This window comes from Stomatobaculum longum (assembly GCA_000242235.1).
Lineage (GTDB): Bacteria > Bacillota > Clostridia > Lachnospirales > Lachnospiraceae > Moryella > Moryella longum.
This window is the reverse complement of record JH590863.1, coordinates 468,393-581,310: the sequence shown is the minus strand read 5'-3', so window position 1 is coordinate 581,310 and position 112,918 is coordinate 468,393. Positions and strand designations below refer to the sequence as shown.

The following is a 112,918-nucleotide window of genomic DNA, read 5'->3' as shown; positions in this document are numbered from 1 at the left end:
CGGACCTGTAGTCCTTAACCTTGCCAGCACCGGCAACTCGCCGGACCGTTCTACAAAAAGTACGCGGTTGTGCGTTCATGTATCGCACTTCCACTGCATGTAAACATAGGGTTTCAGGTTCTTTTTCACTCCCCTCCCGGGGTCCTTTTCACCTTTCCTTCACAGTACTATGCACTATCGGTCACTAAGTAGTATTTAGCCTTAGGGGGTGGTCCCCCCGCCTTCCCACAAGGTTTCACGTGTCTCGTGGTACTCTGGATCCTGCTGGGTCTCAACTCGTTTTCCCGTACGGGGCTTTCACCCTCTCTGGCAGACTGTTCCAAAGTCTTTCCGGTAACGATTCAATTCCCGTGTGCAGTCCGAACCCCGCAGTGCACGCACTGCGGTTTGGGCTCTTCCGCGTTCGCTCGCCGCTACTTACGGAATCACTGTTGTTTTCTCTTCCTCCGCCTACTCAGATGTTTCAGTTCAGCGGGTTCCCGGCTGTACGCTATGGATTCACGCACAGTCACTGCAGCTCTTCTGCAGTAGGTTTCCCCATTCGGAAATCTGCGGATCAATAGATATTTGCTCTTCCCCGCAGCTTATCGCAGCTTATCACGTCCTTCATCGGCTCTTAGTGCCAAGGCATCCGCCCTACGCTCTTTTTTGTTTAACCTCTTACATGTTCTCTAGCGCAAGAACATGCGGGTTGGTCGCTCTGCTTTCACAGAGCATACGTTTATATCTTGGATACAACTTTCGTCGTATCACCTCGGATGTCTAGATATTCTAAAATTGAATATTCATTCTGTATGCGATTTTCAAGGTGCAAAATGGAGATGGAGAGATTCGAACTCTTGACCCCCTGCTTGCAAGGCAGGTGCTCTCCCAACTGAGCTACACCCCCATAATAATCCGGCGCCCGCCTATTCTCCCATACCGTTACCAGCATAGTACCTTCGGCCGTCTTCCTCTTAACCGTCGTGTTCGGGATGGGAACGGGTGTTTCAAGAAGACGCATCGACACCGGATATCCGGTGTGAACCTTTCATCAAAAACCAGACAGCACAAACAACCCTTACTCTTTCCTTAGAAAGGAGGTGATCCAGCCGCACCTTCCGATACGGCTACCTTGTTACGACTTCACCCCAGTTATCCGCCCCGCCTTCGGCAGCTCCCTCCCTAAGGTTGGGTCACTGACTTCGGGCGTTGCTGACTCCCATGGTGTGACGGGCGGTGTGTACAAGACCCGGGAACGTATTCACCGCGACATGCTGATTCGCGATTACTAGCAATTCCAGCTTCGTGCAGTCGAGTTGCAGACTGCAGTCCGAACTGAGACGTTATTTTTGAGCTTTGCTTAAACTCGCGTTCTCGCTTCTCTTTGTTAACGCCATTGTAGCACGTGTGTTGCCCAAATCATAAGGGGCATGATGATTTGACGTCATCCCCGTCTTCCTCCCGGTTATCCCGGGCAGTCTCGCCGGAGTGCCCAGCTTTACCTGCTGGCTACCGGCAATAGGGGTTGCGCTCGTTGCGGGACTTAACCCAACATCTCACGACACGAGCTGACGACAACCATGCACCACCTGTCACTCCTGTCCCGAAGGAAAGCACCCATTACGGTGCGGTCAGAAGGATGTCAATATTTGGTAAGGTTCTTCGCGTTGCTTCGAATTAAACCACATGCTCCACTGCTTGTGCGGGTCCCCGTCAATTCCTTTGAGTTTCATTCTTGCGAACGTACTCCCCAGGTGGAATACTTATTGCGTTTGCGACGGCACCGATGCCCTTCGGGCACCAACACCTAGTATTCATCGTTTACCGCGTGGACTACCAGGGTATCTAATCCTGTTTGCTCCCCACGCCTTCGAGCCTCAACGTCAGTTTTCGTCCAGCAGGCCGCCTTCGCCACCGGTGTTCTTCCTAATATCTACGCATTTCACCGCTACACTAGGAATTCCGCCTGCCCCTCCGATACTCAAGCTTTGCAGTTTCCAAAGCAGTCCCGCGGTTAAGCCGCGGGCTTTCACTTCAGACTTGCAGAGCCGTCTGCGCTCCCTTTACACCCAGTAAATCCGGATAACGCTTGCCCCCTACGTATTACCGCGGCTGCTGGCACGTAGTTAGCCGGGGCTTCTTACTCAGGTACCGTCATTTTCTTCCCTGCTGATAGAGCTTTACATACCGAAATACTTCTTCACTCACGCGGCGTCGCTGCATCAGGGTTTCCCCCATTGTGCAATATTCCCCACTGCTGCCTCCCGTAGGAGTTTGGGCCGTGTCTCAGTCCCAATGTGGCCGGTCATCCTCTCAGATCGGCTATCGATCGTCGCTTTGGTGGGCCGTTACCCCGCCAACTGGCTAATCGAACGCGGGTCCATCTCATACCACCGGAGTTTTTACCCCCGCACCATGCGGTGCTGTGGTCTTATGCGGTATTAACAGTCGTTTCCAACTGTTATCCCCCTGTATGAGGCAGGTTACCCACGCGTTACTCACCCGTCCGCCACTCGAAATAAAGTCTTCCGCCCGAAGGTTTCCGTCTCCACTTCTCGTTCGACTTGCATGTGTTAAGCACGCCGCCAGCGTTCATCCTGAGCCAGGATCGAACTCTCAAATTTAAGTTTGTTCGTTCCGGTCAAAATAACGTTGGTCTTTCTCAGTTATTTTACCCGTTATTACTTGGTTTGGTTCTTTTTTGAAATTCTTTTGGAAGCTCGCGGGCACATTCGAAAGATGTCCGCGAACCCTCTGTTTTCACAGAGATTTCAGGGTTGTTTGTACTGTCTGATCTTTGATTTTCAAGGTTCTTGCCGACCGAGTCGGCGACGCAGAAGGAGGGATTTGAACCCTCGCGCCGCTATTAACGACCTACTCCCTTTCCAGGGGAGCCCCTTCAACCACTTGGGTACTTCTGCAAAAAGTACTGTGCCTGAATCAAAACTTTCTTCAGTTGTCGCGGCGCTCTCGCTTGCCGCTCGATACAGCTTAGTTAGTATAGCCACTGTGCCGACAAATGTCAACGACTTTTTTCAATTCTTTTTTGACCTTGCCCTCTCATCCCCTCGTTCCGAAGCGTCGCTCTCGGAAGTGACTCGAAGAACGTATTTATTGTAGTATAGCATAAATCCCGGGATCTTTCCAAGCCCGGATTTACGAAAATTCACACTGCCTACAGGTGTACCGCGCAAAGCCGAGACCGTTTCCTCGAATCAAAGCTACGCCCTGCCCAACAGCGCAACAAAGGTATCGCTTACAATCGCCATCCCGCCTACCGAAGAGCAGAGTTCCGGCGATCACGCAAGCATTCGACAGGGTGAGCGCCTTGGCTTAGAGATAGTGCGGCAGGAGTATCCCCCAAATCATGAGCATGAAACTAAGTGTAATGCCGAAACTATAGACAACGCCGAGCGCAGCGGTGCGGTGCGGGTAAATGCGGAATGAAAATTGCGCATAGTCGACAGGGTATCTGCTAAGGACCTTACCGATGCCGGACAGCATCCTGTCCCCGAGATTTGCCTCATCGGTCCGCCGTAAAGTATAGTTGCCCGCCTCCGCATGAAAGGTATAGAGCTCCATCCGTGCGGTTCCGAGGCCGTTCACGCTGGTTCGCAGGAGGACTCTCGAGAGCGGAATCATCTCCCCCGTCTCTTTGCGCGATAATTGCAAACCGAATTCCCCGTACGGCGACTTGCCGAACTGCTTTCCGTTTAACCATATACCGTAGTTTCCCGCCTCCGTGACGGTAAAGCTACCGCTCTCTTCCGCATAAGGTTGCTCATAGAGAAGCTTCACCTTCACGGCTCCTATCAGCCCGCGTATGCTGAAAATCAGCACGGCCGCGCCGAGCGGCACCAAGAGATAAAACAACTGTTTCATACTAATGCTCCCCGCCTTCGCATTCCGGTCTTTAGTTCGAACTGTTTTCTTCATTGTAACACATTCTGTTGTCACGCAGTAGAAGCCTCTCTCTTACTTTGCGTGCCTCTTCTCCTAATCGAAACACCGCTGTCAAAACAGGGCTGTTCTCGCTTCCGCAAACTTCGCGACAGCCACAGTTCGTTTTCGATTTTTTCTCTTCGCACAAGGCTTGCACCGCGCTCCGATGATTCGCCTGCGAACGTTTCGATTTCTGCCGCAGCGCACAAGACCTGCTCCGCGAGCCGACCATCCGTAACCGGCTGTTCCGATTTCTCCTCTCACGAGACTCACGCCAAATTCGAGACGTTTTCCGCTAAGTATAGAGACACCTTCGCGAGACAGTCCTCCCTTCCTCCGCATCGATTTACCTCTCTCTCGGAAGGGATTGCCCGCTTGTCTCCTTCCCGTCCTTCTTCCGCAAAAAGAGCGTGCCCGCCTCTGCCCCGTTTCCGGATGCCTTCGGCGGACACGCTTTTATCGTTGTGATGGTATGCCTTTTTACAAGGGCGAAGGTTTTACTCGGTCGGTGCAGTACTCACCGCTTCCGTCTCGTCCGTAAGGCCCGCCCCCGGTTCCTTCCGTAGGTCAATGCCGCGGATAATCTTTCGAAGCGGCAGAACCGAAACCGGGTTCACCGAGAGCTCATCGACGCCCATACGAAGGAAGGTCTCCGTGAGCGCGAGATCCGCGCCGAGCTCGCCGCAGATACCGACCCAGGTGCCGTGACGATGTCCCGCATCGATGGTCATCTTGATCTGCCGAAGCACAGCCGGGTGGTGCTTTGCGAGGAACGGATCCAGCGCCGCATTCTGCCGGTCAATGGCCAGCGTGTACTGCGTGAGGTCGTTGGTGCCGATGGAGAAGAAGTCGCATTCTTCCGCGAGCTCATCGGCAATCAGCACGGCCGCCGGCGTCTCAATCATGATGCCGACCGCATACTTGCCGATCTTCACGCCCTGCTTTTTCAGCTCTTCGGCGCACTCGGCGAGCAGCTCCTTGCACTCTCTCAGTTCCCGCATCGAGATAATCATCGGGAACATGATGCCGAGATTGCCGTAGGCGGAAGCGCGAAGTAAGGCGCGCAACTGGGTCTTAAAGAAAGCCTTCCGTGTCAGACAGATGCGGATTGCGCGGAGTCCGAGTGCCGGATTCTCCTCTTTCTCCATGCCCATATACTCAACCTGCTTGTCCGCGCCGATGTCACAGGTGCGGATGATGACCTGCTTCGGTGCGAGCGTCTCGATTGCGAGACGGTAAGCGTTAAACTGCTCCTCTTCGCTCGGATAATCTCTCGCATTGAGATAGACAAACTCCGAGCGGAACAGACCCACGCCGCCCGCATCGTTCTGCTGGACGAGGCCGATGTCGGAGGGACCGCCGATATTCGCATAGACCTGAATGGTCTTGCCGTCGATTGTCGTATTGCTCTTGCCCTTCAGCTCCTGCAAGAGCGCCCTCTGCTTCGCGTCCTTTTCCTTCCGCTTCCGGAGCGTTTTCTCGAGATCGTCGGTCGGCTCAATGTAAGCACAGGAATTGTAGCCGTCAATGATTGCCGGCTTTCCCTCCCAGTCCTCGTTGACATCCTTGCACTGCACAAGGGCCGGAATGCCCATGGAGCGCGCAAGGATGGCCGTGTGGCTGTTGAGCGAGCCCTCCCGCGTGATAATGCCGAGCAAGAGCGACTTATTGAGGCGCACCGTCTCGGACGGCGTCAGATCGTTTGCGACCAAAATACAGGGTTCCGTGCCCTGCAGAATGTCCCCGCTGATGCCGAAGAGATAGCCGAGCACCGCGTGCTCGATGTCGTAGATGTCCGCCGCTCTCTCCTTCATATAAGGGTCATCCATCTCGGCGAAGACCTTCGCCTGGTTGTCAAACGCAACCTTGACCGCATATTCCGCCGTGTGCTTCTGCGTCTTGATAATCTCATTGGTCGCATCAATCAGATCATCGTCCTCGAGCATCATCGCGTGCACCGAGAACACCTCTGCGCTGTCCTCGCCGGCGTCAATGACAGCCTTTTCGTAGAGCGCATTCTGCTGCTCGATGGCGCGTTCTCTCGCGTCGTCAAAGCGAGCAAGCTCGGCCTCGATATCATCGATCAGACTGTCATCAATTTCAAGTTTCGGCGCCTTATACACCTTGATCTTTCCGATCGAAATGCCGTTTAAGACGCTCTTTCCGGTAGCTACCTGCATTCTGTGCCTCCTAGAATCAGAACGTCTCCTTCAGGAACTTCTCAAGTGCCGCTGCGCAGGCTTCCTCGTCCTCTCCCTCGACCTTGATTGTCACCGCATCACCCTGCTTCACACCGAGTCCCATCAGCGCGAGCAGCTTCTTCATGTCCACGTTCTTATCGCCCTTGAAGATGGTCACAGTGCTTTTAAATGCCTTGAGCTGCTTGACCAAGAGGCCTGCCGGGCGCGCGTGAATTCCGTTCGGGTCAGTGATGGTGTAGGTGAATTCTTTCATGGTGTTTGCTCCTTCTCTTGTTGTAGTTTACGGGTTCTGTCAACGAACTTCAACGTTGGTGTAGTCATCCGAGTTGGTCAGCAGCACGACGACCAGGTCCGGATGCCCCGCTGCCTTGATCTTCTCGCGGGAGAAGCGGAGTATCGGCTGTCCCAGCTTTACGCTGTCGCCCTCGGAAACCAACGGCTCAAAGCCGTCTCCATTCATTGCCACGGTGTCAACGCCCACATGAATCAGCAGTTCCATATCACCGGCGCCGCTGATGCCGATTGCGTGCTTTGACTCTGCCACAGAGGAAATCGTGCCGTCAAACGGCGCATATACCACGCCCTCCTCCGGCTGAATCCCGAGCCCCGCGCCGAGTATGCCCTGCGCAAAAGTCTCGTCCGGAATATCTTCCTGCTTGACAAACTGTCCCTTCACCGGCGCCGCAATCGTGCCCGCCTCGCAGCGGATGACTGTCTCGCCGACAAAGGTCTCTTCCTTCTCTTCTTTCTTCTCTTCCGGCTTTGCTGCCGCTGCCGGCTGCTCTTCCTTGAAGAGGAACCAGGTCAGGACAAAGGCAATACCGCCGGAAATTGCGAGCATCACCGTATAGAGCAAAGGCTTATTGACGGTGAGATAGCCCGGGAGACCCGTCACGCCGTAAGCCGTCGCGCCGAGTCCCATCAGCGCACCGACCAGAGCACCGACCGCGCCGCCCGCCATGCCTGCCGCAAAGGGCTTAAAGAAGCGCATGTTGACACCGAAGATTGCCGGCTCGGTGATGCCGAGGGAAGCTGAGAGTGCGGAGGGAACCGCAATGCTCTTGGTCTTCTGGCTTCGGGTCTTGATGCCGACCGCGAGGCAGGCACCGAACTGTGCGAAGTTTGCCGCACTTGCAATCGGCATCCAGGTGTTTAAGCCCACAGAGCCGAGCATACCGGCCTCAATCACATTGTACATGTGGTGGAGACCCATGACGACAGTCGCCGGGTAAATCGCGCCCATAACCATCGCACCGAGCGGGTTATGTACCAGCATTTCCGCCGCATGTAAGACCACCGTCTCAAGACCGGAGAAAATCGGTCCGATAATCATAAAGGTGAGGAGCGCCGTAATCATAACGGTGCAGAGCGGCGTGATAAAGAGATCCAACATCTCCGGCACATGGTCGTGGAACCACTTCTCGATTTTGCTCATGCAGAAGACCGAGAGGATGACCGGAATTACATGGCCCTGATAGCCGAGCTGGTTAATCTGGCCGAGCGCATAGTTCGGGAAAATCTCGATGTGGCCGAACAGATACCAGACATCATACCCCTGTGACGCGTTCCAGCCGTTCGTCAGCGAGGAGTGAATCATCAGAAGACCGATGACGGCGCCAAGGAAGATGTTGCCGCCGAACACGCGCGCCGCCGAGATTGCGACAATAACCGGCAGGTAGGCAAACGCTGTATTCGCGACCATGTCGAGAAACGCAAACCAGTCGGAACCCGCAAAGCCGAGTCCCGGAATCTTGGCGAGCGCCTCCACCAGTCCCATCATGAGACCCGAGGCGACAATCGCCGGTAAAATCGGCACAAAGACATCGCCGATCGGCTTTAAGAGTCTCTTCCAAAGCGGCTGCCGTGCGGCCGCCGCGGCCTTGACGTCGTCCTTCGTCGCCGCCGTCATGCCCGTGATGCTCAGGAACTCGTCATAAACCTTGTTGACCGTTCCCGTGCCGATGATGAGCTGCAGCTGCCCGTTCGACTCAAACATACCCTTGACGCCCTCGACATTGTCGAGGTAGGTCTTGTCGACTTTGCTGTTATCCTTGATAACAAGTCGAAGCCGTGTTGCGCAGTGCGCCGCCTGTGCAACATTGTCCCGCCCACCGATGTGGTCGACGATTTCCTGTGCGCACTTCCTGTAATCCAGTGCCATAAGCCTTCCCCCTTTTCGGAGACTCTCCCGCGACAGGCGGGAGCCCTCGCTGTATCATTCGTTTCTGCCTTCGGCAGGAAACTTCGAGAAATGATTGCGCACGCGCATGACACATATGGTACCCCGATTCCGCATATCCATTTGTATCCGACACCCGTTTCTTTCGAACAGTGTGATCAGCGCCCGCTGTTCTATTCTTACAACAACCGCAGTTACAATAAATTCAGTTTTTCAAAAGCCCGATAAATACCGTCATCCGTGACCGCCGGACAGACCCAGTCCGCGCGCTCCTTGAGTGCCGGCGAGCCGTTTTCCATGCAGACCGCATAGCCGACGGTCTCCATCATCTCAAGGTCGTTCATGCTGTCGCCGAAACCGATGGTGTCGCTAATCTTCGCGCCGAAGTAGTCGACAATGCGGCGCACGCCCTTGCCCTTGTCAAAGTCATGGCTCACAATTTCACCGTTCACGCAGCCGTGCGCCGGGACATCCTGAATGATAAAGTGAAAGTCCTTCTCGAGCAGGCGCTTGCACTCCTCGAGCTGAGAGGCCTCCCGCGCCATAATCACGATTTTATGAATCGGCTGTCCCGCATATTCTTCCATCGGGCGAATACCGAGGCTCTCGGAGAGCGCCTTGCGCCATCTCTCGATTTCGGAATTGCCGCCCTCGGTGCTGTCGAGAAAATCCTTTAAATTCGCATCGCCGAAAGAGCCCTCCGTGCCCTCTATGGTGCAGAAGACACCGTTCCGGTGCAGGGCATCCAATGCGATTTTCAGCGTCTCCGGCGCAATCGGATGGTCATAGAGCACCTTGTCTCCGGCCTTCACATAGCCGCCGGAACTCGCGACCATGCCGTCGAAGGGATAGCGGAGCAGGGGCTTTAGCATATCCGGATTTCTGCCGGTGCAGAGAAACAGTTTGTGTCCCTTCTCCCGCGCCCTTGCCATGGCGCGCACCGCGGAGTCCGGGGGCGTATTGGTCCCTGCCTCCGTCAAGGTTCCGTCAATGTCCAGAAAAATCAGCTTGCTCATTTCTTTGACCCTTTTTCTTTGCTGTGCGCTTTGTCTTTGCGCCTGTCCCGCTTTTCTTCGCGGCCCGCTCTGTCTTCATAATCGCTTCGACCGTCTTGCGCGCTGCCTCTTCGGCCGCCGCTCTTGCCGCTGCTTCCTCGGCCGCTGCCTTTGCCGCAGCTTCTTCGGCTTCCGCCTTTGCCGCCGCTTCCTCGGCCGCTGCCTTTGCCGTCGCTTCCTCAGCCGCCTGCTTTGCCGCTGCTTCCTCGGCTTCTGCCTTTGCCGCCGCTTCCTCGGCCGCCTGCTTTGCTGCCTTCTTTTCTTCCGCGGCCTTCTTTCGCGCGGCAGCTTTTCTCTCTTTTTCCGCCTGCTTCTCCGCCGCTTCGCGCGCTGCCTCCGCCTGCTTTGCCGCTTCGATTTCCTCTTCCTTGCTCCAGTAGAGCCACACGAAACCGAAGGCCGGAAGGCCGTAGGCCGTAGCGCGGCAGCGGTCGCCGTTCAAGAGATTCCGATACTCCTCCGGTTCGTTAATCCAGGCTGTGCCGTCCTGCACATCGAAGTTAAAGAGCGCCACCAGCTTCTCGCCGTTATAGTAGCGGCCTATGCCGAGAATGTGATCGTTATAGGTCTCCATAATCCAGGTGTCGGCCTCGGTGCGGAACACCTCATGTGTGGCGCGTATTGTCTCGAGCTCCCGGAGTGCCGTAAAGATTCTTCCCTCCCGGGTCGTCGGATCTTTCCGCTTTTCTGCATCTTCCCAGGAGAAATTCCCGCGGTGCAGGTAGCGCGAATCGTCCCACTTGTAGGGATCTTCATGATAGCTGTAGTCGTTTCGCTGTCCGATCTCATCACCGGAATAAATCACCGGCACGCCGGACAACGTAAACAGGAAGGCATGCAGCATGATGTCAAGGCGGATAGCGCGATCCAGCTTCCACTGGTTGCCCTCATATTCCGCTGCCTCAATGCCGCAGAGCGAGGCTGTCGTGCCGCAGAGTCTTGCATCACCGATGCGGGGATCGTCATTGTAGAGCTCGCCCCGCGCGTCGGAGCCGTAGAAATAGCCCCGGAAAAAGTCGTTTAAGAAGCGCTTGTGGCCGACTTCATCGTCGCCGAACTGCTTTAAGAAGCCGTAGTCGAGCCCCCAGCCGATGTCATCGTGGCAGCGCAGATAGTTGAGAAATAAATACTGTTTCGGCAGTGCGAAAATCTGTCCGAGCTGGTGCTTCATGAGCCGTACATCCCGAGTCGCGACCGTATGCCAGGTCGTCGCCATCGTCGTGACATTGTAGAGCGTATTGCACTCCGGCTTCTCGAGCGTGCCGAAATACGGCACGACTTTTGAGGGCTCCATGACCACTTCGCCGAGCAACTGCGTCGCGGGGCACACAATTTCCACGGCCATCCGCATGATGCGAACCAGCGTGTGTACCTGCGGCAAATTCCGGCAGGTGGTGCCGAGCGCCTTCCAGATGTAGGGCACCGCATCGAGGCGGATGATGTCCGCCCCCTGGTTGCAGAGGAAGAACAAATTCTCGGTCATGTCGTTAAAGACCGTCGGATTCGCGTAATTTAAATCCCACTGATAGGGATAGAAGGTCGTCATGACTACCTTCTGCACCGCATCACACCAGCTGAAGTTTCCCGGCGCGGTTGTCGGAAACACCTGCGGCACCGTGCGGTCAAAATCGTTCGGAATATTCCAGTTGTCGAAAAAGAAGTAACGGTCCTGAAACTCCTTTTCTCCGGCCTTTGCGCGTCTCGCCCACTCATGGTCCTCCGAGGTGTGATTCAGCGCAAAGTCAAGGCATACGCTCATGCCGTTCTTGTGGCACTCCGCCGCCAGTGCCGCGAAGTCCTCCATGGTGCCGAGCTCCGGCTCCACCGTTCGGAAGTCCGCAACCGCATAGCCGCCGTCGGAACGCCCCTTCGGGCTGGCGAGCAACGGCATCAGGTGAATGTAGGTCGCACCCGACTCCTTCAGGTAAGAGAGATGTTCCCGCACCCCGCGAAGCGTGCCGCCGAAGCAGTTTGTATACAGCATCACGCCAAGGACTTCATTGCTCTTGCACCAGTCCGGATTTGCCTCCCGCTCGCGGTCCAGTTGTTTCATCGGTTCCGGTCTGGTCTCATACATCCGATAGAGCATCGAGAGAAAGTACTGAAAGGCATTTTCGTCATTGTGATACAATTCCGAGTACAGCCACTTCAGTTCATCCAGCCTTTTGTCAAGGCGCGCTCTAAATTCCTCTGCCTGTCCCTCTGTTTTTCCCATAAAAATGCCCTCTCGTTTTTTCTTAACATTATAATGAGTTTTCGGAATTCTAGCAATAAAATGCACTTCCAAATTCTCCGGAGATTGACAACTCTCTTTCGTCTCATGTATACTCTGCTTGCTACACTGGAGAGGTGTCGGAGCGGTCATAACGAGGCGGTCTTGAAAACCGTTAGTCCTACGGGGCACATGGGTTCGAATCCCATCCTCTCCGCGAAGAGAGAAGCACGCAAATAGGCCAAAAATGGCTTAAATGCGTGCTTTTTCTATGCTTGCCGTGTTGAAAAACAGGCCGCAGCCGATGGGAAAACAGCCAAAATCAGGAACACATGCAACACGAATGCAACACGATTCCATCCTCACCGCGGCAAAAAGCGCGTATCCGAGCCAAAAAACGGCTCGGATACGCGCTTTTTTCGATTGTTTTCATCCAATCTCATAGGAAATTTTCTTGCGCATCACATGTACTTCCCAGGGAGAAGCCTTTTCAGGCTCTTTTATTATTTCAAATCCCTCTTCTCCCTCCGAAAAACGGAATACGAGAAGCCCCGTGATATCATCCGCCCGGGCTCCGTACTGATAAGCCACAGTACAATCGGTATTGGACACATAATTACAGTAGACCATCAAGTCTCTCCCTTTTCGGCTTCTGCGCCGCTCAACCGCTACCGCCGGGGACATTCCTCCGCCGTCAGGACGAAATTGCAGTGCTTCCGAATCTCACAGTGCTTGAAATAGTATTCTTCTCTGGGAATCCACATCGTTTGAAATACCTCAAAGCTCTCCGGATTTCGACGGAGCAGCCGCTCCCGCTGATACTCGGGCGTAATATCCAGAAACACACAGCAATCATACAGTACCCGCAGTGCGGGATGGCAGCTGTAGGAGCCTTCCACAAGAGTCGGTAACACAGGGTCCGCTTTTCGCGGCGGCAAAAAACGGTCGGCATGGCAGTCATAGGGAAGATAGCTGATTTTCCTTCCCGCGCGAAGCGGCTCCAACACCTCCGTCCGGAGACGCTCAACCCAGATATGTCCGCCCGGCTCTGCCATGCGCTCCGCTGCTCTCTGCGAAAAAGGCAGGTAAAAATCGTCCATGTGAATCACATTGCAAGGCAAAACACGCTGCAGTCTCTCGGCCATCGTTGTCTTTCCGGAAGCACAGCGCCCGTCGAGCGCAAGCAGAAATCCGCCCCTGGGATGCGCAGACAGCAGGTCAAAAAGACGCTCAAAGTTATCCATTGACCGCGCGTGCCCCGGCATCGGCGCCAAACAAACCGCTTATCCCCGTTCGATGCAACGTAAGCATCACACTCGGAATCAGGATGAGCTGGAGGAGAATGCCCGGAACTGCATTCAAGAACGCCCCTGCGAGGAACATCTGCCAGGTAAAGGTCTTCCCCGCCATGCCGAGCAGAGCAATTTCCGCAATTCCCCAGACCGCGCGCCCCGCAAACATCGCGAGAAGCAGGGCGCGGTACAGTGCCCGCAGGCACTTCCACGGCGAGCGCCGATAGAGAGCCCCCGCCACGGCACCGTAGGTTGCGAGCTCAAAAGTCATCGCGAGCGCGACCGGATAGAGCGGCGGCATTCCGAAGAGGAGGGACCGCATCAGCGGCAAAACAGCGCCGAGCAAGAGTCCGTACTGCCAGCCGAGCAGCAGCCCGCCGAGAAATACCGGCAGATGCATCGGGAGCAGCAGGTTGCCGACGCGGGGAATGTTGCCGGTCACCAGGGGCAGAACGAGCCCCAGGGCCAGCAACATCGCCGCCAGTGTCAAATTTCTGATTTGTCTCTGCATTTCATTTCTCTCATTCTCTAAAGCTTACACCGTGACCGCAATCACTGTCGGTCAAATACCGCCGCTACCTTCGCGAGGAGCTCCCGGATTTCGAGGTGCTGGGGACATACCTTCTCGCATTTGCCGCAGCGAATGCAGTCGGCCGCTTTGCCGTGATCCCCCGCGGTCATGAAATTCCGATAGTCATTGATCGTATTCGGGTTATGGAACGACTCGTACGCATTCGAAGCGCCTAAAATCTCGGGAATCCGGATGTTCTTCGGACAGGCGCTCTCCTCGACGCAGTAGTGACAAGCCGTGCAGGGAATCAGATCCAGACGGCCGAACACCGCGCAGACCTTGCGGAGCGCTTCCGTCTCGGCTTCCGTGAGCGGCTTAAAGTCACACATTGCGGCGAGATTGTCCTCCATCTGCTCCAGATTGCTCATGCCGGAGAGCACCACCGCAATCTGCGGAAAGCTCGCCGCAAAGCGGATTGCATAGCTCGCATTGCTGCCCCCGTTCAAATCCCGGAGAATCCGGTCCGCCTCTTCCGGCAGCTTCACGAGACTGCCGCCCTTCACGGGCTCCATGACCATGACGGGTTTCTGATGTTTCTCGCAGACCTCATAGACCTTGCGTCCCTCGACTTCATCGCTCTCATAGTCCAGATAGTTGAACTGAATCTGTACGAATTCGATTTCCGGGTGCTCGTTTAAAATCATGTCCAGCACTTCCGCCTTGTCGTGGAACGAGAGGCCGAGGTGGCGAATGTATCCCTCCTGCTTTAACTCCCCAGCCGTCTCATAGGCGCGACAGCGCTTGAACTTCTGATAGTTCTTTTTGTTCTGCGCGTGCATCAGGTAAAAGTCGAAGTAGTCGACCTTGCAGAGCGCAAGCTGCTGCATGAAAAACGGGCGGATGTCCTCCTGTTTCTCGAAATACGGCTCGGTCAGCTTATTCGTCAGGAGAAAGCGCTCGCGCGGATAACGGGATGACACGCACGCTGCGATTGCCGTCTCTGATTTGCCTTTGATATAGCCGTGGGCCGTGTCGAAATAGTTAAAGCCCGCCGCGATAAAGGCATCGGCCATGCGGCAAAACTCTGTCTTATCGACCTCCTCGCCGTTCATCGGAAGTCGCATGCAGCCGAAACCGAAATTTCCTCTCACTTCCGGAAAAAAACGATTCTGTTCCATCTTTTCTCCTCCCTTCCTACCAATCACTTTGCGCCGTGCTCCCGTAGCCACAGTTCCGCCCTTGCCATATCCTCGGGCGTTGTGAGCTTCTGGTTTTGTTCTTCCCCCTCCACGAGCTTTACGGGACAAGCGCCGAAGCGTTCCATGACCTGTGCGTCATCGGTCGCGAGCAGGGCGCGCGCATCTTCTGCCTTTCTCGCCCTGTCATAGGCCTCATAGGCCGCACAAATCGCTGTATAAGAAAAGACCTGCGGCGTCTGCGCCGCAAAAAGCAGGGCGCGCGGCGGGGTATCTTGCACAAAGCCCTCCGCGTTCCCGAGCTTAATCGTGTCCTTTACCGGCAGTGCCGGAATCGCCGCGCCGTAGCGTTCTCCCGCATCCCGCATGCGCTTAAGGAGTTCCTGCGACACAAAGGGGCGCGCGGCGTCGTGGATAAAAACCAGCTCCGTGCCGCGTCCCAAAAGGGCGCGAAGTCCCGCGACAACCGAGTCGCAGCGCTCTGCGCCGCCCTCTACCGCAGCGACCAATTTGCGAAAGCCATACTCCTCCCGGTAAGTTCGATAGAGAGCTTCCGCTTCGCCCTGCGGTGTGACCAGCACGATTTCATCGATACTGCTCTCGGAAAGCGCCTGCAACGCGTGCCAGAGGACCGTATGCCCCGCGAGCAGCAAAAACTGCTTCGGAATTTTGCTCTGCATCCGCGCGCCGTGTCCGCCCGCGAGCAGGACAGCCGCCGTCTTTTTTCCTGTCATCTCAGCGCTCCCCGAGCTTCAGATTCGGAACGGCGTTCAGATCCCAGCCGCTTCTTCTGCCCGCACAATACTCATAGTAAGCCGCAGAGCCTATCATGGCCGCATTGTCCGTACAGAGTCCGAGTTCCGGGTAAGTAAGCGTATAGCCCGCTGCTTCGCAGGCAAGCCGCATGGCCTCGCGGAGCGCGGAGTTCGCCGCGACACCGCCCGCCATTGCAATCGTCTTACAGTTAAAATCCCGCGCGGCCTCCATCGTGTGAGAGACCAGCACCTCGACGACCGCCTTCTGGAACGAGGCGACAAGGTCGGCAACCGGAATCTCCTCTCCCGTCATCTTCGCGTGATTCTGATAATTTAACACCGCACTCTTTAAGCCGCTGAAACTGAAGTCATAGGGCGAACCCGCGACCTTGGCGCGCGGAAAGCTGATGGCATCGGGGTTACCCTCCCGCGCCTTTCTGTCGATTTTCGGCCCGCCCGGGTAACCGAGCCCCACCGATCTCGCCACCTTGTCAAAGGCCTCGCCCGCCGCATCGTCCCGGGTCTGCCCGAGAATACGAAACTTCCCGTAGTCCTCGACCATCACGAGATTCGTGTGTCCGCCGGACACAATGAGGCAGAGAAAGGGCGGTTTTAAGTCCGGATTTGCGATGAAGTTCGCCGAGACATGTCCCTCGATGTGATTGACGCCGATTAACGGCTTTCCCGCCGCAAAGGCCATCGCCTTGGCCGCCGAGACACCGATCAAGAGCGGCCCCACGAGTCCCGGTCCGTATGTCACGCCGATTGCGTCAATCTCCGCCAACGTGAGACCGGCATCCGTGAGTGCCTGCGCTGTGACCTGATTGATTTTTTCAATGTGCGCGCGCGAGGCGATCTCCGGCACGACACCGCCGTAGAGCGTATGCGTCGCAATCTGGGAGTAAATCACGTTCGACCGCACGGTTCTGCCGTTTTCCACGACTGCCGCCGCCGTCTCGTCACAGGAACTCTCGATTGCGAGAATGCGAATGTCTTTTTGTTCCGCTGCTGTCTGTTCCATCCCTGTCATGCCTCCTCCGGGAAAACGAGCTCCATGGTCCAGCCGTCCTTCGCCGCCTTTGCCGCCGGAAAAATTTTCCGGATTTCCGCCATATATTCTTCCGGGTAGTTGAGCGAGGGGCTGTAGTGCGTGAGCCAGAGTTCCTTCGGCTTCGCTTCCGATGCGAGCTTTGCCGCCTCCTGCATGGTCATGTGCTTATGTTCCCGCGCTTTCTGCTGCTTGTCGGCCTCGCCGTACATGCCCTCGCAAATCATGAGATCCGCATCGGCCGCATATTCCGCAATGGCCGGAACCGGGCGCGTGTCGGTGCAGTAGCTTACCTTAAGGCCGCGCCGCGCGCCGCCGAGCACCATATCCGGCGTATAGACCTTGTCGCCGTCCGTAATGGTCTGCCCCTTCTGCAGCGGGTTCCAGAATTTCAGCGGGATCCCCTGCTCTTTGGCCCGCGCCGCGTCAAAGCGGCCGATGCGGGGAATGCTGATACAGTAGCCGTAGCAGAGCACATTGTGATTCACGCGGTAGGCATCGATCACATAGGGGCCTGCCGTCCGCTGCTCTCTCGCCTCCGTGAGTTCCGAAAAGACAATCGGAAACGGAAGTTCCGGCGCAATGCTCCGGAGCGCTGTCACCACGCGCTCCAGCCCCTTCGGGCCTATCATGAGGAGCGGCTCGGTGCGCTCGGCATTGCCCATCGTGAGGAGCAGGCCCGGCAGGCCGCTGATATGGTCCGCATGGTAGTGCGTAAAACAGATTACATCGATGGGGCGCGGACTCCAGCCCTTCTCCCGGAGCGCAATCTGGGTGCCCTCGCCGCAGTCAATGAGCAGCGAAGAACCATTGCAGCGCGCCATCATCGATGTGAGCCAGCGATAGGGCAGCGGCATCATGCCGCCTGTCCCAAGGAGACAAATATCAAGCATCCGTAACCTCTTCTTTCCAAACAGATAAAGTCCGATTCCAGTAGATCAGCGCATCCTCTACCGGTTTTTCATAGTAGTTCTTTCTTCTGCCCGCAAGCAAAAAACCGTGTTTCTCATAGAGTTGAATCGCAGCTGTGTTCCCCGCTCTCACCTCAAGCGTGGCCGCCTCCGCGCCCCGCGCGCACATTTCCCGTAAGCCTGCGCGAAGCAGGAGCAGCCCGAGATGTTGTCCCCGCGCTTTTGGCAAAACGGCAATGCGCATAAGTTCCGCTTCATCGCCGAGCACACGCACGTTTACATAGCCGAGCAGTGTGTCCTCGGCGACAAGCACAAAGACACTGTCATACGAAGAGCTTAGCAAATCCGAAAGCAGCCGAAAAGACCAAGGATCCGGAAAACAACGGCGCTCCGCTTCCGCCATTGCCTCCAGATCCGATACGACCGCGTGTCGCAATTCGGGCAAGACGCTCAACGCTCTGCCCTCGCTTTTTTCGGGCTCACGCCTGCCGCGAGTTCCCGCTCCAAATCGTATTGTATCGCTTCTTCGCGCTCGCGCTCCGCCTGACTCTTTCTCAGGTATTCGGGCGCAAAGGCTTCCGCGGAAACAGTCTTTCCCGCAGCCGCGTAAATTTCTCCGAGCGCCGCGACCGAAGCTGCCCGCGCGCGGCTGTTATTCGGCGCCGCGACCGAATAGGGCACCGTGAGGGTCTCCGCAAGGCGCGATAGCACCGGGATGCCGTCGCCGACAAATATCACCGCTTCTCCCCGCGCATTCAGCTCTTTAACGAGCGCCTCCGCCGAAACGGCGCGCGGCGCTATGACTGTCTCGAGCGAACCGCCGGACGAAAAATTACCGTCCTCTGTCGCCTTCCGGCGATACAGACCGTTGTACACCTGACTGCGCCGCGCATCCATGACCGGGCAGAGCAGACGCTCGCTCCCCGCCAGATTGTAGGCGAGCGCTTCGAGCGTCGAGACAGCGACGAGCGGTTTTTGCAGCACCAACCCGAGTCCCTTTGCCGTCGCCGCGCCGATCCGGAGTCCCGTGAACGAACCCGGCCCCGCCGAAATCGCAATCGCATCGAGCGTCTCGAGCTCCAGGCCGAGCGAGCGCTTCAGCTCGTCCAGCATGGGTAGCAAGGTCTGCGAATGCGTCTTCTTGTCGGTCACGGTATATTCCGCGGTCAGCATCCCATCGGTCACGAGCGCAACCGAAGCGGTCAGCGCCGCACTCTCAATTCCCAGAATTTTCATGCCTGTCTTCCTTTGCCGGAAAGCCGGAGACGCGGATGATGCGAACATCATCCCCCTTCTCCGGCGCTCGGGTAATCTCTACTTTTGCCGCATCCCGCGGTAAAAAGTCCGGCATGCGGGACGCCCACTCGACGAGACTCACGCCGTCGCCGTAAAAGCAGTCCTCGTAGCCGAGTTCATCCATCTCGCTCTCATCCTCGAGGCGATATAAGTCAAAGTGCCAGAGCGGAAGACGGCCTCCCTCATAGCCCTGCAGAATTGTGAAGGTCGGGCTGGTCACCGGCTCCGCAATGCCGAGTCCGCGCGCAAACCCGCGCGCAAAGGCTGTCTTTCCGGCACCGAGATCCCCCTCGAGCCGTATGACAGTGCCCCCGGGAACCTCCCGCGCAAGTTCTGCCGCAAAGCGCTCGGTCTCTTCCTCCGAGCGGCTCTCCCGCGTGACGTTCATCGCTCCGAAAGTTCCGCGCGAATCATCGCGAGGATATTCGGCACCTTGGCCGCTCTCTCGCGGTAGGTAAACTCTGTCATCGGCGCGCTGACAATCGCGACCTCCTCGAGGCCCGGGAGCTGAATCACGCGTTCTGCCTCAAACTGCTCCTTTGCGGCCGCGAGCGAGGCCGCATCGCCCGAAAGACGCACAAAGTAGCGGTGCTTCTCGCTCTCGTGCGAGGTGACTGCCTGCTTCTCCGCCGTCCAGCCGAAACGCACATTCTCGTTCTTGTGCTTTGCCGCCTCCATCATGTCGGCGAGCACCGCACTTGCGGTCGGGAGCTTACCTGCGCCGCTGCCGTAGAGCATGGTCGTGCCGAGGAGATTGCCCTTGATCACAATGCCGTTGTAGACACCCTGTACCGCGTAGAGCGGATTCTCATCGCTGACCAGCAGCGGGAACACGCTGACCGTGACCTGATTGCCCGCAAACTGCGCCGCGCCGACCAGCTTGATCGAAGCCTTGAGCTCCAGCGCATAGCGGAAGTCCGTGCTGTCAATCTTCGAGATGCCCTCGGTGTAGACATCCTCAAAATTTACCTCTTTGCCCGTCACGAGCGAGGAGAGAATCGCAATCTTCCGGCAGGTGTCATGGCCCTCGATATCCGCCTCCGGATTCCGCTCCGCATAGCCAAGGCGCTGTGCATCCGCGAGCACATCACCGAACTCCGCGCCCTCGCGGTCCATTCGCGTCAGGATATAGTTGGTCGTGCCGTTCAAAATGCCGGTGATCTCGGTGATCACCTGTCCCTGATAACCCGTGCCGAGGGTTCGAATCACCGGAATGCCGCCGCCGACCGCCGCCTCAAAGAAGAAGTTGACCTTCTTGTCGCGCGCAATCTGTAAGAGCTCCGTGCCGTGTGCCGCGACCAAAGCCTTATTGCTCGTCACAACGTGCTTACCCTTTAAGAGAGCCGCCTTGACAAACTCGTAGGCCGGCGTTGTGCCGCCCATGGTCTCGACAACCAAAGAAATCTCCTCATCCTCTTCGATGTCCGAAAACTTGTCGGTAATCAGCTGCTCCGCCGGATCGCCCGGGAACTTCCGGAGATCCAGAATGCGCTTCACCTCGAGCGCCTCGCCGATCTCCGCGGCGATGACCTTCTGATTGGTCACAACCGCCTCGTAAACCCCCGCACCGACAGTGCCGTATCCCATAATTGCTGCTTTGATCATTTCTCTTTTACTCCCTCGATAAAATCGTGACTTCGCGGACACCGCGCATTCCTTCCATCTGCTCCACCAGACCGGTGAGATCTTCGGTCTCCTGCCGCACCTCGAGCGAGAGCGAGACCGTTGCCATACCGTTTAACGGGATGGACTGGTGTATCGTGATGATATTCGCGTGAAAACGCGCCACTGCCCCGAGAAGATCGGCGAGCAGTCCCGGCTCATCCAGAATTTCAATGGAAAGCGTGATTTTCTGTCCGCTCACCGTATCGCCGAACGGAAAGATGTCCTCTTTGTACTTATAGAATGAGCTTCTGCTGATTCCGGTCTGTCCGGTCGCCTCACTGACCGACATGCCCCGGTTTGCCCGGAGCAGCCGCTTTGTCTCGACGACGCGGAGCAGAACATCCGGCACCGCCTTGCGGCGAACCACATAGTATCTACCCTCTTCTTCCATCTGTGCGCCCTCCGGATACAACTGTTTCTCACAGGGCGCATTCTAACACGCGGCGGCGGGAAGTGCAAGTTATCGCGCGCAAATCCCGCTGTTCTCATGAAAAAATCCCGGCGCATTCGCCGGGATTCGTTGCATTAATCGTCGCTGCCGGCGCCCTTCATGTCCGGCTTGCCGAGGCTCACCCAGGTGAGATAAGCCGTCATAAAGTCGTCGAGATCGCCGTCGAGTACAGCGTCCACATTACCTGTCGAAAAGCCCGTGCGATGGTCCTTGACCATCGTATAGGGTTGTAATACATAAGAGCGAATCTGGCTGCCCCAGCCGTTGTCCTTCACGACACCGCGAATCTCGTCCGCCTTTTCCGCCTGCTGCTGCTGCTCGAGCATGTAGAGTTTGGCCTCGAGCATCTGCATGGCCTTGTCCTTGTTCTGGAACTGGCTGCGCTCGTTCTGGCAAGTCACAACAATGCCGGTCGGCAGGTGCGTGATGCGGATGGCCGAGGAGGTCTTATTGATGTGCTGACCGCCTGCGCCGCTCGAGCGGTAGGTGTCGACACGGATATCGTCGGGGTTGATGTCGACATGAATCTCATTCGAGAGCTCCGGCATAATATCGCAGGAGACGAACGAAGTCTGGCGCTTGCCCGCCGCATTGAAGGGCGAGATGCGCACCAGGCGGTGCACGCCGTGTTCGCTCCGGAGTCTGCCGTAGGCATTCTCGCCGTTAATCTGAATCGTGACGGACTTGATGCCCGCGACATCGCCGTCGAGGTAATCGAGCACCTCGATCGAATAGCCGTGGCTCTCAGCCCAGCGCGTATACATGCGGTAGAGCATCGAGCACCAGTCAGAGGACTCCGTACCGCCCGCGCCCGCATTCAGACGCAGAATCGCATTGTTCGCGTCGTACTCGCCCGTGAGCAGCGTCTCTGCCTTCAGCGCCTCCAGATCGTGGATAAAGCCGTCCAGCATCTCCCGGATCTCCGGAATCAGCTCTTCATCGCCCTCTTCGTTGCCGAGTTCAATCATGTCCGCAATATCCCGATAGGCGCTCGAGAGCTTGTGAAAGCGCTCCACGGTGTCCTTCAGGCTCTTGTTTTCCCGCACGATTTTGGTCGACTGCTCCGGGTTCTCCCAGAAATTCGGCTCTTCCATCATGCGATCAAGTTCTGCGATGCGTTTCTCCTTGTTCTCAAGATCCAGGGAGCCCTCCACCTCCTGAAGCGGCTTCTGATAGGTGGAGAGGGTATATTTCATATTATCTAATTCGACCAAAGCTGCCTCCTACTGTTTAAAGCTGCACCGGTGTGGGACCCTGCTCTCCGTTCTGCTGGAAGAGCTTCCGGCCGCAGCACTGCTTGAACTTCTTGCCGCTGCCGCAGGGGCAGGGATCGTTCGGCATAATCTTCTTCTGCTCGTTGACGATCGGCGCCTTCCGAAGGCCGCCCTCGTCCTTGTTCGTTCCGGTGATGACCGGTGCCTGACGGCGCTCCAACTCATCCTGCCGCTCTAAGCGGAGATGGCAGAGCAGACGGACCGTGTCGTCCTCGATGCCGGCAATCATCTCCTCGAACATGTTGTAAGCTTCCATCTTGTACTCGACCAGCGGATCTCTCTGGCCGTACGCCTGGAGACCGATGCCCTGGCGAAGCTGCTCCATGTCGTCGATGTGGTTCATCCACTTCGCGTCGATTGCGCGGAGCAGCACGACGCGCTCCACCTCGCGCGCATCCTCGGGTCTCGGGAACTCCTGCTCCTTCTTCTCGTAGAATGCGAGCGCCTGCTTCTGCAGTTCGTCGAGCAGTTCCTTCTTCGTCATACCGACCTTGTCCTCGGTATACACGACAGGCTGGAGCGGAATGATCGAGAGCAGCAGGTGGTTCAGCTCCTGGTAGTCCCAGTCCTTCGCGGGCGTGTCCTCGCCGATTGCGCGGTTCACGGCTCTCTCGACCACATGAGAGACCATGCTGAGAATGGTCTCTCGCATGTTCTCGCCGGTCAGCACCTTCTCGCGCTCCGCGTAAATCACTTCGCGCTGGTCGTTATTGACCTCGTCGTACTTTAAGAGCTGCTCGCGGATGCCGTAGTTGTTGGTCTCGATCTTCATCTGCGCCTTCTCGATCGCATTCGTGAGCATCTTGTGCTCAATGCGCTCGCCCTCCGGCACGCCGAGAGCATTGAACATGCCGATTAAGTGCTCGGAACCGAAGAGACGCATCAGATCGTCCTCGAGGGAGATGTAGAAGCAGGACGAACCCGGGTCGCCCTGACGGCCGGAACGACCGCGCAGCTGGTTGTCAATGCGGCGCGCCTCGTGGCGCTCGGTGCCGATCACGCGGAGACCGCCGAGTTCTCTGACCTTCGCCTGGAGCTCCTTCGACTTTTCGCGTGCGCGCTCATCCATCGACGCGAACGCATCGGCATCGTAGTTCTCGCTCTCGGGATCGTACTTCTCTCTCTCTTCCTTCGGAAGCTCGTCAATCAGATCCTTCCGGATTGCCTCGAGGCTGCCGCCGAGCAGAATATCGGTACCGCGGCCTGCCATGTTCGTCGCAATCGTGACGGCGCCCATCTTACCTGCCTGGGCGATGATTGCCGCCTCTTTCTCGTGGTACTTCGCATTCAGGACTTCGTGCCGAATCCCCTCTCTCTTTAAGAGCTTCGAGAGCATCTCCGAAGTCTCGATCGTAATCGTGCCGACCAGCAAGGGCTGGCCCGTCGCATGATGCTCGCGGATGTCCTCGACAACCGCGTCAAACTTCTCTTTCTTGGTCTTAAAGACCGCGTCCGCCTCATCTTTTCTCGCAACCGGCGTGTTGGTCGGAATCTCGATGACGTCCATGCCGTAGGTGTTGCGGAACTCCTTCTCCTCGGTCAGGGCGGTACCCGTCATGCCGGCCTTCTTCTTGAACTTATTAAAGAAGTTCTGGAAGGTGATGGTCGCAAGCGTCTTCGACTCCTGGCGCACATCCACATGCTCCTTCGCCTCAATCGCCTGGTGCAGGCCGTCGGAGAAACGTCTGCCCGGCATGATGCGGCCCGTGAACTCATCGACAATTAGAACCTCGCCGTCTTTCACGACATAGTCCTTGTCGCGGTGCATGAGCTCCTTCGCGCGGAGCGCCAGAATCACGCAATGCTGAATCTCGAGGTTTTCCGGATCCGAGAAGTTCTCGAGGCCGAAGAACTTCTCGACTTTCGCGACGCCGTCCTCGGTCAGGTTCACAACCTTGTCCTTCTCATCGACCACATAGTCGCCGGTCTCGGTAATCTCCTCGCCCATAATTGCGTTCATCTTCGTGAACTCGCCCGAAGCCTCACCGCGCTCCAGCATATTGGCGAGCGTCGTGCAGGCATCGTAAATCTGCGTCGACTTACCGGACTGGCCGGAGATAATGAGCGGCGTTCTCGCCTCATCGATTAAGACAGAGTCCACCTCGTCGATGATGCAGTAGTCGAGGTTCCGGAGCACCTGCTGGTTCTTGTAGATGGCCATGTTATCGCGCAGGTAGTCGAAGCCGAGCTCGTTGTTTGTGACATAGGTGATGTCGCAGGCATAGGCTTTCTGTCTCTGCTCGGAATTCATCGCATTGGTGACGACGCCGACCGTGAGGCCGAGGAAGCGGTGGATGCGTCCCATCCACTCCGCGTCACGCGAAGCGAGGTAGTCGTTGACCGTGACAATCAAAACGCCCTTGCCCGCAAGTGCGTTCAGGTACGCCGGCGCGGTCGAGACCAAGGTCTTACCTTCACCGGTCTTCATCTCCGCAATGCGGCCCTGGTGCAGCACAATACCGCCGGTCAGCTGTACCGGATAGTGCTCCATACCGCCCTCATAGGTTCCGTCCGCGCGCTTCACGCCGGTCGCGCGGCGCGCACCCTCGCGCACGGTCGCAAACGCTTCCGGCAGAATATCGTCAAGGGTTTCGCCCGCCGCGAGGCGCTCTTTAAACTTTCCGGTCTGGGCCTTCAGTTCCTCATCGCTCATCGCGACCATCGTGTCGCGGAGCGATAAAATCTTGTCGACTTGCGGCTTAATCATCTTCAGTTCGCGCTGGCTGTGTGTTCCAAAAATACTCTCAATTAAATTCATGTTCCCGCTCTCTCCCGCTGTTCGCAGAAATAAAGTTTTGTTCGTCTTTTCCGTCCTGTAAAATCCCGTATATCCGTTCTATTCTATCACCTCTGTTTCTATTGCGCAATGGAGCGACTGTGCGTTATTTTTGTAGCTTTATGCTTCTCTTTTTCATGATTTATGCTATACTGAAATCAGCAACATCGCAGCATTTTTCGTCAAAGTGTTGGAAAATAAGCTGCGCACTCGCATCAAACTTGAAAGGAGCAGAACAGTATGCGTATCACCATTAGCGGAAGAAACGTGGATTTGGGCGACAGACTGAAGAATCAGGTGAACAAAAAGCTCGGGAAACTCGAGAAGTATTTTGCTCCCGATACCGAGGCGCGCGTTGTTCTGAGCCGCCGGAAGGATGCCGAGATTATCGAGGTCACGATTCCGACCCGCAACGGCTTTATCCGCGCCGAAGAGGCGACTGATGACTTTTTTGCCTCGATTGATCTCGCGGAAGAGACCATTGAGCGCCAGATCAAGAAATACAAGACGAAGCTCACGGACAAAAAGCAGTCCGCGCTCGCCTTTTCCGATCTCTTCCTCGACGAGACGGAGGATGAGACCGAGGCCGATCTCCGCATCGTGAAGAACAAGAAGTTTGAGCTTCACCCGATGACGCCCGAGGAGGCCTGCCTCCAGATGGAACTGTTGGGCCACGCCTTTTTCGTCTTCCTGAACGGAGACAGCGGCAATGTGGAAGTTGTCTACAAGCGCCGCGACGGCAGCTACGGCCTGATTGAGCCGCGCGTCTGAGGTTCCGCTCACCGCTCCGCTTGTTTTACGATTACGACAGAAGCGAAAGAGGTCGCGCAATGCGCGACCTCTTTTTTCCTTTACCGTTCGGCTTTTCTTCAGCTTATATTTTCCGGAAATTGTTTCGAGACTCTCCTGTCACAGCTTTGTCGTAAGTTGTATGCCGTTTACGGTGCAACCGCCTTGCGCTTATCGCCCGGGACAACCCAGCCGAGCGCGCGGCGCTTTGCCTTGATGTCCTCAACCAGCTTTTCCGCAAGTGCCTTCGGATCGGTGTCGACGTGCATCACCGAACCCAGGGTCTCGCGGGTCCCCTCTTTCAGGAACTCAATGACATTCTTCGAACCGTGAATCTGTGCCTCCACGCAGTGATAGGAGTTGATTCCCATCAACCGGAAGCCGAGCGATGCGTCGATGCCCTTCTCATTGCTCCACTCCGGAGAGGTGAAGGCAAAGGGCATGTCCTTTAAGTCCTTGCCGAACTCATTCGCAATGCCCGCAAAAATACCGGAGGAACGGGTGTTATCGATGCACTCGCCGACATGCCAAACCGGCGGAAGGTCGGGCGAGAGGAAGTTCCGAAGCGATTCTCCCGCTTTCGGCAGCCCGTCCTTCATGTTGCAGTAGCCCATCTTCATGAGCGGGAAGGAGACACAGCCGTTGGTCAGAATGAGAATATTGTTCTGTAAGAGGATATCCGCGACATCCAACGCGGTCTTCTCGTAGAGCACCTTCGGGTTGTTGCAGCCGACCATGTTCACAATGCCGAGAATCTTACCGGACTTCACAGCCTCCGCGAGCGGTGCCATGCTGCCGAAACGCTTGTGGACATACTCGACCGAGAAGCCGACCTCGGCATCCACCTCGTAGGGCGGAATGTAGACCGGAACACCCTTTCTGTTTTCAAAGCTCTCGATGGCGCGCTTCACAATGCGCTCCGCGAGCTCTCTGGTCTCCCCGATGTTCGAATGGTGGTGATCGTACTCAAAGCGCTCCGCACCGGGCAGACGCGCCGACTCCGAAGTCGTGATGACGGTCGTTTGGAAGCACTTTGCGACTTCCATAATGGACGGGAACACATCCTGTACGTCCGCAATCCAGAGATCCAGCGCGCCGGTGCCGAGCACCAGTTCCGCGGAGACCGCATTGCTGAGCGGAATCACGCCGGCGTAGCGGTACATTGCCGAGAGACCGGAGCAGCAAATGCCGTAGAAGCGTATGCCCTTTGCGCCTGCCTTCTTTGCGAGCTCAATGAACTTCTCCTCCTGGCCGACCTTGACAATCTGGCTGACCAGCGTGGGCAGGTGACCGTGCACCGCGATGTTCACATAGCCCTTTTTCAGCGCGCCGATATTGACCTTCGAGGTCACGCGGTCGCCGACACCGAAGAGACTGTCGGTCGCAATCGCGGTCGAGACGACACCCGAAAAGGTAAAGGCAAGGCCGCAGCGCAGGAACTGCTGCATGATACTTCTCCAATCGCCGTCCGTGCCGACACCGCTCTTATGGTAGGCCTCAAAGACCTCGTGGTAGGCGCTGATTGGAATGATGTCCAAATCCTTCCAGACCTTCTGGCGCTCCGCCGGGGCGCAGGCCTTGATGACCTCGTAGTCGTCCGGAACGGTTCTGGACATATCCTCGAGCAGCTTGTCCGCGAGTTCGGAGGCAATGCGCTTAATGCTTCTTCTCTCGGTCTTGATGCCGAAGGCCTTTGCCGTGTCGCGAATCTTCTGCTGGCCGAGAATCGGAAGATCGAGTTTTCCTTCCGCCGCCCACTTGAGCGACAGGATGACCTCTCTGCCGTGCATGCCGTGCTGTGCGGCACCGGCCGCCGCCGAGCGGAGCAGGTTTCTCGCGACAATCAGATCCGCATCCGCGCCGCAGATGCCCTTCGGGCTCTTCGGCGTGATCTTACATGGTCCCATGTTGCAGATTTTGCAGCAGATGCCCGCAAGGCCGAAACTACACTGCGGCTTCTGCTTGTCAAAGCGGTCAAAGGTCGTGTCAAAGCCGAGCTGTTCCGCGCGGAGCAGCATCTCCCGCACGGCCGGGTCCGGCGTGTTGTCGATGACATCCTGCTTCGAAGGGAAGGTTTTCTTATACTCGGCGACCGCGTTCATATAGTCGCGGATAAACTCGTTTTCATCCTGCTCATCCTGATGATCCGCCTTCACAACCACCGTCGGCACACCGTGCTTGTCAAAGCCGATGATATTTCTGTGGCTGTGGATGTGCGCGGGACCCTCGTCATCGTGCACATGACCGTGTGCATGGCTATGCGCGTGATCGTGCGCATGGGTATGCTCGTGTGTATGCGTGTGCTCGTGGCTATGCGCATGTTCCTGCGCTGCCTCGTGACTGTGCTGTTCTCTGTTCTCTCCGCTCATCCTGTCCTCACTTCCAAGGGCAAAGCCCTGAAACCCTAACTACATACCTAATTACTAGGTAAGTGGTTTTCAACATTGTAAAGAAAAAGGGCACCGTTGTCAATTCAACGGTGCCCCTTTCGCAATTCATTTTATGAATATATCGCTATCACTTACTCGAATAAGATAGACCGAACCATTGATTCCATTTCAGCCGGCTTGCAGCTCCGGTTGTGTCGGATCTCCGCATGCCGTATTTCTTCGACCGCCGGCGGGAACGGAACCCCTGCTTTGTCGCGGAGCAGTTCGAGTACCGCAAAGTCATCGAGCTTGCTCACATCGCCCGCGATGGCTTCCATGACAGCCCGGGAGAACTTAAACGGGCTTGCCGTGCTCGCAATGACGGTCGGCGTCTTGTCGCCGCTCTTTTTCCGGTAGTCCTCATAGACCTTGGAGGCCACTGCCGTGTGTGTGTCGATCACATAACCGGTCTTTTCATAGAGCGAACGAATGCGCGCCGCGACTTCTTCCTGCGTCGCATAGCCACCCACAAAATCACGGGTCGCCTTTCGCATTTCCTCGGTCACCGCATATTTTCCGCTCGTCTTGAGAGCTTCCATAAGTTCGCGGGTCTTTGTCGCATCGCAGCCTGCGCTTAAGTAGAGAAGACGCTCCAGATTGCTCGAGACGAGGATGTCCATGGACGGAGAAGTTGTCAAAATAAACTCGCGGTTCTTGTCGTAGACACCGGTCTCAAAGAAGTCAAAGAGCACCTTGTTGTCGTTCGACGCGCAGATCAGCTTGTCAATCGGCAGCCCCATGCGCTTTGCAAAGTAAGCCGCAAGGATGTTGCCGAAGTTGCCGGTCGGCACGCAGACATTGATGCTTTCGCCCTCGGCAATCTTTTCCTCCTTCAGGAGCTCGAGATACGCGTGGACATAGTAGACAATCTGCGGCACCAGGCGGCCGATGTTAATCGAATTCGCGCTGGAGAGCTGCACCCGCTTTGCCGCGAGCTCTGCCTCAAACGCGCGGTCGCCGAAAATCTGCTTGACCGCGGTCTGCGCATCGTCAAAGTTGCCCTCGATGCTCACAACCGCTGTGTTATCGCCCTTCTGCGTGAGCATCTGGAGTTCCTGGAAGCGGCTCACACCGCCCTTCGGATAGAAGACCACAATGCCGGTGCCCGGGACATCCGCAAAGCCCGCCATCGCGGCCTTGCCGGTGTCGCCGCTCGTCGCGGTCAGAATCTCAATCTTGTTCGTGACGCCGTTCTTTTTCGCTGCCGTAGTCATGAGATAGGGCAGAATCGAAAGCGCCATATCCTTGAACGCAATGGTCTTTCCGTGGAAGAGTTCAAGGTAGTAGGCGTCGTCCGCGAAGGTCAGCGGCGCAATTTCCGGCGTGTCGAACTTCTCGTCGTAGGCGCCCCGAATGCAGGCGCGGAGTTCTTCCTCGGTATAGTCGGTGAGCAGAAGACGCATCACGCGATAGGCAACCTCCTGATACGAGGCATCCTTTAACGCCGAGAGCGCAAAATCAAACGCCGGGATCCGGTCGGGCATAAAGAGTCCGCCGTCCTTTGCGAGTCCTTTCAGCACTGCCTGTGACGCTGTGCAGCCGGTCTCGCCGCCCCGCGTGCTGTTATAAAGCAATTCACTCATTCTTCTGTCTCCTTACTTTCCAAAGATACGCGTATAGCCGTTTAAAAACTTCTGCCGCCGCCGCCGTGCGAGCTGCCGCCCGAACTCGTGTGTGTGGAGCTGCTGCCGTGCGGTCCGCTGCTGCGGCCGCCGCCGGAGCCGCCGCTGCTGCGGCGTATGCGCCGCTCAACACGGTTTCGGTCAAGCAACCGGTCGCTGAGTTCGCCGAAATCGAAGGCAGCGCCGCTTGCCGCGATGATGCCCGCGACAGTCGAGGCGCGGCGCGCTTCTCCGTCCTGCATCTTATAGTTCCGCTTGACACCGGTCACTGCGCCGAGCGCCGCGACTAAAGAGGCCGCAAGAGATCCCAGCGCCGCGAGCGGCGACAGGTGTTTCTTTTTGGTCCAGACACCGCTCTCGGCGTCATACGCCCAGCCCTTCCGCTGCGCTCTGCGATAGGAGTCCTGAATGCCGGAGAGCACCCGGGACGCACTTTCCGCATAGTTGCCCGACTTGACGCCCGGCGTGCCGAGATCCAGCAGCTTCTCGATTTCACTGTCCGAGAGAAGCTGAATGCCGCCGCCCGCCGTACTGACATGAATGCGGCGGTTGTCCATATCGATGAGATACAGGACGCCGGATTTCTTTGCGCCGTAGCCGTAGCCGCCCTGATCGTAAAAATCGTCCGCATAGGCCTCGGCGCTCTTGCCTCCCGCCTGATTCGTGGTCACGACCACGAGATCCAGCTTCATTTTTTCCCGTTCCGTCGCAATCTGCCGCTCAAGTTCCTGCTTTTCCGCTGCGCTGAAAAGGTTCGCCTGGTCAAAGACACGCGTCTCGGCCGCATAAGCCCTTGCCGGGGCAAGAAGCGCGAAAAACAGAAACAGCCAGGCGAACAGGACGCCGACCGAAATATGTCGTATGGTTTTTTCTCTCATGCCGCCTCCTCACGAAATAAAGTACATCAGCGCGAGCAGCGCGATAAACAGCGGTATGAAAATTGTCAGAAAATAGCGGAACAACTTGCCGTTGTCCACCGGCAGCTCGCCGACCACCTTGCCGCTTTGCCCGTTCAGCGAGAAATAGTAGAGTTTGGAGGAGCCGGGCTCGCGATAGGTCATGGTCCAGACCGGCATCAGCGCGTACTCGAGCTTCTCGTGGTCAAGGCTTACATTCCCGGCGTCGACCGGAAGTCCCTGGTACATCGAGACCGAATTCCTAAGGCTCGCAAGCGCGTAGCGCGACACCTCCTCGCGGGTCTCCGTCTGAATCGCGTCGCTCTCCATGTCCCGCCGCTCCGCAACGAAACCGGATAGATAGCTCGGCGCAAACGGCTTCAGATTCTCGGTCGCAAACGGCTGCACGCTCTCGGCCAGCACGCGGTTTGCCTTTTTCAGGGCATTTCGCGCGACCATCTTCACCGGCAAATCGCCGTGCCGATTGATCTGATACTTGCTGGTCACAATTTCCTCGATATCGCCGCGCTCGTGATGTTCCACGCGCGTGCCTACGCCTTCGAGGTTCGAATGCGCCTCACAGCTATAGAGCAGATAGGGGAAGTAGACCCCCGTGAATTTCTCAATCTGCTTCTCATCGTAGAAGGCGCGCGGCACAAATTTTTTCTTTTTAATCCAGGCACCGAAAATATCAAGCGCCTTCTTCCGGTCAATCGCAAAGGGCAGCACATACTGCGGCTGCTCCGCACCGGAGAGGCGTCCGACCAAAACCACCGGGTTGTGGCAGTAATAGCAAAATGTCGCCGCCGTGCTCTCTTCTGTCACAATCACAGCGCCGCAGTTCGGGCAGTTGTACTGAACCAGCTCATCGCGCGCGGCTGCCTTTTCCTCGGCTGCCTGCCCCTTTGCGGCCTCTGTCTCCTCCCGCTGCTCATAGAGCGCCTTGATCTTCTCTTCCGTAAAATCCGAGCTGCAATACGGACAATGAAAGCCGCCCTTTTCGGGGGCATAGACGAGCTCGCCCCCGCAGTTCGGGCACTTATAGGATATGCTTCCTGCCATGATCTGCCTCAGTCCTTACGGGCGCGGATTGCCGCATTCCGTGCAGAACTTACCGCTGTTCTCCGCGCCGCAGTTCGGGCACTTCCAGGCGCTGCTCTCCGGGCGCTTTGCGCCGCACTCGGTACAGAACTTGCCGGTATTGTCCGCGCCGCAGCTCGGGCACTTCCAGCCGCCGGCCGCAACCTGCGAAGCCGCCTGCATCTGCTGTGCCTGTGCAGCAGCCTGTGCCTGCGCCTGGGCTTGCGCCTGTTGCTGCGCCTGCTGCTGCATCTGCATCTGCTGGTAGTTGGTATTGCTCGCCTGCCCCATGAAGCCCATGCCGGCGTTCATGCCCATGCCGACACCCATCATGCCGACAGCGCCGCCGTTCGGATTCTCGCCCGCGGAGCGAATGCCCTGTGCAATCTGCCCCTGCACGAAGCCCTCTCGAATCGTCGCGTCGGAGAGCATGGCACCCTGGTTCCGCATGTTGATGAGCTCCTGCGACTGGTCGTCATAGGAGAGACCGTCGACACCGATCTCGACCAGCTCAAAACCGCGGGGACCCCATTTCTCATCGAGCTCGGCATCGACCTCTGCATTCAGTCTGTCCTTAATCTTCGACTGAATGAAGGAGATGCGCTCGCCCTCCGCGGAGAGCTTGTTGACCGAAATCTGGAAGGCCTGCAGGAACTCCGCAAGATACTGCTCCGCAACCTCCGAGAACTGCAGGTGCGTCGCGTCGCGCGGAATGACCTCCGCGTAGAACTGCAACGGATTCGTAATGCGAATCGAGTAGTGACCGTGCGCACGGAGAAAGAGCTCCGCGTTGTAGAAGGTATCAAAGTAGTTCATCGGCGTCGGTGTGCCGAAGCGATTTCCCTTGATCTCCTGGAGGTTGATGAAGAACACCTGCTGCTTGCCGGACGGCACACCGCCGAACTTGATACGATTAAACGCATCGCCGAGCGACTCACCGAACTGTCCGTTGAAAAGTGAGGGGGCACTCGAGTTGTTGACGGTATAGTAGCCCTCTTCCGCCGTGTAGTCGACAATCTTTCCGCCGTCCACCAGCATCATGAACTGGTTCTTCTGGACGACAATGCGGCTTCCGTTGCTCACATAATCCGCACTGCCCTTCGTGTTGGAGCCTTTGCCCGGGCGAACCGCCTTGGCACCGGTAAAAACGGTACCTTCTCCCATCTCGTCCGCTTCGAGGAACTCAAGCCACTGATCCGCAAGACCGCTGCCGATTGCGGAGACTGCTGCTTTGATAAGACCCATATCACACCTCCTGTATTGTTATGCCTTTGCTTTCGGTTACAAATACCTATTCATTTTATCAAATTCTGTTCCGTTGTAAACTTACGTTTTCTGCGGCGCGGCGAGATGGCGCGCACCGCTGCGAGTAAGAGCAGTGCCATCAACAGGAATTCGAGGAGTGCCGCCGGGATTAAACCTTGCTGTAAGAGCGGATTCTCGGCGAGTGCCGCGAAATCGTGCAGCCCTGTCGCGTGAAACAGAAGATTCTCCATCAGACTGACCGGGGAAAAGAGAATCAGCCAGGAAACCGCGGTTTCCGCGCTGCCGAAACTCTTCGTGAGCAGGAGAATGCCGAAGGGCGCCAGAAAGAGCAATGCTTCCGCCGCATAGGTCTCGACAATCGCGACCGCGGTCGTGCGGTTCGTCGCCGAGAAAAAGAGCCCGAGACTTCCCGAGAGCGCCACCGAGAATAAGATGCCGAGAAAGAGCAGTGCCACATCCGCGAGGGAAACACCGCCGAACAGCAGCGCCGTGAGCAGTACCGGCAGTCCCGAGAGCGCAAAAATGCCGGCGCTCACGAGATTCTGCAACAGGTTCCCGAGGATGATGCGCCGCGGCGACAGGGCAGTCCCGAGCAAAAGATCCAGCGTCCGCTGTTCTCTCTCGCCGCTCACGGTGCCGGCCGCCCGTGCCGGCACCAGGAGCGCGGCCAGGATGAGTTCCGCCCAGACCAGCGTGTGGAAGATGCGGAGCATTTCCGCATAGCGCAGTTCACCAGTCTCACCGGCGCGCTGAAACACCAGTCCCAGCATAAAGAGCGCCAGTGCGGCGAGCAACGCGTTGCCGCCGAACAGTGCGGCGCTGAAGCGCGGGGTCCTGGCGGCCGCGCGGGCAGCTCTCTCACATATCGGATTCATCTTCATCATGTACGATAATCCTCTCTTCTCGGCCGACTGTCATGTTCAGGAAAAAGGACTCCAGGGTACCCGGCTCCCGCACAAAGCTCTTGACCGGCACTTCGGCATCGATGAGCTGCTGTAAGAGCGAGGCCTCGTCCTCCGGACTCCCGATAAATTCCAGATGAAACTGTTTTCCCTCCTGCATCACGGCGCGGACGCAGGGATTTGTGCGGAACATCCGGAGCGCTGTTTTCTCGCCGTTCAACACAGCGACCCGCAGCGGGTTGGAGTTCGCAATCTGCCGCAGAATCTCCTGTACCTCGCCGGTCGCGCGCACCCGCCCCTTGTCGAGTACCGCAATGTCGGTACAGATTTCCGAGAGCTCCGAGAGCACATGAGAGCTTAAAAGAATGGTCTTTCCGCTCTCCGAGAGCTCTCCGAGCAGTTCGCGGAGCGAAAAGCGGCTGCCCGGGTCCAGCCCGTTAGTCGGCTCGTCGAGCACCAGGAGTTCCGGATCGTGAATCAGGGCGCGTGCCAGCGAGAGTCGCTGCTGCATACCCTTCGAGAGCTCGGTGACCAGACTGTCCTGCCGCGCCGAGAGACCGACGCGCTGCAGGAGATCTTCCGTCCTAAGTCGCGCGCTCCGGCCGTACAGTCCGAAACAGCTCGCAAAAAAACTCATGTACTCGGCCACCGACATATTGTCATAGGCGCCGAAGCCGTCCGGCACAAAACCGATGAGCCGCTTTGCGCGCGCCGGGTCGCGGCGCACGTCAATGCCGCCCACCAGAAGTTCCCCCGAATCCAGCGCGAGAAGCCCGGCCGCAATGCGGAGCAGTGTCGTCTTACCGGCGCCGTTCTGCCCCATGAGCCCGAAGAGAGACCCCCGCGGCACCGAAAGCGTGAGCCCCTTCAGCACCTCCAGATTCCGGTAAGACTTCCGGACATCAGAAAATACGAGCATTATGTGTCCTCCCCTATGACCGTGAGCCAGGGCAGCGCAATGTCGAGCCGCTCCGAATTTTCGCTCTTCTCCTCGGCATAGCGCACCGTGAGGGTATGGTCGAGCGCAAAATACGGCGCGAGCTCCTCTGCCGTGAAGTGTGTCTTGCCCGATGCAATGTCATCAAAGTTGCCGGTCCGGTAATTGTAAAAAGAAATTACGCCGCGGAACTCCGCCGCGCCGACGCCCTGGTCGTTGCTCTCAAACATCGCATCCGGCACCTCTAAAAGCAGCTCCTCTGTGCGGAAATTTTTGCCGAGTTTATAGCTCAACACGACGGGATCGCCCCGGTAGAAGGAATTGGTTGAGGCAATGTAATCGCCGCTCAGCACTTCCGGCGAACGCATCAGCGCCGAGCGACTGATGAGATTGCCCTCTCTTGCCTCGACAGTCAAAACCGTCGTCAACAGATTCATGCCAAAGTGCCGGAGGCCCTTAGTCTCCACCGCCTTTCCGGCATTTTCCTCCGCCGAGAAAGCGACAACGCGCGCGTCCGGCGTATAGTTGCCCGCTGTCTCTGAGAGGTAAAACGAGAGAAAGCCCGCCCGCTCCATCGCGCGAAGGCGTTCTGCCTCCGTTTTGCCGCCGTCATAGACGCCGGTTAAAAAGGCTGCGACCGTCTGCTTGTTGTTGATCGGAATGTTATATACCGTTCGCTCCGAGACATCCACCGTCTCGTTTGCGTCCATGTGTCCGAGCGCGACCACCTTTCCGTAAAACAGCAGGAAAGCATCGCTCACGGCATAAGGATAGCGGTTTGTGACTGTGCCGCTGACTTTGTCGCCGAAGAGAGACAGCTCTCCCTGAAAGCCGAGCGCCTCCTCATTCGGGATACTCTTCTCGAGCCGGAATAATTTTTCGCTGAAGGCCGGCGGATTTTTGACCGACACTTCCCGAGCATCGCCGCGCTCGGTAATGGTGAGTTCCGCTTCCTCCCGCCCCGTCAGAGCGGTCTTGCCGACCGCCTTACGCGTGGACGCGAGCGGCACAATCTCGCTTCCCGGTTCGAGTGCGAGGTGATAACTCTTATGTCGCGGATTTCTTAAGTTCAGATAGACCGTCTCCGACAGCATGTCCGAGCCGACCTCCTGGATGCTCGCATAGCTGTAAAAGCTAGTGCGAAACCGCGTTCTGCCCGTCATCAGCCAGAGCAGCGCCGCAAAGGTAAGGCTCACCGAAACCGCCGCCCGGCGATACAGTCTCTCTGCCTTCCGATGGCGCAGCGCATAGTAGAGTGCAGGCCCCATCAGCAGGAGATAGAGAAAGAGGACGGCACCGTAACCAAGGAGATTCGGCAAAAGATGCGCGCTGCCGTTATCCACAAGGGTCTCGGCCGACCAGTCGTCGCCGTAGCGCGTGACATAGGACTCTGAGGCGAGGCGCTCCAGTCTGGCGCTGCCCAGCACGCGCGTGAGCAGCTGATCGGTGTAGAGCGTATGCGCGGACGCATAGTCGCGGAGTGCCGTCAGATCGATTGAAGCGACGGCAAGCGTGCCACTCCCTTTATTTGCGGCTGTAATCAGCGGGTTGTCACCGGCCGAGAAGATCACGCTGCCGCCGTGCAGATTGATGTGCACATAGGGCAGAGAGGCAGGTGCCTCGGCCTCATTTTCCGTGCCGGGTGTCTGCACTGTCAGCCCGTCGGTTGCGGCGAGCGGCAAATCGCGCTTCTCCGGCTGATCGTACATATCGTCGAGAAACTCCGGCGCGAACATCCCGAGCGTGTCATTGACGCGCTCGCCCGTCCCAAAGAGCAGCACGCCGCCGTTTCGCATCCACTGCATCAGTGCCCGCACCTGCCGCACGCTGAGTTTCGAGACCTGATAGTTGCTGATGACGATGAGATCGAATGAGTCGAGCTGCCGCCTGTCCTCCGGAAAGTTGCTCGCCGAGAGCGTGAAGGTCCGCGTCTTCATCTGCCCGTAATTCACCGAGACGCCGTTCAGGTAAGAGAGCAGTTCCGGCGTGTCCGAGAGAAGGCCGACAAAGAGTTCGGAGTCTCCGCTGTTCTGCGTGAGGTCCAGTTGCTGTACCTCGGTGATTTCTCCCGCCTCATTCTTAAGGCGCACCCAGAACGCGTCCGCTCCCGCACTGAGCGGCACAATGTAAGAACTCTGCTTATTTTCGCCTGCCGTGAGCTGCAGCGGATACGCATAGGCATAGCGTTCGCCGTCTGCCTGGCGAAACAAAAACTCGACACTGCCCTCCATTGCAGCCCCGTCCCGGTTGTCTATGGTCAAAGTGACCGGCATGTTCCGGCCGCCCTTTACGCGGTTCTCATAACCGTATTGCACTTCAATGGTACGCATTGGCAAAATTTTCCCTTGTGAAATCCAGTGTTCGCGGAAGCCGCACGATAAAGGCCGTGCCGGTGAGATCGCTCGTCACGGAAATCTCGCCGCGGTGCATCTCGACAATGTTTTTGGCAATCGTAAGTCCGAGCCCCGTGCCGCCCGTCTTGGTATTTCTGGACTGTTCGACGCGGTAAAAGCGGTCAAACACATGGGGCAGCTCCTCCGCCGGAATCACCTTGCCGTAATTTACGACCCGCACGGTCACAAACTGTTCCGCTGTATTCAAAAAGACGCGGAGCTGCTTGCCCTCGGCGCCGTACTTGATTGCGTTTCCGATCAGATTTTCAAAGACCCGCGCCAGAAGTTCCGGGTCGCCCTCCAGCGAGAGGCTCTCCCGGTCCGCAATCAGCTCATAGTGGAGTCCCGCCTTCGAAAAGCTCGGATAGAACTCTTCGAGGAGCTGGGCCAGCAGCTGCACGAGATCCAGGGTTCTCACATGCATGACCAGCTTGCCGCCCGAAAGCTTCGTAAAACCGAAGAGCTCGTTGATCAGTTTCTCGAGCTTTTTTGACTTTTCATAGGCAATCTCCGTGTAGTGCACGGCAGTCTCCGCATCCAGGATGTCCCGCTTGGTCCGCAAAATGTCGAGATAGCCGACAATCGAGGTGAGCGGCGTCCGAAGATCGTGCGCGATGTTCGTGACCAGCTCGGACTTACTCTTCTCCGCCTCCCGCTCCCGCTCCATGAGAGATTGCAGCTCTTCGCCGAGCCGGTTCAGATTTGCGCCCATCTCCGAGAACTCATCGTCTCCCTCGATGTGCACCGCAGCCCGCAAATCACCCTCCGCCATGTTCCGCATGGCCGCCGAGAGCGCGCCGATATAGGCAAAAGACTTTCTCTGCAGAATGCAAAAGACCAGGCAGAAAAAGAGAATGCCGCCGCCAAGAAGCAAAAGCAGAGTCAACAGACGGAAATCCGCAATCGGCTGAAACAGTGCCGCATGGGAACCGCTTTGCACCTCGTAGTCGGCGACGGCGAGTAGATTCCTTGCCGCAAAATATTCGACCGTCAAAGTGAGCAAAAGGCTATAAAGCAGAGAAGAGAAAACCTTCCGCTGAAAGCTCTCCCCCGCATTTGTCTTTTTAGATTTCACGCTGCGCCGCGCCTCCTCTGTGCCGTCTCAACAAAAGTGTCGCCGCGGTCGCCAATAGGCTTAAGGACAGCGAAACGAAAAAGCGTTTCCAAAATTCTTTTCCCGTTGCCTCCCCTTCTTTTCCCGCTGTTGTCCCTCTCCGTCTGCTCTTGTCCATGCTCATATCCTCCTCTTGTCTGTTTGACAAAACAGGTTTCACATTTGTCACGGTACAGTCGCCTTACTTTTCTATTTTGTAGCCCACGCCCCAGACCGTCGTGATGATCTTGTCCTCGCGGCTGTCCTCTTTTAACTTGCCGCGGAGCCGCCGGATATGCACCATGACGGTGTTGGTCGCCTCGTAGACGCGCTCGTTCCAGACATTTTGGAAAATCTCGTCGGTCGAAAAAACACGCCCCGTGTTACTCGCGAGCAGATAGAGAATGTCAAATTCGATCGGCGTCAGGCGAATCTCCTTGCCGTCGACCGAGACCTTGTGATTGTCGCGGTTGATGATGAGCCCGCGCACCGAAATCTCGCCCTTTTTCTTCGGACTTACCTCTTCTTCGCTGCTCCGCGGATTGAACTGCGTGTAGCGGCGCAGCTGGCTCTTGACGCGCGCCGTGAGCTCCAGCGGATTAAAGGGCTTTGTGACATAGTCGTCGGCGCCGGTGCCGAGCCCCTTGATTTTGTCGATATCCGCGCTCTTTGCCGAGAGCATGATAATCGGAATATTTCTGGTCTCCCGGATTTTCGCGCACATCTCGAGGCCGTCCATGCCCGGCATCATGATGTCCAGCAGCACGAGCTGTACCTCGTACTCGTTTAAGAGTCGGAGCCCCTCCTCGGCATCGTTTGCCTTGACCACCTGATAGCCGTCGCTGACCAGGTAGATTTCGACCAGATCCGCAATCTCCTTCTCATCGTCCACAACCAGTATCGTTGTCTCCGTCGCCATAGCTCCTCTTCCTCCTTGTCATACGCGAAAGCGATAGCCGACACCCCAGATGGTCTCGATGTACTGCGGCTTTGCGCTGTCCACCTCTATCTTTTCCCGTATCTTTTTGATGTGTACTGTAATCGTCGCGATTTCACCGATACTCTCTTCGCCCCAGATTTCACGGAACAATTCGTCCCGCTTGAACACGCGGTTCGGGTTCGAGGCGAGGAAGTTCAGAAGATCGAACTCCTTTGCCGTGAGCGTGCGCTCCTCGCCGTTCACAAAGACGCGGTGCGCGCTCCGGTCTATTTTCAGTCCACGGATTACGAGGACATCTCCCTGTTTCGCGGAGACTAGGCGCTCATAGCGGCTCAAATGCGCCCGCACGCGCGCCACAAGCTCCCGCGGCGAGAAGGGCTTCGTGATATAGTCATCGGCGCCGAGCCCGAGGCCCTGCACCTTGTCGATATCGTCCCGCTTGGCACTCACAATCAGAATCGGGGTGTTAAAGCGCTCTCTGACCTCGCGGCAAATCTCAAATCCGCTCTCCCCCGGCAGCATCAGATCCAGAATCATCAAATCGTAGGTGCCGCTCAGTGCCTCCTGCATGCCCTCGCGCCCGTTGAAGCAGAGTTTCGTCTCAAAGCCGCTCGCCTGCAGATAGTCGCGCTCCAGCTCCGCTATGCTCTCATCGTCCTCGACAATCAATATGCGTTTCAAGTCATATCCTCCATATGTTTTCTGAGCGAGAATAGTATCGTCATGCCCTTCCCGGGTTCCGAGCGCGCCCAGACCCTGCCGCCGTGATCCTCTATGATTTTCTTCACAATCGAGAGGCCTATGCCGCTGCCGCCCTTAAAGCTCCGCGCCTCATCCGCGCGAAAGAAACGCTCAAACACATAGGGCAGCTGCTGCTTCGAAATGCCGGGGCCGTTATCGGACAGTTCCACGCGCACAAAATCGCCGTCGTCCATCACGCGCATCCGGATTTGTCCCGGCTTCTTGTCGCAATACTTAATCGAATTGCTGATGATGTTGTTGATGACGCGCCGCATCTGCTCGGCGTCGGCAATGATTCTGACCTCGCTGCCGAGTGCCGCCGCATAGGAAAAGAGAAACCCCTGCGCCTCGGTCTCGAGCCGCAAGTCTTCGGCGCAATCCGCAAAGAACTGGGCCGCCGGCAGAATCGCGAAGTGATAGGGAATGCGATTCGCGTCGATTTTGGTATAAAAGGTGAGTTCATCGATCAGATGATCCATCTCGTTTGCCTTGTTATAGATGGTGCGAATATAGCGGTCCATCTGTGCGGGACTGCTCGCGACGCCGTCCTGAATTCCCTCCACATAGCCCTTGATCGAGGTGATCGGGGTCTTTAAGTCGTGGGTGATGTTGCTTAAAAATTCCTTTGCGTCGCTGTCCGCCTTCTGCTTCTCCTCCTGATTCTCCTTCAGGCGGAGCCGCATCTCCTCAAAGTCATCCATAAGGCCGCGCATCTCGCTCGACACATCCTCGGTGTTCAGCGGCGCGTCAAAATTTCCGTTTTTAATTTCCCGCATCGCCTGCTCGAGACGCTCGAGCGGCAAAATCACCGCACCGTAGAACCAGAACGCCATCGAAAAAGCCACTATAACAAGAACAGCAATTCCCGAGATGAACACTTGCGTGGTCAGATAGGAATCGCTGTTCTTCCAAACGCCCAAAATGAAAAGTGCCATGGGAATGATGATAATCATCAGGACCGAACCGAATAATCTGATTCTGGTCTGCTTCACAGACAGTCCCTCCGAGCAAAACTATTCAAAATCTCAGGCGAGATATTTCTTCAACTGTTCCGCGCGGTCCGTCTTCTCCCACGGAAGCGAAAGATCCTCTCTGCCGAAATGGCCGTACGCTGCGGTCTGCCGGTAAATGGGCCGCTTCAGATCGAGCATGCGGATGATGCCGGCCGGCCGGAGATCGAACTCCTTCCGCACGATATCGCAGAGCTGCTCGTCCGAGAGCTTGCCGGTTCCGAAGGAATTCACCGAGACCGAAGTCGGCGTTGCGACGCCGATCGCATAGGAGAGCTGAATCTCAACGCTGTCCGCGAGTCCCGCGGCCACCAGATTCTTTGCGACATAGCGCGCCGCATACGCTGCCGAGCGGTCCACCTTGGACGGATCCTTGCCCGAGAACGCGCCGCCGCCGTGGCGCGCATAGCCGCCGTAGGTGTCGACAATAATCTTTCTTCCGGTGAGACCCGCATCGCCGTTCGGCCCGCCGATTACAAAGCGGCCGGTCGGATTGATGTAGAAGCGCGTGTGCTCGTCGACCAGTTCCGCCGGCAGCACCTCGTCGAAAATATACTTCTTGATGTCCGCGTGAATCTTCTCCTGGCTCACATCCGGATCATGCTGCGTCGAGAGCACGACAGCGTCAAGGCGCGCCGGCTTTCCGTTTTCATCGTACTCGACCGTGACCTGGCTCTTGCCGTCCGGGCGAAGATACGGGAGTTTCTTTGTCTTTCTGAGCTCTGTCAGCTTGCGGCAGAGCTTATGTGCGAGGCTGATCGGATAAGGCATGAGCTCCTCCGTCTCCCGGCAGGCATAGCCGAACATGAGGCCCTGATCGCCCGCGCCCTGGTTCAAATCCCACTCCTTCTCGCCCTCGCGCTCCTCGAGTGCGTGGTTCACCCCCTGCGCAATGTCCGGCGACTGCTCGTGGAGTGCGGTCAGCACGGCGCAGGTATCGCAGTCAAAGCCGTACTTGCCTCTCGTATAGCCGATCTCCCGGATGGTATTGCGCACCAACTGCTGATAGTCAATCCGCGCCGTTGTGGAAATTTCTCCCATCAGCACAACGAGGCCGGTCGTCGTCGAGGTCTCGCAGGCCACGCGGCTCTCCGGATCCTCGGCGAGCAGTGCGTCCAGAACCGCGTCCGAAATCTGGTCGCAAATTTTATCCGGATGTCCCTCGGTCACGGACTCCGAAGTGAATAATCTTCTCTCCATTCTCTCTCTCCTCTACTGCTTGCTCATCCGGCGACCAGCTTGAACTTCCGGGCCTCCCGCTCGTTCTCCGCCAATTCAATCACGGCGCCGAGCGCGCGGAGCTTTTCCTCGAAATGTTCATAGCCGCGCTGGATAAAATGGATATCTGAAATTGTTGTGATGCCATCGGCCGCAAGACCCGCGAGCACCAGTGCCGCACCTGCCCGAAGATCGCAGGCTTTGATCTCCGCGCCGCTGAGTTTCTCGACTCCGCTGATGATGGCCGTATTGCCTTCCACCTTGTTACAGGCGCCCATGCGCCGGAGTTCCTGCAGATAGCGGTAGCGGCTCTCAAAAATTGACTCGGTCAACACGCTTGTGCCGCGCGCCAGAGACATCGCCGTACCGACCTGCGGCTGCATGTCGGTCGGAAAGCCCGGATAGGGCAACGTCTTTACATTGACGGCGCGAAGCCGCGGCGTCCCGATGACACGAATCTCGTCGTCGGACTCAACCAGCTCACAGCCCATCTCATAGAGCTTTGCGCTGATTGCCTCCATATGCTTCGGAATCAGGTTTTTCACGCGGATATCGCCCCGCGTAATTGCCGCCGCGAACATGAAAGTGCCTGCCTCAATCTGATCCGGGATAATCGAATAGGTGGTGCCGTGAAACCGCGGCACACCGACAATGCGGATCACATCGGTGCCTGCGCCCTTGATATTCGCGCCCATGCTGTTCAGAAAGTTTGCGACATCCACAATGTGCGGTTCCTTTGCCACATTCTCGAGTATAGTTCTTCCCTCCGAGAGTGCAGCTGCCATCATCACATTGATGGTTGCGCCGACCGAGACAACATCGAAAAAGATATGCTCGCCGCGCAATCTCTTCGCCGCAACGCAGATTCTTCCGTTGACGAGCTCCGCCTCTCCGCCGAGTGCCGTGAAGCCTTTCAAATGCTGGTCTATGGGGCGCTGTCCGATATCACAACCGCCCGGCATCGGCACATCCGCCCACCGGTACTTGCCGAGCAGGGCGCCGATCAGATAATATGAGGCGCGAATCCGCTTCATATTCTCCGATTCCACCGAGAGCGCAGAGATGGATTTGCCGTTGATGCGCACGGTGTGCGTGTCAAGGCGCGTCACTTCCGCCCCGATCTCCCGGATTGCCTCCAGCATCATATTGATATCCCGGACGTCCGGTAAGTTTTCAATCAACACATCCTCATCGGCCATGACGGATGCTGCGAGTATGCCAAGCGCCGCGTTCTTTGCGCCGCTAATCGTGACTTCACCGACCAGCGGATTTCCGCCTTTCATGATATATTGTGCCATTTCACTCCTTTTGGCGTATTGTCGCCAGAACATGGTCAGTGCGAGTATATCACAGCTTTCTTGGTTCGTAAATCAGCGCGCGGCCGGGAGCGCCGTAAAGTCACATCTTCCGTTCTCAAACATGCGCTCTGCCTCCTCCATTGTGAGCTTAAAGTAAGTACCGTCGTCAATCCGGTACAGCGAAACGGTCGCGCGGTCGTAGCCGTAGAGTATCAGCGGCGCGCCGCCGTCCGAATAGGCGAGCAAGGGCATGCCGTTTGCGACAAAGTAGAGCGCCGCGCGGAGATCGGTGCCGTAGAGATCCAAGGCCGTGCCGTTCTGCCGCGCTGCCAAAAGGGCATCCTTACTCTGCTCCGGGCTCTTGATATTGCGCGCGCTCGCCGTGCCCGCGCGGCAGTAGAGCATGCTGCCGTCGGCGCGCACATAGCCCCGGCTCTCATAGGCCGCATTGATGGCCTCACCTGCGGTCTGAAAGCGCCCAAGATACTTGCCCTGACCGTACGCCTCGTAGCGCGCGCCGTCATCGCTCTGCTTGTCAACCTGCATCCGCGGCGCACTGTCAAAACTCACGGCGTCCGAGGCCGCCGCACGGGCTCTTCTGTCCTGGAAGCCGCGCGGTGTCGCCGTGTAATAGACCTTCTCCTTCTCCGCGCTGTTCTCCGTCAGCACCCGCGGCGCCACCTCTTCGAGCGAATTCGAGACGATGGTATCGCTGCCGATCACGCGAAAGCTGTGGTCTCCGGTCTTCGACAGCTTCTCGAGGTGCACGCGCGAACCGGTCACATCGATATCCGAGAGCAGTACACCGTTCTCCTCATAGCGCGTCGGATCCGGCGTCTTCGCATTGTTATCCGTAATTTCGAGCGCCGAGAGCGGGAGCTCCCGCGTGATGCCGTTCAAATCCCAGGTATTTCCCTCTTCGGCGAGCCCGACCGTCAAATCGTGTCCGAGATAGCCGAGCGGGCGAAGTAACTGCCCTGTGCCGGCGTTAATATTAGTCCGGCTCCGGTTGGCCACCTGCATTTGTACCAGCGTCGCCGCGCCGAAGCGATTTGCCGTGTCCTGCCAGGCGAGTTCCTCCTGCGAGGCGCTGACCTGCAGGTTACTCTGCGCCGCATCGGCACAGAGCACAATATACTCCTTGCTCTGCAGATCGAGTCCGTAGACCGCATTGCCGAGCTTGAAATAAAACATCGAGCCGCCGCTCTCCGCCGAGAGCGTTTCCATATCCGCCCAGAGTTCCTCAAAGCTCTCCGTACTCGGAATAAACGCCTGTTCCGTGACCGCGCTCTTTGCACTGTCATAGTGCATCAGCGAGATGCCGACTTCGCCCTCGTGTTCGCCGCGGTTCATATACCCCGCAAGCACAAAATCAATGTCTCCCTTGTCGGAGAGCGAGAGGATTTTCAGGCGGTGCTTCCGGTAACCCGCGCGGATACCGCTGTCCACACCGCTCCGGAACGAGAAGATGCGCGTGTAGAGGCTGCGCGCGCCGTCGAGCAGCCAGAGGTCTCCGCTTGACACCACGGCTTTCCAGCGCTTACCCTTGCTACTCTCCGCCTGTACACTGCCATCCTCGCTGATGCCGAGGTACATCTTATTGCCGGAAAAACCGGACTGATCGCCGAGGAAAATCTCGTGCATCGTGCGGGTGTAGTCCATGAGGTAAATGCGCTCCGGTCCCTTTCGCATCACGAAATTCTCATTGATTTCAAACTGCATCTGGCTCTGGTCCTCGCTGTCCCGCGACGCAAGAAAACTCCGCGACACAATGGCCGTGTTCCCGTTGTACTCGAGGAGACGAAGATCCGCCTCGCCCGTAATCGTGAGTTTGAGTCCCCCGTAGGTCAGCTGATTAAAGCTCGACTTTAAATCGACATGTCCGAGGCTCGTATTGTCGCCACCGTCGCCGCTCTCGAGGAAGACAGCATTTTCCTTCGCGCTGTCATAGTCGAAGTTCCGGTCGCTGAAGCCCTCCGCGAGCGCCACAAAGTCGCCCGCCCGGCCTGCGGCGTCCAGCAGAATGCGCGCGTAGTAGTGCAGCTCGCCGGCCTCCGCGGTTTTCACCGTGAGATCCAGGCGATACTCCGTTCCCGGCTGCACGAGATTCTGAATCGGCAGGACCACTTTTACGTTTTTATCCTGTGTCTCCCAGTCCGTAATCTCGGTCCGCTCAATCAAATCCTTTAAGTCGGTCGAGCGGATTTCGTAGCGGATGCCCGTCACAGTCACCGCACCGCTCTCCACCGAGAGCGGCAGCTTCCGATCCTCCGGCAGGATAATCAGGCTGTCATAGGCGATATCGGCGTCGGTCGGATTCTTGTAGGCGCGCAGCACATCCATGCGGCGCGACAGGGTCTCCGTCCAGACCACCGGCAGTGCCGGCTCGGCGAGATAGGTTCTCTCTCCCTCGCGCTGCTTCCGCTGCTCCCGCAGAGAGAGCGCGAACCAGACCGTGAGCGCCACCGCAAAGAGCAGGAAAAAAAGCAGCAAACGGAAGCGCAATCTTCTTTTTGGCGCATGATTCATCGTAATTGACATAACTTCTCTCTTCTTTCAGGCTCTGTGATTGTAAAACGACAAGCGAAATGTTATTCTATAGGTTAGCAGATTTGTAGCAGAGGAGGCAGCTTTTTTTATGAGTGAAGACAGACCAGACCGAAGAATCCGAAAGACACGTGCGGCACTGCGCCGCTGTCTTAGTGCGCTTCTCCTGAAAAAGCCTGTCAAGGATATCAGTGTACGGGAGCTCACCGAGCTCGCCGACATCAACCGCGGCACCTTTTATCTGCACTATCACGATGTCTTTGACCTCCTGAAAAATCTGGAGGAGGAGATGTTTCTCCAGTTCACCGCGCTCCTTGAGCGCCATGACGTCCAGGAAGTCAAGGGCAGTCCCCGGAAACTTCTGATTGACCTGCTCTACTTTGTCCAGAAGAATGCAGATCTGTTCCGGATTCTGCTCGGTGTGAACGGCGACCCGCATTTCCTCGATCAGCTCCGCGCGGTCTTTCAGGAGAAAATCCTGGTGCCGTGGTGGGCTGCCATCGACGGCAACTCTTCCTACGAGTATGAATATTTTTACTCCTATGTCATCGACGGCGCAATCGGTATGATACGCCGCTGGGTTGAAAATGACACCGATTTATCGCCGGAGGATATGTCCGCGCTCGCGGAGCGCTTCATTGTCTTCGGCTCCTCCACCCTGTTACCGCCGGACTGGACTCTGACCCGGTCCTGATCCTTGAGATAGCAAAAGAGCGTCGGCACTGTGCCGACGCTCTTTTTGTCCCTCGTCAATTTTCGCCCGGCTTCTCCACCTGGACAATCGCAGACTTCTGCATCGGGATTCGGCAATTCTTGTTGTTGCCAAACTCAACGATCACGGTGTCATCGGTCATGTCGATGATAACACCGTAAAAGCCCGCCGTCGTGAGCACCGAATCGCCGATTGCGATGCTCGCAAACAACTCTTCCTGCTGCTTCTTCTGCTTCTGCTGCGGGCGGTATGCCATGAAATAAATCAGCGCACCGAAAAATACAATGTAAACACCCCAGAACAGGATGTTGTTCGTCCCGCCTGCCAGTAAGACTCCGCTCATGCTTTTGCCTCCATACCTTTTATTTTTCTCTCTTTGTATGCCCGGAACTCACCCTTTTCGATGGCGTCACGGATTTCCTGCATCATTGTATTATAGAAGTAAAGATTATGCAAGACGCAAAGCCGCATTCCGAGCATCTCCCCCGCCTTTAAAAGGTGGCGGATATACGCGCGGGAATAGGAGCGGCAGGCCGGACAGCCGCAGCCCTCTTCAATCGGCCTCGGATCCAGCTCATATTTTTTATTGAAGAGATTAATCTTGCCGCTGTTTGTATATGCATGGCCGTGGCGGCCGTTTCTGGAAGGATACACACAGTCAAAGAAGTCCACACCGCGCTCCACCGCCTCCAGAATGTTCTGCGGCGTCCCGACGCCCATCAGGTAAGTCGGCTTTTCGCGCGGCAGCTCCGGCACCACGGCGTCCAGAATGCGGTACATCTCCTCGGCGCTCTCGCCGACCGCCAGGCCGCCGACCGCATAGCCGTCGAGATCCAGTTCGCCTATCTCTCTCGCGTGACGTATGCGCACATCCTCGAGAATACCGCCCTGGTTGATGCCGAACAAGAACTGCTCCGGATTCACGCGGTCCGGCAGGGCATTGAGCCGCGCCATTTCCGCTTTGCAGCGCTTTAACCAGCGCGTGGTCCGGTCCACACTCTGCTCGATATAGCTTCGCTCCGCGAGGCTCGGCGGGCACTCGTCAAAGGCCATTGCGATCGTAGAGCCGAGATTCGACTGGATTTGCATGCTCTCCTCCGGTCCCATGAAAATCTTTCTGCCGTCGATGTGCGAGCGAAAGGTAACTCCTTCCTCCTTGATTTTCCGCATGCCCGACAGCGAAAACACCTGAAAGCCGCCGGAGTCCGTGAGAATCGGTCTGTCCCAGTGCATAAAGCGATGCAGACCGCCGAATTCGTGTATCAGCCGGTCGCCGGAGACCTTTCCGTCGCCCGGGCGCACATGGAGATGGTAGGTGTTTGAGAGCTGTACCTGCGTGCCGATTTCCTTCAGATCGTCGGTCGAGACCGCACCTTTGATAGCCGCGACCGTCCCGACATTCATAAAGACCGGGGTCTCAATGCTGCCGTGCACCGTCTCCATATGTGCACGCTTTGCTCTTCCCTCACTTGCCAGAATTTTGTATTTCACTCTTTTTCCTCTCTGCCAAGAAGAGGAGGAGCTCTGCTCCTCCTCTTCCTCTGCCGTCTGTTCGAGAGCCCGGCTCTCTTGTTTCCTTACTTTTTCTTTTTCTTTGCAGCCTTTTCAGCTTTCTCCGCTTCCTTGGCAGCGGCCTCAGCCTCCGCCCTCTGCTTATCGTGCCGCGTCTCCATGAGATCCCAGAGCGGGCTCGCGATTGCAATCGACGAATAGGTGCCGAAGATCGTACCGACCATGAGCGGCAGCGTGAAATCGCGAATCGACGATACGCCGAGCAGGAACAGAATGAAAATCGTCACAAAGGTCGTGAGCGAGGTCAGAACGGAGCGCGAGAAGGTCTCCGTGATACTCTTGTTTGCGAGTTCCTTTCTGTCCATGCGCGGATAGAGCTTCTGATTCTCGCGGATGCGGTCAAAGATAACGATTGTGTCGTTAATCGAGTAACCGACCAGTGTCAATATGCAGGCCACGAACGAGGAGCCGATGCTCCAGCGGAACAGCACATAGAACGCAAACAGAACCAGCACATCGTGGCAGAGGCACATGATAGCCGACGCCGCGAAGCGGAAATTCGAGAAACGGAAGCGGATGTAGACCAGCATGAGAAGCAGTGCAATCGCAACTGCAAGCACCGCGTCACGGCGCATCTCACCAGAGATGGTTCCCGTGATGCTCTCCGCCGTAATCTTCTCCTGGTCAACCGAGAACTTCTCCGCGAGTGCCTGGTCGAGGGACTGGCGCTCTTCGACACTCAGCGCGCGAGTCTTGATGATGACTTCATTGGTGCCCTGCACCTTTGCCGCCTGAATATCGTTGTCGCCGGTCACAGCCGCGACCACGGGCTTCACTTCCGCATCAATCTGCTCGAGCGACATGTCCTGATTGAAGGTCACATTGGTCGAGGTACCGCCCTTAAAGTCAAGGCCGAAGTTCAGTGCGCTGCCGGTCTTTGCCTGGTAAACGCCCATGCCGATGAAACCGGAGGCGATGACGACCAGCGCAAAGCCGAAGAAGAATTTTCTCTTGCCGATAAAGTCGAAGGTCTTTCTCTCCTTGACCGCGCCGAACAATCCCTTCTTGTCGAGGCCGAGCTCCAGGAACGCCGTGACCCAGCTTCTCGTAATCAAAAGAGCCGTGAACATCGAGACCACAACGCCGAGTCCGAGGGTCGTCGCAAAGCCCTTGATGGTGCCGGTGCCCATGATGTAGAGAACTGCCGCCGCAATCAGCGTCGTGATATTTCCGTCGACAATCGCAGAGAGTGCCTTGTGGAAGCCGGCCTTGACCGCATCCCGCACGCTTCTGCCGAGTCCGATCTCCTCACGGATACGGGTAAAGATGATGACGTTCGCATCGACCGCCATACCGACCGAGAGAATAATACCCGCGATACCCGGAAGGGTCATCGTGATATCAAACGCGCTGATTAAGCAGACCGTGAGGCTAATGTACAGTGCGAGTGCGAGCGAAGCCGCGAGGCCCGGCAGCCAGAAGATGCCGACCATAATGGCGACAATCGCGAGAAAGCCGACTGCGCCGGCCTTCAAGCTGGTGTGAATCGCCTGCTGGCCGAGCTGTGCGCCGACCACATTCGAGCGGAGCTCTTCGAGCTCGAGACGCAGCGAACCGATACGGATGGTGGACGCGAGCTGGTCTGCCTCATCGTAGCTCTGCATACCGTCAATCTGGCAGGTGCCGCCGGTGATGGCTTCCTTGACCACAGGATTCGAATAGGTTCTGCCGTCGTAGATAATCGCAATGCGCTGACCGACCAGCTTGCTCGTCGCTTCGGCAAAGGCCTTCGAGCCCTCCTCGGTGAAGACGAGTTCCACGAGATACTGGCTCTGTCCCGTGGTCTTGTTCTGCATCTGCGCAGGCTTTGCACTCTTCACCTGATCGCCGGTCAGAATGGTGTTGCCGCTCGGGTCCACGAAGGTCAGCGAACCCGGCCGGCCGAGATCCTCGAGAATCTGGTTTGCATCGGAGACGCCCGGAATGTCAATGTTGATGCGGTTCCGTCCCTCCTGATAGACCTGCGCCTCGGTGGAATACGTCTCCACACGCCGCTGGAGCTTGAAGATGGTATCCTTCATGTCCTGCGAGCTCGGATTCTCTTCCTTCGCCTGATATGTGATGCTGACGCCGCCCGCCAAATCGAGGCCGAGCTTAATCTTGTTTCCGCGCATACTGTCGAATGCGAGATACAAGAAGCCGACCAGCACTGCCAGGAGCACCAGAAGGCGCAGCGCACCCTTTCCCTTTTCGCTCTTCATACTAGCTACCCTCCCTAAACTGTCAGATTGCCTTTGCTTCCTCCGCCGCCGCGGCATCCAGCATTTCAGCCGCTTTGATCATGATGGCACACTCAATCCGCTTTTTCTGCATCGCACAGCCGATCTCATAGGCATCCGTCAGATTGTGATGGAAGTTCTGAGAATTTGCCGCGCAGCCGCCGCTGCAATAGAAACGCACTTCGCAATCCTTGCACTTCGGCTTTGCATAGACATTGCAAAGCTTAAACTCGTCGCAAATATCGCTGCGCTGAATGCCGGTATCGACATTGCCGAGCAAAAATTCCTCTTTGCCGACAAACTGATGGCAGGGGTAAAAATCGCCCCAGGGGGTGACCGCGAGATACTCGGTGCCCGAGCCGCAGCCGGAGAGGCGCTTCGCGACACAGGGTCCCTGCTTCAAATCAATCTGGAAGTGGAAAAAGACAAAGCCTTTTCCCTCCCGGCGGCGCTTCACATACTCGGCAGCGAGCTTGTCGTACTGCTCGAGGATAATCGGCAAGTCTTCTTCGCGAATCGCATAGGGCTCCGCGGGGTCCGCTACCACCGGCTCCATGCTCATCTTCTTGAAGCCGAGATCCGCAAAGTGCAGCACATCCTCGGAAAACTCCAGATTGTTGTGCGTAAACGTGCCGCGGATGTAGTAGTCCTTGTGCTCCTTGTCCCGCTCCGCCGCAAAACGCTGGAACTTCGGGACAATGATGTCATAGCTGCCCTGCCCGCCGCGCGTCGGACGCATGCGGTCATTCACTTCTTTCCGGCCGTCCAGCGAGAGGACCACATTCGACATCTCTTTGTTACAGAACGCCGTGATCTCATCGTTTAAGAGCACGCCGTTCGTGGTCAGCGTAAAGCGGAACTTTTTATCGTGCGTCTTCTCGAGCGAGCGCCCGTATTCGACCAGCTGCTTTACGACCTTCCAGTTCATGGTCGGCTCGCCGCCGAAGAAATCGACCTCGAGATTCCGTCTTGCACCGGAATTCGCGACAAGGAAGTCAAGAGCCTTCTTGCCGACCTCAAAGCTCATCAGCGCTCTTCTGCCGTGATACTCACCCTCTTCCGCAAAGCAATAGCGACATGCGAGGTTGCAGTCGTGTGCAATGTGAAGACAGAGCGCCTTGACAACCGTCTTTCTCGCCTTGAAGTCGCGCACAAACGTCTGATAGCTGTCCTTGGTGAACAGCTCTTCGCCGTCGATGAGCGCCTGCATGGTCTCGATGACCTCTTCGATTTCCTCCGCCGGGAACTCACCGCCGAGTTCCTTCCGAACCGCCTCCTTGGCAGCCTCCGGAAGCGGCTCCGGCCGCTCCAGTTCTCCGACCAGAGGCTCCGTCACCTGTACGGCGCGGTAAAATGCGGGGTCCGCGACATGCACCGAGCCGGAGTTTACATCCATCACGATGGCAATGCCGTTGTTAATAAACTGATGAATCAAGCCTTTACCTGCTTTCTATCTCTACTCAAATACAAACTTCTCTCTATCTCTATGCGGTCCCCGCCGCGCGCAGACCGCAAAAATACTCCGCAAGATAAGAACCCCTACAATCCTCTTCAGACTGTAGGGGTCTCCCGACGTCTCCGGGATCTTATCTGTTCTCGTTCTCGCAGCTCTGATTTCCAACGGTGCAGGAAGTCTTGCACGCGGACTGGCAGGAAGTCTGGCACTCGCCGCAACCACCGTGCGCCATGCTTGCCTTCAGAGGCTTCTCATTCAGCGTCATAACATGCTTCATCTTCTTAATCCTCCTCTCCGTGATACTGAAAAAAGTATAGCATACGAAAAATTACTTGACAACGGATTTCTCCGGTGCCAAAGAGAGCTTCACCTCGGCAATTCGGGTCTGCTCCATGCGCGTAACCGTGAAGCTGATGCCGCCTTTTGTCACACACTCTCCTTCCTTCGGAAAGTGTTCAAGCTGCTCGAGCACATAACCGCCGATCGACTCATAGTCTTCCGATGCGAGGTGCAACTGCAGGACCTCGTTCACATCGTCAATCTTCACATTGCCCTCAATCAGATAGGTGTTCGGGGCGATGCGCCGTATGCTCTTCTCCTCGTCGCGGTCGTATTCGTCGCGGATTTCACCGACAATCTCCTCGAGAATGTCTTCCATCGTGACCATACCGGCTGTCACGCCGTACTCATCGAGCACAATCGCGAGATTCGTATAATTTTTCCGCATCTCGACCATGAGCTCCGAAGTTTTTTTCTGTTCATAAGTAAAGAGAGGCTTCCGCATGAGCTCTGCGATGCGGAAGGGTTTATCCTGCGCGCGGAACAGAAGATCCTTGATATTCAAAATGCCCACGATGGTATCGGCGCTCTCTTTGTAGACCGGAATACGCGTATACTTTTCCTCGCGCACCACTTCCATAAGTTCGTCGTAGCCGGCCTCCACATCGATACAGGTCATATCGATGCGGGGAATCATGATGTCGCGCGCACTGCGGTCGCCGAAGTCGAACACATTATCAATCATCTTCCGCTCGCTGTTCTCGATCACACCGTCCTCATGTCCGACCTGCACAATGGTACGCAGTTCCTCCGCGGTCATGAGTTCCCGCTTGCCGGGGCGATCCGCGCCGAACAGCTTCATCACGAGCCGCGCCAGATTGTTGACCACAAAGACCAGGGGCGTAAACAGCCACATCAGACATTTGACAGGTCCCGCCGCGCGGAGCGCAATCTGCTCGGCGTTGCGGCTTGCCATGGTCTTCGGCGCAACTTCGCCGAAGACCAGCACGGCGAGGGTCAGGATGCCCGTCGCGACACCGACCAGTTTGCTGCCGAAGAGCGAGAGGGTCACGGTCGTCGCGAGCGAGGAGGCATAGAGATTCACGACATTGTTGCCGATCAGAATGACCGAGAGCATCTTCTCGGGGTTCTGTAACACCGCAAGCAAGGTCATGGCACGCTTATCCCCCTGTCCCGTGAGGGTACGGATGCGGATGCGGTTCACCGTGGTGAGCGCGGTCTCCGAAGAAGAAAACAGCGCCGAGAGCACAAGCAGGGCAATCAGCATACATAGTTCGACAAGATCCTGATGACTCAATGTTTCACTCCTTTTATTCCGATGCGCCGAAGGCCTCGCACAAGTTCCGTCGCCGACAGGACAACCATACCGGCGGCAATGTAAAGGTCTCCCAGATTAAAGACCAGATGACACAGTTTTTTTGGCGTAAACGAAAAATAATCAACCACATAGCCCCGGAAAAAGCGGTCAAACAAATTGCTCCCGCCGCCCGCAAGCACCAGCGCAAGTGCCGTCTTTTCGATCTTTCGCCCGCGCTTCGGCAAGAGGCGCGAGAGGCGGAGCAGCACAAGACACTCGACCAGCAGTGGCCCGTATTTCACCACCTCCCGGCGTTTTTCCAGAAACCCGAGCGGCAGGCCGCGATTCCGAAATTTTTTGAGCAGCAACACCGGTTTCCCGCCCGGCATTTCCCGCGGAAACGAGCGATCCGGCAGACCCTCGATTGCGCTTTTCCCGATCAGGTCGAGCGCCGTCAGACAGGCAATCAGGCGATAGTACCACATCACGCCGCCCCCATGCTCCGTCCCATCAGCGTGGACATGATGTACCAGATCAGGACAATGACGCCGAGCACAATCCGGTAATAACCGAAGACCTTGAAGTCATTCTTCTTGACCCAGCTCATCAGAAAACGGATTGAGTAGACCGAGACCAGGAAAGCGACAAGCATCCCGAGCACGAGATAAAGAATCTCCGCATTGCTGAAACGAAAACCGAACTTCACAAACTTCGCAAACTTCAAGAGGCTTGCTCCGAACATGACCGGTATCCCCACAAAAAAGGAAAACTCCGCGCCCACCGCGCGGGAACAGCCGAGTATCACGGCGCCGAGTATTGTGACGCCCGAACGCGAGGTTCCCGGAATCAGCGCGAGCACCTGAAACATGCCGATGTAGAGCGCGGTCTGGTAGTTTAGCTGCCACATCTTGGTAATCTGCGGCTTGCTCGTCTGATTTCGATTCTCAATCAGAATGAAGAGGATGCCGTAAATGACCAGCATAATCGAGACCACAAGACCGTTGTAGAGGTGCGCGTCCATCCAGTCGTCGAGCAGCTTGCCAAGGATGGCCGCAGGTACGCAGGCCACAATAATCTTACTCCAGAGGATCAGGGCAACCCTTCTCTGGTCGCCGCGTTTCGAGCGACTCAAAGGATTCAGGCGGTCAAAGTAGAGCATGACCACGGCTAGTATCGCGCCGAGCTGAATCACAACGCGAAACATCTCCATAAATTCCGGCGATACATCCAGCTGAATCAATTTGTTGATCAAAATGAGGTGGCCGGTCGAACTGATGGGGAGCCACTCCGTGAAACCCTCCACCATGCCGAGCACTATGACTTTCAGGATTTCTATGATGCGCATGCGTCTTCTCTGTTCTCCTTTTTTCGTTAATCCGCCTTACGGGCGTCATATATTTTCAATCTGCCAGTCAATCGGCGCTTCGCCGACCGACTGCAGGAATTCGTTGGTCTTCCGGAAATGCCCGCAGCCAAAGAAGCCGCGACTCGCCGAGAGCGGCGAGGGGTGGGGCGAGGTCAATACGAGATGTCTTGATGTATCAAGCATCGGGAGCTTCTCCTGCGCGGGGCGCCCCCAGAGCAGAAAGACCAGACGATGCTCCGACTGATTTGCCGCGGCGAGAATCGCATCGGTAAACTGCTCCCAGCCCTGATTCCGGTGGGAAAAAGCCGCGTGGGCGCGCACCGTGAGCACCGTGTTTAGGAGCAGCACGCCCTGTTCCGCCCATTTTTTGAGATACCCGTTGTTCGGAATATAGCAGCCCAGCTCGTCGTGGAGTTCGCGGTAAATGTTCTTCAGCGAAGGCGGAATCACCGGTTGCGTCGGCAACACCGAAAAGGCGAGCCCGTGCGCCTGGTTCGGCTCGTGGTAGGGATCCTGCCCCAAAATCACGACGCGGACCTTTTCAAGCGGCGTCAGCGTCAGCGCCTCGAAAATCCGATCCGCCGCCGGGTATACCGTCTCTGTCCGGTATTCATCTTCTATAAAGTGATACAGCTTCGCATAGTACGGCTTTTTAAACTCCGCCCGAAGCGCCGGGAGCCAGTCATTCTCAATAGCTGCCACAAAACCTCACCTTCCTCTCCTCGCGGTAACTATTTGTTTTTCTTTAAAAATATGCCTAAATCATAGCATAAAACGAAACCCCCTGCGCGGCTTTTTTGCCGTGCAAGGGGTTTGTTTCGCCCTCAGCGCACTTCCCGGTGCAGCGTATAGCGCCGAAGTCTCGGGCAATACTTCATTGCCTCCATGCGCTCCGGGTGGAGTTTCTTGTTCTTCGTGGTGGTATAGTTCCGGTCCCCGCACTCCGTGCAGGCAAGGGTGACGCGCGTTCTTCCTGAATTTGCCATGGCTTTTCTCCTCTCAGCAAAACGCTCCGGCAGTGCGCCGGAGCGGACACAGGATGTGGAACAGGGAGGCTCTTGCGACTTTGAGGCACTCGTATTTGCATCCTGTTTGCATATTCATAGTAGCAAAGCCTTACCCGGCTGTCAATCCGTGCGCGCCTTTATTTTTCGTCGAGCACCTGAAAAATGAAAAATTTGAGGTAATAGGTCTCTCCGGCCGCCCAGAGAATCGGATGATCCGGCGCCTGCGTGGAAAAGTACACCTGGCGGAGGCGCTTTCTCGCGCCGCGCGCCGCTTCCTGCAGGGTTCTCGCAAACAGCTCCTGATCCATGAAGTGCGAGCAGGAACAAGTCGCCAAAAAGCCGCCGTCCCGCACAAGCTTCATCCCGCGAAGATTAATGTCCCGATAGCCCTTGACCGCGCGCTTAATCGTCTCCCGCGACTTGGTAAAGGCCGGCGGATCCAGAATCACAAGTTCGAAGCGCTCTTTCGCAGCCTCCAGTTTCGGCAGCAGCTCAAACACATCCGCGGTCTCAAAGCGCACGCGCGCCGAGAGTCCGTTTAACGCGGCATTCTCGGTGGCCTGTGCGACACCGAGCGCCGAGGCATCGACCCCCAGCACTTCCCGCGCGCCCGCAAGACCCGCGTTTAAAGCAAAAGACCCCGTGTGCGTGAAGCAGTCCAGCACCCTGGCGCCCGGCGCAAACCGCTGGATTGCACGGCGATTCAGCTTCTGATCCAGAAAGAAGCCGGTTTTCTGCCCCTCTGCGACATCCACGAGATAGCGAACGCCGTTTTCCCGAATCTCGACTTTCGTGTCAAAGGGCGCCGAGAGGAAGCCCTTATGCCGCTCCATTCCCTCCTTGAGCCGCTCTTTCGCGTCACTCCGTTCATAAACGCCGCGTATCGGCAGCCCCTCACCGGAGAGCACCTCGAGCAGGAGCCGAAGCACGGTCTCCTTCATTCTGTCCATGCCGAGCGCCAGACTCTCGAGCACCAGGACATCGCCGAACTTATCGACCGTGAGCCCCGGCAGAAAATCCGCCTCTCCGAAAACCAGGCGGCAGGCCGAGGTGTCAATGACCTGCTTTCGGAGGCGCACGGCGTCCAGAAGGCGCTGTCTTAAAAACGCCTCGTCAATTTGCTGCTCCGCGTGCCGCGTCATCATGCGGACGCGCAGTTTGGAGTGCATGTTCAGAAAACCGTTGCCGAGCGGATAACCGTCAAAATCCAGCACCGTCACGAGATCACCGTTCGTAAAGTCCCCCTCGATCCGCTCCACTTCGTTGTCATAAATCCAGGCGCCGCCGCTCTTAAAACTTCGGGCCGCTCCTTTTTTCACCGTTACCTTGCAGGGATACATGTTCCGTTCCTCCTCAGTTTCGCATGCCGGGTTCCCAGCGTACCGAGACCCCCATGCCGAAGGCGTTCGGCCCTGTGTGGCAGGCGACGCTGTAGGACAGCGGGTCGTAGGTCACGGTCTCCTCCGGAAATGCCGCCTGTCCGAGCGCCTGCCAGTCGGCGACATCGGCCGCCTCCAAGAAACTTCCGGTCTGGCCGACCCATATCTTTCTGCCCTCCGCGCGGAATTCCGCGGCTGCCTTGACAATCTCCTCGACTTCCCGCTTCTTGCAGTGCTTTGTGCCGCGGACCGTTGCAAACGGCTCGACCTTCTCGCCCTTGATGACCAGGAGCGGCTTAATGTTCAGAATACTGCCGACCGTGGCAGCCGCCCCCGAAATCCGGCCGCCGCGCTTCAGATATTTCAGATCCTCCACGCCGACATAGACAATCGAGAGAAAGGCAAGTTTCTCAATCTCTTCCTTCATCTCCTGTGCCGAGATCCCTGCTTCGCGCATCGCGAGTGCGTCCCGGATGATATGACGCATCGTAATCGAAATGCGGTGCGCATCCGCGACCACAACCCGGCCGTCGTAGTCCTCGGCGAGCAGGCACGCGGAAGCATAGGAGGCGCTGAGCCCCGAGGACATCGGAATAAAGAGCAGTTCCTCGTAGTCCTCGAGCAAACGATCCCAGAGCGCCGCCATCTCGCCCGGTGAAGGCTGCGAAGTGCGAAGCACCGTATCGCTTTGCAAAAGTTCGTAGAAGCGATCCGGCGTGAGGTTCTTCCCCTCGTGATACACTTCCTCGCCCGCAATAAAGGGCATGGGCAGTACAAAAATGCCAAGCTGTTCGGCCTCTGCCCGAGAAATACCGCTGTTGGAATCTGTCACAATCGCTGTCTTCATGATTTACCTCTCCTCATTCTCGGCCACGGCGCGGTAAGGCTGCGCGGGCGGGGAAATGTGTTCCTCTTGAAACGCTTTCGCAATGCGCTCCGTGAGCGCAAAGTTTAAGTTCCAGTAATCCGGGTTCTTACACCAGACCCGCAGCGTAAAGAGCAGGCCTTTTTCCTGCAGCTCCGTGAGTGCGACAAAGGGCGCCGCGACGGCGTCCGGCGGCTGTAAGACCGCGCTCTCCGCCGCAATCGCCGCCCGCAAAATCTCTTTGACGCGCTCGGGGTCCTCGTTCCGCCCAACCAGGAAGGTGAGATCCAGACGGCGCTTTGCCATAGAGCTGTAGTTGGTGATGTTCGCATTCATCAGGCTGCCGTTCGGCACCGTGATTTTCTTGTTGTCGATGCCGACCAGCACCGTGTAAAAGAGTCCGATTTCATCGACCGTGCCGCCGACCTGCGCTGCCTCGATATAGTCGCCGATTGCAAACGGACGCGTGAGCGTCAGCATAATGCCGCCCGCGAGGTTTGAGAGTGCGCCCTGCATGGCAAGCCCTAAGGTCACACCGGTCGAAGCGACGACCGCCGTGACCGAAGCCATCGGGATGCCGAGCACCGCAATGACCGCGAGCACCAGCAGTGCGTAGAGCGCCGTCCGGGTCGCATTCAGAAGGAAACGCCGCATGGTTCTATCCATCGGCAGCTGCATCTTCGGTTTGAGCGAGAGCCCCAGAATCTTCCGGATGAGGTGCGTGCCGATCCACCAGAGCAGCGCGGCAAAGACCGTTCGGAGCAGCATCCCCCAGAGCATTGCCCCCGTTCCGGGTTTCCAGAGCACATTGTGCCAGAACCACTGCACAAAGGTCACATGCTCGGTCACCTTCTCCGTGACCGCCTCCGAGACCGCATTCGAAACCTGTCCGACTTGATCTGTCATGATTGCCTCCTCAAAGTAGCGGCGAAATCAGGCGGAGCAGACAGTGCTCAGCCCGCTGAAACAATGTTCTGCCGTGGAGATACCGCTCCGTGACCTCACGGCACTGCGGGAAGGTATTCCAAAAACACTGCTTAATGTCGAGCACCGCGCGATAGCGGTAAAACAGGACGCCGTTCTCAAAGTGGTGGTAGAGCGAACGGAAATCTAAGTTGATGGTCCCGCAGGTCGCAATTTCATCGTCCGCGACACATTGCTTCGCGTGCATGAAGCCCGGCGTGTATTCATAGATTCGGACACCCGCGCGCGCAAGCACATTGTAGTAGGAACGCGTCGCCTGATAGACCATCTTCTTGTCCGGGATTCCCGGCGTCACAATACGCACATCCACGCCCCGCTTTGCCGCGAGACAGAACGCCTGACTCATTTCGTCCGTGATAATCAGATACGGCGTCATGAAGTAAACATAGCGCTTCGCGTGGTTTACGAGATTCATGTATACATTTTCACCCGTCTGTTCATGGTCCAGCGGTGAATCCGCATAGGGCTGGCAGTAGCCGGGTTCCGCCGCGCAGTAGTCCGGCAACGCGAGGTATTGCCCGAAGTCCTCGATACCGCCCCCGCCCTTCCGGATGGAATTCCAGTTCTCGAGGAAGATGCCGGTCAGGCTGCGCACCGCCTCACCGGTCAGGCGTATGCCCGTGTCGAACCAGTGCCCGTAGGGATGCGTGATGTTAAAGTACTCCTCAGCCAGATTGTAACCGCCGGTAAAGCCGACTTTTCCGTCGATCACCGTAATTTTCCGGTGGTCCCGGTGATCCAGGAACGCATTGAAAAAAGGCGTCATCGGATTAAAGACTCTCGTGCGGATGCCGGCCGCCTCCATGCGCCGGATAAAATCGTGGTCGATGAACCAGATGCTGCCGATGTCGTCGTAGAAGAGCCGGACTTCCACACCCACGGCCGCACGCGCCGAGAGGACCTCGAAGAGGCGCTCAAACGCGCTCTTCTCCTCAATCGCGTGGTACTCCATGAAGATGAAACGCTCTGCCTTTTTGAGCGCCTCCAGTTGCGCCGCAAAGGCTTCCTCCGCAGTCGGATAAAAACAGATGTCGGTGTCGCGGTACACCGGATAGCCGAGCCGGTCCGAGAGGTAGCGGAACTGGTTTGCGATGCCGTAGTCCACCGTTTCGAGTTCCTCTAAAATACCGCCCTGCTGCGGCATGAGCGGAAACAGCCGATCTTCGATTTTCTCATAGCGCAGCCGCATGCGGTGTGTTGCGCCGTTAAAACCGATCAAGAGATACAGCGGGACACCGAAAAACGGCGCCGCGGCAATCAGCAGAATCCAGGGCATCTTCATCGCGGCGTTGATGTGCCGCCCGTAAATTCCGAGCACCAGGATGAGCGCAAGAGTGTGAATCAGAACCGGAATCCAGGGGTAATCGCCCGTCAGATCCCGAATCATCACATAGAGCCAGATTAACTCAAGCAGAATTGCGAAGACCGCAAACAAGCCGCGCTTGATGCCGTTTCGCACCTCTGTTTTTCGCTCCACCCGCACTGCCCGTCTCATCTCTCCCTGTATCCTTTCCGTCGTTTGAAGAAACTGTTCTCTCAGTGTAACACGCAAGCCCCTTCTTGTCGCGTTTTTATGCACTTCCGCCCCGCATTGTAAGCAAGTCTGTGCTAAAATAGAAGTGTCAAAATATAGCGGCAGCCCGCTTTTCGTAGGAGGAAACAAGATGAAAGAACTAGGCTATTACGACGGCAACTTCGGTCCCCTCAGCGAGATGCAAATTCCCATGTGCGACCGCGCCTCCTGGTTCGGCGACGGCGTCTATGACGCAGGTCCTGCGCGGCACGGCGTTATCTTTGCACTCGATGAACATGTGGATCGCTTTTTCCGGAGCGCGGCACTGCTCGACATCACGATGCCGCTCACGAAAGACGAACTGAAAGCGCTCTTACAGCGCCTTCTCCGGGAAATGGATGACGATGAACTCTTTGTCTACTACCAGGTGACGCGCGGCAATCCCGCCGTCCAGAAGCGCTCCCACTGTTACGAGCACGGCGTGCCCGGAAAACTCTGGATCACCCTGACGCCGAACAAAATTTCCGACGGCGCAGAGCCCGTGTCCCTGATCACCTGCGAGGACACCCGCTTTTTGCACTGCAACATCAAGACTTTAAACCTGATTCCGTCTGTCATGGCCTCCGAGAAAGCGCGCGATGCGGGCGCCGCCGAAGCGGTCCTGTACCGCCCCGGCGAACTCGTGACCGAGTGCGCGCACTCGAATGTCCACATTTTAAAGGACGGCGTTCTGAAGACCCACCCGGCCGACAACCTGATTCTCGGCGGCATTGCCCGCGCCCATCTGCTCCGCGCCTGCGAAGCTCTCTCGATTCCGACCGATGAGACCGCCTTTACGCTCTCAGAGCTCTTCGCAGCAGATGAAGTCATTGTCACAAGTTCCTCAAACCTCTGCATTCGCGCCGACCGGATCGACGGCAAAGTGGTCGGCGGCAAGGCTCCAGAACTCTTTGAGCGCCTGCGCCGCTACCTGCTCGACGAATACATGACCGTGACCGCCTGATTCAGGCGGTCTTTTTGCTTGCGAGAAAACGGTACACCGCCGTGCCGACGATCAGCACATAGCCGAATACGCTGAGCAGATCCGGCAATTCTCCGAATAAGAGAAACCCGAAGAGCGCCGCAAACACCACCTGAATGTAGTCGTAGACCGAAATTTCCTTGGCCGGTGCATAGGTGTAGGCCATCGTGATGCCGAGCTGCCCGAGCGCAGCCGCGCAGCCGGACAGAAGTAAAAACGCAAGCTGCCGCACACCCATGGGCTCATATCCCGCAAGCATCAGCGGCAACACCGTGATGCAAGAAAACACCGAAAACGAGAGGATGATTACCGGTCCCTTGACCCCGCCCTGTCCCGCCTTCCGGACAAAGGTATAGGCCGTGCCCGCGCAAAAACCGCCGAAGAGACCGACCAGCGCCGACACCGAGGCGAGACCGATTCCCGGCTTGATGACCAGAATGGCCCCCGTGAGCGCGACTAGCAGGCAGAACCAGTCCCGCTTCACCGGCCGCTCGCGCAAAATAAAGAGCGACATCAGAATCGCAAAAAACGGCGACATTTTATTGAGCATCGTCGAATCGGCAATCGGCAGATGATCGATGGCCCAGAAGTTCGCGATGACACCGAGCATGCCGACAAACGAGCGCAGGAACACCGCCAGGCGATTGCCCTTTCCGATCCGGAACGGCTCCCCCGCGCGCCGCAGCATAAAAATCGCGACCAGCGCGGCGACCAGATTCCGGAAAAAGACCTTCTGCATGACCGGCAACGGCCCCGCGAGCCGCACAAAGACCGCCATCAGCGAAAAGCCCGCCGCAGCGAGCACAATGAATAAAATTCCCTTCGCGGTATTTCCTCTCAAACTCATTTCCTCACTTTGCTGTTCTTTTTTATTATTTTGCGATGAAACCGTGTTTTTCGCAAGGCGCGATTCGCGGAAGTTTCAGGCAGTTTTTCTATGTTTCATTGCATTTCCCACCTTCTGCTTTCTGTTATATAGATACATTTAGTGCTTGCTATTTTTGTTTGCTTGACAAAGCTCCGGCTTGTCAACACAATTGTATTACAGGAGGTTGCTATTATGCCAACAATCAGTTTGCGCGTCAGCGAAGAAGAGTTAAAACTCTTCCAAGACTTTGCCAAGTTAAATCAAATACCAAACAGGCAATTCAGTCACTCAAATAATTAGATCGCTCTGTCCTCATTCTGATCAAGTCCTGGATTGAAAAGAACTTAGTCGATACCGATGACCCGCGGCGTCACGGAAAAGGCTTGACTTCAAACCGCAGCGGTCAATGGAGATATCGTGTCGGAAATGATCGCATCCTTGCCGAAATCGAGGACAAGGAACTGATCATTCTCGCCATCGAAGCCGGACACAGGAACAGTGTCTATAAAGCCTGACCGACATTGCCGAACGAACTGCATTTCTGCTTCGGAAAAAGGCTGATTTAAGACAAAGAAGCGTCCGTATCAACAACTTCATTGATACGGGCGCTTCTCGTGTTGTCTTACCTGTTCTTTCGCTGCTCCAGGTAATCGTTTAACTCGGCATTGACAATATCCGTGATGAACATGTGACCGGGGACATGGGTGATGACAATCGGCGGCTTCGCATTCTCCACCGCCGCCTGGGGCGTCACGCCGCAGGGCCAGAACACGGGAATCTCGCCCTCGCGAATCTCAACCGCATCGCCGTAGTCCGGCTTCATCACATCTCGAACGCCGATTTTCTCCGGCTCGCCAATCTGCACCGGCGCGCCGTGGACATTCGGCATCTTCACCGTGATGTCATAGGCTTTCTTCGCCTGCTCCGGCGTCATCGGCCGCATCGAGCAGACCATGGGACCCGCAAAGGGGCCGACCTTCTCAGTCTGAATATTGGTCTTAAACATGGGGACATTCCGCTTCATCTCAATGTGGCGAACCGGAACCCCCGCCGCCATCAGCGCTTCCTCGAACGAAAACGAGCAGCCGATCAGAAACCCCACATAGCCCTCTTTCCAGTACGAAGAGACATCGGTGAGCTCCTTGGTCACGACGCCGTTCTCATAGACCCAGTAGCGCGGTACATCGCTGCAGATATTTCCGCCCTCGCCCATCGCGTGGGTCTCGGGACTTCCCTTGACGATTTCCAGCACAGGGCAGGCAAACGGATTCTTCTCGGCGTAGCGCTCAAAATCGGCCGCGTACTCTCCGGGCAGAATGACCAGGTTCGCCTGGGCATAGCCCCGGCACATCCCGGCGGTCGGGAAGTCAATCTTCCCCTCCCGAATCAGCCGCCGAACCTCAGAGGGTTTCCTGTCGATATAAGGGGTGATGTCAAAAGCCATAGGTTCGCTCCTTTCTTAAATCAACGCTCACTGCCTGTCTCTGTTACCTTCCATCACTTACCTGCATCGCAACCACAGTTCCGCTGCGTCGCAAATGCCGCGTCTTATGCGCGCACTGCCGTGACGCCGATCTCCACCTTTGCATTCTTCGGGAGTGCCGCGACCTGGAAGGCCGCGCGCGCCGGATACGGTGCCGCAAAGAACTCCGCGTAGACCTCATTCATCGCCGCAAAATCCGCGATGTCCGCGAGGTAAACCGTCGCCTGCACGACGTGCTCAAAGCCGAGACCCGCTTCCTTCAGAATCGCACCGATATTCCGGAACACCTGTCTGGTCTGTCCCTTGATATCATCCGCCGAGAACTCACCGGTCGCCGGGTCCAGCGGAATCTGTCCCGAAATAAACAGGGTGCCGTTTGCCTCAATCGCCTGCGAGTAGGGGCCGATGGCCGCCGGTGCCGCCTGGGTTGCAATTGCTTTCTTCATACCAGATATCTCCTCTCTGCATCAATCAACAGTTTCTTTCAGTATACTACTTCGACTGTGCCGCCGGTGCGAAAATTTTCTCTGCCTCCAGCGCCTCCGCAATCTGCTGCCGGATGTGTTCGGAGAGCGCAGCCCGCGTGCGGTTTGTTTTGCCGGGGCGCAGCGCAAAGGTTTCCAGCGGGAAACTATCCGAAGAGAGCGGCAAAGTGACCGTATCGGGTGTCAGAGCCATCACGCGGCGCACCGGATGGGTTCTCAGCACCTTTCCCCTGCCGCCGTAAATCTCATCGCTGCACGCATTCTTATAGTAGGTCTCCAGCTGACCGAGACTCGAGCGCTTTCCGCTCCAAATCTGCGAAATCTTCCGGTACTTGCACTCGAGGATAATGCTACCGACATACCAGCCCGTCCGCTTGCTGAAAATGTGCAACAGCAAATCCGGATGATTGTGACTACTGCCGTTGTGGTCTGTCGCAAAGTAAAGCGGATCCCGCTCGGTGTCCCGATTCCGCTGCTCCAACGTCTGGTTATAAACCAGCGTGAAGCGCGCCGTGTCGTTTTCAAAGCCGACCCGGCTGCCGTCCCGCAGGGAAAGCCCGCCGCCCTCGCCGACCGCGTAGCTCTCCTCGCGGATTGTCTCGGTCGCGAATTCCTCCAGCACATGCTGGAGTTTAAAGTAGCACCAGAGCTCATAGAGAAGACTGCTCTTTTGATAACTCAGGCGGTACAGCTCCTGCATAGTCACACCGAGGTGATCCCGCTTCAGCGCGAGATACAACCGATAAACCATGTAGTAGCGGCTGTCCGATAAAATCCCCTGCGGCACGGTATACAGCTCGGACAGGGATACCGTCTGATACCAATAACTGCTTCGAAGCGCTTCCAGAATATGCCGGTAGCGCCGCACGGTCTTCGTGAACGCGTGCATGCGGCCTCCACTGAGCTGCGGATCCTCGGTATACCGCGAAAACTCCGTCAGCTTCGCGGAGAGAGCATCCGCCATAATGCGGAGCATACGATTCTCGGGGATGTCATAGTCGAGGCGCTTTTTCGGAATCAGCTGCACATGCGACACGCCGCCGCGCGCCAGATCGGCGCGCAAGCTCTTCTCATCCAAGCGACCGCTCGCTTCTATGGGCTCCTTCTCGTAGACAGTCTTAATCTCGTAGCGCGGTTGCTCTCTGATTTCAAGAAGTGCGGCAAAGAGTTGGCTCTCCTCGGCCTCGAGGCGCTCGAGATCCCGGAATGCGCGGAGCGGGAGCGCCTGCTCACCGTCGATGCCGCGCCCCGCCTGTCCCTTTTTCCAGCTTCTGCTGAGCCCCTCGAACTCTGCCTCGAGCTCCTGCTGCATAATCTTCCACTCGCTGTGATCGAGTTGCCGGGGGGCCACCTCAAAACTGCCGTAGTAGCGTGTGCCCTCCGCGAGGACAAAAAATGCCATGCGCTCCACCAGCAGTCCCTCTTTGCCGGCGCCGCAGAGCCGGAACCGCTCTGCCGAAGGCGCGATATAGTCGCCCGCGTCGTCATGCAGCACACGGCCCACATCTTCCGCGACATCCAGACAGGGGAGATAGAGCCTTGCCCCCGCATCCGCCGACTCGAATAAGAGCTCCACGCCCTCGTTCTCCCGGATAAACACAGTCGCTGCGCCCGTCAGGCTGTTTGCCCCCGGCAGGAGAACAAATTTCGTGGCCTCTTTCTCTGCTGTCACAGCCTGTCCGCCCGGCTCGTACGCGAACGTGCGAATCACCGACAGCGAAAAGGGGAGTTTAGTTGCAGTAACCATAGCTCTCTACTTCCTTCTTCTTCTGCGCGAGCAGGGCCCGGCTCTTCGCAAACTGCGAGAGTGACTGATACTTGTCCAGTACCGCAAGCAGACTGCCCTCGCCATTCTCCTGCAACGCCGGTCCCACCACGCTCTCCACACCGCGGAGCTTGGTCAGCACACGCTGAACCAGCTGCAGATCGAGTGCGCGGTCAAAATCCAGCGCTTCCTCCTTCGGCAGATTACTCAGGTACTTTAAGACATTCTTCACGACACGCGGCCCGGCGCCGTACTTCGGGCTCAGGCTCTGCAGTGCGCAGTGCACCTCCCAAAGCAGGCTTCGCACCTCCCGAGCATTTGGAATCTGCTCCTTCACAATCAGTTTCTCATAGTCCTGGGTGCTCCAGATCTGTGTCTTGCCGACCGCCGCAAAGGTCTTATCCTGCCACTCGGTCGCATAATTCAGAACTTCGAGCTCAATCACATTCGCGCGGTCCAGCACCTTGTCCGAGAAGTGATGCGTCGTCTCATCGATATTGACGGTGCCGATGAATTTCACATTGTTGCCGATTTCAATCTGGAACGGATAGTCCGCCGCGTTGTAGAGCTTGCCCATGTACTGCTTGTCATAGAGCTGTAACTCCCGCTGCCCCGCCGGACGCTCCAGAATCGAAAGGAACTGGCTGAAGTAGTGCTCGACCCGCGCGAGATTCATCTCCTCGAAGCAAACCAGGAAGAGCTTATTCTTATTCTCCTCCCGCTGCGCGCGCACCAGAAAGTCCACAAAGCCCGAGTCCGCCGCGTGGTAAACCATATGCGCGAGATCCACATAGCCGAGAAGATCGGCGTCATCGCTCCAGGACGGGCGCACCGGCACCATGAGCATCTGGCTGTCCTCGAGGTCTGCGCTCGCATTGAGGCCGAGCGCCTTTGCGTAGACATTGACGAGAGAGGATTTTCCGGTGCCGCTGAGGCCCGAGAGAATCACAAGATCGCTGCATTTCACCGCCGTGTGGAAGTTCACAAAGTCGCTCCGCTTGTAGTAGCAGCGGCTCTTCTGCGCATAGTACTCCATCATGTCGAAAATCAGCGCCTCGTTCTTTTCCGTCGTCGCGATCTTCTCGAGCTCCGTTTCGTCGAGCTGTTCCTTCAGCTCCTGCCCCACTGCGGACTGACTTGCCGTATCCTCTGTCTCCTCCGCCGCACTCTCTTCTCTCCTGCCCGCGGCTTCCGCTTCCCGCAACGCCGCCTCTGCCGCCGCGCGCTCCGCGGCAGCCTTCTGCCGTGCCTCTTCCTCGTCCTTCTCGGCCTGCAGCACGGCACTCTTTAACTGGTTGTCAATCTTGCGGTAGATGTCGGCCGGCACATAGCTCACGCAGGGATTATAGCTGTCATCGTAGACAAAGTTCTCGATGTACTCGCTCATATCAATCGTGAACAGATATTTTCCCTGCAGCACGCAGGCGCCGACCGGATCCGTCTCTGCGCTCTCAATGCTGCCGACCGCAAAGAGCTTTCCGTCCGCATCCCGCCAGAGCACAAACGCGGGAGCCGAGCTCTCGATGTCATAGCCGTAGAGACTGCCGAGCTGCTCGCCGACCTTGATATCCGCGAGAAACTCCGCGCGGGTATCGTAATTCCGGTACAGGTTCCAGCTTTTGTTGTACTCCCAGTCGCGCACTTCTTCATCGTTCTTGCTGCAGAAGACCGGCACCGCATAGAATTCCGTACTCTGGTCGAAGGACTTCGGCACCGGCACCAGATGCACATCCGTCATGCTGCGCACTTCCATGCCGTTGACGTTTTTGGTCTGAACCTTAAAGATAAAGAGCTGATTCTCCATGAACGCCTCGAAATTGTCGATGCGCGCATCATCTCCCGCGTAGATGTCATCCGAAAAATCCGACAGCAGATTTCCGAAGCCCGTGACAAACGAAGTCGCGGCATCCGGCAGGAGCAATGTCTTTACATTATACTGAATGATATTCATGCGGTTAATGAAGATAGAGCTGCGCCCCGACTGATCATACCGCGCCAGACGTCCGATGTATTCCCGATAATTCTTGTTCATTTCCGTTTCATCTCCTCGATTGCATTTTTCAAGTTACCGATGCTAAGTACCTTAAGGCTTGTGTAGGACTTGAGTTTCAGCTTGTCCGCGTAACTCATGGTCCCGCTTACATTCCAGATTTCTTCGTATTCTTTCCAGGGCAGTTTTTCTAACCCTGTCAGATCCGAGCGAAGATCACAGTTTAAATCCTCTGCCTCCTCGCTGATATCCACGCGCGAGAAGATTAAAATTTTCGGAAGCTTGCTCTTTTCCCGGAGCTGCTTTTCCTCGTACTTTTTCAGTAATTCCAGTCGCTTTTGCAACTCCTGTTTCTCCTCTTCGGCAGCCTTTACTTTGTTCATCGCCTCGCGGACCTTTTCTTCCCGCACTGCAAGCTCCTTTTCGAAGTCGGACCTAAGCTCCTCTTTTTCTGCCTCAAGGCGCCGTACCTGCTTTTCGAGATTTCGCTTCTCTCCCTGCTCATTGTCGAGCTGTATGCGAAACTCCTGCTTGGCCTCTTTGCTCTGCTTCTTATAAGCCTGGAACTCCTGTCGCAAGGCTTCCAGTTGCTGTTGAAGCATTTCTATCTTTCCTTGTAAAGTCGTTTCGTCCACGTCTTCCTCCTGCTTTCTTGTTTCTGTGTCTGTTGTCTGTCCTTTGCTGTCTGTTTCCTTCCGATCCGTCAATATCGCACCGGAGACATCCGCCTTCACCTCCTTGTAATACAGCTCCTGTAACGCAGCCTCAAACTCGGGCGAACGGTCTATCTGCTGATAGATAATCGGCAGCGGCATCAAATGCGCCCGTTTCAACGAGTAACCCGGCAGTGTACAGCCCGCACTCTCAAAGAATTGCTTCAGAATACGCTGCCGCTCCGCAACCGGCGTCTGTTTCAGCTGATCTTTGAAGACCTGCCTATTCACAAGTGCTGGTTTTGATAGCTTCTTCTTACTCAACCTGTTGTGCCTCCTTCTCTTCGGTATACATTCATTCTGCTTCAATTTTCCACAGAATGCAATTCCCACATTTGTCAAATTTTACATATCTTTTTTGGTCTAATCTCCTATTTTCGCTATATATCAGGTATGCTTCCACAAATTCCCACCGTAAAACCAGACAATTCTTACATGAACCAGAAAAATAAACTTATTTTTGATTGACATCACTTCATAATTTCTGTATAGTACGGTAGTTCGTTTTTAAGAGGACGGAAAAAGAGGGCAGCGACAGAAGTGTCGCGGCCCTCTTTTTTGTAGCAATCAACCAAACTCTCACGGCGATATCAGAAAATAGCTCACCAGTACAAAAACTTTTCTTGAACATCCGAAGACAACAAAGCCTCAATGGACTCCTGTTTGACAATAACTTTCCCCGATTGACGCAGACTGTTTTGCTCTCTCAGAACGGAACCAATCAACTTCTCAACAGGTATCGCCACTCACCGCAACAAAAAAACAGGCTTTACAGACGTCCCATCCTATGCTAAATGGTTAGGTTACTATAAGCAATTATCATCCTATGTGAGGTGTAAACATGTTTCGATTTTGGACCGTGCAACACAAATCTGTCCTCGATGTGGTGGCAATGAACGGGTTCTACCAGGCCGATGTTTCCAAGAGTCCTTTTGTACTGGAAAACCCTCCCCGGGAAGAACTGTACCGTTTCCTGTTAGACGCCTTCAACAAAGCAAATGATTTCTGTTTGAACGGCCTGATTTTCGGCTTTGCTTACCGAGAAGACTCCCAAATCCATGGCTTTCAAGATATTTATGAGTTCGCAGCTTTTTTAAGGCAAAAGAAGAACGTCATCAATATTCTGTGGAAAAGATTTTGCAGTGACGATTATGTCATCCTGTGCCTTGACTATCCGGAAGACTCTTTTAATCCGCTCTTTATCGATATGAATGACTTCCAGTTTCTCATGCCGCCTATTACAATTCTTCCCCCCTATACCTACGACTCCATTGCCAGAATCGTAACGGATATCCGTCACGCACGTATCTCGCCCGGTGAATTGCCAAGTTATTTGATACAGGCACATCTACCGGTGATTCACAGAGAAAACATCACCGAGGTATATCGTATGTTTTCCTTGGATGCATAAGCACAGCCTTGAAACATGCCTTGCTTTCTACAAAAGAGTCCGCCGGACAACACTCTCCTGTTGTCCGGCGGACTCTTTTCATACTTCTTCTGTTTTTTAATGCTTCGCCTTACGCGCTCTCTTCCTCGTCGAGCAGGTTGGTCATGCTCTTTAAGCCTGTCACGATGGTGGAGCCGTTGTGCAGGAGTGCGCCGGTCGCAGGCGGCAAAATACCGCCGACACCGAGCGCTATGAGCAGCGCGTTGAAACCGATGATAAAGTTGTAATTCGAGTGGATGCGGCGCATCAACGCCATGCTGAGCTTCCGGAGGAAGACCAGCTCGCGCAGATTATCGGCCGCAATCGTGACATCCGCGACCTCGCGCGCAATCGCCGCGCCGTCCGAAATCGCAATGCCGACATCCGCCTCGGAGAGCGCCGGGGTATCGTTCACGCCGTCGCCGATCATGATGACTTTGCGGCCCGCCGCGTGTTCCTTCCGCACGAACTCCGCCTTGGTGCCCGGCAGAACTTCCGCGTGGAATTCGTCGAGATGCAGCTGTGCGGCCACGGCCGCCGCTGTCTTCTCCGCATCACCGGTCATCATGCAGATCTTCGAAATGCCGAGTTTCCGCAGGCCGTCGATAATCTCCGGTGCCTCTTCGCGAATCGGGTCAAAGATACAGATGACCGCGCAGAGCTTGCCGTCGATTGCGAGGTAGAGTTTCGAGTACTCGTCCGGCAGCGCTTCGAGCTTCTTCTCGTCGCGCTTTAAGAGCTTGCACTTCTCATCCTCAAAGACAAAGTGGTAGGAGCCGATGAAGGCTTTCTTTCCGTTAATCTCGGAGGCAATGCCGTGCGCAACCACATACTGCACCTTGGAGTGCATCTCCTTGTGGCGGATGCCGCGCTTCTTCGCCTCTGCGACGACCGCATTGGCAATCGAGTGCGGATAATGCTCCTCTAAGCAGGCTGCAATCTTCAGCGCCTCGGATTCCTCCATGTCGCCGAAGGTCTCAATCTGCATGACAGTCGGCGTCGCACGGGTCAGCGTGCCGGTCTTATCGAAGACTATCGTATCGGCCTCGGCAATCGCCTCCATGAACTTTCCGCCTTTCACGGAGATCTTCCGGTCACCCGCCTCGCGGATTGCGGAGAGCACAGCGAGCGGCATCGAGAGCTTCAGCGCGCAGGAGAAGTCAACCATCAGGAACGCCAGACCCTTTGCCACATTTCTCGTGAGCAGGAAGGTCAGCGCCGCACCGCCAAGCGAGTACGGCACCAGGCTGTCCGCAAGGTGGTAGGCTCTCGCCTCGGTGTTGGACTTTAACTTCTCGGACTCCTCGATCATCTTGACAATCTTGTCGTAGTGACCGCTGCCCTTTGCCTTTGCGACCTGAATCACGCACTCGCCTTCTTCGACGACGGTGCCGGCATAGACATAGGCACCCGCGTGCTTCTCGACCGGCACGGATTCACCTGTCATCGAAGCCTGGTTCACGGTCATCTCGCCCTCGAGCACTGTTCCGTCGAGCGGAATCACATTCGAGGTGCGAACCACAATGCGGTCACCGACCTGTACATCCTTCACATCGATCAGGACATCGGCGCCCTCGGTCTTCATCCAGACCTTCTCGACCTGGAGGCTCATGGCGCGCGCCAGATCGCCGACCGACTTCTTGTGCGTCCACTCCTCGAGGATCTCACCGAGCTCTAAGAGGAACATGACCGAAGAAGCCGTGTCAAAGTCACTGCGAAGAATAGAGGCCGTGATTGCGGTCGCATCCAGCACCGGCACTTCGAGGCCGCGCGTCAGCAGGCAGCCGAGGCCATGCACCACATAGCGGAGACTCTTGACCGTTGTCCAGACCGCACGCACCGGCGCCGGCAGGAGCAACATGGTCGCCGCACGTCCCACAACCTTCCAGAACAGCTTGTCCTGGTAGTGGCGTGTCAGTGCGCGTCCGCTGTCTTCGGGCACTAACGAGAGCGCGTATTCATCCTGGTATGAAAAACCACAGAGAGCGTCTAAAAGCCGCTCTCTGTGGTCCGCCTCCCGATTGTACTTCACAATTGCGTCGCCCGTCCGCTCGAAGATCTTGATATCTTCCACAAACGGCAGGTCACGCAGGTAGTACTCCAGAATATCCGCCTCGCCGAGGGACATACGCGTCCCCGCAAGGTGGATACGCATTACGCGTCTGGATTCGTGGCGTATTGTATATCTCATGCTTCCGTCGCTGCCTCGTGCTCCTCAACCAGAGCCTTTGCCTCCTGGTAAGCTCTCTCCGCATCCGCTGCATAACGGCGCTCGTTCAGATCCTTTGCATCCTCATAGATGTCATCGCAGTTCTCGCGAAGCGTGGAGACGGTCTTCATCACGCAGTCCTTGCCGCGGAGCACCGCTGCGGTTGCGTGCGTGTAAGCGCACTTTGCGTCTCTCGACTTCAGAATCGTGATACCTGCCGTACCGAACACCGTACCACCGATAAACAGACCAAGCTTAAACAGCTGCTTTGTACCAAACATCATTCTTACCTCCTAAGTTGAAATTCATTGTCTATAGTTTAGCGTCTTTTCCGGAAAGTGCAAAATAAACTTATTTTGAAATCTCTAACAGCGCTTAGTGCAAATATCTCGGTAAAATATTCGCAAGAAGTACCAAGCAGGACAAAAGCACCAAGACAAAGATATGCAAACGATAGCTTAAACTAACATAACCCACATACTCGCGAATCAGGGCATTCAGCGTATAGTACCACTTGGTTTTTGCCCCGAACCCCTTGCACGGAAGATGCATCCGCCGCGCGAGGAGCAAGGCCCGGAACACATGATAACTCGTCGTCACCACGGCAACACGCGGATGAGTTCGCTCCATCAGTTCTCTGGAATATTCCAGATTTTGTCTCGTATTTCTCGATTGTTTTTCGACCAGTATTTTTTCCGGCGGAACCCTCCTTGACAGCGCATAACGCGCCATGGCCTCGCCCTCTGTGATATCTTCCCCCGGTCCCTGTCCGCCCGACAGAATGAGCAGTGCTTTCTTATTCTTTTTTAGAAGGGCAATGCCGCGGTCCAGTCTCGCCGCGAGCAGCGGTGTAACACGCTCCCCCCGGATGCCCGCGCCCAGCACGACAATATAGTCGAAGTTCTGACTGTCTCGCCGGTGTATCAGATTCAGCAGTGCGGAGATGGCATAGATTGCAAAGAGCAGCAGTCCGTACGCAATCCAAAGTCCCACAATCGCATAGACCGTTCTGCCCGCGAAGTTACTCTGCCAGTCACCAAGCTGCGGCCAGAAAATCAGATAGGCAAAGAGTAAGATTGCAAAGAGCAGTGACAGCAAGTTCTGCGGGCGCAGTCCTTCGCGCCGCAGCACCTGTATGCCCTGAATGAAAAAGGTAAGCACCAGCAGCAACGGAAACAGCAGGACCGCCAGCATGAAAAGAATCATGAGCAGCAAGAGCAAAAAACGGATCGGCGTATGCGCCTGCAGCCAGTCCGAATAGCGGAATATCAGCAACAGGAATAGGATGCCGAGTCCCGCAAGCGCGAACAAAAAGCTAACCCCGCTCCAGAGCGTACGCGGCTCTTTCACCATCACATAGACAAAGATTCCGATCAGCAGCAGCGAAAACAGCTGAATGCCGCGCAGAATCAGAAATTGTGTGTTTGGATTCAATCATTCACCTCCTACCGGAATAGATTTCTTGAATTGCTTCAGAATAGCATAAACCTCGCTTCTCCCGCCAGTTCTAATTCGAAATCACTTGTTATCATCCAAAAGCTATACCTCTTATAGACTTATGCTTACACAAGTTTGAGAAACTCTCGCACCGCCCGCGACATGTAGCGATTCCGGCGGAAATAGAAATTGACTTCGCGCACAGCCTCCCGCGCGTTCAGCTTGTAGAAGCAAAGGTTGGTGTCATCGGGGACGTGTTTAATCAAAACATCGCCGTTAAACGAGATGCCCATGCCGTAGCAGGAGAAGTTATACGCTGTCACCTGCTGCTCCGGCTCAAGCCGCAGCTTCGGTGAAAATCCGGCCTCATGGCAGAGCCGGTCCGCCCGCTCTCTCGTGTCATTGCCCTCGCGGAGCAAAAGAAAGCGCTCCTCCCGGAATTCCTGCAGCGGCACCGGGGGAATGCGGGAATTTAAGTGCGCGTTGCGCTTGATATCCTCTGCGGTCAGTGCGTAGTTCCGCACTCTCTCATTGACCGCAAGCGCCTTCGGCACCGTGAGAAGGAGATGCTCTTCGCGGAAGAACTTTTTCTCATAGGCCGCGGCATTCAGCTCGGTGTTGTCGATCAGCAGATCCAGCGAGCCGTCCGAGAGCCTCTCCTTCAGTTCCGAGGTCACGGCCTCCACGAGCTCTATGTGAATCTGCGGAAACTGCTCGGTGAATTGGGCGACCAGCGGCGGCAGCGCATATGAGGTGAAGACATTGGTCCCGCCGATCGAGACCGCCCCGTTTTGCAGGGCGTTCCGGTCGTGCACATAGGTCGCAAAGCCGTTCTCCACGTCGAGAATCAGTTCGACCGCGCGAATATATTCCCGCCCGAGATCGGTGAGACCGATCGGATTCGTGCTCCGGTCAAAGAGCGGCGCGCCGAGCCGCTGTTCGGTCTTTCGGACCGCATTGCTGAGCGAGGGCTGGGAGATAAAGAGTTTCTTTGCCGCGCGTGAGAAACTCATCTCCCGGTATACTTCATAGACATAGCGCATGCCCTGAAACATATCTTCGCCTGACATTTTTCTCCTTTTTATCTGTCGACAGTTACATTTCTTTTTTCAAATATCTCATATCACTTTATTGATATTTGTGAATAGTATAGCGCTCTGTTAGACTGGAGACAAGCACTTCAAAAAACCTATTTAGGGAGGTTTTACCATGACGGAAGTAAGAGAAGGGTATCGCCTGGAGCACGATTCGATCGGTGAAAAAGAAGTCCCGATTGACGCCTATTACGGCGTGCAGACGCTCCGCGCACATGAGAATTTCAACATCACCGGGCTCAAGATGCATCCGGAGCTCATTGTCAGCGTTGCCCAGATCAAGAAGGCCGCTGCCATCACGAACTTTGAGGTCGGCGAGCTCTCGAAGGAGCGCGCAAGCGCAATCGTCAAAGCCTGCGACGAAATCATCGACGGCAAGCTGCACGACCAGTTCATTGTCGACCCGATTCAGGGTGGCGCCGGCACCTCTCTCAACATGAATGCCAATGAGGTCATCGCAAACCGCGCCATCGAGATTCTCGGCGGCACCAAGGGCGACTACAGCATTGTGAACCCGAATGACCATGTGAACTTCGGCCAGTCTACCAACGATGTGTTCCCGTCCTGCGGCAAAATGGCGGCTCTCACGCTGCTCCGCCGCGCACAGATTCAGTTAAAGCGCCTCGAAAAGGCACTGCTTGAGAAGTCCGATGAGTTCGACGCTGTCATCAAGATGGGCCGCACGCAGCTCCAGGACGCTGTGCCGATTCGTCTCGGCCAGGAGTTCCACGCCTATGCGAGCGCCATCGGCCGCGACATTCGCCGCTTTGACAACGCAAAAGAAGAAATCCGCTCCCTCAACATGGGCGGCACGGCAATCGGCACCGGCTTAAACGCAGATACGACCTACTTCCACCGCGTCGTCAAGAACATGTCTACGATTACCGGCGAGGAACTCGTGCAGAGCTACGACACCATCGACGCGACCCAGAACCTCGACAGCTATGCGATGGTCTCGGGCATCGTAAAGAGCTGCGCCGTGAACCTCTCGAAGATGTGTAATGACCTTCGCCTCATGTCCTCGGGCCCGCGCACCGGCTTCTGCGAGATTAACCTACCCGCAAAGCAGAACGGCTCCTCGATTATGCCGGGCAAGATTAACCCGGTTATCCCCGAGGTCGTGAACCAGGTCGCGTTCAACATCATCGGAAACGATGTGACGATTACCATGGCGGCCGAGGCAGGTCAGCTTGAGCTGAACGCGTTTGAGCCGATTATCTTCTACAACCTCTTCGAGTCGATTCAGACCCTCAGCAACGCCGTTCAGACCCTTGTCGACAACTGCATCGTCGGCATCACGGCAAACGAAGAGCACTGCCGTGAGATGGTCGAGAGCTCCATCGGCATCATCACCGCCATCTGCCCCTATGTCGGTTACGAGACTGCGGCGAACATCGCAAAGGAAGCGCTCCGCACCAACCAGTCCGTCCGCGAACTGATTCTGCAGAAGAAGCTGCTCTCCGAGGAGCAGTTAAAGACCATCCTCGATCCCTATACCATGACGAAGCCCGGTATCCAGGGCAGAAATCCCGCGGATTTACTCTCTGACTGAGTGTCCCCGCAAACAACGCATACAAAAAGCGCTCTGCAGCGATGCAGAGCGCTTTTCTTTGCCGAAAGTGATTACCACTGGGAAATCAGGTAGATGAGGCCCGATCCGAACATATCCGCCATCGAGTGAACCAGCACAATCGGGAGCAGGTTCTTGATGAACTTGTGGTAGGAAACATAGTAGAGCAGACCAAAGAAGATACCGATGATGAGCGCCGAAGCCATACCCTGGTAGGTGTGGAACGAAGCGCGGATAATCGTCGAGAACACCAGGGTGCCCCACTTGTACTTCTCCTGCACGGTGCCGAGCAGGCCGAGGAAGTAGAACTCCTCATAGAACGCGTTCAGCAGCGCGTAAATAATCGCGACCTTGGAGAGCGCCGCAAACTTCGGAAATACCGAGAGCAGGTTGATATGGCTCAGGCTCTCCGCCGAGAAGTAGTTGTAGCCGTTGTCGAAAATCAGATACAGAATGTCTGCGCTGAGGCCCATGATGATGAAGAGCACCAGGTACTGCGGGATAATCTTCCAGTTCAGCCTGAACTTGATCTGCTTGAAGTCAAAGTTCCGGATAAAGAGGTAGATGAAGACAATCGCCAGCATGGTCGCCTGATACCTTAGGTTACTGGAGTAGGCGGCACCCTCGGTTGCCACATCTGTTGTTGTCTCCGCAACCTCCGTTGCAGCTTCCGTGACCGCTGTCGCAGCCGCCTCAACGGCCGGTTTCAGGGTCGCGAGGTACATCTGCGTGGAGATGACAATAAACTTCCCGAAGAGAATCAGGGTGATGATGATGACATCAAACCATCTGAGGTTTTTTGTCTTCTCTCTCGGGAGGATAATGTCGCGTATGTTCATGCTAAGTTACCCCCTTTGTGATTTTTAGTGTCCTCATTATAGCAAGGGCAACATAAACTTACCACCCCATTTTAACATATGCCGAATTTTGCACAGAAAGCACCTCAAACTTATCAGGAATTTGAGCACAATTCAAGTTTCGTCTCTTCCGGAACGGAAAAAGCGCCGCACTGTGGTGATACTCCACAGTGCGGCGCTCTCTATCCGCTTTCGTCTCAAAGCTGCGCGTCCAGCTTCTCCTCCAGTGCCTGCTGCGGCACTGCGCCGATCACACGATCCACAACCTTGCCGTCCTTGATGATGACAAAGTTCGGGATACTCATGACCTGAAACATCTGTGCAAGCTCCGGCTCATCGTCCGAGTTGACCTTGCCGACCTTGACCTTGCCCTCGTACTTCTCCGCGAGCTTCTCAACCACCGGCGCCATCATCTTGCAGGGACCGCACCAATCCGCGTAGAAGTCAATGAGCACCGGCTCCTTGGACTCCAGAACTTCCTTCTCAAAACTATCTTTTGTGAAACGATATTCCATCGCACTACCTCCTTAGGGTCTGATTTCATGCATAAAATCAATAACTACTCCTATTTTGCCAGAGTCAGTGACAGATGTCAAGCCCTCTCAGAGACCGAATTCCGCCGGATCAAGCGACACCGTTCCGTCTTCCCGGACAAAGCAGGGAATGCCGACATAACCGCCCTCTCTGACCGGTCGGAATGCCTCCTCGCGGTCGCGAAGCTGTAAAAACGCCTTCAGATAGGCCACATGCTCGCCGATATTGATGATTTCAAACTCGCTCTCTCTGCCGCTCGCCTTGATCTTTTCCGCGACTTCCGCGCAATCCGGGCAGCTCGGCATCCCGTACACCTTAATCATTCTGCTTCTCTCCTCCCTGCTGAAAATGTCTCTTTGCAAATTCCATATCCTGCACAAACTCGGCGGTGCCGAGATAGTTGCCCTCCGCATCCCGCACGGCGCGGTAATTGACCAGCATGGTCTTTCCGCCCTTCTCGGCCCAAATCGAAACACTGCTCTGCCGTCCCGCGCGGAACTCTCCGATAATCTGGCGCACCAGCGGCTCTACCTTCGGCGGATGGCAGGAGAACACTTCGCGGTCCAACGCCATCTTCGGGCGCTTAAACGCCTTCTGCCCCTCGTTCTCGTTGAAATAGCGGTTGATGTTGTCGGCATCGACAAAGGTGATTTCCATCGGAATCGTATTCAACAGCCACTCGAGCTGATCCAACTTCAGGTGGCCGCCCGGCATCACGATTTCACCGACAAAGGACGAGCTGCGGCGCTTTGTCTCGGTCGTATCGACCGCGACCTGCACTTCCTTCTCCTTTGCCGCCGGCTTATCTTCCTCTGCCGCTTCATAGACCTTGCTCACGACGCCGAGGCAGTTCTCATAGTCCTTGGAATCGCGGTAAATCTGCTTCCACTCATCCTCCGTGAAATTCACGGCACAAATCGGGAACAGAATGTTGGTCTCCTTGTAAATCATCTCGTCCGCACGCTGCACGACAGCCTCTGCCGCCGCCTTCCAGGCATCGTCCTCGACCTCTGCCTTATCAAGGCGCCCCAACTCATCGCGAATTTCATCGTCCACCGTCCACATCACGGAGGACGGACCCGTCACATCATATTTTACCTTTAACAGCGGATAGAGCAAGTCGCCCTTCTTTGCGTAGTGCACCGTGACCTCACGGATTGCGTGCACCGCATCCTTTAAGGACACGCCGAGTTTGGCCGCATCGCGGAAGCTCTCGATGCGCCGGGAGAGCGCCTGGTTTTCCCGCGTCAGGGTCTCGAGCGGATGTCCCGGAATCGCAATCAACTTTGCAGCGAGCGCATTCTTGTCGCCGTACTGCGCCTGCTGCTCCGCCTTCTCGTGGTCGGCAATGCGAATCATAGACGCCGCGACCTCGCGCTCGGCATTTGCAATCCGCTCTTCCTTGGTTGCCCCGTGAAACAGTGCCGAGTGAATGTCGCAGAGCTTCTGCACTTCCTCGAGCGGCATGCCGTCCTTCATGAGCTGCTGCTCCGCCTGCATGATTTCGGACGCTTCGACCGAGTGGAACTCTTTCCGGAAATCCTCCCGCACCGTGTCGAGCGACTCACCCTGACTGAGACGCGTGAGATAGCTCTTCAAAGCCTCCGCTCTCTCCGGTTTCGCATTCGGAAAATTATACTGCGCAGTCGGCGGCACCGGCGGCTTGACAGGGGCAGTCGGAGGCGTCGGCGGCACCGGCGCGCCGTCGGCTCCGCTCACCTGAAAGCCCTTCTCCTCAAAGGCCTTCACAATCTTCTCCATCGGGATGCCCTTCATCCGGGAGCCCTTCGGCACCGTCATCACCTTCCCCGCCGAAGCCAGAATTTCCGGCTCCGTGATCTCCTTGAAGCCGACACTCGCCATAATCTCCTTGAACTCCGGGTACTCCGTTGCGAGCTCGTACACAGTTTTTCTGAAATCTATGATTTTATCCATGGATATGCCTCCAAAGTGGTTTGTTCGTCCTTACCGTTCCACTATAGCATATCTCCCGCAAAAAACCGTGATTACGGCAACAAAAGCTGAAATTTCATCCGTTTAGGTTCGACGCAGCGCTTTTCGGCTCCCGCCACTCCTTTGCCTGTTGCATGAGCGGCAACCGAACAGAGCCCTGAACGCTACCGGTTCGTCACGAAAGCGCGTTACCTCGCGAAGGAAAAGAGGCTTTCGTCCCTGCTAACGGCAGAGTCAGCACTATAACGAAATCGGCAGCCCATCTAAATTCAACTTATAATAATGGGCGTCAAAATAGGTCTCTTCGCCCCACTTTTTATAGCGCGTCTTTCTGTCCTCCGTAAACCCGAATTTGCGAAGAAGCGCGATTGACGGGAGATTACCATCGGCCACTTCTCCCGTAACGGACTTCCCGCCTTTTGCTTTCACCCAGCGAAGGATGGCATCGACCATCTCGGTTCCGAGGCCTTCTCTCCAGTATTCCTTTGCAACGCAATACCCAATATCATAATTCCCGTTTTCGGGGAATATACAGCAAGTTCCGACAGGCATCGCATCCGCTTTCCGTTCGGCAAGCAGATAATATCCCTCCGGATTGTCCTCCATCTCGTCGACACATTTGAGATACGCTTCGTCCATATTCTCACGAACAGGATCACTCATGTACTTTCCGTTTTCTCTGTCACCCCACAGAGATAAGGTAAAGTCTTTGTCCGATTTCCGCCAAGAACGAAGCGTCAATCTTGACGTCTCCAGATTTTTGATAAGAAGCATTGCGTATGGTCCTCCTATTGGTTGCGCAGTACAAAGCTCATAGGGCTTTCCCTACCCTTCGGCGTCAATGTATCTCCGTAAACCGCATACTTTCCCTGCATGTATCCGGTCAGGGCTGTGTCCGGTTTCTTTTGACTCGGCAGGAGACGTCGTTTCCACCGGTGACTCTTTTTGTGCTCTTGCTGCATTCCTCGTCCTCCCTTGCGACTTACATCTCTGAACGCTCGGCTTAATTTACCGCAATTCTGTTGCAACGCTCGCAGAAGGCTGCCTCTGCTTCCTGACAGCAGCGCATATAGCTTCCGAGTGCTTCCCTGTGATGCAGTTGTTGTGCCCGCCAGCGGTTTATGATCCCCGTCATTTCGTCAAGCCCGTCATGCGACACCGAGACATAGCGAAGCCCGGAAAGCGTATGCCGAAGTTCGCCGATATCGCTTATAATGTAATTGCACTGCAAAGCCTTCTCTTCACAGTCCTGCATAGACGCTCCGGCATCCGCATAAGAGATACCGACTTCTCCCCGGTAAGTACTGCTGTTGTCTGCCGGTTCCTTCGCGAGGAAGCCCTCTGTATCAAACAACTTTTCTGTCTCTCCCGCTGCGCTCCCCGCGGGAAGAAGCGCAAACTGCGCCTGTAATCCCTTCTCCAGGCGTGCCGCATAGTGCAGCAGAATCTCTTCGGTCTCGCGCGCATCGTAAAGAACTCGCTTGGCAAGCGCAAACAGCGGACGCTTACCCGGCACATCCGATTTGAGCTCTTCCAGTGTGGAAATTCCGCAGGCTTCCAAGATGCAAGACTCCAGCACTGCTTTGTCACGCTTTAAGCCATCAACGCCCGCCTGAATTTCCGCCGTATGCTGTTTCCGCAAAAGTTCAGCCAGTTTCCAAGGATACTGTGCCCCGGCCGGAATCCAAAAGAGCGGATAGCAACTCTCCTCACAGCTTCCGATTGTCTGATCTACACTTCGACAGACATAAGCAACATTCTTGCTCAGCGCAAGAGAGGGCGGCGCCTGGAATCTCAAAAGTCCGGGATATCCACCTCTGCTCATGCACCCCGAAATCGGATCTGACACCGACTTAAACGGATAATTCAGATTACAAAACACCCTATAATCATCCAAATAATACGCTTGTGTGACATTCATCCACGCGGATTTCACCCAATCACAAGCTCCTGTAATTGCTTCACTATACGCCTCGATTCCAAACTGAAGCATACCGATGGTACAGCGATTAAATGTCTGATCATGGCGTATCATCGGCAATCCGCCTTCGTCCCGATAGAATGAGTTCGGCCTTATACTGTCATTGTCAGCCAGTTGTTTCGTTGCCTCCAATTTTTCTACTATGAATTTGCTCATAGATCGACTCAATACCCCCGGCAATCCAATAACGCATCCGATTCCTTCCCGATAAAAACCCAAAGATTTATTCCAGGCATCCCCCGCTTCATTCAAACCGTTCTGTATGTCTTTGGGAAGCATCCCTTTCAGTTTTAGTACGATTTCCCCGGCTCCTGCCGGCCATCGCTCAAGCGGATGCTCCTTTGAGTAACTTTCAGAATAATATCGATAGGCAGAAAAATGTAACAGCGGAATAATGTCAGGAAGAAATTTCATTGTTCTCCCCCCGAGTTTGATATGCTCAATAAAATTATAATTATGCGGTAGTGAGTTTGCGTGAAATACCTGTATCAGCGCCATTGTGGGGTGCATGAGATCAGCCCGCTTATCCGGCGGGAGTTTCATCAGTTCATCCGAAACAACCTTGGCATATTCGGCCCAATTTCCTTCCTTTTCTACTTTCTCCTGTAACCTTACGCTCCCGTCTCCGTCGATATGGAGCAGCCGAAATGCATAGTGATATGCCATTACATTTGCATTCCGGTCATTATCTACTTCCGGCACATCTAAGGCCATCTGATTTCGCGCAAAATATCCTCGCTGTTCTGTATATCCGATTCCGTGTACAATATCATTATCGGCATAGATACTATATATATCATTGCGCATCTCTTCTACTTTTTCCGCGCCCCAGTGTTGCACAAGCTCATCCCAATGTTCCGGCGGAATTCCCGGCGCATCAAACACATAGCAGCGCGTATTCTGCAATTCCGGAAAAACTCCCTTTGCGGTAACCGCACGTTTCCCTCCCTGTGAATGCGCGCTGAGGGCCAGTTTATTCTCTTGCATGAACTGCCTGCACACCCGGGCAGTCTCATCATCTCCTTCTTCGATTTGCCGTAAGGTATCCTGCACGTTCAATAAACTTGCTCTGTCAAGCGAAGAAATCCGCTCATAAGTAAATCCGTCCTTTTGGAAATGACCGGTACAGTCACTCTCCATATTTGCATTGTCACTCCAGGCTGCTCTCGGCGTCCCGCGAAATACCATGCTCACGCCTTCTTTGATTCCCTGTCTTTCACTACCTTTGTAAATAAAAACCACAGCTGAAATTGCCTTTGCGTCTGTGATAGAGTCTGCTTCCTGCCGCGTGACTCCGTGCGCAATCAGGTCATTGGTATTTTTGTTGAAACTTGCATAGTGTATTGTCGCATTGCCGATATCGGAGATACCGGATTCCTCTTTGAGGCAGGCTTCCAGAAGTGTCAAATCATTTATATCAATATTATAGGGATTTCCATTGTCATAGGAAATCCTTGCCTCTTTGACAATATCACTAATAGTTGCCCCTTGCTTTTTAATTTTTAATTTAGGAACAGGAAGATACAAAACTTCATTGTATACTACCTGTTGTATATATTCCTTTTCCCTAATTCCGCTCTCATTTTCTTTAGTATTCATTCTTTACCTCTGATAATCACATCATCGTCTCATACTACACAAGACTCTACTTTCCCTCTCGCAAGGTGTAAATCGAAAAATCGCTCTTATTCTTTTCCCAGGCAAAAATTATATATTTCTTATAGGAATAGGGGTCTTCATCCATCCAATTCCCTTTCAAATTACGATTTCGATACTCCTCCTCATCCATGTAATATATTATTCCGTCAACTCCGTATTGCTCTATCTTTAACATCCTTAATAATTCTCGCACATCTCCCTCTATCATCTCTGAATTCCGAACCACACAAATACTGATATCACTGAGAGGAATATGCTCCAAGTGCTGACTGATTGTCTCAACCGCAGTCGGATTTAACTTCCTCCAAGGTGCTGCTTCAACTTTCATGACCAATTCGTACGTTCCCGGCTCATAGATTCGATCAAAGATCTCCCGGAACTTTTCTTCCGCCTGATTGCGCAATACAAAGCTCATATAGTTGTCACGCAGCGTATTCTTCTCATAATCATAGTCAAGGACGATTTCTTCTTTTTCTTCTTTCTTCGGAAACTTCTCGGAAGTAAACGCGAGTTCATAGGTATTGCTGGTCGAATAGAAAATATCACTCGCCAGATACGTTACACTTCCCTCTCCCTTCGGTGTCAGGGTATCTCCGTATATCGCATACTTTCCCCGCATGTATCTGGTCAGGGCTATGTCCAGTTCCTTTTGGCTCGGCTTGCGGTGATAGTCATGCCAGCTGAAATAGACTGCAAGAACGCCCAGGCCAAGGATTACTTTGGGGAGATAGCGAAGCCAAAGATGTCTCTTTTTTTCCGCCGCTTTCTCTCTACTTGCCTCTGTCTGTTCTCTCATGTCCTGTTGCATGTCTGTTTTCCCCTTCCTATGCCTCTTATCTCATCAGAAGGCAACTCTCATCCGTATTTCCCTCGCATAGAAGCCCCCACCGGTACAGAGCAAGGTAGCGAAGCAAATCCGGTATCTCATGACCGGGTATCTCCCGCTGACGGATTTCCGCTGCACTGTGCGAAACTGGGCAGTTGCTTTCCGCTTCCCGGCAAGCAGCCGGTCTTTGAAAAAAGTGCTTATCCTGCGTTTCTCCCGCTGTATTTTGCCGGGATGTTCCGGCTGTTTTCTGTCTCTCAGTCATCATCATCCTCGTGATAGGCGTCATCTTCCTCCTGCATTGCCGCAAGATCGTCTTCTGCCGCCCAAATACAATTTTCCAGATAGCGCTGATATCTCTGCTGCGCTTCCAATGCCCGCGCAGAGAATTCTTCCGTTTTTTGTCGCATCCGTGCCCGCAGGCTCTCTTCGACCGGATATGCTCTTTCATCCTGTTCATCTCCCGCGTGTCCGCTCGCCGCAAGTGTACGGATGCGCTGCCCCAGTTGTCTGTTATCTCGCAGCGTTCTTTGCAGCACGCGCAAATCCCGCTCACAGTCGCGAATATCGCTACAACGACAGCTCATGCTTTCCTTCCTCCTCTCTGAATCATCGTCCCAAGAGCCCGGTCAAAGGCCTCCGCCGTGTGGTTGACTTCGTCCAGCTGTGCGAGCAGCGATTCAAAAATATCCGAGAGCTGTGAAGCCTGCGCGGATGAGCGCTCCGCAGCCGCTCGGTAGGCACTCTGCATGTCTCCCGTAAACATCTGCGCGAGGTCTTCATCTACCGCTTGAATCCCATCCCAAATTTCCCGCAATTCTTCTCCGAGCAAGCCCCACTGATCGTGCAGCAATTGCAAAGCCTCATGCCGTAACTCTATTTTCATGGCCTTCCCCTCTCAGCTCTCCGCAGCCGTAAACTCCTCACAAAAGCCTTCGGTTTCACTTTGCAGACACCGTCCTGCCTCAAGAGCAGCCTCGTCGAGCAAAGTCTGCTTCTCATCCAACGTAGCCTGCATGCCGTCAAGCGCCTGCTCAAAAAGTCGAAAGAGCCGCACAAATCCATCTCTTCCCTTGCCGCTCCAGACACTCTGGTCCATGTCGCGCTCCAGCGCCCGGATATCCCGCGCCGCGCATGCGAGTCGGCGCTGCAGGGCGTGTGTTTTTTCCCGCGCCGCCTCGAGCTGCGGCAAATTCACATAGAGATCCATCTTCCCTCCTTTTACGGTTCCGACGACGCAAACACTGTGCCTTCGCGGAACCCGCCTTCGTCATCATTGCCGGGCCAGAATTCGAGATACATGCGGATGTGCTCATTGCTCGCCTTCCACAATTCCGTCCGGTTATCCTCTCCCTCTTTGACGATCGGGCCTCCGTGCCCCGCGCGGTACGAGAGCAGCAAAATATAGCTTTTTCGAAGCGGTTTATACTTTGCTTGCCCCAGTTTCGCGCGAATGCTCTCGTAGGCAACCAGCTCCTCCCGGTTGAATCGGTCTTTGCGGTAATTTGCCTTTCGCAGGATGTCGTCCAGTGTCCAACCGGTATTGACGCCCATTTTTTTGAGCGGCAGTTTCAGCACCGCGCGATAAATCTCGTCCTGCGTCTTCTGTTTCTCCGGATCCGCATAAGCCTCTCTCCGGAGTGCCCAGAGATCCGGCATATAATTTCCGGCTCTCCACTCGGCCCTGCACGCTTCCCCGCGCTGCGGATTGCAGGTCACCACAGCCTTGCAGAGGCAGTTGCCGTCATACTGTCCCTGCGCTAACACTTCTGCCATGTCCGCGGCGCCAAATTGCTCGTCGTCGACATAATAGAGCAGCAGATTCACACCGAGGTCTCGTGCTTTCAGGAGTTTCCCGAGTTTTTGGATGTCCCGCTTCTTTTCCTTTTCGTCTTTTCTCACCAGCGCGATGATTTCCTGCTCGTCGACAAGCTGCATATAGGTCTCAAAGCTCGTATTGCCGTCGATTTCTTCGTCGGTCCAGATGTAGGCAACCGGCTCTGCAACCAGTTTCACACAGTCCGCACCGTAAACTTCGGCCAACAGATTTTGATACTCTGTCTCAACCCGTTCGCGATACACAAAGGCCATATAGTTATCCTGTTCCCGCAACGGATTCCCACTGTAATAAACATTGACCAGCTGATTGGTCCCGGCATATCTCTTTGTCTGAAAGGTCTCGGAAAGAGCGGTATGAGGCTCTGTCTTGGGCATATACTCTGCCTCATAATACGTCGTCAGCGTGTCGCCGTATTTCGCGTATTTCCGGGACAGATAGTCGGCTGTCTGCCCTTTTGCCGCTGTGATCACCTCCGAAATCCGCTCATCGGTCTGTACCGCAGCTGTGCCTTTTGGCTGCTTCGCCGTGCCGCAGCCTCCCGCTGTGCACAAAAACAGCGCCGCCATTGTCAAGGCGACGCCTCTCTTCCATCCCTGCGCGCGGTTCTGTCTCATATGTCCGCTTCCCCTTTCAACCATTTGCCTTTCGGTCCGGTTTCTCTCCCGTTTTGCTCGTACGGCGCAATCACTCTTCTGTTTATTTCCCGAAATTCATTCGTAATCTTGTACTATTGAATCTGTTTTATATCAATATTCTATGACTTTTATTTACTTTAGTCAAGCTTATTCCCGCTTCCGTAAGCCGTCTGCGTTGACTTTCCACGGCTTTCCCGCTATTCTGACAATAAAAAAAGGAGATTTTCACAATATGACGCGAGCAGCAACTTATGTCTCTCCCGCGCAGGCTGTCGCCGCCGTGCGGGACGGTGATTATATCGACTACGGTTTCGGCGGCAGTTTTCCCGACCTTCTGGACAACGCGCTTGCCGCGCGCACAGGTTCCGTCCGCCGTGTGACCGTGCGCGGCGGTCTGGTCATCACTCCGAAAATTGCCGTTCTCGAGGCCGATCCGGAGGGACAGTCCTTCCGCTATGAGAGCATTCACCTCGGCGACTACGAGCGGAAACAGTACCGCGCGGGGCGCATTGCCTTTGTGCCGATTGCTCTCCGCCTAGTTCCGTTTTTATACCGGCAGGGAAAATTCCGCTCGGATGTCGCCTTTGTCCCGGTATCCCGTCCGGATGCCGAGGGCAATGTGAGTCTCGGCACAGGCTGCTACCTCTGGAAGACCATCATCGACTGCGCAAGGACGGTCATCTTTGAGCTCAACGAGCACCTTCCCTTCCTGCCGGGTGTGGACGGCTCCAACCTCTGCCGCCTCGATGAAGCGGATATGATAGTCGAGGGCACACACGCGCCGCTCGCCGAGCGCACTTACCGCGCGCCTTCGGAGATTGACCGAAGAATTGCGGAACTCGTGGTGAACGAGATTCCGGACGGCGCCGTGCTCTCGCTCGGCGTCGGCACGGTTCCGTTTGCGATTGCCTCTGCCCTCGCGGACTCCGACAAAAAAGACCTTGGCTGCCACACCGGCACCATCAGCGATGCTTATCGGAAGCTCTACCTCGCAGGTAAGCTCACGAATGCAAGAAAGGAGTTCGACACCGGGCGCAGCAGCTTTAATCTTGCGATGGGCAGCTCTGACTTTTACGACTGGCTCCGCGAGAATCCGGACTTGTTCCGCCCGGACTCGATTGACTACATCCACGACCCGGCGCGCATCGCGAAGCTTAGCCGCGTCATCAGCATCAACGGCGGCGTACAGGTGGATCTCATGGGGCAGGAGAACGCCGAGTCGGCAAACGGCATGCAGCTCTCGGGCATCGGCGGTCAGATGGACTTTCTCGAGGGCGCGTTCCGCTCGGCGGGCGGCTGCGGCTATATCTGCATCAATTCCTCCCGCCTCACGAAGGACGGCGTCCGGAAGTCGAACATACTCCCCTTTATTCCGGGCGGCAGCACGGTCTCCGCACCGCGCACGCTGATTGAGGCGGTCGCAACCGAGTACGGCATTGCACATCTCGCAGGCAAGAGCCTCGCCGAGCGCCGCGAGGCCATGATTGCGATTGCACACCCTGACTTCCGCGATGCGCTTCGCCTTGAAAAGCCGGATCTCTCGCTCTTTCTCTGACGCGGGCGCAAAGGAACCGTGTTCATGAATTTCAATTTACTGCTGATTACACTGATTATTTTTTCCTGTATCTTCTTCAATAAAATCTCGTTCCGTTTCGGCATTCCGACTCTCTTTGTCTTTATTCTCCTCGGAATGGCCTTCGGAAGCGACGGCTTTGCGCGCATTTCCTTCGATAACTTTGCGCTCTCGGAGACGGTGTGCTCCGTCGCCCTGATTTTCATCATGTTTTACGGCGGTTTCGGCACCAACTGGAAAATGGCGCGCCCGGTGGCGCGCCAATCCATACTGTTGTCGACGGCGGGCGTGTTTCTGACCGCTCTCTTTCTCGGGCTCTTCCTCTTTCTCCTCATTCGGCGCGAACTCTGGCTCTGCTTTCTGACCGGCTCAACCCTCGCCAGCACGGACGCGGCCTCCGTCTTCTCGGTACTCCGCTCCCGGAAACTTGACTTAAAAGAGAATACCGCCTCGATTCTGGAACTCGAGAGCGGCAGTAACGACCCGATGGCCTACATGCTGACACTGGTCTGCCTCTCCTTTCTGACCGGCAAAGCCGATGTCGGCAGCATACTCCGCCTCTTGACCGCACAGCTTGTCTTCGGCATCGCAATCGGCGTGCTCTGCGGCCTTCTGTCCTACCGCATTTTAAAGAGCGTTTCCTTTGAGGTAGACGGCTTCGATGTGATTTTCATCGCGGGCATTGCGCTCTTTTCCTATGCGCTCTCCGCGGCGCTCGGCGGCAACGGGTATCTCTCGACCTACCTGACCGGCATCATCCTCGGAAATGTGAAAATGAGCGGCAAGAAGAACATTGTCCACTTCTTTGACGGGCTGACCGGCCTCATGCAGATAGCGGTCTTTTTCCTGCTCGGCCTGCTCGCGACGCCCTCGCTGCTCCCGGGCGTTCTGATCTCCGCAGTCTCGGTGTTTCTGTTCCTCACCCTGATTGCGCGCCCGCTCGCGGTGAAACTTCTGCTTCTGCCTTTCCGCGCGAGCAAGGGGCAGAGCCGCCTCATTCCCTTTGCGGGACTCCGCGGAGCCTCCTCGATTGTCTTTGCGATTATGGCGGTGCAGACCTTAAAGAGCGACACGCGCTTTTTCCACATCATCTTCTTTGTCGTTCTGCTCTCGCTTCTCTTACAGGGCAGCCTCCTGCCATTTGCAGCGCAGCGCTTTGACATGATCGACTTAAGCAACGATGTCATGAAGACCTTCACCGACTACAGCGAGGAACTGCCGGTGCAGTTCATTCAGCTCACACTCGCCGAGGACAACGAGTGGGTCGGGAAACGCATTTTCGAGCTTTCCCTGCCGCTCCAGTTCCTGTTTCTTCTCATTGTGCGCGGCGAGCAAAAGCTGGTTCCGAAGGGCAGCACTCTGCTCGAAGCAGGCGACTCTCTGATTCTCTGCGCCCCCGCGATTCAGACGCGAAACGCCATGCAGCTCTCGGAGATTGAGATCGACAAGTCGAGCGAATATCTCCACTGCCACATTCGGGACATAAAATTACCGCGCGGAGAGATTATTTTTCTCATCCAACGCGGTAATCAAAGTATTATTCCGAACGGTCAGACCGAAATTCTGGCGGGCGATGTTCTCATGCTGACGCGTCTCAAAGAGAAGACGCGCCCTTCTCGCCGACCAAGCGGAGCTCCAGCATGAGGTCAATGAGTCCGACCCGGTACCCGGCAGCAGAAAAGACAGCGCTCTCTCTGCCTCTTCTCAGAATGCTGAGGGGCAGCTGCCCGGGCTCGAGGAAAAGTTTTCTCGCGAGGGTTTCCCCGTAGGCATCGAAATCCGCGAGGCGATAAAAAGCCTCCGGGAAAATCTGTTTCAGTGCTTTACAACTGCCTCTCTCTGCCGCCGCTTCCTCTTTCAGGAAAAAGCGCAGGGAGAGCTTTTTTTCTGCACAGAGCGCCCGCAGCGCGTCACGCTCCGCCAGAATTTCGTTTGCGATGTGTTCGCTCGGTTCTTCGCCCGGTGCGAGCAGGAATTCCATCGCAAAGGGACTTTCGTTTTCAATCCCGCCGATTGCAGGCAGCCGGATGTCGCCGAGCAGCTCCTCCGCGCGAACTTCCGGGAAACTTAGCGTAAGCTCCTTTTCCGCGCCGCCCGCGAGCGTAAAAGCAACCCGCTTTCCGTAGGCGTTACCGTTCGGCAGGCGCTTTTCGGTGAAAAGTTCATAGTCGCCGTCCGGCAGCTGTAAGGTGAGACAATTTTCCTCCCACGCTCTCTTCTCGAGATCCAGCTCTTTTCCGTTTCCGTAGAGCGTCCAGTGCTGCTCGTAGCGAAGCTCTGCATCGCCCTTACGGAGCAGCAGCACATTCCGCGCGACATCCTCCGCGCAGAAGGGATGGAAAGCCCCGTCCTCAAAGTAGAGCGGTGCGCCGTCCTCCTCCCTGCGCTTCACCGCAATGCCGCTGCCGCGGAGCGTCCGAAGCGCCGTGAGCATTTCCGCCTCGCTCCGACTGCCTTTTGCGAGACTGCGCCGCGCTGCTCCAAGCGCCGCCGCCGTACTTTCCCCGCGGAACGCTGCGAGCGGCTCAAGACCGAAACGCTCCGGCAGTATGCCCTCGAGAAAGGCTGCGACCGGCACCCGCTTCCGGTGTCGCATGGCTGCCTGATACTCTGGCTCCAGCAATTCTTCCCGCACATCAATCATATCCTTTTCCGAGAGCGAGGCGAGAAATGCCCTCCGGTACATGCGCTCTTCCGGCGTCACGGCGCGCCGCAAAAAGGCCGCCGTGCGGTCGCGCCGCGCCGCGCGCTTTGCCTGCAGCTTTTCGTTACAGCGCGCATACTTTTCGCGTCCCAGCGCCTGCTCTTCTGCGGTCTGCCTGGGTGCGGTGCGCACGCCGTTCGGCGCAAAGAAGCGAAAGGCCTGCTCGGCTGCCTCTGTTTCGCATTCGGACTCCGCAATGCGCTGACTGCCGCTCCGGAGATCCGGCATCGTAGCGCGCGTCCCCTGCTTTCCCTGAAAACGCAGGTAGACACTGCCCTGCCCGAGCGAGAGTTCCTTTTCCCTGCCCGGTTCCGGCACAAAGGTCGCAATCATCCTGAGTCCCGCACTGTTTAAGAGATAGAGTGTGACCCGCTCGGCTGTGTCCGTCTGAATGCGGAGCTTCACCGCATCCGCGTAGCGGGACAGCTGGTTTAAGTAGAGTAAACCGTTGTATTCGCCGATATATTCCTCATTTCGAAGCGCTGCCGCATCGAGCGCTGCCTTTCCGCCCGGCAACAACGGGTAGAAACGCGAGTGCACGAGCATGGCGCGACCTGCCGCCGCGACAAACCAGCCTGTGTCATCCAGTTCGCCCGGCTCGCAGGCGCCCGCAAAGTGCCAGGTGCCGTCCACCCAGTACTCGACCCAGGCATGATTGTCCTCGCAGTGCGCCCACCACGGCGCATAGACCTGGCGCGCCGGAATGCCGACCGCACGGAGCGCATTGACATAAAAAACCGATTCCTCGCCGCAGCGCCCCTGACCGGACTCCAAAAAGCCGGCCGCGGAAATGGTTCTGCCGTCGCTCGACACATAGCTGCCCTCTGCCGCGCAGGCATAATTGACCGCGCGCGCAAGCGCCGTGCCGGTGAGCGCTTCTTCGCCGTTCTCCCGGAGATGCGCGGCAATACACGCCGCGAGCTTTTCCCGCACCGGGCGGAGCTCCTCGTTGTTAACGCGCGGCAGCAGCACATACTGGAGGAAGTAGCTCTCCGGGAGCGCCCGTACCTCGGCCCGCTCGCGGTAAAGTGCGAGCGCCGGACGAAGGAAGGAGAGCAGTGTCTCCGGCGAAAAATCATAGCCGCAGAGATCCGTCTCCGGCAGCACGGCATAGAGATAGCGGAGTGCCGCTCTCTCTCCCGCAGTCATCGGGCCTGCCATAGCGAGCGACTCCCGGTACCCTCTTCGGAGTGCCGCACTTGTCCGCATCCGCGCAAGGAACGCAGCTTGAATCTCTGTCTCTGTTTCGTGTGACGGCCTCCAGTCGGACGGACAACTCTCCCGCTCTATCTTGTCCAAAACTTCCCGGGCGCGCGCAACCTTTGCGGCCGAGGTCACGCTCCGGCTGTACTCACTGAAGCCCGGCAGTCCCATCGAGACTCCTTCCCGCCGGTATACCATCGGGCTGTCCACCGTTTCCTTCCCGGACATATGGTAAGAGAGAATTCCGGTCGCCCGATAAAGTGCCGGAATATTCTCCGCCGAGACACCGGCGCCCGCCATGAGGCGCACCGTCTTTGCCTCTCGCTGCAATGTAGCGAGCTGCTCTCTGCCCTCCACCGCCGTATTCGCCTGTCCCGAAGTCAGAATGCGCGCAATGCCGAGTTCCTCTGCCGTGCGAAGCGCATCAAACGGATCCTTGCAGAGATCGAAGCAGCGGTGCAGTGTGACCGGCTTGCCGCCGCAGTACTCCATCAGCGCCGCAATCCGCTCGCGGTCCAGGCTGCCGTCCGGCTTCAGTATGCCGAGCACAAAGCCGTCCGCACCGGCCGCCGCAAAGCGCTCTGCCTCCGCCTGCAGCGCAAGACATTCCTCCTCGCTGTAACAAAAATCGCCGAATCGCGGCCTCAGCATCACAAAAAGCGGCAGTGTCACCTGCCGCCGCACCTGTTCAAAGAAGCCGAGCCCCGGAGTGATACCGCCGATTTCCAGACTGCCGCAGAGCTCAATCCGGTCGGCGCCGCCCCGCTCCGCCGCGATACCGGATTCCACGCTGTCAATGCATACCTCCAGTTCAAAAGCTTTCTTCCCGTTTTCCTGCACCTTACCTTCCTCCAGCTGTCATATTTTAAAGCAAGAACACAAAGATCAACGCGAGAATTCCGGCGATCACAACCACCGCACCGGCCAGAATACTCACGCCAAAGCCAACGATACCAATCACACCGAGCAGCAAATAGCCCAGAACGCCGAATGTCAGACTGAGCGCTTTTCCGATTACCCGGAACAAAAGCCCCGTGCACTTCATAATGAGCCACATGAGCACGACAAAAATAAGAAACGGCATGGTCCTACCCTCCCTTACGAATTCAAAAATTTCATGTTCGGCCAGAGCCTCCGGATTCTGTCATCCGGATAATAGCGGTCAATGAAGGCCTCAATGGCATTTTCCGCCTTCGGCTTCGCCATGCGCGCGTGTGCCCGCACCATGACAGCGGCTGTGACAGCCATGTCACAGCAGAGAAACACCGCTATACCCCAGCCGAGCACCAGACCGAGTATCGGATTGATCCGCTCGATCCGCGCCGAGAGCGGCGGATAGGCGAAGCGAAGCCAGAGCACCGCAAGCAGGCCCCAAAAACACATAAACGGCACATTGGTTCTCCCGTCGATGTTCAGCGGAATGCGGCTGTAATCCCAGAACTTCATGCCGAAAAACGCCTCGGTGAACACCGAGCAGAGATACTCGAAGGTGCCGCCGAAGAAAAAGCCGGTCAGAAAAATACTGAACACATTCTGTCTCTCGATGCGGGACAGCACCAACGTCAGCACAACGGCACCGAGCCCCCAGACAATGCTGAACGGGCCGAGCACCAGACTGGAGCGCCGCATCCAGACCCCTGCCGTGAAGAAGACATAGAGAGTCTCAATGCCGTCCCCGATTATAGCGCAGAGAAACAGCATCCATACCAGCTTCTCGAAGTTAATGCCCCGCGCGAAGACAATCCCCTGCGCCTTTAATTCCTGTTCCGCGGCCTCAATGCCGCTCCCCTCCGACTGCCGGAGGCTCGGATAGCTGCGGTACACCCGCTCCCAGAGCTGCTCACTGAGCCGTTCGCCGAGCTTTTTCTTATGTTGCTGCAGAAACTGCCGTTCCGCGGACGTCGGCAAGTGGCGCGCAAGCACCGAGACGAGCAAAAGATCCACAAATAGCAGGACAGAGAGCACCAGCGCCGTGATATGCACAATAAGCGGCGGCAACAGAGAAATCAGTGAAAATAAGAGCGGCTGCACCACAATGACCAGCGACTCATAGACTGCCGCAAGCAGTACCGCCCAGAGAAAGCGCAACTTAAAATTGGGGCGCAGCCGGAGCTTGCCGAGCGCCGCTCGCTTTTTGCGAAGCACTCTCTCCGCAATTCCCTCTCCGAGGTAACCGATTGTCAAGGTCATGACAAGCGCAAATACGGCCTGTGAGTGATACGGTATGTCGCCGCTGCTCACAATAATCAGAATGACCATCGCCGTACCGTGCGACAGTAACAGCGGCAAATCCAGAATGCCGCAGTTCACAAAGCGCTGCCGCCGCAGACTGAAAACCAAGGTCTCAAGCACCCAGGCCGCAAACGCATAGAAAAAGAAATACAGCGCGAGATCCGTTCCGTTAAATAAGCGCATGGCGTTCCCTAGCTGTATTCATCTCTCTCCTCACTTCTTCAGCGCCAGACCGTCATGATAGGCCTTTCCGACCACCGGCCCGATCACGCGGTAGCTCATGCTCGAAATATCGAACATGATGGGGCGGAGCTTATCGTAGTCCACCTTGCCGTCCGTCAAGACCGCTTCGTCCGCCTGCATCGCCACAATCTCGCCGACCAAAAGGCCGGTCTCATCGCTGTAACTTTTCACCTTGCACTCTAAGGCACTCTAAGGTGACCGGGTACTCTTCGATGACGGGCGCATTCACATGCGCGCTCTTCCTCACATGGCAACCCGCTTTTTCGATCTTATTCATCTTGTTGCCGCTCTCAATCCCGAAGTAATCGGAGATGACCACCGTGCTCTCGGTTGCAAAGGCGACCGTAAAGCCGCCGGTCTTCTTTAAATTATCCGTCGTCTTATGCTTTGCGAGCTGTATCGTAATTTCCCCGTAGTCACTCTGCATGCCCCAGGCTGCATTCATTGCATTCGGGACACCGTTCTCATCGTAAGTTCCGATGATAAATACGGCCTCCGGTGTGATAATCGACTGTTTTGCACTGAATTCCCGCTGCATATGCCTTTCCTTTCCGAGCGCCCGACATGGGCTTCTCTCAGCCTGTTATAGCAGGTCTATCACAATCTTGCAATGCGAACCGCCCCCGCACGCGCGCTAGCATGGTCTCAAGATCCAGCACACCGCGCGCAAAGCCGCGGCGCACCAGTTCCTCCGGTACATAGCAGTCAAACTTTTCAAAAACCGGGACCTCACGCTCGTAGAGCAACTCTTCCGGCGCAAATTCTTTTTCGGCCTCGTCAAGCAAAATCTCAAAAAACTCCTCTTCCCCGACCTCCATCGAAAAGATCATATAATACGGCCGCGCGGACGTGAATCCCTTGAGACCGAGTCTCTCCTTACAGTGCAGCTTTAAAAAGCGCTCCAGCGCGAGAAAGGCATAGCTCCCGAGCCAGGGAAAGAGCGCCCATATTTTTTCGCCGAGCGGTAAGAGCGAAGTTTTTTTGAGCCCGGTGTGCGCTGCCAAAGTCCGCGCCTCCGAAAGCCGCCCCGCCGCATTCCTCTGTAGATAGGGATAAATCCGCTCTTCGAGAAGCGCCTTCCGCATGCGCTCCAGAATGCGCGTTTCGATCGATCCCGGAACATCGCCGAAGTAGGCCGGGACCCTGCCCTTGATTAAGGTGCAGAGCACGGTGTGGGCCTTATGATCCACCTCATCCACGGCCCAGACCCGCCCCGCAATCGCGATTTTTTCGCCAGCGGGCGGCGGCTTCACAATGGTGCCGAGGGTCTCGCTCCCGGTTCGAACCGTGTACTCCACATTCTCCTGAAAAACCGCGTAGAACTTGTGGTTGTTCACCACACGCTCTCCCGCGATGCCGACGATGAGCCCGCCTTCCGCCGTGCGGTTGATGTGGTCTATGCGAAGTAAATGCTGTAAGAGAAGGCCGTATTCCTCCTTCCGGATGCGTTCAAAGGGCGTAAGCGTCAAGACGCGGCGCGCAAGCTCCCGGGGCGTGAGTTCTCCCTCCGAGGCAAGCGTACTCATGGTCTGGTGGTAGAGGAGACTGTAGGGCAAACGCCGTGTGTCCGGCGGTTCCACATAGCGCTCCTCCGCGTAGAGCTGCACCAAGGCAATGCCCTGCAAGAGATACCAGGGAAAGGCCTCGGGGAGCGAAGCCCGCGCTTCGGCGGGCTCTTCCCGCATCACGAACCAGAGCTCCGCGGGGGCACCGCGCCGCCCCGTCCTGCCGAGTCGCTGCAAAAAGCCGGAGACCGTAAACGGCGCATCGAGCTGAAAGGCGCGCTCCAGTCTGCCCACATCAATACCGAGCTCCAAGGTTGCCGTCGCGCAGATGCTCTTTAAGGAGTCCGCGCGCTGCATCTCCTCCTCCGCGCTCTCGCGGTAAGAGGCCGAGAGATTTCCGTGGTGAATGAGAAAGTGGTCTTGTTCCCGCATGGCCTCGCAGTACTGCCTTAACTCCTGACAGACCAGCTCGCACTCCTCGCGGGAGTTTGTAAAAATGAGGCACTTTTTGCCGGCGCTGTGCGAAAAGATATAGCCGATGCCGGGATCCGCGCCGCGCGGCGCCGCTTCCCCGGGCGTGTCGAGCGGCAGTGTATCCGTCAGCGCGGGTGTTCTGTCGTCCGGTGTTCTCTCTCCGCTGCCGGACTGCGGTCCGGTCTTCCAAAAGTGCTCGAGAGAAAGCCGCCAGTGCTCTTTGCCGGGCTCCATGCGCGGAATCGCGGTCGCATGTCCGCTTCCCGCCGCGAGCAGACGCCCCACTTCCTTTGGATTGCCTATGGTCGCGGAGAGCCCGACCCGCCGCGGCCTGCAGCCCGAGAGCCGCATGAGTCGCTCAATCAGGCAAAAGGTCTGCCGCCCGCGGTCCTGCCGAAGCAGCGCGTGAATTTCATCGATCACAACAAAGCGTAAATCCGAAAAGAGAGTCGGAACCGCCGCCTTTCTATGAAGAAGCAGGGCTTCCAGCGACTCTGGCGTAATCTGTAAGATCCCCTCCGGGTGCTTGATAAGCCTCTCCTTTGCGCTCCGCGAGGCATCTCCGTGCCACTTGGTAACCCTTATGTCCGCGCGCTCGCAAAGCCTGTCGAGGCGCTCAAACTGGTCATTGATTAACGCCTTCAAGGGCGCAATGTAGAGCACACCGACCGAAGCAGAGGGCTCCTCCGAGAGCAGGGTTAAAATCGGAAAAAAAGCAGCCTCCGTCTTTCCGGAGGCTGTGGCCGCTGAGAGCAGCAGGTTATCTCCGCTGTTAAAGAGCACATCTCCCGCCGCATTCTGCACGGCGCGGAGCGACTGCCAGCGCTCGCGGTAAATAAAGTCCTGAATGAAGGGCGCATAGCGCCGAAAGATATCCATGCACTGTCCTCAGAAGGAAAAATCAAAGGGCGCATCGTCCCCACCGCCCGTCTCCCTTAACTCGCTCGCAACACTCTCCAATGCCGCGCCGCCCGCTTCCGGCTTGAGTAACTGCTCCATGCTGCTCTCCGGTTCCCGGTGCAGCGCGTCCAGAAGAAAAATAAAGTCACGCGTCATCTCTCGCGGTGTAAGCTGTGCGCTCGCCCCGACCCGCGCATAGCAGGTCCGCACAAAGAGCTCCAATTCGTCGGCGCGGAAACACCTCGCATCCCCGTAGAGCGTCGCGTGCATGGCAGAGAGCTTCTCCGTAAGCACCAGCATCTCCTCCGGCGTGAGCGCCTCGAGGCGAAGCACCGGCGAAAACAAATCCTTGCTGCCCACGCGGGAAAAGCGACTCTCCGCAAGCCGCGAAGAAAGTGCCTCGTAGCTAAAGAGGCCGCGGCGCTTATCCTCGAGCGCCTCCGGCGTGGCTCCCATCCATATGCCGATGTGCTGCGCCTTGCCCTGCATCATGTCGTTGTACATGGTGAGCAACACCTCGTAGTTATACTGCCTTGCAATCGCATTCGGTATCTTGCAGAGATTCGCCGCTTCATCGAGCAGAATCAACGTACCCGCATAACCCGCGCGGCGAAAGAACTGCGAGAAGAGTTTGAGGTAATCGTACCAGTTCTCGTCGCTCACAATGAGGTTGATGCCGAGCGCCTCCCGCGCTTCGCGCTTGTTCTCATACTCCCCGCGAAACCACTTGAGTATCCGTTCTTTTTTCTCATCGTCGCCCTCTGCCCCCGCGAGATAATAGCCCCGCAGGAGTTTGGCAAATTCAAAGCCGTGCACCATGTCTTGCAACGCATCGACCGCGGCCGCAATCTTTTTTTCGACCAGCGAAAAGAAAGCGCTGTCCTCCCGGAAGCCGCCCTGTTCCTCTGCGGCTTCCCGCTCCGCCTGAGAGACCCAGCGGTCTAAAATAAGGCGCAGCGCACCGCCCTCCGGCTTGGTCTTGGTCGCGAGGTTCGCAATCAATTCGCGGTAGGTAGCCAGCCCCTGCCCCTTGCTGCCCTGCAAACGTCGCTCGGGCGATAAATCCGCATCCGCAACCACAAAGCCCTGCTCAAAGACATAGTTTCGCATGGTCTGCAAGAGGAAACTCTTGCCTGCGCCGTACTTTCCGATCAGAAAACGGAACGAAGCGCCGCCCTCCGCAATAAGTTCCGTGTCGCGAAGCAGCGCCGCAATCTCCTCCTTCCTCCCGACCGCAATGTACGGCAAGCCGACGCGCGGCACCACGCCGCTCTGCAGGGAATTTAAAATTGCCTGTGCAATGCGCCGCGGCACAGCGCGTTCCGTCTCACTCATTTCTCTGTCTCCCGCAATAAAGTCTCCAGCTCTTCCCGGTAATCCGGCACGAGGAAAAGCTCCTCTCCCTCGGACGCAAGGCAAATATCCTGAAAACGCTCATACAGTTTCTCGTTGACCCGCTCGGCAAAGAGGCTGGTCAAACAATGCGCCGCGCGCAGTTCCGCACGCACGCTCTCCCCGCGGAGCAAGGCCGCAAGGCAGTGGCGTTCGAGAGCATCCAACATTTCTGTTCTGCCCGCTTGGTCTGTTTGAGCCGTTTCGCCTCTGTTCGCAAGCTCTGCAGGCGTTGCACCGGCCGCCGCTGCGACTTGCGCATATGCACTACCGGTCTGCTTGCTCTCCTCGCCGTTTATAAGCTCTGCTAAGCCGCAATTCTTCTCCGCTTCCCGCCGTAGCAGTTCTTCCCGCTCGGCCCCGGTCTCTGCCTCGGTGAGGAGAGCCGCCGTCGTGATCTCGGCTGCCGCGCGTATGTCCGCGAGCTTTTCCCGCCGCACGGGAACCGCCGCAAGCTTTTGCGCCGCTTCCGCGGCCTCACAACTTGCAAAAGCGCGCGAAAAGGCCTCTTGCAGCGCGATATCCTGCGTGGCAGACATATCTTTAGAAGCCTTGCCGCGCAAAAAACGAACGCGAAGCGCTGTATCCGCTTCTTTTAAGAAGGCAAAGAAGCGCTTGCTGTCAAACTGCTGCCGCAAATAGCTGTATTCCGTAAAGCCGTTTCCCGTCGCCGCGAAGCTTCGAAGCTCGTTCAGTTGATAGGAAAAGCCTTGTCCCGCGCACTCGCAGACCGCCCTAAGCCGCGGCGCATCCGAAAAGGGCTTCCACTCGCGTATGCGCAAGCTTCCGAAACAGGCCGCAAATAAAAGCGGCGCTGAGCTTCTCCAGATTGCGGCATAGTAAAACGCTGCCTTATCCCCGAGTCCTTTGACGCTCCGCGCTTCCGTGAGTTTCTTGCCGCCTAACTCCGCAAGCGCCGCAAAAACGGCTTCATCGCTCTGCTTCTCCGGCTCCCGCAGAACGGTGAGCGCCTCGTCCCAATGCCTGAGCGCGGGGTTTTCATACGCCCGCACGCGCGCCGCATCAACACGGTTTAATACCGCATATTCAAAGCGCCAATTTTTAAAATTCCGCTGCAGAGCCTCGCTCCCGTAGCCCGCGACAAAATAGGCAGACGCAAAGGCATCCATGCAATCAAGCGTCTCGGCGGCATTCGCCGCGCCGACCCCCAGCATGAGCTCGCTGAGATAGAGATACACAAAGGCATCGCAGTGCGGGGAGAACTCTCCTCGCCGAAGCGCCGCGCGCCAGGTGAAATAACCGCGGAGCTCGTTCGGCGTCAAATCGCGATACTCCGGCTGGTAGAGCGGCACCGTGCCCGCAAAGGGGCTATTATCCTCATAGTCCTCCATGGCCCGCGCCGCAGATAGAAAGTCCTCACAGGCGTAGATTGCCTCTATCCGCGCCGGAAGCTCACTGCGCCCCGGTATGGCCGTCTCACGGTAATACCCTTCCACCTTCTCTGCCTCTTCCTCCACTGCAAGATCAAACACATGTAACAGGAATGCTCGCTCCGTTTCCGCGCCGAAGCGCACCCCGAGCCAGCCCGGCATGCGAAAGCCCTGCGTGAAATAGTCCCGCGCGGGCAGCTCGCGAAACGCGCTGTACCTTAAATCACAGCGCTCCCTGATTCTTCCGCCCGCATCCCGCTCCCGCATGAGCAGCGCAATCCACTTTCCGCTTGCCGGGGAGACTAAGACCGAAAGTTCCGGCATCTCCCGCCACTTGTGTAGCTCTTCGATATGATGGCGCTCCCGCGCATAATTTGTGAGTTCCGACAGTCGCACAGCCAACTTCTCCGAATATATGTTCTGGTTTTAGTGTACCCAAAACATATGTTCCTGTCAAGTTTCCTCCTCAAACCAAGCGACCGCTCGCACCGGCGAACCGTCACCATGTTCCAATTTCAGCGGAAAACAGCTAAAGGAAAAGAGCTCTTCGCCGCAGAGCTCCAGATTCTTGAGATTCTCGATGTTCACGATATCCTTCTCGCGGAACAGCTTCTTATGCCGCGACAGTCCGACATCCGCAATCGGGTCGAGGCCGATCACATCAAAACCGATGCCCTTATATGCGCCCCGAATTACAAAGTCGAGCGCCTCTTCATTGAGGCAGGGGTAGTCGCCGAAATAGCGCTCGCTCCCCCAGCGCTTGTCCCAGCCGAGGTAAAAGAGAAGAAAGTCAGCCTTCTCAGCCTTCTCCCCGTAGCGGGTGATGTGGGCAAGCGTAATCTCTTCCCCTTCCTTCAGGCTGCTGCAATCAATCACAAGTGCCTTGCCGATAAACTGCGACGCCGGAAATTCGTCCAGCGTGGTGCGCCCCGGAAAGAGATGTGCCGGCGGATCCATGTGCGTGCCCGTGTGCGTGGTCATCCTTAAAAGACTCTCCCGAAAGCCATCTTTTTCATATACGCTCACCGGTGTGAGAGTCGGCGTCTCCGTGCCGGGATAAACCGGCATATCCTCTTTGATGGTATGGGTTAAATCAATGACTCTCATCTCTTTCCTCTCTTAACGTTAGTGCCGGTTCATTTGTTAACTCCTGCGGCAATCGGACTGCTTCCGCAGCTAAGCATCGCGACAACACGAAATCCCGGAACTCAGCCACACTGAACCTGACAAGAGCGCAGCGTCTCCAGCGCCGCCACATGTTTTTCCGGCGTCACACCGGCGCAGCAGGCGGGATCCACGGAAATCTTCACTTCCGGAAGCCACGCCTTTAAGAGCAGTGCGTTCGAAACCACGCAGATATCCGTGCAGAGGCCGATGAGCTCAAGTTCCACGCTTTCCCGCGCCGCGAGCTCTTTCACAGCCGCCGCGAGTTCCGTCGAGCCAAAAGTACCCTTGTCAAAGATATGATCTTTCGGAATCAGTGCCGCAATCTCCGCATCCAGCTCCCAGCCCGCAGTCCCGCGGATACAATGCTTCACCGGAAGATAATGCCCTTCCTGCGTGTTCAGATAGTCCTCGCCGTGTGTATCCCGCGTCGCAAAGACATCCTCCGGCGCATAGCCCTTGATTTTCTCGATGACCGCAGGGACAATGGCGCGCGCCTCCGCCGTTCCGAGTGTGCCGTCAATAAAGTCGCGTTGCATGTCAATGACCACTAAGATTTTCCGCATGATTCTCTCCTCTCTCTGTCAAACCCATCTATGGAATCGGCTATCCCGATGCCTAAAAATCTCGTTCCTTGCCGTAACGCACAGCGGTTCCGGCAAAACATCTGTCTTCCGAAGTCCTGTTATTCCGTTCTCCACTCTGCGGTCTCCGAAAGAGTGCGCCGCGGCCGGGCGGCCGGTTCTTCCGCCGCATAGCCGAGCGCCAACAGCGCGTAGAGCTCGCTGTCACCGCCCGCCTCCGCTCTTAACTCCGCCTGCGCAAAGAAACTGTCGCAAATCCAGAGACTGCCGATGCCAAGCGCCGTCGCCTGCAGACACATGTTCTCGATGGCCGCGCCGACCGACTGCGCCGTGCAGATTTCCGTGACCCGCTGGTCTAGTGTCATGGTCGCGGATAGCGGCCGCGCAATCGGCGATGTAATCAGGATAAGCGCTGCCGCCTCCCGCATCACCCGCAGGGTCTCAAATGCCCCGTCCAGATAATGGCGCGTGTCCGGCAGCATGGGGAAATGCCGCTCCCGCTCGATACCCACCTCCATGGCCGCGCAGACTCTCTCCTTTGCTTTTCCCTCGGTCACGACAAAGTGCCAGGGCTGCAAGTTCTTCGCGGACGGCGCCGCCATGCCTGCCCTTACAATTTCTTCCAACTGCTCTTTCGAATGCGGCGTCGGCAAAAAATGCCGTATGCTGCGCCGCGCCTTGATTGCCTCAATCATATTCGCGCCTCCTTAAAGGAAATCATAGCATAAAGTGAGCTCTTCGCGCGGCCGGATTGACAGCAGAACAGCGCTTTGCTAGACTGCTAAAAATTCTTACACGAAACGGAGCTGCCATGATAGAACGACACGAAATCCCGCTCTTTGAATACGATGCGACTTCTCCCGAAGTGATTCCTCCCGCCCATGAATTCGGCGACTGCCGCTTTCCGAAAAAGTGCCTCTTTGCCTTCCTCGGTGATATCATCCACCGCTACGCCGAGGCAAAGCATGCGGAAAAACGCTGCGAATTTCGCACCGTCTCCGCCACCTATCCCATCTATGTATTTGAGGAGAACGGTGAAGAAATCTGCCTTGCGCAGGCGCGGTCGGTGCGCCGCCCGCAAGTTCCATGCTGGATGCGCTGATTGCGAGCGGCTGCCGCAGCATCCTGGCGCTCGGCTCCTGCGGCGTACTGGAAAAGCTCCCGGAAAATGCCTTTCTGGTGCCGACCCGCGCGCTTCGCGACGAGGGCAGCTCCTACCACTATCTGCCCGCTTCCCGCTATATCGAACTTGACAGCGAGGTCCTTGCGACCATAGAAAGCGTCCTAAAGACAGAAGGCCTCCCCTTTGTCCCCTGCACCAGCTGGACCACCGATGCCTTTTACCGCGAGACCAAGGATATGGTCGCATCCCGCCGAAGCGAAGGCTGTCTCTGCGTCGAGATGGAGTGTGCGGCGCTTGCCGCCTGTGCCCGCCTTCGCGGCGCTGCCTTCGGACAGCTGCTCTTTACCGCCGACTCTCTCGCCTGCATCCATGACTACGATGCCCGAAACTTCGGGCGGGATGCGCACGAAGACGCCCTCTTACTCGGGTTGCGTATCTTGCGGGAGATGTAAACCGCATCCATGTTTCGCTGACAGAGAAAGGAGTTCCATGTCCGAGACCGCCGCACTGAACGATGACTTTGCCTATGCCGTGCTCTCCGCCGTCGCGGAAATTCCGGAAGGCCGCGTCGCGACCTACGGACAGCTTGCCCGCCTAATCGGGTATCCAAAAAACGCGCGCCTCGTGGCGCGCGTTCTCTCGCATGCGGAATATTACGGCGACTATCCCTGCCACCGCGTGGTGAATGCAACAGGCCGCCTGGCCCCCGGCTGGGCAGCGCAGGCCACGCTCTTACAGGCAGAAGGCGTTGCGCTAATCGACGCAACACATGTGTCCCTTAAGCTCTATCGGTGGAAGGCCTGAGCGCAAGCTCCCCCGTCTTTCTTTAATTCCAACCGCTGTTCTTTTTGCCGAAGTTCTGGACCCAATTCGCCCTTCCGTTCAGATTCGAATACCCCACACCGATGGAGTCATAATTCGGATTCAAAATATTGGCTCTGTGTCCGCTGGAATGCATCCAGGAATCCATTACCTCTTCCGGATTTCTCTGGCCTGCGGCAATGTTCTCACCCTTATAGCCGAATCCTCTCGGATACGCCGTAAAGCAGTCCGAGCCGTCGGGTCTGTCATGCGAGAACAAAACTTCGAGTTCCGCCGCACGCACATCCGCCGTACTCGTGAGCCCGGCGTCCTTTTTAACCGGCGAAATTCCCTGCTTTGCTCTCTCCTGATTCACAAGCTCGATTACCTGATCCTCAAACTGTGCCTCGGAAAGCTGCGTGCTGTTCTGTCCGCTGCTCTGACTGTTGTCCTGTCCGCCGGACTGCGCGGTTCCGACACCGGGCCGGTACACACCGTTTCCGTCCACATAATAACCGTCCGGCGTATAGCCGTTTGCGAGCATGCGGCCGCCGTTCGCGGGATTCATGTAATGCCAGTTCCCGTTCACATTGACCCAACCCATGCACATGTTTCCGTTGTTGGTGTCCAGATAATACCAACCGCTTCTGTCATTCAGCCAACCGGTCTGCATGTAACCGGAAGCGTCCATGAAGTACCAGGAATTGTTGACCGACACCCAGGAAGAGCGCGCGTACGAACCGTTCGAAAACTGATACCACCAGCCGCGGTTGTCACGATTCCAACCGTTGTTGCCGGCAAAAACCGGCGTAGCCATCAGCATGGTGCCAAGTGCCACCGCAGCCGCAAGGAAAACCTTCTTCTTCATCTCTGCCCCCCTGTTTTGAAATGATTGCTTAACTTTAAGCAATCTTAACAATTATCATTCTACTCACGCGCCGAACAAATGTAAAGGCAGGCTCCTCCCTTGGAATCAGGGAAGTCTCAAAGATGCATCACGATGAAGGTTCCCAGCCAAAAGCCCCTCATTGACATAGCGCTGTTACACCGGTAGAATAGTTGATAACTAAATTGAACGGTGGGCTGACACCTAAATCCGACGCCTGACGAGAACGGCGTAAACTCGTCTAGTGGGCTTGCACATTAAGAGCCGTAAGGCAGCAAGAAACCTTGCCGGACGAATGTGCCGGCAGCTGGCGGACAGCGAAAAAATCAGCCGACAAGGGGGAACATAGACACTACGGTGTCTATGTTCCCCTTTGAAATTTTCATCCCTGTAGCTCGCAGTGAAGTATCGTAGGCATCCATATGAACATGTTGTATAATAAGAATCGCAAACGCCGAAAGGAGACAGAAATGTTAAAGAAGAGAATTTTTGTTTTGATAACGGCAGTGGCGATGCTTGGATTTGTCCTCGTTGGTTGCGGAAGCGAGAAAAAAGGCGTTGAAACCACAGCAAGCACTTCTGTTGAAGCGTCCGCAGAAACAGGTGCAAGCGTTAAGCGCGAAGTAAAGATGTATACCTATAACGACGGAACATACGGTCCCTACAACATTCCGTCCTATGACGAAAACAACCAATATGCGCAGAAACTCAAAGAAGCCTACGCCTCCGATGCATACCCCGGTGTTTACATTGCAAGAGTAGATAAGGGTTGGATCTGGTATTGGGAGCCTGAGACGGACGACGGAAATTATTACTATATCGGCAGCGTAGATAATCCCAATTATCTTCAGGGCGATGATCTGAATCGCTTCCTTATGGATATTAAAATCAACCTGAATAAGTTTATTGAGAAGTGTGAGGCGGGAGAACTGCATCCTATCGATCTCGATGGCGACGGAAGCATTTCTTATCCCGAAGCGTATATTCAGTCTTTCTTTGCGATTCAATCAAATCAGGATAAGCCCTATAACGGTTTGATCACCTTTTTTGATTTCGATGATATTCTATGGGAATAAGTCTAAAAAATAAAATGCTTTGATTGATTGTTCTAAAAGAACGTGTGCCGCCCCCCGTGAGGCGGGAAAGGAGGTTTGAATGAGAATCAAGTTCACCGAAGAAGAGAAGCGATTGTTTGATAAGGTCATGCCCTACGCCGCTAAAGGAGGGGGGATTCGCCCGGATGCGCCTCCGGAGATTCAAGCTATCTATGCCAGACTGGTAGAGATAACCAACCAATATCTGAGCCCGTATTCGACACCTATGACACCTATTCATAAGGATTCTTGCGATTTATCGGACGATAACCAAGACAACTGAATCACAGCAACAAAAGCACAGTCATAACGGCTGTGCTTATTTTGTGCTCAGGGGGGCGGGGTAACGGAGATCCCGGAAGATTGAACGGAGCACGCACTCTAAGTACAGGATTAGCGGAGAACTACATTTTTATATTGCCGGGTAAAGCGATGCTATTAACATCCATCCCCTTCGCGATGTAGTACAGTTCTTGATACTGGCCAATGTCAACAGGTTTTCTGAATATAGCCAGAACTTTTTTAGGCTGATAGAGAGAGAAATTGCGGATATCCTCTTCGAGCGCAGTATTTGGTATATAAAATCCATTTCGGAAAATGAAACCCAGAAACCCTGCTGTATTCCCAACCAGCTTCTCGGTATATTGCATAGATTGAACAGGATTATAGGTGCCGACCATTTTGGCTATAAAATGTACTTTGGTTAGCCATGGGAGAACGGAGAGTTTTCTCTCGGTTGTTCCATTCGCCGCCATAGTAAAGTCACTCGAGTTTAGAATTCCGTTCATAGCCTTCTGATAGAAAACATTGCTGCTCGGAATCTTATCAGAGACAGGCCCGACTCCCGTTAGATGAAGAAAATTACTTGGCAGGAAAATGGTTTCAAAGAAGTCCGGCTTGCTTGGAGAGCCGAATACTATTAAGAGATTTCGGTTCTCCAAATTATTATGGTATTCCTTCGCACAGCTTACAATGACTCTTGTTGCAAGCTTCTTAGAAATTTTCATTGAGTTTTCTCCTAAAATTTCAAGAGGGAACACTAGCACCGCGGTGCTAGTGTTCCCTCTTGGCGGCTGATTTTTATGCTGTTCGCCAGCTCGCCGACCCATTCGTTCGGCACGATTTCTTGCTACCTTACGGCTCCTCATGTGCAAGCCCACCAGATATGTTTACGCTAATCATATCAAGCGTCGAATTAAGGTGTCAGCCCACCGCAGACCAAATGTCTGCATGTTCAGTATACCAGAACAAACGAGAGAAATCAATTAGTATCCAATGATATCTGTGAAATCAATCTTCCGGAAGTCGGCATCTGTAAGCGCAGAAAGCTTATGGAGAAGGCTTGTTAGTTGCTCGACCAATTCAGAGTCTTCTATTGCGGGAAGATTGCGCTCTGTATTCTGCATCACCTTTTCGAGAGACGGACTTTCCAAATCTGAATAGAGCTCTATTAGAGTTCGTTCTTCTATTGAAAAAGCCATGTTCATTTTCTCCTTTTCATTGGTTTGTTCTGCTGTCTGCTTATCACATTGATGGGACTCCTTAGAGTACACATCCGCTTTCTATAAAACGAAAGCGGATGTTGGGGAAACTCCTAAGATGGCCTATTTGACTTTGTACGCGCCGGATTCCCTTCGTGTGTGCGGCAATAACACCCGGTGGCTCTTAGTCTCTATGTACAACGGGGGATCACCCCCGCGCATGCGGGGAAAACTGTGCTGACGTTACTGTTATTCAGTTGGTGTTGCTGTGGCCCAGATAAATTACCAGAGTTATCCATTATGAGCTTCGCCGTGCGAAGATAGTAGCTCATTCAAATTGATATCAAGTCCGAACTTTCTCACGTCCGCGTCGCGGGCCAGAAGCTCATTTTTTATTGTATCCAGCGCTTCATAATACGCGAGAGCCCGTCCCGCCTTGTATTCCCTATAGGGCAGTTGTCTCGCCTCTTCTGCCGCGTCTTTGGCGTTTCGCAGAACTCTCGAAACTATATACTCCCATTCATCGTTTGTCAGTTCTCTCATATTCTCCGCGCTCCTTTAACTCTATGACTCTAGGATCCCCCCGCGTGTGCGGGGAAAACTTTGGGAAGTTATCCACAAACGGCACTATCGACGGATCACCCCCGCGTATGCGAGGAAAAGGGTGACGAAACCTACCAAGCGCTTACAGAGTACGGATCACCCCCGCGCATGCGGGGAAAACGCGGCGACCTGCGTCCCTTTTGACGGAGCCCGCGGATCACCCCCGCGTGTGCGGGGAAAACCAGAAGCGCTTCCTCTGATGGCTTTAGGTTTTGGGATCACCCCCGCGTGTGCGAGGAAAACTTACTTTGTTCTTTTCACTAACTCTGCTAGAACACCAAATGGTACCATTACAATGGCAAGTAAGACGACCATAAACACAAAATCGCCCCCTTCTCAAATGTAATCCAATTTGAGGATCCCCCCGCACGTATAGGAAAATTCCACAACTTTTCTATGTACTAAGTCTATCACATTATCTGTCCAAAATTTCAGACTCAATCAGCACTTCTGTTTGGTCCATATCCAAACAAAGCAAAAAAGTCTTTCGGGTAAACCGGCGCGCAATCAACGCATGGAGATGACGGGAGTCGAACCCGTGTCCAAATACCGGAAAACCGCGCATATAAGTAGTTTTATGCTTCGCGTGTGATCGTTTAACATCACCACACTTCCCGTGACATATCCTACTGTATTCATGCTCTCCGTGGCACAATACAAGTAAGAGCCCTTCGGGGGCTCTTTTTTATGCCTCTATTCCGAGCCGCTCCTTCAACGCCTCCTGAAGCACCTCAGAAAAATCAAAGCCTTGCGCAAGTGCAGCAGCATTGAGCCAAGCGGGAATGGTTACCGTGCGCGTCACGGCCTTATTGACGCCTGCCAGGCGGACAGCCGGCATATAGACATCAATCAGTGCCGAGAGCTGGTTTGGCGCAAGAGAAAGAGCCGAGAGCTTGGATGGTGTCGGAATGTCCTCTCTGTCCTCCTCAAGACCAAGCAGAGTGATTCCGAGCAGCTCGCGGGCAGAGAGCAACGCGTCGGCGTCATCCTTGCCACAGGTGGCCACATCCAGATTCGGAAACTCTACAGCGATTTGCTAATCGTCCTCATAGGTGAAAACTGCGGGAAAAAAGTATCTGTCAGGATTTTTGCGCATTTTCCTTTGCCTCCTTCCTTTTCCGGCATTCCTCCCTTTTTCTGTACCATATGGTATTCCCGAGAATCCAGTTAACAAAAGAACCGGCAGGGGCGGTCAGATGTTCGGACGGAACGGGCGGCGTAGTATTCTCCTGCTCAAAACCAAAGAGGGTGAACGCTAATACATCCTCCGCCATATAAATCGCATCCGTCAGTGTATCGCCACAAGTATAACAGCTCTGTAAGTCGGGAAAATGAACGGAATATCCGCCCTCTGCTTCCGGTGTAAAAATCGTGGGATATGCGTATCTAGACATATGATTCTCCTTTAGTGCTCTTGAGTCTCTTCGGTCTGCGGGGATACTGCCGGTAGTTTTTTCCAGTTGGAACGTAGTCCGTCTATATGCTCGTGTAAATTTGGCTTTATACTTGCCCACAAAGGGTCGAGGATGAAATCAATCCCCTCTCTGCGTGTAAGCTTAGCGGCGGGAACAAAGTCGCTGTCACCTGAGATTAGAATGATCTGGTCGACTTGCTTTTTGTACGCTAGTGAAGCAATGTCAATTCCAATCTTCATGTCAACGCCCTTTTGAGAGAAGGAGATAGTGAAGTCATCTTCTCGGATATTCGCAAGTTCTTTCTTTCCTAAAAATAGCTGTTTCACAACGTCTGGAGAAATAGAAAAGTGCGCAAATTCATCCGACAGTTCTCCCATGCGAAGCGCAATTTTTCGGCGCTTTTTCAGCTCTTCAAGAAAAACATTCATCCATTTGAATGTATCAGATTGCCGGAAGTCAATTCCGCGCTTCTGCATAGGGTGGTAAACAGTCTTTGCCAGTGGCGGACAGTCATAATAGAAAATCCGATACAGGCTTCTCGACATGTCAAATTTACGTTCGTACTCAAGATGTTGCAGGCAGTACCGGTAGAGCTCTGATGCCCTTGCGCTGGGCGTCTTCCGCCCTCAGAGATAACTGGAGCGTTTTCTGTAAAACCCTCCATCGACCAAGATAGCTGTTTTCATGCGCCCTCCTAAATACAAAAAGGCTCTAGGTATCAGCACTTCCCATATAGTTGGGAGGCTTAGCACCAAGAGCCAATTAATTGTAACAAAAATCTGTTACTGCTTTTAGTATACTTCACGTTGATGCGTATGTAAATCAATTTTAGCGGCTACAGTTACATTTTTAGCATTTATCTTACAGCGCTCTGAAACGCAATCACCCGCCTGAGCATATGCCCATAATCAATAATCCCTCGCGTGTGCGGGGAAAACTGTACTCAATGTGGAAGCGCTTGTCCTTGTAGGGGATCACCCCCCGCGTGTGCGGGGAAAACTATTATTACTTTCCTCGTCGATATTCAACAACCGGATCACCCCCGCGTGTGCGGGGAAAACATGCGCTCGCCGTCCCAGTACGCGGTGCTGATAGGATCACCCCCGCGTGTGCGGGGAAAACATTATTGCGCTCAATCAGCTTTCCGGCTATCACCTATCACCCCCGCGTGTGCGGGGAAAACATCTTAGACCGGGCGCACCGTGGCATCCGGAAAGGATCACCCCCGCGTGTGCGGGGAAAACTACTCGGAGAGGGGGTATAAATGGCTGATTGCAGGATCACCCCCGCGTGTGCGGGGAAAACAGAGGTTCACGCCGTTACCATGCCCCATGATGGGGATCACCCCCGCGTGTGCGGGGAAAACTATGTCAAAATCCATCACCTCCTCGATGTCGTCGGATCACCCCCGCGTGTGCGGGGAAAACCAGCCGTGCCTTTTCCGACTCTGCCCGCTGAAAGGATCACCCCCGCGTGTGCGGGGAAAACTGACTGTAATCTTCATTGCTGCATTCCTCCTTAGGATCACCCCCGCGTGTGCGGGGAAAACCAGCCGTGCCTTTTCCGACTCTGCCCGCTGAAAGGATCACCCCCGCGTGTGCGGGGAAAACCTGTTTCTGTTACTGTTCCTGTTTCTGTTACTAGGATCACCCCCGCGTGTGCGGGGAAAACCTGAAACCCGCCCAGAGGTTCGCCCCGTTGCCAGGATCACCCCCGCGTGTGCGGGGAAAACAATGCAGGAACTGAAAATTTTTGAGAGCTCTGAGGATCACCCCCGCGTGTGCGGGGAAAACTTTCCATCTCGAGGCCACATATCACCCTCACCAGGATCACCCCCGCGTGTGCGGGGAAAACCCGGAGATACTCCTCGCAGGCGTCTCTCACCGAGGATCACCCCCGCGTGTGCGGGGAAAACCAATGGTTTTTATCTCTCGTGTTGCATTTCGTGGGATCACCCCCGCGTGTGCGGGGAAAACAGATTTCGTAAAGGGGGCAAGACTTACACTGAAGGATCACCCCCGCGTGTGCGGGGAAAACTTTTTTTTTTGAAAAAATGGTTGACTATGTTAGGATCACCCCCGCGTGTGCGGGGAAAACATGCTGTAAAAAAGAGTTTTCCGGATTCAATTAGGATCACCCCCGCGTGTGCGGGGAAAACTCTCCTCAAGGCTCCAGCCGATCTGCTTGTTAAGGATCACCCCCGCGTGTGCGGGGAAAACCGTTTTAGCTGGATGTCAGCCGCAGCACATGTGGGATCACCCCCGCGTGTGCGGGGAAAACATCATGCTGCGGTCGAGGCGCACGCCGTGGTCGGGATCACCCCCGCGTGTGCGGGGAAAACTTGTAAGGGCTGGCGTGAGCCGCGTAGAGCTGAGGATCACCCCCGCGTGTGCGGGGAAAACTGCAGCTATATACAGGGTTATAGCGACTCGCGGGGATCACCCCCGCGTGTGCGGGGAAAACCTCGGTGTGCAGTTCAGTCAGTCCGGAGTGTGGGGATCACCCCCGCGTGTGCGGGGAAAACATACACACGCGACACCACCGAAACCGCGCAGGAGGATCACCCCCGCGTGTGCGGGGAAAACCTGTGTTTGTGTGATGGCCTTATCATACCGCGAGGATCACCCCCGCGTGTGCGGGGAAAACTGGACACAAAGCAATATCGGAGTATTGCACAAAGGATCACCCCCGCGTGTGCGGGGAAAACCTTTCGTGTGTGCGCCGTGCTTGCGGCGCTGTGGGATCACCCCCGCGTGTGCGGGGAAAACTCGTTTATCTTCTCAATCTTAATCAGAAGCTCAGGATCACCCCCGCGTGTGCGGGGAAAACATGATGACTAACAGAAAACGAGTGCTGAATAAAGGATCACCCCCGCGTGTGCGGGGAAAACTTTTGAAGGCAACCAACTTTAAACATATGGTGAGGATCACCCCCGCGTGTGCGGGGAAAACCGTGGAAGCAACCACCTGCGTCAATGAATCCGGGGATCACCCCCGCGTGTGCGGGGAAAACGTTACCTAATGGCGACAAAATGAAAAAATGAAAGGATCACCCCCGCGTGTGCGGGGAAAACTTACACAGTTACCAGGAAACATTCTCCGATTTAGGATCACCCCCGCGTGTGCGGGGAAAACATAATCAAGCCTATCTTTTCGGTCGCAGCAGAAGGATCACCCCCGCGTGTGCGGGGAAAACTTTAAGAAAGGGGGTTGTGCATGGTCGAA

The 112,918-nt window shown here is 55.8% G+C and carries 101 protein-coding genes, 3 tRNA genes, 3 rRNA genes and 1 CRISPR repeat array; of the genes, 14 read left to right on the top strand and 93 right to left on the bottom strand.

Annotated elements, in window-relative coordinates; all coding sequences use genetic code 11:
• The 11 genes from HMPREF9623_RS08495 to HMPREF9623_RS08440 all read right to left on the bottom strand — a co-directional run.
• A 23S ribosomal RNA gene (locus tag HMPREF9623_RS08495) occupies positions 1-658 on the bottom strand; the annotation flags it as partial.
• A gap of 158 nt (positions 659-816) precedes the next feature.
• Positions 817-889: transfer RNA gene (locus tag HMPREF9623_RS08490), tRNA-Ala, on the bottom strand.
• A gap of 6 nt (positions 890-895) precedes the next feature.
• Positions 896-1,013, bottom strand: a 5S ribosomal RNA gene (gene rrf / locus HMPREF9623_RS08485).
• Between the two features lie 62 nt (positions 1,014-1,075).
• Positions 1,076-2,606, bottom strand: a 16S ribosomal RNA gene (locus tag HMPREF9623_RS08480).
• 208 nt (positions 2,607-2,814) lie between these two features.
• Positions 2,815-2,903 (bottom strand) — tRNA-Ser (locus HMPREF9623_RS08475).
• A gap of 412 nt (positions 2,904-3,315) precedes the next feature.
• Positions 3,316-3,864: a hypothetical protein gene (locus HMPREF9623_RS08470; RefSeq protein WP_009533489.1), complete on the bottom strand. Its 549-nt coding sequence runs from the start codon at positions 3,862-3,864 to the stop codon at positions 3,316-3,318.
• Between the two features lie 557 nt (positions 3,865-4,421).
• Positions 4,422-6,104 carry a phosphoenolpyruvate--protein phosphotransferase gene (gene ptsP, locus HMPREF9623_RS08465; RefSeq protein ID WP_009533488.1) on the bottom strand — a complete coding sequence of 561 codons (1,683 nt, stop codon included), beginning with the start codon at positions 6,102-6,104 and terminating at the stop codon, positions 4,422-4,424.
• A 16-nt stretch (positions 6,105-6,120) separates the two neighbouring features.
• Positions 6,121-6,378, bottom strand: a complete 258-nt coding sequence (locus HMPREF9623_RS08460) for an HPr family phosphocarrier protein (RefSeq protein ID WP_009533487.1) — start codon at positions 6,376-6,378, stop codon at positions 6,121-6,123.
• 39 nt (positions 6,379-6,417) lie between these two features.
• Positions 6,418-8,286 carry a PTS beta-glucoside transporter subunit IIBCA gene (locus tag HMPREF9623_RS08455; RefSeq protein ID WP_009533486.1) on the bottom strand — a complete coding sequence of 623 codons (1,869 nt, stop codon included), beginning with the start codon at positions 8,284-8,286 and terminating at the stop codon, positions 6,418-6,420.
• A 212-nt stretch (positions 8,287-8,498) separates the two neighbouring features.
• Positions 8,499-9,320 (bottom strand): HAD family hydrolase, encoded by an 822-nt coding sequence (locus tag HMPREF9623_RS08450; protein ID WP_009533485.1) that lies wholly within the window; start codon positions 9,318-9,320, stop codon positions 8,499-8,501.
• The gene (locus tag HMPREF9623_RS08440) at positions 9,292-11,574 is read right to left on the bottom strand and encodes an alpha-amylase family protein (RefSeq protein ID WP_009533484.1); all 2,283 of its coding nucleotides are present in this window, start codon (positions 11,572-11,574) and stop codon (positions 9,292-9,294) included. Before HMPREF9623_RS08440 ends, HMPREF9623_RS08450 begins: the two co-directional genes overlap by 29 nt.
• A gap of 128 nt (positions 11,575-11,702) precedes the next feature.
• On the opposite strand from HMPREF9623_RS08440, the gene HMPREF9623_RS08435 reads away from it, so the two are divergent.
• Positions 11,703-11,788, top strand: a tRNA-Ser gene (locus HMPREF9623_RS08435).
• A gap of 451 nt (positions 11,789-12,239) precedes the next feature.
• Here the strand turns inward: HMPREF9623_RS08435 and HMPREF9623_RS08425 are convergent.
• The 13 genes from HMPREF9623_RS08425 to secA all read right to left on the bottom strand — a co-directional run bounded on the left by HMPREF9623_RS08425 (position 12,240) and on the right by secA (position 24,728).
• Complete coding sequence (locus tag HMPREF9623_RS08425; protein WP_009533482.1) at positions 12,240-12,815, bottom strand: uridine kinase family protein; 576 nt, start codon at positions 12,813-12,815, stop codon at positions 12,240-12,242.
• Positions 12,808-13,374 (bottom strand): ECF transporter S component, encoded by a 567-nt coding sequence (locus HMPREF9623_RS08420; protein ID WP_009533481.1) that lies wholly within the window; start codon positions 13,372-13,374, stop codon positions 12,808-12,810. The genes HMPREF9623_RS08425 and HMPREF9623_RS08420 overlap by 8 nt, the downstream gene beginning before the upstream one ends.
• 41 nt (positions 13,375-13,415) lie before the next feature.
• Complete coding sequence (locus HMPREF9623_RS08415) at positions 13,416-14,552, bottom strand: aldo/keto reductase (RefSeq protein WP_009533480.1); 1,137 nt, start codon at positions 14,550-14,552, stop codon at positions 13,416-13,418.
• 23 nt (positions 14,553-14,575) lie between these two features.
• Entirely contained in the window at positions 14,576-15,304 is a 729-nt protein-coding gene (ispD, locus tag HMPREF9623_RS08410) for a 2-C-methyl-D-erythritol 4-phosphate cytidylyltransferase (RefSeq protein ID WP_009533479.1), read from the bottom strand.
• 1 nt (position 15,305) lies between these two features.
• On the bottom strand, positions 15,306-16,346 hold the full coding sequence (tsaD, locus tag HMPREF9623_RS08405; RefSeq protein WP_009533478.1) for a tRNA (adenosine(37)-N6)-threonylcarbamoyltransferase complex transferase subunit TsaD: 1,041 nt from the start codon (positions 16,344-16,346) through the stop codon (positions 15,306-15,308).
• A 5-nt stretch (positions 16,347-16,351) separates the two neighbouring features.
• Positions 16,352-17,266, bottom strand: a complete 915-nt coding sequence (locus HMPREF9623_RS08400; protein WP_009533477.1) for a ribonuclease Z — start codon at positions 17,264-17,266, stop codon at positions 16,352-16,354.
• Positions 17,259-17,738: a ribosomal protein S18-alanine N-acetyltransferase gene (gene rimI / locus HMPREF9623_RS08395; RefSeq protein ID WP_009533476.1), complete on the bottom strand. Its 480-nt coding sequence runs from the start codon at positions 17,736-17,738 to the stop codon at positions 17,259-17,261. The genes HMPREF9623_RS08400 and rimI overlap by 8 nt, the downstream gene beginning before the upstream one ends.
• Positions 17,735-18,520 carry a tRNA (adenosine(37)-N6)-threonylcarbamoyltransferase complex dimerization subunit type 1 TsaB gene (tsaB, locus tag HMPREF9623_RS08390; RefSeq protein ID WP_009533475.1) on the bottom strand — a complete coding sequence of 262 codons (786 nt, stop codon included), beginning with the start codon at positions 18,518-18,520 and terminating at the stop codon, positions 17,735-17,737. Before tsaB ends, rimI begins: the two co-directional genes overlap by 4 nt.
• Positions 18,501-18,968 carry a tRNA (adenosine(37)-N6)-threonylcarbamoyltransferase complex ATPase subunit type 1 TsaE gene (tsaE, locus tag HMPREF9623_RS08385; protein WP_009533474.1) on the bottom strand — a complete coding sequence of 156 codons (468 nt, stop codon included), beginning with the start codon at positions 18,966-18,968 and terminating at the stop codon, positions 18,501-18,503. Before tsaE ends, tsaB begins: the two co-directional genes overlap by 20 nt.
• Positions 18,965-20,185 (bottom strand): homoserine dehydrogenase, encoded by a 1,221-nt coding sequence (locus HMPREF9623_RS08380; protein ID WP_009533473.1) that lies wholly within the window; start codon positions 20,183-20,185, stop codon positions 18,965-18,967. Before HMPREF9623_RS08380 ends, tsaE begins: the two co-directional genes overlap by 4 nt.
• Positions 20,186-20,192: 7 nt before the next feature.
• Positions 20,193-20,636: an ACT domain-containing protein gene (locus HMPREF9623_RS08375; protein ID WP_009533472.1), complete on the bottom strand. Its 444-nt coding sequence runs from the start codon at positions 20,634-20,636 to the stop codon at positions 20,193-20,195.
• A gap of 134 nt (positions 20,637-20,770) precedes the next feature.
• Positions 20,771-21,910 (bottom strand): peptide chain release factor 2, encoded by a 1,140-nt coding sequence (prfB, locus tag HMPREF9623_RS08370; RefSeq protein WP_009533471.1) that lies wholly within the window; start codon positions 21,908-21,910, stop codon positions 20,771-20,773.
• A 16-nt stretch (positions 21,911-21,926) separates the two neighbouring features.
• Complete coding sequence (gene secA / locus HMPREF9623_RS10970) at positions 21,927-24,728, bottom strand: preprotein translocase subunit SecA (protein WP_009533470.1); 2,802 nt, start codon at positions 24,726-24,728, stop codon at positions 21,927-21,929.
• Positions 24,729-24,986: 258 nt separating this feature from the next.
• Here secA and hpf point away from each other — a divergent pair, with 258 nt between their 5' ends.
• Positions 24,987-25,517 carry a ribosome hibernation-promoting factor, HPF/YfiA family gene (hpf, locus tag HMPREF9623_RS08360; protein WP_009533469.1) on the top strand — a complete coding sequence of 177 codons (531 nt, stop codon included), beginning with the start codon at positions 24,987-24,989 and terminating at the stop codon, positions 25,515-25,517.
• A 167-nt stretch (positions 25,518-25,684) separates the two neighbouring features.
• Here the strand turns inward: hpf and cooS are convergent, their stop codons facing one another.
• From cooS to HMPREF9623_RS08285, 16 genes are all read right to left on the bottom strand, one after another.
• Positions 25,685-27,904, bottom strand: coding sequence for an anaerobic carbon-monoxide dehydrogenase catalytic subunit (gene cooS, locus HMPREF9623_RS08355; RefSeq protein ID WP_009533468.1), 2,220 nt, complete (start codon positions 27,902-27,904; stop codon positions 25,685-25,687).
• A gap of 152 nt (positions 27,905-28,056) precedes the next feature.
• Complete coding sequence (thrC, locus tag HMPREF9623_RS08350) at positions 28,057-29,547, bottom strand: threonine synthase (protein WP_009533467.1); 1,491 nt, start codon at positions 29,545-29,547, stop codon at positions 28,057-28,059.
• Between the two features lie 41 nt (positions 29,548-29,588).
• Positions 29,589-30,464, bottom strand: a complete 876-nt coding sequence (locus tag HMPREF9623_RS08345) for a TPM domain-containing protein (protein ID WP_009533466.1) — start codon at positions 30,462-30,464, stop codon at positions 29,589-29,591.
• Between the two features lie 9 nt (positions 30,465-30,473).
• Positions 30,474-31,544, bottom strand: coding sequence for a TFIIB-type zinc ribbon-containing protein (locus HMPREF9623_RS08340; RefSeq protein WP_009533465.1), 1,071 nt, complete (start codon positions 31,542-31,544; stop codon positions 30,474-30,476).
• A gap of 15 nt (positions 31,545-31,559) precedes the next feature.
• On the bottom strand, positions 31,560-32,807 hold the full coding sequence (locus HMPREF9623_RS08335) for an SPFH domain-containing protein (protein WP_009533464.1): 1,248 nt from the start codon (positions 32,805-32,807) through the stop codon (positions 31,560-31,562).
• A 50-nt stretch (positions 32,808-32,857) separates the two neighbouring features.
• Complete coding sequence (locus HMPREF9623_RS08330; RefSeq protein ID WP_009533463.1) at positions 32,858-33,712, bottom strand: ABC transporter permease; 855 nt, start codon at positions 33,710-33,712, stop codon at positions 32,858-32,860.
• Positions 33,687-34,649 (bottom strand): ABC transporter ATP-binding protein, encoded by a 963-nt coding sequence (locus tag HMPREF9623_RS08325; RefSeq protein ID WP_009533462.1) that lies wholly within the window; start codon positions 34,647-34,649, stop codon positions 33,687-33,689. The genes HMPREF9623_RS08330 and HMPREF9623_RS08325 overlap by 26 nt, the downstream gene beginning before the upstream one ends.
• Entirely contained in the window at positions 34,649-36,997 is a 2,349-nt protein-coding gene (locus HMPREF9623_RS08320; RefSeq protein WP_009533461.1) for a hypothetical protein, read from the bottom strand. Before HMPREF9623_RS08320 ends, HMPREF9623_RS08325 begins: the two co-directional genes overlap by 1 nt.
• Positions 36,984-38,135, bottom strand: a complete 1,152-nt coding sequence (locus HMPREF9623_RS08315; protein WP_009533460.1) for a sensor histidine kinase — start codon at positions 38,133-38,135, stop codon at positions 36,984-36,986. The genes HMPREF9623_RS08320 and HMPREF9623_RS08315 overlap by 14 nt, the downstream gene beginning before the upstream one ends.
• Entirely contained in the window at positions 38,125-38,292 is a 168-nt protein-coding gene (locus HMPREF9623_RS11530) for a hypothetical protein (RefSeq protein WP_009533459.1), read from the bottom strand. Before HMPREF9623_RS11530 ends, HMPREF9623_RS08315 begins: the two co-directional genes overlap by 11 nt.
• Positions 38,293-38,355: 63 nt before the next feature.
• Entirely contained in the window at positions 38,356-39,072 is a 717-nt protein-coding gene (locus HMPREF9623_RS08310; RefSeq protein ID WP_009533458.1) for a response regulator transcription factor, read from the bottom strand.
• Positions 39,073-39,090: 18 nt separating this feature from the next.
• Positions 39,091-39,774, bottom strand: coding sequence for a response regulator transcription factor (locus HMPREF9623_RS08305; protein ID WP_009533457.1), 684 nt, complete (start codon positions 39,772-39,774; stop codon positions 39,091-39,093).
• Positions 39,771-40,826, bottom strand: a complete 1,056-nt coding sequence (locus tag HMPREF9623_RS08300; protein ID WP_009533456.1) for a sensor histidine kinase — start codon at positions 40,824-40,826, stop codon at positions 39,771-39,773. The genes HMPREF9623_RS08305 and HMPREF9623_RS08300 overlap by 4 nt, the downstream gene beginning before the upstream one ends.
• Positions 40,827-40,859: 33 nt before the next feature.
• The gene (metK, locus tag HMPREF9623_RS08295; RefSeq protein WP_009533455.1) at positions 40,860-42,044 is read right to left on the bottom strand and encodes a methionine adenosyltransferase; all 1,185 of its coding nucleotides are present in this window, start codon (positions 42,042-42,044) and stop codon (positions 40,860-40,862) included.
• A gap of 23 nt (positions 42,045-42,067) precedes the next feature.
• A complete protein-coding gene (locus HMPREF9623_RS08290) occupies positions 42,068-43,360 on the bottom strand; it encodes a UDP-N-acetylglucosamine 1-carboxyvinyltransferase (RefSeq protein WP_009533454.1) in 1,293 nt (430 codons plus the stop codon).
• A 72-nt stretch (positions 43,361-43,432) separates the two neighbouring features.
• Positions 43,433-45,901 carry a hypothetical protein gene (locus tag HMPREF9623_RS08285; protein WP_009533453.1) on the bottom strand — a complete coding sequence of 823 codons (2,469 nt, stop codon included), beginning with the start codon at positions 45,899-45,901 and terminating at the stop codon, positions 43,433-43,435.
• 97 nt (positions 45,902-45,998) lie between these two features.
• Between HMPREF9623_RS08285 and HMPREF9623_RS08280 the strand changes: the two genes are divergently transcribed.
• On the top strand, positions 45,999-46,601 hold the full coding sequence (locus HMPREF9623_RS08280; protein WP_009533452.1) for a TetR/AcrR family transcriptional regulator: 603 nt from the start codon (positions 45,999-46,001) through the stop codon (positions 46,599-46,601).
• A 55-nt stretch (positions 46,602-46,656) separates the two neighbouring features.
• On the opposite strand, the gene yajC is transcribed toward HMPREF9623_RS08280, so the two are convergent.
• From yajC to cls, 14 genes are all read right to left on the bottom strand, one after another.
• Positions 46,657-46,962, bottom strand: coding sequence for a preprotein translocase subunit YajC (gene yajC, locus HMPREF9623_RS08275; RefSeq protein ID WP_009533451.1), 306 nt, complete (start codon positions 46,960-46,962; stop codon positions 46,657-46,659).
• Entirely contained in the window at positions 46,959-48,062 is a 1,104-nt protein-coding gene (gene tgt, locus HMPREF9623_RS08270; protein ID WP_408640649.1) for a tRNA guanosine(34) transglycosylase Tgt, read from the bottom strand. The genes yajC and tgt overlap by 4 nt, the downstream gene beginning before the upstream one ends.
• 134 nt (positions 48,063-48,196) lie before the next feature.
• Positions 48,197-50,392, bottom strand: coding sequence for a protein translocase subunit SecDF (locus HMPREF9623_RS08265; RefSeq protein WP_009533449.1), 2,196 nt, complete (start codon positions 50,390-50,392; stop codon positions 48,197-48,199).
• Positions 50,393-50,414: 22 nt separating this feature from the next.
• Positions 50,415-51,845 carry a thioether cross-link-forming SCIFF peptide maturase gene (scfB, locus tag HMPREF9623_RS08260; RefSeq protein ID WP_009533448.1) on the bottom strand — a complete coding sequence of 477 codons (1,431 nt, stop codon included), beginning with the start codon at positions 51,843-51,845 and terminating at the stop codon, positions 50,415-50,417.
• Between the two features lie 151 nt (positions 51,846-51,996).
• The gene (gene scfA / locus HMPREF9623_RS08255) at positions 51,997-52,143 is read right to left on the bottom strand and encodes a six-cysteine ranthipeptide SCIFF (protein WP_009533447.1); all 147 of its coding nucleotides are present in this window, start codon (positions 52,141-52,143) and stop codon (positions 51,997-51,999) included.
• Positions 52,144-52,194: 51 nt separating this feature from the next.
• Positions 52,195-53,463, bottom strand: a complete 1,269-nt coding sequence (locus HMPREF9623_RS08250; RefSeq protein WP_009533446.1) for an HlyC/CorC family transporter — start codon at positions 53,461-53,463, stop codon at positions 52,195-52,197.
• Entirely contained in the window at positions 53,460-53,948 is a 489-nt protein-coding gene (locus HMPREF9623_RS08245) for a signal peptidase II (protein ID WP_009533445.1), read from the bottom strand. The genes HMPREF9623_RS08250 and HMPREF9623_RS08245 overlap by 4 nt, the downstream gene beginning before the upstream one ends.
• Complete coding sequence (locus tag HMPREF9623_RS08240; protein ID WP_009533444.1) at positions 53,948-54,808, bottom strand: undecaprenyl-diphosphate phosphatase; 861 nt, start codon at positions 54,806-54,808, stop codon at positions 53,948-53,950. The genes HMPREF9623_RS08245 and HMPREF9623_RS08240 overlap by 1 nt, the downstream gene beginning before the upstream one ends.
• A gap of 45 nt (positions 54,809-54,853) precedes the next feature.
• Positions 54,854-55,531 (bottom strand): uracil-DNA glycosylase, encoded by a 678-nt coding sequence (locus HMPREF9623_RS08235; protein WP_009533443.1) that lies wholly within the window; start codon positions 55,529-55,531, stop codon positions 54,854-54,856.
• A 122-nt stretch (positions 55,532-55,653) separates the two neighbouring features.
• Complete coding sequence (gene rpmG / locus HMPREF9623_RS08230) at positions 55,654-55,815, bottom strand: 50S ribosomal protein L33 (protein ID WP_009533442.1); 162 nt, start codon at positions 55,813-55,815, stop codon at positions 55,654-55,656.
• Positions 55,816-55,973: 158 nt separating this feature from the next.
• The gene (locus HMPREF9623_RS08225) at positions 55,974-57,176 is read right to left on the bottom strand and encodes a class I SAM-dependent rRNA methyltransferase (RefSeq protein ID WP_009533441.1); all 1,203 of its coding nucleotides are present in this window, start codon (positions 57,174-57,176) and stop codon (positions 55,974-55,976) included.
• A gap of 13 nt (positions 57,177-57,189) precedes the next feature.
• Positions 57,190-58,062, bottom strand: coding sequence for a DegV family protein (locus HMPREF9623_RS08220; RefSeq protein ID WP_009533440.1), 873 nt, complete (start codon positions 58,060-58,062; stop codon positions 57,190-57,192).
• 3 nt (positions 58,063-58,065) lie between these two features.
• Positions 58,066-58,986, bottom strand: a complete 921-nt coding sequence (locus HMPREF9623_RS08215; protein ID WP_009533439.1) for a mechanosensitive ion channel family protein — start codon at positions 58,984-58,986, stop codon at positions 58,066-58,068.
• Positions 58,987-58,996: 10 nt separating this feature from the next.
• Complete coding sequence (cls, locus tag HMPREF9623_RS08210; protein WP_009533438.1) at positions 58,997-60,559, bottom strand: cardiolipin synthase; 1,563 nt, start codon at positions 60,557-60,559, stop codon at positions 58,997-58,999.
• A 169-nt stretch (positions 60,560-60,728) separates the two neighbouring features.
• Here cls and HMPREF9623_RS08205 point away from each other — a divergent pair, with 169 nt between their 5' ends.
• On the top strand, positions 60,729-61,580 hold the full coding sequence (locus HMPREF9623_RS08205; protein WP_009533437.1) for an aminotransferase class IV: 852 nt from the start codon (positions 60,729-60,731) through the stop codon (positions 61,578-61,580).
• Position 61,581: 1 nt separating this feature from the next.
• On the opposite strand, the gene HMPREF9623_RS08200 is transcribed toward HMPREF9623_RS08205, so the two are convergent.
• Positions 61,582-62,445 (bottom strand): DMT family transporter, encoded by an 864-nt coding sequence (locus HMPREF9623_RS08200; protein ID WP_040799932.1) that lies wholly within the window; start codon positions 62,443-62,445, stop codon positions 61,582-61,584.
• Positions 62,446-62,780: 335 nt separating this feature from the next.
• Between HMPREF9623_RS08200 and HMPREF9623_RS11900 the strand changes: the two genes are divergently transcribed.
• Complete coding sequence (locus HMPREF9623_RS11900) at positions 62,781-62,981, top strand: type II toxin-antitoxin system RelE family toxin (RefSeq protein ID WP_330362079.1); 201 nt, start codon at positions 62,781-62,783, stop codon at positions 62,979-62,981.
• A 107-nt stretch (positions 62,982-63,088) separates the two neighbouring features.
• Here the strand turns inward: HMPREF9623_RS11900 and HMPREF9623_RS08190 are convergent, their stop codons facing one another.
• The 5 genes from HMPREF9623_RS08190 to HMPREF9623_RS08170 all read right to left on the bottom strand — a co-directional run bounded on the left by HMPREF9623_RS08190 (position 63,089) and on the right by HMPREF9623_RS08170 (position 69,166).
• Positions 63,089-63,910, bottom strand: a complete 822-nt coding sequence (locus HMPREF9623_RS08190; protein ID WP_009533435.1) for a putative hydro-lyase — start codon at positions 63,908-63,910, stop codon at positions 63,089-63,091.
• 104 nt (positions 63,911-64,014) lie between these two features.
• The gene (locus tag HMPREF9623_RS08185; RefSeq protein WP_009533434.1) at positions 64,015-64,395 is read right to left on the bottom strand and encodes a RidA family protein; all 381 of its coding nucleotides are present in this window, start codon (positions 64,393-64,395) and stop codon (positions 64,015-64,017) included.
• Between the two features lie 46 nt (positions 64,396-64,441).
• Entirely contained in the window at positions 64,442-66,181 is a 1,740-nt protein-coding gene (locus tag HMPREF9623_RS08180; RefSeq protein WP_009533433.1) for a DUF2357 domain-containing protein, read from the bottom strand.
• Positions 66,165-68,231, bottom strand: a complete 2,067-nt coding sequence (locus HMPREF9623_RS10965) for an McrB family protein (protein ID WP_009533432.1) — start codon at positions 68,229-68,231, stop codon at positions 66,165-66,167. The genes HMPREF9623_RS08180 and HMPREF9623_RS10965 overlap by 17 nt, the downstream gene beginning before the upstream one ends.
• On the bottom strand, positions 68,228-69,166 hold the full coding sequence (locus HMPREF9623_RS08170) for a hypothetical protein (RefSeq protein ID WP_009533431.1): 939 nt from the start codon (positions 69,164-69,166) through the stop codon (positions 68,228-68,230). The genes HMPREF9623_RS10965 and HMPREF9623_RS08170 overlap by 4 nt, the downstream gene beginning before the upstream one ends.
• A 577-nt stretch (positions 69,167-69,743) precedes the next feature.
• Here HMPREF9623_RS08170 and HMPREF9623_RS08165 point away from each other — a divergent pair.
• Positions 69,744-70,313 (top strand): hypothetical protein, encoded by a 570-nt coding sequence (locus HMPREF9623_RS08165; RefSeq protein ID WP_009533430.1) that lies wholly within the window; start codon positions 69,744-69,746, stop codon positions 70,311-70,313.
• Positions 70,314-70,422: 109 nt separating this feature from the next.
• Here HMPREF9623_RS08165 and HMPREF9623_RS08160 read toward each other — a convergent pair whose 3' ends face one another.
• From HMPREF9623_RS08160 to HMPREF9623_RS08145, 4 genes are all read right to left on the bottom strand, one after another.
• Positions 70,423-72,522, bottom strand: coding sequence for a heavy metal translocating P-type ATPase (locus HMPREF9623_RS08160; RefSeq protein WP_009533429.1), 2,100 nt, complete (start codon positions 72,520-72,522; stop codon positions 70,423-70,425).
• The gene (locus HMPREF9623_RS08155; protein WP_009533428.1) at positions 72,519-72,824 is read right to left on the bottom strand and encodes a DUF6110 family protein; all 306 of its coding nucleotides are present in this window, start codon (positions 72,822-72,824) and stop codon (positions 72,519-72,521) included. Before HMPREF9623_RS08155 ends, HMPREF9623_RS08160 begins: the two co-directional genes overlap by 4 nt.
• Positions 72,825-72,915: 91 nt before the next feature.
• Positions 72,916-73,974: a YdcF family protein gene (locus HMPREF9623_RS08150; protein WP_009533427.1), complete on the bottom strand. Its 1,059-nt coding sequence runs from the start codon at positions 73,972-73,974 to the stop codon at positions 72,916-72,918.
• A 128-nt stretch (positions 73,975-74,102) separates the two neighbouring features.
• Positions 74,103-75,047 (bottom strand): LysR family transcriptional regulator, encoded by a 945-nt coding sequence (locus HMPREF9623_RS08145; RefSeq protein WP_009533426.1) that lies wholly within the window; start codon positions 75,045-75,047, stop codon positions 74,103-74,105.
• 139 nt (positions 75,048-75,186) lie between these two features.
• Here HMPREF9623_RS08145 and HMPREF9623_RS08140 point away from each other — a divergent pair, with 139 nt between their 5' ends.
• The gene (locus tag HMPREF9623_RS08140; RefSeq protein ID WP_009533425.1) at positions 75,187-76,623 is read left to right on the top strand and encodes an aspartate ammonia-lyase; all 1,437 of its coding nucleotides are present in this window, start codon (positions 75,187-75,189) and stop codon (positions 76,621-76,623) included.
• Between the two features lie 71 nt (positions 76,624-76,694).
• On the opposite strand, the gene HMPREF9623_RS08135 is transcribed toward HMPREF9623_RS08140, so the two are convergent.
• The 11 genes from HMPREF9623_RS08135 to HMPREF9623_RS08080 form a co-directional block, all read right to left on the bottom strand.
• Positions 76,695-77,480 (bottom strand): CPBP family glutamic-type intramembrane protease, encoded by a 786-nt coding sequence (locus HMPREF9623_RS08135; RefSeq protein WP_009533424.1) that lies wholly within the window; start codon positions 77,478-77,480, stop codon positions 76,695-76,697.
• 215 nt (positions 77,481-77,695) lie between these two features.
• Positions 77,696-78,013 carry a thioredoxin gene (gene trxA, locus HMPREF9623_RS08130; RefSeq protein ID WP_009533423.1) on the bottom strand — a complete coding sequence of 106 codons (318 nt, stop codon included), beginning with the start codon at positions 78,011-78,013 and terminating at the stop codon, positions 77,696-77,698.
• 87 nt (positions 78,014-78,100) lie between these two features.
• The gene (locus HMPREF9623_RS08125) at positions 78,101-78,355 is read right to left on the bottom strand and encodes a hypothetical protein (protein WP_009533422.1); all 255 of its coding nucleotides are present in this window, start codon (positions 78,353-78,355) and stop codon (positions 78,101-78,103) included.
• Positions 78,348-79,967, bottom strand: a complete 1,620-nt coding sequence (locus HMPREF9623_RS08120; protein ID WP_009533421.1) for a DUF438 domain-containing protein — start codon at positions 79,965-79,967, stop codon at positions 78,348-78,350. Before HMPREF9623_RS08120 ends, HMPREF9623_RS08125 begins: the two co-directional genes overlap by 8 nt.
• A 258-nt stretch (positions 79,968-80,225) precedes the next feature.
• Positions 80,226-80,759: a GNAT family N-acetyltransferase gene (locus tag HMPREF9623_RS08115; protein ID WP_009533420.1), complete on the bottom strand. Its 534-nt coding sequence runs from the start codon at positions 80,757-80,759 to the stop codon at positions 80,226-80,228.
• Between the two features lie 229 nt (positions 80,760-80,988).
• Positions 80,989-83,565 carry a hypothetical protein gene (locus HMPREF9623_RS08110; protein WP_009533418.1) on the bottom strand — a complete coding sequence of 859 codons (2,577 nt, stop codon included), beginning with the start codon at positions 83,563-83,565 and terminating at the stop codon, positions 80,989-80,991.
• Between the two features lie 46 nt (positions 83,566-83,611).
• Positions 83,612-84,433, bottom strand: a complete 822-nt coding sequence (locus HMPREF9623_RS08105) for a hypothetical protein (RefSeq protein ID WP_009533417.1) — start codon at positions 84,431-84,433, stop codon at positions 83,612-83,614.
• 275 nt (positions 84,434-84,708) lie between these two features.
• Positions 84,709-85,038, bottom strand: a complete 330-nt coding sequence (locus HMPREF9623_RS08095; protein ID WP_009533416.1) for a hypothetical protein — start codon at positions 85,036-85,038, stop codon at positions 84,709-84,711.
• The gene (locus tag HMPREF9623_RS08090; RefSeq protein WP_009533415.1) at positions 85,035-85,337 is read right to left on the bottom strand and encodes a hypothetical protein; all 303 of its coding nucleotides are present in this window, start codon (positions 85,335-85,337) and stop codon (positions 85,035-85,037) included. Before HMPREF9623_RS08090 ends, HMPREF9623_RS08095 begins: the two co-directional genes overlap by 4 nt.
• Positions 85,338-85,349: 12 nt before the next feature.
• On the bottom strand, positions 85,350-85,661 hold the full coding sequence (locus HMPREF9623_RS08085) for a WXG100 family type VII secretion target (protein WP_009533414.1): 312 nt from the start codon (positions 85,659-85,661) through the stop codon (positions 85,350-85,352).
• An 11-nt stretch (positions 85,662-85,672) separates the two neighbouring features.
• Positions 85,673-86,905 carry a hypothetical protein gene (locus tag HMPREF9623_RS08080; protein WP_009533413.1) on the bottom strand — a complete coding sequence of 411 codons (1,233 nt, stop codon included), beginning with the start codon at positions 86,903-86,905 and terminating at the stop codon, positions 85,673-85,675.
• Between the two features lie 253 nt (positions 86,906-87,158).
• On the opposite strand from HMPREF9623_RS08080, the gene HMPREF9623_RS08075 reads away from it, so the two are divergent.
• Positions 87,159-88,481, top strand: coding sequence for an acetyl-CoA hydrolase/transferase family protein (locus HMPREF9623_RS08075; protein WP_009533412.1), 1,323 nt, complete (start codon positions 87,159-87,161; stop codon positions 88,479-88,481).
• 24 nt (positions 88,482-88,505) lie between these two features.
• On the top strand, positions 88,506-90,143 hold the full coding sequence (locus HMPREF9623_RS08070) for a potassium/proton antiporter (RefSeq protein ID WP_009533411.1): 1,638 nt from the start codon (positions 88,506-88,508) through the stop codon (positions 90,141-90,143).
• Here the strand turns inward: HMPREF9623_RS08070 and HMPREF9623_RS11670 are convergent.
• The 11 genes from HMPREF9623_RS11670 to HMPREF9623_RS08020 all read right to left on the bottom strand — a co-directional run bounded on the left by HMPREF9623_RS11670 (position 90,094) and on the right by HMPREF9623_RS08020 (position 102,986).
• A complete protein-coding gene (locus HMPREF9623_RS11670; protein ID WP_009533410.1) occupies positions 90,094-93,246 on the bottom strand; it encodes a copper homeostasis protein CutC in 3,153 nt (1,050 codons plus the stop codon). The genes HMPREF9623_RS08070 and HMPREF9623_RS11670 overlap by 50 nt on opposite strands.
• Before the next feature lie 25 nt (positions 93,247-93,271).
• On the bottom strand, positions 93,272-93,490 hold the full coding sequence (locus HMPREF9623_RS08060) for a hypothetical protein (RefSeq protein ID WP_009533409.1): 219 nt from the start codon (positions 93,488-93,490) through the stop codon (positions 93,272-93,274).
• 14 nt (positions 93,491-93,504) lie between these two features.
• Positions 93,505-94,821, bottom strand: coding sequence for a putative ABC transporter permease (locus HMPREF9623_RS08055; protein ID WP_009533408.1), 1,317 nt, complete (start codon positions 94,819-94,821; stop codon positions 93,505-93,507).
• Positions 94,822-94,851: 30 nt separating this feature from the next.
• Entirely contained in the window at positions 94,852-95,052 is a 201-nt protein-coding gene (locus HMPREF9623_RS11895; protein ID WP_009533407.1) for a hypothetical protein, read from the bottom strand.
• Positions 95,033-95,419: a flavin reductase family protein gene (locus HMPREF9623_RS08050; RefSeq protein WP_009533406.1), complete on the bottom strand. Its 387-nt coding sequence runs from the start codon at positions 95,417-95,419 to the stop codon at positions 95,033-95,035. Before HMPREF9623_RS08050 ends, HMPREF9623_RS11895 begins: the two co-directional genes overlap by 20 nt.
• Positions 95,420-95,456: 37 nt before the next feature.
• Positions 95,457-97,739, bottom strand: coding sequence for a DEAD/DEAH box helicase (locus tag HMPREF9623_RS08045; RefSeq protein WP_009533405.1), 2,283 nt, complete (start codon positions 97,737-97,739; stop codon positions 95,457-95,459).
• A gap of 9 nt (positions 97,740-97,748) precedes the next feature.
• Entirely contained in the window at positions 97,749-99,095 is a 1,347-nt protein-coding gene (locus HMPREF9623_RS08040; protein ID WP_009533404.1) for an ATP-binding protein, read from the bottom strand.
• Positions 99,092-100,939: a TerB N-terminal domain-containing protein gene (locus HMPREF9623_RS08035; RefSeq protein WP_009533403.1), complete on the bottom strand. Its 1,848-nt coding sequence runs from the start codon at positions 100,937-100,939 to the stop codon at positions 99,092-99,094. Before HMPREF9623_RS08035 ends, HMPREF9623_RS08040 begins: the two co-directional genes overlap by 4 nt.
• Before the next feature lie 57 nt (positions 100,940-100,996).
• Positions 100,997-101,650 carry a cyclase family protein gene (locus tag HMPREF9623_RS08030; RefSeq protein WP_009533402.1) on the bottom strand — a complete coding sequence of 218 codons (654 nt, stop codon included), beginning with the start codon at positions 101,648-101,650 and terminating at the stop codon, positions 100,997-100,999.
• A gap of 101 nt (positions 101,651-101,751) precedes the next feature.
• Positions 101,752-102,273: a cysteine hydrolase family protein gene (locus HMPREF9623_RS08025; RefSeq protein ID WP_009533401.1), complete on the bottom strand. Its 522-nt coding sequence runs from the start codon at positions 102,271-102,273 to the stop codon at positions 101,752-101,754.
• A gap of 119 nt (positions 102,274-102,392) precedes the next feature.
• Complete coding sequence (locus tag HMPREF9623_RS08020; RefSeq protein ID WP_009533400.1) at positions 102,393-102,986, bottom strand: nitroreductase family protein; 594 nt, start codon at positions 102,984-102,986, stop codon at positions 102,393-102,395.
• Positions 102,987-103,102: 116 nt separating this feature from the next.
• Between HMPREF9623_RS08020 and HMPREF9623_RS11890 the strand changes: the two genes are divergently transcribed.
• From HMPREF9623_RS11890 to HMPREF9623_RS08010, 3 genes are read left to right on the top strand one after another with little or no spacing between them, the layout of a single operon-like run.
• Complete coding sequence (locus HMPREF9623_RS11890; protein ID WP_009533399.1) at positions 103,103-103,393, top strand: hypothetical protein; 291 nt, start codon at positions 103,103-103,105, stop codon at positions 103,391-103,393.
• A complete protein-coding gene (locus HMPREF9623_RS11885) occupies positions 103,378-103,866 on the top strand; it encodes a nucleoside phosphorylase (protein WP_009533398.1) in 489 nt (162 codons plus the stop codon). The genes HMPREF9623_RS11890 and HMPREF9623_RS11885 overlap by 16 nt, the downstream gene beginning before the upstream one ends.
• Positions 103,867-103,903: 37 nt before the next feature.
• A complete protein-coding gene (locus HMPREF9623_RS08010; RefSeq protein WP_009533397.1) occupies positions 103,904-104,218 on the top strand; it encodes an MGMT family protein in 315 nt (104 codons plus the stop codon).
• A gap of 22 nt (positions 104,219-104,240) precedes the next feature.
• On the opposite strand, the gene HMPREF9623_RS08005 is transcribed toward HMPREF9623_RS08010, so the two are convergent.
• Positions 104,241-105,083 carry a CAP domain-containing protein gene (locus HMPREF9623_RS08005; protein WP_009533396.1) on the bottom strand — a complete coding sequence of 281 codons (843 nt, stop codon included), beginning with the start codon at positions 105,081-105,083 and terminating at the stop codon, positions 104,241-104,243.
• A 488-nt stretch (positions 105,084-105,571) separates the two neighbouring features.
• Between HMPREF9623_RS08005 and HMPREF9623_RS08000 the strand changes: the two genes are divergently transcribed.
• Entirely contained in the window at positions 105,572-106,177 is a 606-nt protein-coding gene (locus HMPREF9623_RS08000) for a hypothetical protein (protein WP_009533395.1), read from the top strand.
• A gap of 79 nt (positions 106,178-106,256) precedes the next feature.
• Positions 106,257-106,478, top strand: coding sequence for a hypothetical protein (locus tag HMPREF9623_RS07995; protein ID WP_009533394.1), 222 nt, complete (start codon positions 106,257-106,259; stop codon positions 106,476-106,478).
• A gap of 121 nt (positions 106,479-106,599) precedes the next feature.
• On the opposite strand, the gene HMPREF9623_RS07990 is transcribed toward HMPREF9623_RS07995, so the two are convergent.
• The 6 genes from HMPREF9623_RS07990 to HMPREF9623_RS07965 all read right to left on the bottom strand — a co-directional run bounded on the left by HMPREF9623_RS07990 (position 106,600) and on the right by HMPREF9623_RS07965 (position 110,170).
• Positions 106,600-107,202, bottom strand: coding sequence for a PBECR4 domain-containing protein (locus tag HMPREF9623_RS07990; protein WP_009533393.1), 603 nt, complete (start codon positions 107,200-107,202; stop codon positions 106,600-106,602).
• 258 nt (positions 107,203-107,460) lie between these two features.
• Positions 107,461-107,676 (bottom strand): transposon-transfer assisting family protein, encoded by a 216-nt coding sequence (locus HMPREF9623_RS07985; protein WP_009533392.1) that lies wholly within the window; start codon positions 107,674-107,676, stop codon positions 107,461-107,463.
• Between the two features lie 291 nt (positions 107,677-107,967).
• Positions 107,968-108,219, bottom strand: a complete 252-nt coding sequence (locus HMPREF9623_RS07980) for a hypothetical protein (RefSeq protein ID WP_009533391.1) — start codon at positions 108,217-108,219, stop codon at positions 107,968-107,970.
• 745 nt (positions 108,220-108,964) lie between these two features.
• Positions 108,965-109,285, bottom strand: coding sequence for a type II toxin-antitoxin system HicB family antitoxin (locus tag HMPREF9623_RS07975; protein ID WP_009533390.1), 321 nt, complete (start codon positions 109,283-109,285; stop codon positions 108,965-108,967).
• Positions 109,286-109,358: 73 nt separating this feature from the next.
• Positions 109,359-109,673, bottom strand: a complete 315-nt coding sequence (locus tag HMPREF9623_RS07970) for a type II toxin-antitoxin system HicB family antitoxin (protein ID WP_009533389.1) — start codon at positions 109,671-109,673, stop codon at positions 109,359-109,361.
• A gap of 11 nt (positions 109,674-109,684) precedes the next feature.
• Positions 109,685-110,170, bottom strand: a complete 486-nt coding sequence (locus tag HMPREF9623_RS07965; protein ID WP_242822167.1) for an NYN domain-containing protein — start codon at positions 110,168-110,170, stop codon at positions 109,685-109,687.
• Between the two features lie 496 nt (positions 110,171-110,666).
• A CRISPR array of direct repeats spans positions 110,667-112,889; the repeat unit is 28 nt; unit sequence GGATCACCCCCGCGTGTGCGGGGAAAAC.
• Positions 112,890-112,918: the final 29 nt, after the last annotated feature.

What these genes read in the sequence shown, in the direction of transcription:
- rpmG (WP_009533442.1), bottom strand. Translation starts at nt 55,815, where the DNA reads ATGGCAAATTCAGGAAGAACGCGCGTCACCCTTGCCTGCACGGAGTGC.
- HMPREF9623_RS08400 (WP_009533477.1), bottom strand. Translation starts at nt 17,266, where the DNA reads ATGCTTGATATTTGTCTCCTTGGGACAGGCGGCATGATGCCGCTGCCC.
- HMPREF9623_RS08190 (WP_009533435.1), bottom strand. Translation starts at nt 63,910, where the DNA reads ATGGCTTTTGACATCACCCCTTATATCGACAGGAAACCCTCTGAGGTT.
- HMPREF9623_RS08265 (WP_009533449.1), bottom strand. Translation starts at nt 50,392, where the DNA reads ATGAAGAGCGAAAAGGGAAAGGGTGCGCTGCGCCTTCTGGTGCTCCTG.
- HMPREF9623_RS08225 (WP_009533441.1), bottom strand. Translation starts at nt 57,176, where the DNA reads ATGTATCCCTGCAAGGTAACGGTGAAAAAAGGAGCGGCCCGAAGTTTT.
- HMPREF9623_RS08040 (WP_009533404.1), bottom strand. Translation starts at nt 99,095, where the DNA reads ATGAGTGAGACGGAACGCGCTGTGCCGCGGCGCATTGCACAGGCAATT.
- tgt (WP_408640649.1), bottom strand. Translation starts at nt 48,062, where the DNA reads ATGGAGACGGTGCACGGCAGCATTGAGACCCCGGTCTTTATGAATGTC.
- HMPREF9623_RS08060 (WP_009533409.1), bottom strand. Translation starts at nt 93,490, where the DNA reads ATGCCGTTTCTTATTTTTGTCGTGCTCATGTGGCTCATTATGAAGTGC.
- HMPREF9623_RS08320 (WP_009533461.1), bottom strand. Translation starts at nt 36,997, where the DNA reads ATGCGTACCATTGAAGTGCAATACGGTTATGAGAACCGCGTAAAGGGC.
- HMPREF9623_RS08010 (WP_009533397.1), top strand. Translation starts at nt 103,904, where the DNA reads ATGTCCGAGACCGCCGCACTGAACGATGACTTTGCCTATGCCGTGCTC.
- HMPREF9623_RS08325 (WP_009533462.1), bottom strand. Translation starts at nt 34,649, where the DNA reads ATGCTCGTATTTTCTGATGTCCGGAAGTCTTACCGGAATCTGGAGGTG.
- HMPREF9623_RS08025 (WP_009533401.1), bottom strand. Translation starts at nt 102,273, where the DNA reads ATGCGGAAAATCTTAGTGGTCATTGACATGCAACGCGACTTTATTGAC.
- cls (WP_009533438.1), bottom strand. Translation starts at nt 60,559, where the DNA reads ATGAGACGGGCAGTGCGGGTGGAGCGAAAAACAGAGGTGCGAAACGGC.
- tsaE (WP_009533474.1), bottom strand. Translation starts at nt 18,968, where the DNA reads ATGAACGTCACGCGGGAGAGCCGCTCGGAGGAAGAGACCGAGCGCTTT.
- HMPREF9623_RS07965 (WP_242822167.1), bottom strand. Translation starts at nt 110,170, where the DNA reads ATGCAGAAGCGCGGAATTGACTTCCGGCAATCTGATACATTCAAATGG.
- HMPREF9623_RS08030 (WP_009533402.1), bottom strand. Translation starts at nt 101,650, where the DNA reads ATGAGAGTCATTGATTTAACCCATACCATCAAAGAGGATATGCCGGTT.
- secA (WP_009533470.1), bottom strand. Translation starts at nt 24,728, where the DNA reads ATGAATTTAATTGAGAGTATTTTTGGAACACACAGCCAGCGCGAACTG.
- HMPREF9623_RS08095 (WP_009533416.1), bottom strand. Translation starts at nt 85,038, where the DNA reads ATGAGCTGTCGTTGTAGCGATATTCGCGACTGTGAGCGGGATTTGCGC.
- HMPREF9623_RS08115 (WP_009533420.1), bottom strand. Translation starts at nt 80,759, where the DNA reads ATGCTTCTTATCAAAAATCTGGAGACGTCAAGATTGACGCTTCGTTCT.
- tsaB (WP_009533475.1), bottom strand. Translation starts at nt 18,520, where the DNA reads ATGAAAATTCTGGGAATTGAGAGTGCGGCGCTGACCGCTTCGGTTGCG.
- HMPREF9623_RS08075 (WP_009533412.1), top strand. Translation starts at nt 87,159, where the DNA reads ATGACGCGAGCAGCAACTTATGTCTCTCCCGCGCAGGCTGTCGCCGCC.
- HMPREF9623_RS07995 (WP_009533394.1), top strand. Translation starts at nt 106,257, where the DNA reads ATGAGAATCAAGTTCACCGAAGAAGAGAAGCGATTGTTTGATAAGGTC.
- HMPREF9623_RS08160 (WP_009533429.1), bottom strand. Translation starts at nt 72,522, where the DNA reads ATGAGATATACAATACGCCACGAATCCAGACGCGTAATGCGTATCCAC.
- HMPREF9623_RS08420 (WP_009533481.1), bottom strand. Translation starts at nt 13,374, where the DNA reads ATGCAGAGACAAATCAGAAATTTGACACTGGCGGCGATGTTGCTGGCC.
- HMPREF9623_RS08090 (WP_009533415.1), bottom strand. Translation starts at nt 85,337, where the DNA reads ATGAAAATAGAGTTACGGCATGAGGCTTTGCAATTGCTGCACGATCAG.
- HMPREF9623_RS11890 (WP_009533399.1), top strand. Translation starts at nt 103,103, where the DNA reads ATGATAGAACGACACGAAATCCCGCTCTTTGAATACGATGCGACTTCT.
- HMPREF9623_RS08045 (WP_009533405.1), bottom strand. Translation starts at nt 97,739, where the DNA reads ATGGATATCTTTCGGCGCTATGCGCCCTTCATTCAGGACTTTATTTAC.
- HMPREF9623_RS08140 (WP_009533425.1), top strand. Translation starts at nt 75,187, where the DNA reads ATGACGGAAGTAAGAGAAGGGTATCGCCTGGAGCACGATTCGATCGGT.
- HMPREF9623_RS07970 (WP_009533389.1), bottom strand. Translation starts at nt 109,673, where the DNA reads ATGTCTAGATACGCATATCCCACGATTTTTACACCGGAAGCAGAGGGC.
- HMPREF9623_RS08240 (WP_009533444.1), bottom strand. Translation starts at nt 54,808, where the DNA reads ATGCGCATCATAGAAATCCTGAAAGTCATAGTGCTCGGCATGGTGGAG.
- HMPREF9623_RS08245 (WP_009533445.1), bottom strand. Translation starts at nt 53,948, where the DNA reads ATGTGGTACTATCGCCTGATTGCCTGTCTGACGGCGCTCGACCTGATC.
- HMPREF9623_RS08455 (WP_009533486.1), bottom strand. Translation starts at nt 8,286, where the DNA reads ATGGCACTGGATTACAGGAAGTGCGCACAGGAAATCGTCGACCACATC.
- HMPREF9623_RS08085 (WP_009533414.1), bottom strand. Translation starts at nt 85,661, where the DNA reads ATGGATCTCTATGTGAATTTGCCGCAGCTCGAGGCGGCGCGGGAAAAA.
- HMPREF9623_RS08460 (WP_009533487.1), bottom strand. Translation starts at nt 6,378, where the DNA reads ATGAAAGAATTCACCTACACCATCACTGACCCGAACGGAATTCACGCG.
- HMPREF9623_RS08440 (WP_009533484.1), bottom strand. Translation starts at nt 11,574, where the DNA reads ATGGGAAAAACAGAGGGACAGGCAGAGGAATTTAGAGCGCGCCTTGAC.
- HMPREF9623_RS08450 (WP_009533485.1), bottom strand. Translation starts at nt 9,320, where the DNA reads ATGAGCAAGCTGATTTTTCTGGACATTGACGGAACCTTGACGGAGGCA.
- HMPREF9623_RS08105 (WP_009533417.1), bottom strand. Translation starts at nt 84,433, where the DNA reads ATGCAACAGGACATGAGAGAACAGACAGAGGCAAGTAGAGAGAAAGCG.
- HMPREF9623_RS08280 (WP_009533452.1), top strand. Translation starts at nt 45,999, where the DNA reads ATGAGTGAAGACAGACCAGACCGAAGAATCCGAAAGACACGTGCGGCA.
- tsaD (WP_009533478.1), bottom strand. Translation starts at nt 16,346, where the DNA reads ATGGAACAGACAGCAGCGGAACAAAAAGACATTCGCATTCTCGCAATC.
- HMPREF9623_RS08205 (WP_009533437.1), top strand. Translation starts at nt 60,729, where the DNA reads ATGAAAGAACTAGGCTATTACGACGGCAACTTCGGTCCCCTCAGCGAG.
- HMPREF9623_RS08050 (WP_009533406.1), bottom strand. Translation starts at nt 95,419, where the DNA reads ATGCAGCGGGAATTCAGTGCAAAACAGTCGATTATCACACCGGAGGCC.
- HMPREF9623_RS08220 (WP_009533440.1), bottom strand. Translation starts at nt 58,062, where the DNA reads ATGAAGACAGCGATTGTGACAGATTCCAACAGCGGTATTTCTCGGGCA.
- HMPREF9623_RS08120 (WP_009533421.1), bottom strand. Translation starts at nt 79,967, where the DNA reads ATGGATAAAATCATAGATTTCAGAAAAACTGTGTACGAGCTCGCAACG.
- HMPREF9623_RS08470 (WP_009533489.1), bottom strand. Translation starts at nt 3,864, where the DNA reads ATGAAACAGTTGTTTTATCTCTTGGTGCCGCTCGGCGCGGCCGTGCTG.
- HMPREF9623_RS08375 (WP_009533472.1), bottom strand. Translation starts at nt 20,636, where the DNA reads ATGGAAGAAGAGGGTAGATACTATGTGGTTCGCCGCAAGGCGGTGCCG.
- HMPREF9623_RS08335 (WP_009533464.1), bottom strand. Translation starts at nt 32,807, where the DNA reads ATGGGTCTTATCAAAGCAGCAGTCTCCGCAATCGGCAGCGGTCTTGCG.
- metK (WP_009533455.1), bottom strand. Translation starts at nt 42,044, where the DNA reads ATGGAGAGAAGATTATTCACTTCGGAGTCCGTGACCGAGGGACATCCG.
- HMPREF9623_RS08340 (WP_009533465.1), bottom strand. Translation starts at nt 31,544, where the DNA reads ATGGCAGGAAGCATATCCTATAAGTGCCCGAACTGCGGGGGCGAGCTC.
- HMPREF9623_RS08345 (WP_009533466.1), bottom strand. Translation starts at nt 30,464, where the DNA reads ATGAGAGAAAAAACCATACGACATATTTCGGTCGGCGTCCTGTTCGCC.
- HMPREF9623_RS08380 (WP_009533473.1), bottom strand. Translation starts at nt 20,185, where the DNA reads ATGATCAAAGCAGCAATTATGGGATACGGCACTGTCGGTGCGGGGGTT.
- HMPREF9623_RS08310 (WP_009533458.1), bottom strand. Translation starts at nt 39,072, where the DNA reads ATGGCGACGGAGACAACGATACTGGTTGTGGACGATGAGAAGGAGATT.
- HMPREF9623_RS08000 (WP_009533395.1), top strand. Translation starts at nt 105,572, where the DNA reads ATGTTAAAGAAGAGAATTTTTGTTTTGATAACGGCAGTGGCGATGCTT.
- HMPREF9623_RS10965 (WP_009533432.1), bottom strand. Translation starts at nt 68,231, where the DNA reads ATGAACAAGAATTATCGGGAATACATCGGACGTCTGGCGCGGTATGAT.
- HMPREF9623_RS07990 (WP_009533393.1), bottom strand. Translation starts at nt 107,202, where the DNA reads ATGAAAATTTCTAAGAAGCTTGCAACAAGAGTCATTGTAAGCTGTGCG.
- HMPREF9623_RS08165 (WP_009533430.1), top strand. Translation starts at nt 69,744, where the DNA reads ATGTTTCGATTTTGGACCGTGCAACACAAATCTGTCCTCGATGTGGTG.
- HMPREF9623_RS08155 (WP_009533428.1), bottom strand. Translation starts at nt 72,824, where the DNA reads ATGATGTTTGGTACAAAGCAGCTGTTTAAGCTTGGTCTGTTTATCGGT.
- HMPREF9623_RS08330 (WP_009533463.1), bottom strand. Translation starts at nt 33,712, where the DNA reads ATGATGAAGATGAATCCGATATGTGAGAGAGCTGCCCGCGCGGCCGCC.
- HMPREF9623_RS08290 (WP_009533454.1), bottom strand. Translation starts at nt 43,360, where the DNA reads ATGGCACAATATATCATGAAAGGCGGAAATCCGCTGGTCGGTGAAGTC.
- HMPREF9623_RS08125 (WP_009533422.1), bottom strand. Translation starts at nt 78,355, where the DNA reads ATGATTAAGGTGTACGGGATGCCGAGCTGCCCGGATTGCGCGGAAGTC.
- ispD (WP_009533479.1), bottom strand. Translation starts at nt 15,304, where the DNA reads ATGACAGGAAAAAAGACGGCGGCTGTCCTGCTCGCGGGCGGACACGGC.
- thrC (WP_009533467.1), bottom strand. Translation starts at nt 29,547, where the DNA reads ATGAGTGAATTGCTTTATAACAGCACGCGGGGCGGCGAGACCGGCTGC.
- HMPREF9623_RS08180 (WP_009533433.1), bottom strand. Translation starts at nt 66,181, where the DNA reads ATGGTTACTGCAACTAAACTCCCCTTTTCGCTGTCGGTGATTCGCACG.
- HMPREF9623_RS08215 (WP_009533439.1), bottom strand. Translation starts at nt 58,986, where the DNA reads ATGACAGATCAAGTCGGACAGGTTTCGAATGCGGTCTCGGAGGCGGTC.
- HMPREF9623_RS08185 (WP_009533434.1), bottom strand. Translation starts at nt 64,395, where the DNA reads ATGAAGAAAGCAATTGCAACCCAGGCGGCACCGGCGGCCATCGGCCCC.
- HMPREF9623_RS11530 (WP_009533459.1), bottom strand. Translation starts at nt 38,292, where the DNA reads ATGGACAAGAGCAGACGGAGAGGGACAACAGCGGGAAAAGAAGGGGAG.
- HMPREF9623_RS11885 (WP_009533398.1), top strand. Translation starts at nt 103,378, where the DNA reads ATGCTGGATGCGCTGATTGCGAGCGGCTGCCGCAGCATCCTGGCGCTC.
- HMPREF9623_RS08055 (WP_009533408.1), bottom strand. Translation starts at nt 94,821, where the DNA reads ATGCGCTTATTTAACGGAACGGATCTCGCGCTGTATTTCTTTTTCTAT.
- HMPREF9623_RS08005 (WP_009533396.1), bottom strand. Translation starts at nt 105,083, where the DNA reads ATGAAGAAGAAGGTTTTCCTTGCGGCTGCGGTGGCACTTGGCACCATG.
- HMPREF9623_RS08145 (WP_009533426.1), bottom strand. Translation starts at nt 75,047, where the DNA reads ATGTCAGGCGAAGATATGTTTCAGGGCATGCGCTATGTCTATGAAGTA.
- yajC (WP_009533451.1), bottom strand. Translation starts at nt 46,962, where the DNA reads ATGAGCGGAGTCTTACTGGCAGGCGGGACGAACAACATCCTGTTCTGG.
- scfA (WP_009533447.1), bottom strand. Translation starts at nt 52,143, where the DNA reads ATGAAGCATGTTATGACGCTGAATGAGAAGCCTCTGAAGGCAAGCATG.
- HMPREF9623_RS08425 (WP_009533482.1), bottom strand. Translation starts at nt 12,815, where the DNA reads ATGGATAACTTTGAGCGTCTTTTTGACCTGCTGTCTGCGCATCCCAGG.
- ptsP (WP_009533488.1), bottom strand. Translation starts at nt 6,104, where the DNA reads ATGCAGGTAGCTACCGGAAAGAGCGTCTTAAACGGCATTTCGATCGGA.
- cooS (WP_009533468.1), bottom strand. Translation starts at nt 27,904, where the DNA reads ATGAGCGGAGAGAACAGAGAACAGCACAGTCACGAGGCAGCGCAGGAA.
- HMPREF9623_RS08415 (WP_009533480.1), bottom strand. Translation starts at nt 14,552, where the DNA reads ATGGAACAGAATCGTTTTTTTCCGGAAGTGAGAGGAAATTTCGGTTTC.
- HMPREF9623_RS08070 (WP_009533411.1), top strand. Translation starts at nt 88,506, where the DNA reads ATGAATTTCAATTTACTGCTGATTACACTGATTATTTTTTCCTGTATC.
- trxA (WP_009533423.1), bottom strand. Translation starts at nt 78,013, where the DNA reads ATGGAATATCGTTTCACAAAAGATAGTTTTGAGAAGGAAGTTCTGGAG.
- HMPREF9623_RS08080 (WP_009533413.1), bottom strand. Translation starts at nt 86,905, where the DNA reads ATGAGACAGAACCGCGCGCAGGGATGGAAGAGAGGCGTCGCCTTGACA.
- HMPREF9623_RS07985 (WP_009533392.1), bottom strand. Translation starts at nt 107,676, where the DNA reads ATGGCTTTTTCAATAGAAGAACGAACTCTAATAGAGCTCTATTCAGAT.
- hpf (WP_009533469.1), top strand. Translation starts at nt 24,987, where the DNA reads ATGCGTATCACCATTAGCGGAAGAAACGTGGATTTGGGCGACAGACTG.
- HMPREF9623_RS07980 (WP_009533391.1), bottom strand. Translation starts at nt 108,219, where the DNA reads ATGAGAGAACTGACAAACGATGAATGGGAGTATATAGTTTCGAGAGTT.
- HMPREF9623_RS08200 (WP_040799932.1), bottom strand. Translation starts at nt 62,445, where the DNA reads ATGAGTTTGAGAGGAAATACCGCGAAGGGAATTTTATTCATTGTGCTC.
- HMPREF9623_RS08135 (WP_009533424.1), bottom strand. Translation starts at nt 77,480, where the DNA reads ATGAACATACGCGACATTATCCTCCCGAGAGAGAAGACAAAAAACCTC.
- HMPREF9623_RS08020 (WP_009533400.1), bottom strand. Translation starts at nt 102,986, where the DNA reads ATGATTGAGGCAATCAAGGCGCGGCGCAGCATACGGCATTTTTTGCCG.
- HMPREF9623_RS08285 (WP_009533453.1), bottom strand. Translation starts at nt 45,901, where the DNA reads ATGTCAATTACGATGAATCATGCGCCAAAAAGAAGATTGCGCTTCCGT.
- HMPREF9623_RS08110 (WP_009533418.1), bottom strand. Translation starts at nt 83,565, where the DNA reads ATGAATACTAAAGAAAATGAGAGCGGAATTAGGGAAAAGGAATATATA.